Raw genomic sequence first — 115,343 nt, 5'->3', positions numbered from 1 at the left:
GAGACCCTGCAGACGTGGCCGCTGCCGGGCATCCCCAGCCGCGCCCGCATCGGCGAGGGGATGCTGAGCACCACCGCGTTCGTCACCGGGCACTCGTATGCGCCGACCACCTTCTCGACGCAGACCGTCATCCGCTCGCTCGACCCGGCCGTGCCGGACCCGGGGGATCTGGAGTCCTTCGCGCTGAGCGTCGCCGGGGCGCCGCTGACCGCTGCGGATCGGAACCTGTGGGGGGTCACGTTCGCCGACGACGGGGACACCTTCTATGCGACCGCTGCCTCGGGATCGCGGACGTGGCTGGTGCGCGGAAGCATGTCCGCGCGGACGATGACGGCGATCCACGACACGGCGGAGTGCCCGTCGCTCTCGCCGGACGAGACCCGAGTCGCCTACAAGAAGGACGTCGGGGACGGAGTGCCGGACTGGCGGATCGCAGTGCTGGATCTGGCGACGGGGGTGGAGACGGTGCTGCCGGAGGAGCGGAGTGTGGACGATCAGGTGGTGTGGCTGGATGACGGGACGCTGCTGTACGGGCTTCCCCGCGAGGGCGCGGCCGGCGACACCGATGTCTGGTCGATCCCTGCCGACGGCTCGGGCGACCCGGAGCTCTTCCTCGAGCACGCTTGGTCGCCGTCGGTCGTCCAGGGCTGACGACGAGACCCCGCTCCTCCGGGGGATCGACTCGATCTGAACGCCTGCGCTCCCCGGGGGGGCTCGGGGAAGACCCACGGCGACAGCCGATGGCGTGTGGCGCGCCACTTGCCGCGCCGCCGTCGCCTACCTCGCTCGGATCGAGCACTCTCGGAGGGCAAGCGCAGTCCACTCCTCCGGATCATCGGCACCTGCCTCTGCCGGTCGCACCCCATCAGAGTCGATCCTTCTCCGGCGCCGCGTACCGCCCGACTGTCCGCAGTCGTGACGGACGCTGTTACGACAGTCCGAGGCAGAAGGCCCAGCCTCTCAGCCCGATAGGCACGACCGGCAGTCGTGCACTCGATTCACCAGGACGTGCAGATGCCCGAGAGCGAAAGTCCGGAGAAGGTCGACCTGCTTCGAGGATGGTCCTCCCAAAGCCGTCTTCGTCACACGATATTCGCGATGATCGGCATCGCATTCTTCCTCGGGTGCATGTTCATCGCGCTCCTCGCCTTCTCCGGTACCGAGCGGGTGATCGTCATGTACCCCCTCGCAGGTCTCCTCTTGATGGGCGCATGGACGTTGATCGCATCCTTCGGTCTGCCGCCGAGGGCTGAGGATGAGGAACGAGCTGGTTACACCGCTCTCCGCATCGGCCGGCAGCACCTGCCCATGGTCGACGACAGAACCGGCATCGTGCTTCGAAAGGCAGGCGAGCCCTTGCTGGACGGGCGAACAGCGCGGCAGCGACGCAGAGAGGCTCGTCGGTCATCGTGACACCGTCTCCTCAGGGGCCGCCCCCTCCCCTCTTCCGTGTGCGGCTACTTCTGCTCGTGCTCGCGGTGGGCTTCGTCGCCGTTCAGGCGGTACTGGCCGCGTCCCGCGAGAACGGTCTCGTCATCACCAGCTGGATTCTCGGGCTGGTCGCGCTGGGCGGTGCAGCCGGTGCTGCGGCGACGAGGTCAGCCGCTCGGCGCGCTGAGGAACGACGTGCGCAGGCCGAAGCTCAGAACGCCACGCCAGCCTTCATCGTCGTTCACCATCCGGCCCTGCTCGGCTGCGTCAGGAGCAAGGACAGGAACTTCTCACTCGGCAGCTATCCCCTGGTGCTTGTGGAGAGCGACACTCTGAGCATCGTCGGCCCTGAAGTCCGTCGGTTGCCATTGCTTGAATGGCGGGACGTGGAAGCGGTGAGGATCATCGCGCTGTCGGAGCGATTCTTCGTTCGTCGTGCAGTCGAGATCCGCGTCAAGAGCGGTGTGATCGTGCTCGCCCCGTACGGCAGGAGGGGTTTCGTCGGTTTCCGCGCTCCTTCGGAGGACAAGTTCGCCGAGTTCCTCGATTCGTTGAACGTCGCCATTGCGCGTCGAGCAGGGTGACAGTCATGACCATCGAGTGATTGAGGATGGTGTGACGACGTGGAACGAGTGAGGGGTGCCGGCGAGCCGCTCCTCACCAGAGCGCAACGCAAGAAGAAGGAAGAGGAGGTCGCCCGTGTCAGATAGTTCAGCTGACAAGACCGGGTTGCTGAAGGAGCAACCGTCCCGCCAACACGAGGATTCCGGGACGGCTGCGGCAGGAAGGGTTTTGTCACAGCACTTCCAGGATGATGCGAGGCAAGTCTCGTGAGCGACATGACGCCTCCGCGAAACACCCTGTATTCCGAGCATCGCGTGATCGATGGAAAGCCTTTCTCCTGGTATCACCGCATGTCGAAGGGTGTCATCTACGGCATGATCGCCGCTAGCGCCATGACGGCGTTCGCCGGGATGATCTTCTGGAACGAAGCGCCCTGGGTCGGCCTGTCCTTCGGCACGGTCGCCGCCATCCTCTATGGGGTCCACGCGTGGTATCTGCACCCTCGGATGAGCGAGGTCTCCAAGCGCGAGAGGGAAGCCGGATATACCACGAGCCCGGTCGCCATACCCTGGTACCCCGAGGTAGATCATGCTTCCAAGCGGATCATCCGGTGCATCGGCGAACCGACGTTGGACATCAGCGCGAGGGTCGAGAGAGAACAAGAGGTATCACGCCTCTCCGCGCTTGACCGTGACTGATGGACAGGACGTTCCACCGCCCCGCCCCGCTCTTGCGATGCAGGCCTCGAGCGGTCATCTGCTGTCTCGGGTGAGGCCTCGGCAGTCGCCGACCGCCGCGCCCCCTCGGTGAGCGGGTTGCCATCGGTCTGCTGCAGTCGGCTCCTTCTCGGCGGACGGACGAGCTGCTGTGCACGAGCATGGTCGAAGACGGAGAACCGTCAGCAACTCCTGAGCACGGGCGAGGACGCCGCGGCCGTACGGATCAGCCGACGGCCGCCGTCGCCGCGCTCGTCTTCGCGGTGGTGGTGTAGCCCGTCTTCGTCCCGGTCACCTTCACGGTGATGGTCTTCCCCTTGTCAGCGGTGACGAGTTTGTACGTGCCTGTCGTCGCGCCGCTGATCAGGGAGCCCGACCGGTACCACTGGTAGGTCAGTGCGACAGGAGCCGGGCCCCAGGTGCCGGCGACGGCCGTCAGGGTGGAGCCGACCTTCTTCGTACCTGTGATGGTCGGGGTCGGGGCAGTGAGCGTGCCCTTGGCGACCACCTTCGCCGTGCTCGACTTCGTGACGCTCGTGTACCCCGTCTTGGATCCGGTGACCGTGACGCTCAGGCTCGCGCCGACGTCGGACGCGGTGGCCGTATACGTCGCTCCGGTGGCACCGGCGATCACGGTCGTACCGCGCTTCCACTGGTAGGCGTAGGTCACAGGGCTCGGGCCCCACGCGCCCGGAGCTGTAGTGAGCGTCTGACCGGCGGCCGCCGTTCCCGTGATGGTCGGCGTCGCCGACGTCAGCGTGCCGGCGGCGATCGCGGCCGTCGTGGCGCTGGTCTTGGTCGCGGGCGAGTAGCCCGGCTTCGTCGACGTCACGGAGACGGTGAGGGTCGCGCCGGCGTCACTTCCCTTGAGGACGTAGGTCTTCGCGGTCGCACCGGTGATGTACGCGCCGCCGTTCTTCTTCCATTGATAAGTGAGCGTCGTTCCCGCGTCCCAGGTGCCCGTTTCCGCGGTGAGCGTCGCGCCGACGGTCTTAGTTCCGGTGATGGTCGGGGTCGGCATCAGCGTCTGCAGCGCAGCTTTGACGGTGACCGCCGCGCTCGTCTTCGCCACACTCGCGTAGCCGGTCTTGGTGCCGGTCACGGAGACGGTCACCGCTGCGCCGGCGTCCGCCGCGACCAGGGTGTAGGTCGAGGCGGTGGCCCCGGTGATGGCAACGCCCGCGCGGTTCCACTGGTACGCGAGGGTGACGGGAGCGGGAGCCCACGTCCCCGCGACGGCGGTCAGCTGCTGCCCGACGGTCGCGGTCCCGGTGATCGTCGGGGTCGGACCGGTGATCGCGGCGACATTCGTGACGACCGCGGTGGTGGCACTGGTCTTCGTCGCCGGCGAGTAGCCCGTCTTGGTTCCCGTGACGGAGACGGTCAGCGTCGCGCCGGCGTCGGCGGGCTGGAGGACATACGTCTTCGCCGTCGCCCCGGAGATGTAAGTGCCGCCGTTCTTTTTCCACTGGTAGTTCAGGGTGACGCCGGCATCCCAGGTACCCGGGTTCGCGGTGAGCGTCGCACCCACAGTGGTGGTGCCGGAGATCGTCGGGGTGGGCATGAGGGTGAGAAGCGGCGCGGCGACGGTGACCGGGGCGCTCGTGGTCGTCGCGGAGACGTAGCCGGTGCGGCTGCCCGTGACCGAGACCGTGAGCTTGGTGCCCGCATCATCAGCCGTCGGCCGGTAGGTGGCGTAGTACGCGGAGTCGATGCGGGTGCCGTTGCGGAACCACTGGTACTGGTAGTAGCTGGCCTCGGGCGACCACGTCGGTGTCTCGACCGTCAGTTCTCCCCCGACCACTGCCGTGCCGGTGACGGTGGGAACCGAGGTCGCGAAGACTCCGGAGACGGCCGCGAGCTTCAACGTGTAGGCGCTGCCGCTCGAATGGCTGCTCGCGACCTGGATGAAGTACGTCCGGTTCGCCTCCGCTGTGAAGTGATCCAGAGCCGCTGCGCCGTTGTAGTCCGACTCGCCATTGGGCCGGGGGCAGGTCTCCACGTACGTAGGATTCGCGCCGTCGGAGCTGTAGACAATGAAGGCCTGCCCGCGCTCGCTCTGCCGCAGGTCGACCTGCACGTTCTGAGTGACCGGCGCGCGATAGCGATACCAGACACTGCCGCTCATCACTTCGATGCTCCTGCAGGAGTCGTATGGGCTGTACCAGTTCGAATCGACTTGAGCGTTCGAGGCCGAGATGGACGCGGGCAACGAGGTGATGGCCGTCGCGGAAGCGACGGTGGTCCCGGCGACAGGAGGGCTCGCGGTGATGCTCAGGTGGACGAGGTCACTCGGGGTGGCGGGGTCGAGATCTCCTGAGTACCAGCCGAAGGCGACACCGACCTGGAAGTAGTAGGTCTTCCCGGTCTCGACCTGCAGATAGTTGGTCTCGCGGAACTCGGTCTCCACGCAGGCGACGCGGTTGAGCTCTGCGAGCTCGCCGGTCGGGTAGGCATTGACCGCTGAGTAGTTGTCACCGACATAGCCCTGAAGGGTCAGCGTCTGCCGGGCCGTCGCGGTGTAGCGGAACCACACGGACTCAGTGACGTCGGAGTAGTAGTCGCTGTGGTCGGGGTCGGTCGTCCGGCAGGACGTCGGTTCGTTCGCCTCGAGCGTGGCGCCGTAGTAAGGAGCGCTGGAGGTGACGAACGGAAGGGCCGGGATCACGGTCGCCGTGGCCATGCTGTCGTTCGCCGGAGGGCCGGCGGCGACTCGAGCCTGAGGCGACTCCGAGTTGACCTTCGGGCCGGCTGGCGTCATGACGGGCGGGCGATCGTGCGGCGCCGGCTCGATGGACGAGTTGAGCGGGGCGGCCGTCTCGGACACCGCGCTCGGCGCGACGGCGACCATGCTGCCGACCAGAAGCGCCGAGAGGGCGAGGGAGAACAGGCGGGCAGAGCGAGGCATGACTGTCTCCGTGCATTCCAGGGGCGCTGCACAGCGCACCGCGCGGGAAGCATGGCAGTACATTCAGCCATTGCGGAGGTTGACTTCTGGAATTGAGTAGAACTACGCAGGCTCGCTCGAATCACGCACGGCCGGTTGATGCTAGCCCTCCCCCGCAAACCGAGACGGGCGACAGAGTCAGCGAATGCCTGCCGCGCATAGAGAACGAAGAATTCGACCCTCTTCGGCTCATCTCCCACGTGGGGCACCTGCCTGTCGCAGCTTCGGCTGACCTGGTAATTTTACCGTCGGTCGCGGAGCTAGTACGGCTTGCTTGAGCTCTCATTACTAGAACCTCGCGACGTGTCGATACCAGACGAGCGAGGAGGCACAGCCAGCATCGTACTGGCGAAGCCCCGCAAATTGGGCGATGCGGGTACGTCGTAAGATGCGTCAAACTGATAGCCCATCCACGAGCAAACGAGGACAACTCATGCAACACGTACTCATTACGGTTCCGGCTGACGACGCGTCAGATCTCGCTGCGTTGAAAGAGTCACTCGCGGCTCCAGGTACGACAATCGATTCAAAGCCTTTTGACGGCGTTTTAATGGTTCAGGTCTTGGTACCTATCACGCTTGGAACTATCCCAATATTGACTGCATGGATAAAGGCGCGATTCGAGCTTCGACGGACGCAAAGCGTTTCAGTAGACGGAATGGTATTCACCGGATACTCGCCAGACGAGATTGAACAGCTTGCAAAGCTTTTTAAGAATGAAGTGGACTAACAAGACAATTGATGATGCCAGAACGCCCCACGTTCGATATCGAGCTTCTGTTGCGTGCACAACGAGGCGCGATCAAGGTGGAGACCACTGATACGGGTAAATCCCACCACCACGTTAGCTACAAAGCGCTGGTTGAGGTGCTTCGTAATTACGGCATAGTGGACGCACCAGCACTCGCCATCGTGGATTCGACGCACGCACTAACGGAAATGGTCAATGTAGGTTCCAGCCACTGGCTCGTCTACGACCTACATCTCGACCGAATTCTAGCGCGGCTGAAAGCCGTTAGTGACGCCGACGCAACACTCCGGTCGGTCGACGCCGACCTCACAAGAATTTTTATTAGCCGTCTTCTCGTACACGGCCGCACGCGGCAAGCCTGGCTCGTTGCCGTCTTCCACCTTAATCGGCTTATCGACGATTTGGTAGACGCTGAAGATTCGGCAGCCAGCCACGAAACAATCCTGCGCGCGCAAGAAGTGTTCGTCCTCGCTCACGAGCTTATGCATTTTGTATTTGCAGAGCATCCCGAGAAGGCCTCGATGCTGACCAAGATGTACTTCATGCTATGCGAGGCCGAGGAATCGGACGTCGACGAGCGCCCCTCGATCTCAGTGGAAGAAATGGCTAATGCCCTTGCGGAAGATGTCAATCGCGAGTGGGTGCGACGAAATGGTCAAATTGACGAAGGGGTTCTCGCCGCAGGCAAAAAAGAACTCGTAGCACGATTACTCGAGGACGCGCCTAGTATTAGTCGCCACATGAGCCAAACGGCTCGGTGTAACATCGTCCTTTCCGAAGAAGTCGTTTGTGACGCGGGTGCCGCCATACTTACGGCGATGGTTGTCGGCGATGGGACGCCTGAGAGGACGCTGGAAGTCCTCTCGGCAGTATTTGACGCTAACCAAAAACTCCGGCTGATCGCGCATATGGATTCACAGATCACTGGTCATGAAACGAGAGTGACCGGGCTGCTTCATGCAAGTAATCGCGGCAGCCAGCTAAGACAGTTCTACCGAGCTCTCTATGAGAGCGGACTGACAAAGATTTTCTTCGGGTTCGAAACCAACGACGCTGTCTATGACGGCATGCTCGATCGCATCCGAACAATTAACGAAGGTTTCTACTCGAAACTCTTCGATCAACTTCTGACTGGTACTTTCTATACGCAGTTCGCAAGCTTTACAGACCCTCAGTCGACTCTTCTATCGAGAACGCCTGAATCAATTCATGACTGCCAATCTGTCGCCATTGACCTGATGCGTGCGGAAGAATGAATCGGCCATGTCGCGACTTGCCCCGCTTGCCGAAGGCAAGATTGAAACTTCGAACATCCAATGTAGACCGTTCACTCCCATCCCGACACAGAGTTCAGACTCTCCTACTCACGTCCAAGAGTTACCCATGAGGATCTATGCACTCACGCGACTTGTCCAACGCTGGGTGTATGACTTTGGAGGGCGCTGGAGCGCGAGTTGGCGGACGCTAAAGCCAGCAGCTAACGAGATGCGAGCGCGGTCGTCGGAGGCTCAGGAAACTGGGGGCAACCTGGCTTGCGATTTCCTCGGCTCGTTGGAGAACTTGGTCGAGCCCGATGGCGAGGTGTCCCATGTCGCCCGTTGAGCCGAAGGCGACGTTCGCTCACATCAGCGCGCACTTAGCTCCCCGGACTTCAGCCGGTCGCCCTACGCCTGCGCGGCCCGTCTTGAGCAGAAGTAAGACCGTCGCCCCGCCCTGGCGCTAATTGCCCGTCGCACCGCCGTATGCCATCGCTGCCTCATGGGAACATCACCGTGCTCGAGAATCCTGCCTTTCCTCCGGCCCTTATGCCCGCAGAATAGATCGCAATGAGCATGGAGGGCTTTGCCTGCAGTTCCCTATAAAAGATCTTCAGCGCCAAAAACGAAGAGGGTAAAATGTCGCGCGAGTCCGCGCAGCGACTCTTGACTTTCGCAGTCCTCTCGGCTTCTAATTTTCATCGGCCTGTCCGTCGTCGGAGCGTTCCTCGCGATTGCGACTCCGGTGCTCGCCGGGCAGGTGGTCGGCACCATCGTCGCTCGGGGAGCGTCCGGACGATGGTGCAGGTCGCCGTGGTCATCGCCGTCGTGGCCGTGACCGACGTCGGCGTGTCGCTAGTCACGCGCTAGTAGTCGGCGCGGATCGCGGTGGCGCCATTGTCGATCTCCGCACTCCCGTCTTCAACCACGCGGATCGCGTTCTTCACCCGCACCCGCACAGGCGCCCTCGCCAGCCGACTTAGCAACGACGTCTTTGGCGCACCAAGCCAGACCTTCAAGCTTGGTATATAGCTGGAGTCGTGCGGCGGATCACGACCGTCGGGCTCTTCTCCTCCGTGGGGCTGCAAATCATCGAACCCTCCGTCGTGGGCGCTCGTTCTCTCTGTCGCGGGGTCGATACTCGCCGGACAAACAGTCGACACCATCGTCGACCGGGTTGAAGCCCTCACGAAGTAGACGAGCGTCTTCAGGCTCACGGCCGCACGGCGCCCCCTATGCTCGAGCGGATGCACGAGCGGTGACCTCATCGGCGGCACCTGAGGAGTAGGCGATGCCCGACGGCGAGATCCGGTACGAGACCATGACGGTCACCACCGTTCGAGGACTTGAAAGCCGGTCGATCACCAAGTGGGAGAAGGAGGGTTGGGAGTTCCTCTCCCAACAGGAGCAGCCGATGCTCCGTACTAGCCTCACCTTCCGACGTGTGAAGCCGAAGCCGCCGTGGCTCCTCATCGGAGGAGCAGGCGGCGTCCTCGTGATCCTCGCGGCCGTCATCACCGTCATGAGCCTGATCACGGGGGACGACGAGGAGGTCGCAGCTCCTTCACCTGGGCCCACTTCGGCGGCGCCCGCACAGACCCCCACGTCAGCTCCGACGCAGGCGCCAGCGGCAGTACCGACCGAGGAACCCGCCGACGTCTCCACCTACAGCGGTGTGCCCTACGAGATCGTCTCGACGGACCGCGATCAGAGCAGTGCCGGTCTGACTCAGTACTGGGTCTTCGCAGAAGGACCCGAAGCGTCCACCCCAGCGGGCCGCGATCAGATCAAAGCGATCGTCAATGATGTCGCGCGCGCCGAGGGATCCAGCTCGCTCTTCGTCGAAGTCGTCAGCGACAGGGACATCGCACTCGCAGAGTCGCCTTCGACCTTCGAGGCCTTCATCGCGGAGCGCGGATCGGACTACTGGCAGAAGACGATTCCGCAGCTGGAGAAGACAGGATGGCTCGCGTCCTACGCCGGAGGCTTCGACTACGACACCGGAGAAGCGAGCGACTCGGCATTCGAGATCACCTGGCTGGTGGCGTCGGACGACCCTGACTTTGAGGCGTGGCAGGCGGTAGTGACGGGCTGAGCTCGACGCTGCAGAAAGCCTGCTGTCCTAGCCGGTCATGACGAGGCGGGGACCGGACGTCCTCAGCCTTCAGCGCCACCGGCCGACCTCACTCCGCCCTGGCCACCGAATTGCTCCAAGCCCCCCGCCGAAGCAAAACTCAGTCGCCCGCGAGCGACATCAACCCCGGATGCCGAACCAGCGCATCCTCGCCATGAGTCATCCTGACCGTCAGCACCGCCGCGGCCGGCACGTCGACGCCGCGGAGCATCAGCGGCTCGGCCGAATCGAACTGCGTGACGAGGGTCCAGGAGTCGACCTCGGGATAGACCGCCGTCATGGCGCTGTAGTGAAAGCTGAGCCAGCGGCCGCCGCTCACCTGGCAGACGAGCCGCTGATTCGACACGAGCAGGCGGACCTGCTGACGATCCCGCCGCTGGGCCTGCGCCTGAGCATGCGCGACCGAGGCGTTGACCGTATTGCTGACCGCGTTGGCGAGGAGGCCTGCCGCGACGAAAGCCGGTCGCCCCACGTAGAAGCCCGTCGTGCGGGTGTAGGAGACGTCCCGGCCGTAGTACCGGAAGTAGTCAGCCCGGGTGTCCAGGAAGAAGACCTCACCCGGTCCGGGGACGACGTCTCACACGCGGATGTCTGCGGGCAGCTGCCGCGCCAGCAGCATCGCTCGCAGGTCGACGGCGGCGCGCTGCCCGCGGTCCGACGCTTCCCGCGCGTCGATCGTCGCCTGCTCCGTCGCAGTGAAGCGCCCCTTCGCCCGCCGCGCGCGCCCGTGGACGATGACGGCCTGGACGATCGCCACGATCACGGCGGCGACCGGCACGAGGAACGCGGCAGCCAGCAGGGCGAGCTGCAGAAGCAAGGACTGCAGGTCCCCCTCGGCGGCCGAGAGCGATACGAGATACTGAGACCAGCCGAAGCCGACGAACGCCACGGGTGCTGCCACCAGCGGGACGATCCACCGCAGGTGCGACCGCTTGCGGTAAGGCCGCCCACCGAGCTGCTCCGCGACCACTCCCCCGCTGCCCAGCTGATCCGCACTCATCTGGCCAGTTCGCCGCGAATCCGCGATCCCGAGACGGGGCGTCGCTCGATCGAGGCGCACACTGCATCAGTCGCGCGAACCCCACGGAATCCGCCCCCCGCCCCGCCCCACCAAAGGACCCCACACACATGAGCATGGAAGGCGTCGCCTGGAGCTCGCTCTACCGGATCTCCTCCGCCCAGGGCGGCAAGCACGGCATCTCGCGCGAGTCCGTGCGCCGCATCATGACCTTCGCGGTCCCCTACCGCGCCCGCCTCCTCCTCTTCATCGGCCTGAGCGTCGTCGGCGCGTTCCTCGCCGTCGCGACGCCGGTGCTCGCCGGGCGGGTGGTCGACACGATCGTCGCCCGGGGTGCGGTCGGGACGATCGTGCAGCTCGCCGTGGTCATCGCCCTCGTGGCGGTGGCCGACGCCGGCGTCTCGCTCGTCACGCGCTGGTACTCGGCGCGGATCGGCGAGGGTGTCATCCTCGACCTCCGCACCGCCGTCTTCAACCACGTGCAGAAGATGCCGATCGCGTTCTTCACCCGCACCCGCACGGGCGCCCTGGTCAGCCGGCTCAACAACGACGTGATCGGCGCGCAGCAGGCCTTCAGCGGCACGCTCTCCGGCGTGGTCACGAACGTCGTCGCGCTGGTCCTCACCCTGATCGTCATGCTCAGCACGTCCTGGCTGGTCACCGTCCTCGCGGTGATCATGCTGCCGATCTTCCTCATCCCCGCGCGCCGGATGGGCAGCCGCCTCGCCGCCCTCCGCCGCGAGGCCGCCGACCACAACTCCGCGATGAGCACGCAGATGACCGAGCGCTTCTCGGCGCCCGGCGCCACCCTGGTCAAGCTGTTCGGCCGGCCCGACGAGGAGGCCGAGGAGTTCCGCGTCCGGGCCGCCCGCGTCCGCGACATCGGCGTCCGGACGGCGATGCTGCAGCTCGTCTTCGTCACCGCGCTGACCCTCGTCTCCGCGCTCGCCCTCGCGCTCGTCTACGGGCTCGGCGGTGTCCTCGCGCTCGGCGGCCAGCTCGACACCGGCGCGGTCGTCACCCTGGCCCTCCTCCTCACCCGCCTCTACGCGCCGCTGACCAGCCTCGCGAACGCGCGCGTCGAGATCATGAGCGCGGTCGTCAGCTTCGAGCGCGTCTTCGAGGTGCTCGACCTCCAGCCGCTCATCCAGGAGAAGCCCGACGCGGGCACGGTCCCCGAGGGCCCGGTGTCCGTCGAGTTCGACGACGTCCGCTTCGCCTACCCGTCCGCGGACAAGGTGTCGCTCGCCTCCCTCGAGGAGGTCGCCGTCCTCGACACCCGCGGCGGCGAGGAGGTGCTGCACGGCCTCTCCTTCCGGATCGAGCCGGGGCAGACCGTCGCGCTCGTCGGCACGTCCGGGGCCGGCAAGTCGACGATCGCGCAGCTGCTCTCGCGCCTCTACGACGTCGACAGCGGCGCGGTCCGCCTGGCCGGCACCGACGTCCGCGACGTCACCTTCGCCTCGATGCGGCACACCCTGGGCATGGTGACGCAGGACGGCCACCTCTTCCACGAGACGATCCTGTCCAACCTGCGCCTCGCCCGGCCGGAGTCGACCGACGACGAGGTGTGGGACGCCCTCCGCCGCGCGCGGCTCGAGCCGCTCATCCGCTCCCTGCCCGACCAGTTGGACACCCTCGTCGGCGAGCGCGGCTACCGCCTGTCCGGCGGCGAGCGCCAGCGGCTGACCATCGCGCGGCTCCTGCTCGCGCAGCCGCGCGTCGTCATCCTCGACGAGGCGACGGCGGCGCTCGACTCCACCTCGGAGGCCGCGGTGCAGGCGGCGCTTAGCGAGGCCCTCGAGGGCCGGACCGCGATGGTGATCGCCCACCGCCTCTCCACCATCCGCAGCGCCGACCTGATCCTCGTGATCGAGGACGGCACGATCGTCGAGCGCGGCACGCACGAGGAGCTCCTCGCCGCGGCCGGCCGCTACGAGGAGTTGCACCGCACCCAGTTCGCGGTGCAGAAGGACGTGGCGGCGGAGGAGGAGGCGGAGGCGCTCAGCGGGAGCTGAGTGCGGCGGGCTGCTCCGTCTCGCGCCAAGGGAGCGTCTTCATCCACCGAGAGCTGTATTTGTTTCCTCTGAAGTGAAACAATCGTCACATGTCGACCGCAGCAGCACTCAGCGCCCTTGCTGCCGTGTCGGCCGGGCAGTGGAGCCTGCTGACCACCGCTCAGGCGGCGGCAGCCGGCGTGAGCCGCGTGCAGCTCACCCGACTCACGCAGCAGAGCCATCTCGAGCGGCTCGTCCACGGCGTGTACCGGAACGCGGGAAGCGCGCCCGGAGAGTTCGACGAGCTCCGCGCCGCGTGGCTCAGCACCGACCCGGCGCGCACCGCAGCCGAGCGGCTCTCGTCGCGTGAACCCGGAGCGGTCGTCGTCGGGAGCACCGCGGCGTTCCTCCACGGCTTCGGAGATCTGCAACCCGACCCGTTCGAGTTCGCGACGCCCGTCCGCCGGCAGTCGCAGCGCCTCGACATCCGCTACCGGCACCGCCGACTGAGTCCCAAGGAGGTGACGGTCCGCGCCGGACTGCCGACGACGACCGTCGAACGCACGGTCGCCGACCTCCTCAGCGACCGGGAGGACGTCAGCCTGGTCGCGGGCGTCCTGGCCGATGCCATGCGGAGCTCCGCCGTCGACCTCGAGCTCCTCACGACGCTCCTCGGGCCCCTCGCCGCCCGTCACGGTCACCCGAGGAACGACGGCGCGAGCCTGCTCCAGCATCTCCTCGAGCTGGGAGACGTCGACGTCGCCAGCCAGCTGCGCCGCCTGAGCCGGAGCCCGGCCTGGCGAGAGAGCTCTTTCGTGGTGGAGCTCCAGCAGACGGTCTCGACCCTGCGGCAGGTCGAGGCGATCGACAAGCGGGACGCGGCCTCCGATGAGTGACACCACGGACGGATACCGAGACGGAACGGCGGCCGGAGCGGCCATCAGAGCGGCCGCGCAGCGATCTACTCAAGGGCGATCACCCTCGATCGACGCGCTGATCCGCCAGACCACCTTCGATCGGTTCCTCTGCCGCGTCTTCGCCGTCGACGACGGCGCCTTCGTTCTCAAGGGCGGAACGGGCATGCTCGCCCGCATGCCCCGCGGCCGATCCACCCGGGACATCGACCTCGCCGCCACCGATCAGGATCTCGAGACCGCCGTGGCCGAACTGATCGAGCGCACCTCCCTCGACCTCGGCGATCACTTCCGATTCGTCTTCACGACCCGGACCACGCAGATCGAGGGCGACAACCAGCCGTACACCAGCGGCTGCCGACTCGCCTTCGACTCCTACCTCGGCGTCACCCCGCGCGGGACCGTGAACATCGACCTCGCCGTCGGGTACGACCCCACTGCGCCTGCGGAACGCGTCGCCCCGTCGAGCCGGCTCACGCGACTCCGCTTCGTCAGCCACGACTACCTGCTGTACCCGCTCGCCGATCAGGTCAGCGACAAGGTCTGCGCCACGCTCCAGCTGTACGGAGAACGACAGCGCCCGTCCTCCCGTGAGAAGGACCTCGTCGACCTCACGCTGATCGCGTCCTCCCAACCTCTCGACGCCGCGCAGCTGCGAGTCGCGCTGGCCACCGAATTCCGTCGCCGCGGTCTCGAACCGATCGACGCGTTCACCGTCCCCTCGCACTGGGGCGCCGCCTACCGTCGACTGGCCGGGGCGACCGCGCTGTCGACGATCGCGCCCACCGTCGTCGACGCCGTCGCCGTCATGAGTCGTCTGCTCGATCCGATCCTGGGCGGGACCGTGACGTCCGGAACCTGGAGCCCCGCTCGGCGGATCTGGGACTGATGTCGCGTCGAAGCCGATTGAACGTCCAGTGACGAGTCCTTCCTCCGCCGCTCAGAACAGCCGCACCGCGTCCTCCGGTTCGTCCAGCCCGCGCACCAGCGTCGGGATCCGCTTCTTGAAGGCGAAGAATCCCCGCGACGCCGAGGGCCACGCGGTGCCGTCCCAGCGGCGGCGCACGGTGACGAGCGCGATCCCCTCCTGAGCGAGGGCGGAGCGGAGCGCGTCCAGCCGCTCCTGCACCGGGCCGACCGGCGCGTAGGGGACCACGACGGTGTCGAGCCGCTCGGACGCCGCCCAGTCGACGACCGTCGAGGGCAGCGCATCGGCCAGCACGCGCGCCGGCCGGCCGCCCTTGTCCGGTGTGCGCTCCGCGGCGTCGGCGATCGCCGCGGCGGTGAAGTCCTGCACCGCCTCGGAGACCGCGAACGGCGAGCGCTCCCCCGGGTCGGCGACGACCGCGGTCGCGATCAGCCGCTCCGCCAGTCCGGGCTGCTCGGCGAGGAGGCTCGCCGCATCGAGGTCCTCCTCGTGCAGCAGGAGGCCGGGGCGGGTGCCGATAGTGCCGGCGACGTCGTCCGGCTCGATCGGCGTCCGGGGCGGGAAGTGCTCCTCGCTCAGCGCGGGCGCCGAGGTGGCGAGCCCCTGCGGCGAGAAGCGGCCCTCGGTGTACTTCGCGATGTTGGAGGCGGTCGCGAGGTAGGTCTTGCCCGGGGTCTGCAGGCCGGCCACCCAGCGCCAGGACAGGGTGTTGGAGGCGGCGTCGCCGTCGAGCAGGTGCCGGTAGAAGAAGTCGGCGCCGAGCTGCCAGGGCAGGCCGAGGGTGAAGATCCAGATGCTCGCGAACCACATGCGCGTGTGATTGTGCAGGTACCCGGTGTCGACGAGCTCCTGCACCCAGGCGTCCATCGCGTCGATGCCGCTCCGGCCACCGATCGCGTCGGCGTAGCCGGACGGGAGGTGTCCCTCGGACTCGCGCACCTCGCGGCGGTAGCGGCGCCACACCTCCGGGTTCTGCTCGAGCCAGCCCTTCCAGTAGGTGCGCCAGAACACCTCCTGGACGAACTTCTCCGCGGCAGTGAGCGTGTGGCGGGCGAGGACGGCGGCGACGACCTCCCGCTCGGTGACGAGCCGGTGGCGGAGATACGGGGAGAGCCCGGACACGTTGCTCCGGGACGGTCCGTGGTCGTGATTGCGCTCGCGCGTGTAAGCGGAGCCGGCGCGCGCGACGAAGTCGTCGAGCGCCTCGAGACCGGCGGCTCGGGTCGGGATGAACATCCCGCCATCATGCGACGCGCTCCGGGGCGGGGGCTGACAGCGGCGGGACGTTTAACGCGCCGCCACGTCGTATCCACACCGGAGCCCGTTACACCTCCCGCCTGAGCTGAAATGCCCCCCCTTCAGGAGCGCTGAGCGCTCGGTCCCGCAATGTCCGGGCAGCGTATGGGGCCGATTGCGACAACGAACGAAGCGGTAGTCAGACCACGCTGGCCTCTACCCGAACCCGCACGAGCTGCAGCCCCGCATGAGGCGATCGGGGCGCGGCTTGGCAGGTAGAGCGTCCATCCGGCTCCATCTGGCCTGTGGCGCGGTCGAGGGCTGCCGTAACTACTAGCACTCGGCTGCTCAGCACCCGCGGCGCCTGCCAGCGCGCCGAGCGCCGGTAAGTCAGTCGTGCCTCGGCCTCGCGTGAAACACCCCCGCTCTCCACCTTCGCGTCGCATGCTCTGGGTGTAACCAGTCCGGAAAATTTTCGTCAATGGCGTGCGAGCAAATTGACGGAAGACACCTGATTGGCGGCTTCGCTCAGACGATGGAGGCACTCACCGACCTAGGGGGTCCCATGAACGACAGCAACTTCCAGTCCCGCAGAACGCTTCGCAACGCGAAGGCCCGGCATCGTCTGCCCTCGGGCAATACGTACCCGACGTGGGTACCCATCAGCTGGACCATCACCACCTCTCTCGTCGGAAGCGGAGCGCTCGGCGCTATCGTGCTGTATTTTTCCGGTGCGTGAAGTAAGGCTTCCCCGCTAGGATCCTCGCATGGCCCCAGCGGGACGTCCCATAACCCCCCTAGAACAACCGCGAAAACCCCTAGATCGATTCGCGTGGCTCATTCGAGCACTGCGCGCCAGCGCTGAAGATCCAGATATACGTTCCGCCGAGAAATTCGCGCTTCAACTTAACGGTCACCTTACTCGCTCCCTGACTTCGGCCTCGATCAATAAGTTAGAGCGCGGTACAGAGATGCGCTTTAGTGTCGACAAGGTCCGCGCATATGAGCGCGTTCTTGGTCTCGACTATCTATCTCTTGTCGACCTATTCATCTTTTCAAGCCGCGTCGCAGGTGGAAAGGTTGAATGGCAGCGTGAAACAAATGCTGACCTTGAGGTGCGATTCCACGACGGACTCATCGCACTTGGGGCGGGAGAGACTCTACCGCCCTCGGAGTTGCTCGCATTGGCAGTCATGGCTAACCGCGATCATCCTGAGGCACTGCGAGGCCGCGCTGGAGACCATATTGCGGAAGCAATTCTCGATTCATACGGCATCAGCTTCGAGCGGGACGAGCGACTTCTAGGGGAAGCATTAATTCAGCTCGGCGGCCGCGTGGTTCCCCTCATTCGAGAACGCGTCACAGCGTCCCCGATCCAGTACTTTAACGCCATCGAATCACTTGCGCACATAAATACCCCCGCATCATGGGAGACCTTGCTCGGATTTGCGAACTCCGACTACGACTCAATTCGCACGCAAACAATTGTACAACCGATCAGAAAGTGGCTGACCCGTAGGCCTGAACTAATGCTCAATGACCACAGGTCACTGGCGAAATTACAAGCGGACGCTCTGGCTAGTGTGATAGACCCAAATGATGCTTATACCTCGAGGGAGGAGAATCTACATCTTCTACGGCTGCTGAAGACAATAAAGACAAATACTCAAAGACATAAAGAAAGTGAAGTTAGGTTGGACATTGAGCAACTTGAGATGAAAGAGGTTGCACACACAAGAAATGACTTGCTCACCCACATCGACTCGAGCACCAACAATGCTTTGTCTCGGACACCCGGTTTGAGGGCAATTGTTGAAGATTCTCTTTATGTCACAGATCGAGTTGAGCGACTGAGTGTTGGAGCGCTTCTCGGCCTGACCACCGCGTTCGAACCTGTACTCAGAGTGACCGCAAAGACTCTACTCCAGGACCCAGACGCTGGCGTCCAGCGTTCGATTATTCGACTTATGGCAAAGGCCGGTTCGGCCGATGGACTACGTGAAATTTCAAATAACATGCATCGGCAACGTCCGAAAGACGAAGGCGTGCGACTTGCAGCAGCTTGGGCTTTAGGAATGAGCGATCGGCTTTCAGACCAGGAAACCTTAGAAACGCTCCGTGACAGCGGCGCTGCAACCACCCGGATCGTTGCCGAAATGTCTCTTCGCCGTCGCGGGTTTAGTCGAATCAGTGAAGAGCGTCCCGCAGGAGGTCCTCCGTATGATCCAGACGGCACAGCGCGTCAGGTTTGACCCAGTCCGTTAGGAGCGCATCATCTCCTTGACTGGCGACCCCAGACCATGAAAGCACTTCATACACGAGAACGACAAGATGAAATCTTGGGTCGAAGTATTCGCTAATCCCGTGGAATTTGAGGCGAGAGGCGACGATACCAGTCTCCTCCAACAGCTCCCTAGCCGCGGCGTCACTCGCCGTCTCTCCTGGCTCGATGCGGCCGCCGGGAAGGGACCATGCTCCCTTCCGTGGCTCCTTGCTCCTTTTGATAAGCAAGATATTGCCGTCGAGGTCTATACATTTCGCCGCACAGCAGAGCTGAAGCAGTGGCTTAGCGCCCAAAGCGTCGCTCCCTTTTCGCATAATCGCCAATCGCCTGTCGAAAGTCTTGCTCGTTGAAGTCAGGCCAGAGCGTCTTCGTGAAAATGATCTCGGCATAGGCTGCTTGCCATAAAAGAAAACCAGACGTCCGATGCTCACCGGAGGTTCGGATCAAGAGATCGACCTCGGGGATACTCGACGCACGATAATATTCCTCAAGTGAGTCAAATTCACCGCTACTAACAAGGTTGGCAGCACGTTCAAGTTCATGGTGCGCGTTATAATTAACCGCGAAGCCCACCGTAATGGCTGGTGATGCTGGCTGATGCGCGGCCTGGTCCAAATGATCGCGAGGTTCAAATGGCATCATGCCGTCGCCGAACACAATGGCGCGCGCTCGAACGGCGGTTAGTGTCTGAACGACGTCCTCAGTCCATAGCCACGAACGTAGTTTGCGAAGGGCAGTCACTTCTCTTTCTGGCCGCAGAAGGTTTGAGTCGGACAAGCAGAAGAACGTCAGGTTCGGCACCTTATGCGCTACCGCTGAGCGAATTGCATTAATCATCGCTGGAGCTGTGTGGAGGTGAGCCCGCTCAGGCGGTACGTTGTGACTTTTAGCCCAACGTCGATTCCCATCCATGATTATAGCGATATGTGAGGGTTGCGAGTTGATAGCAGGAGCCCCTGATGCGGATGACATGTTCTCCTGCCCCTAACTAATTAGGTAAAAATTAACCGGAGGTCGAAAGTGCAAATCTCCTCGACCAAGCGTTACTTAGCATGCCTGAACAGCTACCGTGTCACAACTCTCGATTCGGTGAGTTGCCGCCGCCGCCGCATCAAGCGTTGAGCGCTGGCCGAACGCCGATTGGACTGGTCTCAAGCATCTTCACTACCCCAACCCCCACTCGCATCCTATCGACATCCGGTAATCGAGCATATTTCGACTTGGGCGCCTCGCTCGATACATGTCCGCGTCAGACCCGGCCCACCCGGATCTTCCTGGATCTCCGAGTCTTAAAGTATCCGAGGCTCCGCGACGTCGCTACCGCGGTCACATTAAGTGGTATCGATCGAGCCCCAAGTGAGGCTCGATTCTCAGCTCGACGATGGCTGCAACCCTGGCGGTGAATCGGCGCGCAGTCGACCAAGATCTCCGAGCCACTTTCGCAGCTTGCGTCGAGCTCCTGGAGCGCTCCTTCGACGTATAGCCCTTCGACCTGACCGGCGTGGAATTCCATGCCGCAGTCAAACCCACGAATCGAACAGCGCACGAGACATGGAATCGCGAGAAGCGACGCCTGCTCGGCGAGGCGATATCGGCACTTATATCCGAATGAGTCGGATCGGGCGGCGGCCCGAATCTCGAATTGTCGGTCGGCCGCTACTAATCAACGGCTTGGAATTCGAGCCTGCGGTGCTCGACGAGGTCATGGGGTATAACGCAGATGAGTTGTACGTCATGCTAAGCCGCACCTCGATCTCTTTGACCGTCGTGGCTGATGTAACGACGCTCGCGCCGCGAAGGCCGGTCCGCATCAACATGTGAGCCCCGCGAAGGATCATCATCGCCCGCCGTGTCTCCACAACCCCAACCGGTATAGCCCCTATAAACTGATGCTTTGTCATGTTCAGTGTTAATTTTTTTCGCTTCGGTTGAGCGCAGGGCCTCCTGGACTCCTACGATTGGACCGTGTCCCCGCGTTCGACGTCCTCGCCCGAAGGTCTTCCGTCGGTCTTCATCGGTTCGTCCTCCGAGGGAATTACCATCGCGCACTACCTTCAGTCCGCCTTGCACGGACACGGAGCTTGCGAGGCAACAATCTGGGCTCAAGGCGTCTTTGAGATCTCCCAGTTCACTCTCGAGTCTCTCGCTAACGCTGCGCGCCGGTCAGACTTCGCAGTACTGGTCGCCACCGCCGACGACAAGGCCGATGTTCGGGGTCAGTCACGCTCAGTAGCCCGGGATAACGTGATCTTCGAACTGGGGCTGTTCATCGGCGTCTTGGGGCGCGAACGCACTTACATTGTCGTCGATCGCGACGATGATCTCCAGTTGCCAAGCGACCTAGCGGGCCTGACGTACCTCCCCTATCGGCGGAATGACGACAACCCTCGTGTCGCCGTCGCGGAGGCGGCGCTTCAGATCACCGAGGTCGTCCGTAGACGTGGCCGTCGGGAACTCCTTCCCCCAGCGGGGCCGTCGAAAGCCCGTACCGAAACCGAATCTCTCGAGCGGGAAATTGAACGAATTTGCGTGTCAGCAAGGGCGCAGGGCTGGCGGGTGAAGACGAACAGCGAGACGACACTGCGACTGCAAGACCGTCGTGGAAATAAGTTCACTCTGTCGCGAACCGATGCCATCGAGACTCGGGCTGCGTTGCGTCCGTATGTCGCCGAATTGCGCGCTCGCGGTTTGCGAGTGAACCAGAGCGTCCGCAGGCAACCATCCGCAAGCGGTACTGCGCTGTAGTTGTGGTTCTCCCGCAGGCATGGGGCCCGCGGGAGAACCGCGCTCCAACTCAGCTACTACTGAGAACCCCGAAGGACGCCGCGCTTCGATCAACGTGTGGGGATCTTCGAGATCCGAGTGCCACTTCGGGTTCCACCCGCAAATGACGTCCGGCCCCTGGCCATCCTGTTACTCCGATCCCTCGAACCACCGACCCATCGATGACTAGATCGTACCCACTAGGTCGGTCTCTCGGCCCGCAACGGTGACATCCGGCCGGCGCCCGGTATAGGTCCTGACGGTGCACGACACCGCCAGAACTACAGTGCGCTCCGCAGGCGAAGACCCGGGACGCGCAAACGGTCGTCGTCGACGGCCCCTCGGGCGACATGATCGAGTCCGGGACCGGTCTGGACATGGAAGCGCTCGGCGTCGAGGGGGAGTACGTCGACTAGCGGCACTCAGACCCTCAGCCAGCGATCAAGCAGTCGACAGAAGCACGCCCGAGTCAGAACACCCTGACCCTGAATCGCTCTGAGGCGCAGATGAGGTGCTCGTCCGTGGCGAGGATGTCCTCGCCGCTGAGGCTCCTCAGACCGGTGCTCCACTCGTCCTCGTCGCCGGGGAGCCAGACGGCTCGGCACCAGCCGCCGCCCCACTTGCTGCCGAAGCGGATCCCCCGGGGGACGGACCCGTCGTCGACGGTGATGCGGCGGAGGCTCAGGGCGATGGCCGTCGTCACGATGCGGTCGTCACCGCGAAGGACCGCGGTCGTCAGAGCCCGGATGCCGTGGCGGGCGAGTACCCCCTCGACACGAGGCTCGATCGCGGCGATCGAATCAGGATGCTCGACGTCGATCCAGGTGCCGCTTCCTGCCGTCTCGACCCGGAACATCCTGCGCTCGGTCCGCCACTGACGCGGGACGGCGCCGATGCCCATGCACGACGATTCCTGCCACTCCGCCGCCGCGATCTCGAGGAACTCCTCACGAGTGAGACCGAGGGCCGCGGCGTCCTTCTCGACAGGGTCGGCCGCGCCGAGTCGGCGCTTGAACACCGACAGCACCTCCGCGAAAGCGGTCTCCTCGTCACTGGCGAGGTACAGAGTCCGGCCGTACGAGTCGTAGCGGCCCCACCGCCGACGTGCGGAGCGACCGGTGCGCAGAGGCGCGGAGAGCGGGCCGTACTTCGGCTTCGCGACGCGGAACGTCTGCTCGCCGGCGTCAGGGAGCAGACGCAGACCGGTCTCTGAGCAGGTTCGCGCTGTCGACACGGTCGTCAGACGTCCGGATCGCCACGGAGGAAGGACTCGACGGCCTCGATGACCTCGCTGCCTCGGTCTTCACGGATCGCGGTGATGGGCGTGTCCTCGTGGAGCACGGGGTTCCCGCCGAGGAACCACTGACGCGCGACGTGCTCCGACTCCGACCCCGACAGCGCGACCCAGACGCGATGGCCGAGCTGCAGCCGGCGCGTGAAGTCCGCGGACGGGCGCGGGCCGTCGGGTTTGGCCCATTTGCTCGGCAGCTTCCGGTCCTTCGAGCCCGTCATCGCCGCGACGAGGGTCGGCCCCAGACCCTGGACGAGCACGGCAGCGACCTCGTGGACGTCCATCCGCGCGGTTCTCGCGTGCTGACCTGTCGTCACTGCAGTGGGCATGGCACCCTCCTCGGGAGCATCGTTACCCCTACTTTACCCCCGGGTTCTCCGACGGCGGCGGTGTGACGAGGCCCTCCCGCCGTCGCCGCGCACCTACCCCTTCGCCTGGAAGTACACGTCCACGAAGTAGTTCGTGGAGTTGTAGGACGACGACGGCATGACTCCGCCGGATCCGTAGCGGTAGACGCCGTTGTCGCCGGAGGCCGACGTCAGCGTGCCGTTCGTGACCGGCGAGGCGAGCCCCGCTCCCGTGGCGGCGTAGTAGCCCGCCGGCGCGAGGTACGACACCGTGTAGCGGGCGCCCGGCACGAGCTCGACCGGTGTCGCGAAGGCGGCGCTCTGCCAGCCGGTCGCGGTCTCGCCGGTGAAGGTCACCTGCGCGATCCGCGTGCCGGAGGCGTCCCACAGCGAGCCGACGTGAGTGCCCGTGTTGCGGGAGCCCTTGTAGAAGGCGATGCCGGTGGCGCTGCCCGCGGTCGACGCGGTGAAGGCCATCCCGACCTCGACCGAGGACGAGTCCTCGGCGGAGGCGGTCGCGGGGGTCGCATCCGCGAACAGGCGCGTGCCCGACGGGGTGACCGGCGTCGGCGTCGGAGTGGTCGTGGGCGCCGCCGACGGCGTGAACGAGACGTCGACCAGGTAGTTCGTGGTCGAGCGCTGCCCCGCGAAGCCGCCGGAGTAGGTGTATGCGCCGGAGTCCCTCGCGGTGACGAGCGGGCCGCGCGTGGATCCGGAGCCGAAGCCGTTGATCGTGGCGGAGTAGTTGCCGGTGGTCGTCGTGTAGGCGGCGACATAGTCGGTGCCGCCGGTCACGGCCACCGGGGTGGCGAACGTCACCTGCTGCCAGCCGGCCGTGCTCTCGGCGGTGAAGGTCGCCCGGCCGATCTCGGTGCCGGTGTCGGCGTTCGAGAGCGTGCCGACGTGCGTGCCGGTGTTGCCGGGGCCCTTGTAGAAGCGGAGCGACGTGATCGTGCCGTCCACCAGCGGGGCGAAGCGCGTGCCCAGGGTGACGGGCGTGCCCTCGGCGACCTGCGCGATGCCCGGGGTCGTCGAGTCGTCGAAGAGCCGGCAGGGGCAGGCGCCCGCGACGGTATCCGGCGCCTGGGTGGTGAAGGTCCAGCTGCCGCCCGCGGTGACGGTGCCGCCGCCGGTCGCGGTGCCGGCGAGCGTCGCGGTGTACCCGGTCGACGCGGCGAGCGGGGCGGTGGGCGTGAAGGTGGCGGTGCGGGTGGTGGCGTTGTACGCGGTGCTGCCCGCGACGCTCGCGCCGGCGGCGGTCTTCAGGGTCATCGCGACCGTGCTCGCCGTCACCGCCTTCGAGAAGACGGCCGAGACCTTCGTCGACGGCGCGACGCTCGAGGAGCCGGCCAGCGGGGTCTGCGACCCGACGCTCAGCGGTGTGGCGTCGACCGTGCTGTAGACGGCGTCGACGTAGTAGTTGTTCGCGCGGTAGCTGTCGGTCGGGAAGCCGCCGGTGGTGCTGTAGACGCCGGCGGGCGTCGCTCCGAAGCCGCCGGCGACCGTCAGCGGGGCGGCGGCGGAGCCGGTGCTCGACCAGAACCAGTCCGCGGCCGAGTAGTGGCCGGTCGTGGTCGTGTAGGAGACGACGTAGGTGGTCCCGGCGGTGACGGCGACGGGCGCGCCGAACGTGGCGGTCTGCCAGCCGCTCGCCGTCTCGTTCGCGAAGGCGACGGTGGCCAGCTGCCGGCCGTCGACACTCCAGAGGGCGCCGGTGTGCGAGCCGGTGTTCGCCGCGCTCTTGTAGAAGCGCACGCCCTGGATGAAGCCGTCGGCGCTGGGGGTGAAGCGCAGGCCCAGGGTGGCCGGATCGACGTCGCCGGAGTCGGCGGTCTTCGGCACCTCGGCGCCGAAGACGGTGGCCGTGCCGGTGATGGTGACGGCGCGGCTTGTGACGGCGCCGATGTTGGCGCTGTCGTCGACGGCGCGCACCCGGATCGAGCCGGTGCCGGTGCCGTGCTGGACGTAGCTGTAGGTCCAGGACGTCGTGCCGGTCGCCGGGTGCCAGGTGGCGCCGTCGGTCGAGACTTCGACGCCGGCGACCTTGCCCGCGGCGTCGGAGGCGGTGCCCGAGACCGTCACCGCGGCGCCGTTGGCCTTGCTGGTGGCGCCCGAGGGGTTCGTGACCGAGACGGTCGGGCCTGCGGTGTCGGTGCTCTTCGTCGCGGCGATCAGGCCGCTCATCAGCGTGGTGGGCTGCACGCCCATGTCGGCGAAGAGGTTCACCTGCGCCTGCTGCATCCGGACGTCCGCGGCTGCTCCGTCGCCGTCGTGCTGCTGGTCGAGGCCCCAGGTCCACTGCACGGAGCCGGCCGAGAACACCAGCGCGCCGCTCGCCGCCTTGTACAGGGTGAGGTTGTGCCGGGTGGTGCCCGCCGCGACGGTGGTGCCGAAGTCCTGCAGGTACTCGGGGACGGCGCCGGTCGTCGTCGAGAGGCGGATCAGGCCGGGCGGCCGGGCGCCGTTGTCGACGTCCTCGTTGGACTCGTAGCCGATGGTGTGCGGGGCCAGCGCGGCGCTGCTCCCGGTGGCGAGCCCCGTGAGCGAGGTGTTGCGCCAGAGTCGCAGCTTCCCCTCCGCGGCGCTGACGGTCACCGGCAGATCGGAGTAGTTCACCATGTAGAGCGTGCCGGCGAGGCTGTTCTCGGGCCGGCCGCCGCCGTTCGCCACCGAGGCGAAGCGCGGGTCGCGCCAGGTGCCGGTGGACTCGGGCGACGGGTCGGTCTTGGCGTTCGCCCAGGTCTCCTTGTAGGTGACGACGGTGCGGTAGTCCTTGCCGCCCGCGGTCGGCGAGGGCTCGTAGCGGGTGCGCCAGTAGTTCTCGTTGCCGGAGAGGAACTGCAGGTTCACGCCGGCGTCGCGAGCGGCGGTGACGTTCGCGCGCTGGGCGCCGGACCAGTACTCGTCGTGGCCGACGGAGAGGAAGGTGCGGTGCTGCTTGAGCGCCGAGCCGAAGCGGTCGGTGTCGACGCCGCTGAAGTAGCTGACGTCGTAGCCGTTGCGCTCGAGGAAGCGGACGAGCGGGAACTCGTTGGCGAAGTAGAAGTCGCGGCCCTGGTTGTCGCCGCGGGTGGTGACGGGGCGGTTGTAGCTGAGCTTGTAGGCGCGGCCGTTGGCGCCGCCGCTGTAGAAGTTCGAGCCGCCGTAGGTGTTGTAGGCCTGCCAGGTGGGGTCGGAGGTCTGGAAGAGCACGGCCGAGGTGCTGGCGGTGTCGCGCACGACGAAGGTGATCTGGCTCCGGCCGCCCGTGTCGGCGCGGGTGAGCAGGGCGACGTAGACGCCGGAGACGGCGGTGCTCGGCACGTCCCAGCCCGCGGAGACGGCCCAAGTGCCGCAGTCGTAGAGCTCGGTGGTGACGTCGGAGAGGCACTCCGGCTGAGTCTGCGGGAGGGCCGCGCTCGGGGTCACCGAGGTGATCAGACGCGCGCCCTTCCCGGCGTACCAGCCGGTGCGGTAGACGTCGATGGAGTACGCCGCGGCGTCGGTGTCGATCTTGAAGTCGATCCGCTGCCCGACGTTGACGCTGATGTCGGTGGAGTAGCCCTGGATGGACGGGTCGCCGGCTCCGGTGATGTCCCAGACCGAGGGGTCGGTGCCGGGCTTGGCGTTCTCGCAGACGATGGCGTTCTGCCCCGGCGCGCACGCGGTGTCGGCGCTCGCGGTCGGGACGACGAGGCCGACGACGACGAGGGCTGCGGCGGCGGCGATCGCGAGGAGCGAGGCACGGAGGCGGCCGCGGCGGGTCGGCGGGATGAGCCGCGGCGTCAGCGAGTTGCGCGGCGTCAGGGGGGTGCGCGGAGCGGGGGCGGGGTCCATCGGGGACGCCTTTCGGGGGTCGTTCCCGCGTCGGGTACGCGGGAGCCGGCGACGGGGCACGTCCGGGGACGGGCCGAGCCCGGGTCCGCGAGGGTCCTGCAGCTCCCCCGCCAGGATCGGGGAAGAGGGGGACGCCGGGCGGGTGGACCGGGAATGCCGAGCAGGACGACGGTACCGGAAGCAGAACGCGCCAGGGGGTCGATTGGGCAACGATTCGTGGTAATGCGCTGTGCGGCGCCGGACTTCCGATGCCGACGTGACCGGGGCGGGGACGTCCCGGGCCGCTCGTCACCGATCCGACGCCGGATCGTTACCGAGAGAGCGCTCTCTCGCGACGTACTCTGGTCGGACGCAGCTGGGGGGCTACTCCCCCTCGTCGCTCCATCACTCAACGAGGAGGAACCATGCGGTCATCCCTGCACCGTCGTCTCACCCTTCCGGTCGCCGTTCTCGCGGCTGCCGGGATCGCCCTCGCGGGCTGCTCCAGCAGCAGCGACCCCAATGACCCGAACGCCGGCGGTGGCGCGAGCTCCGGCGGCGCCGCGGGCGACGGCTCCGTCACCGTCTACGGCACCATCAACGGCGACGAGGCGACCCTGCTCGAGCAGTCCTGGGCGGACTGGGAGAAGGAGTCCGGCATCGACATCAAGTACACCGGCGACAAGGGCTTCGAGCAGCAGATCGGCATCAAGGTGCAGGGCGGCGACGTCCCGGACCTCGCGATCTTCCCGCAGCCGGGACTCCTCGCCGACACCGTCGCCTCGGGCAAGGTGAAGGAGCTGCCCGAGGGCGCCCTCGCCAACGTGAAGCAGAACTGGTCCGAGGACTGGCAGAAGTACGGCCAGGTCGACGGCACCCAGTACGGCGCGCCGCTGATGGCGAGCGTGAAGGGCTACGTCTGGTACTCGCCGGCGAAGTTCAAGGAGTGGGGCGTCTCGGTCCCGACGACGTGGGACGAGATGGAGGCGCTGGGGAAGACCATCGCCGAGAAGTCGGGCGGGCCGTCCTGGTGCGCGGGCTTCGCCTCCGACGCCGCGTCGGGCTGGCCGGGCACGGACTGGATCGAGGACGCCGTGCTCCGCGAGTCCGGTCCGGACGTCTACGACTCGTGGGTCGCGGGCGACACCCCGTTCACCGATCCGCAGATCAAGTCCGCCTTCGACAAGGTCGGCTCGATCCTCCTCGACCCGACGCTCGTCAACGCGGGCTACGGCGACGTGTCGTCCATCAACTCGACGGCCTTCGGCGACGTCGCGCAGAACATCGCGAACGGCTCCTGCCCGCTGACCCACCAGGCGTCCTTCTTCGAGGGCTTCCTCACCGGAGCGGACGCGACAGTGGCGGAGGACGGCGACGTGTGGGCGTTCCTCACCCCGCCGATCTCCGCGGACGACGACCAGGCCGTCACCGGCGGCGGCGAGTTCGTCGCCGCGTTCGCGGACGACGCGGACACCGCGAAGGTGCAGGAGTACCTGGCCAGCGCCGACTGGGCGAACAGCCGCGTGAAGCTCGGCGGCGTCATCTCGGCCAACACCGGCCTCGACCCGGCGAACGCGAGCAGCGACCTGCTGCGCAGCTCCATCTCGATCCTGCAGGACCCGGGCACCACGTTCCGCTTCGACGCCTCCGACCTGATGCCCAAGGCCGTCGGCTCCGACAGCTTCTTCAAGGGCATGGTCGACTGGATCGACGGCTCGAGCACCGACCAGGTCCTCGACACCATCCAGGCGGGTTACACCTCGTAGCGCGCGGCGTTACATGCTGATCGAGTAGCCCGCGCAGCGGGCGTATCGAGATCCACCGTCCCAGCAGGGTGGGTCTCGATACGCCGCCTGCGGCGGCTACTCGACCAGCATGGAACGGCACAGATCGGGCTACCCGCCCAGCTCACGCTGATCGAGCAGCCCGCGCAGAACATGCTGATCGAGTAGCCCGCGCAGCGGGCGTATCGAGATCCACCGTCGCCAGCAGGGCGGGTCTCGATACGCCGCCTGCGGCGGCTACTCGACCAGCATGGACAGCGACACAGCCCGCGCAGCGGCCCTCCGCTTGCTGGTCGCGCAGCGGGGCCTCAGCAGGTCGCCGCCGGGTACGGGGCGGTCGTCGTGGTCGTCGCGGGGGTGCCGCCGACCGTGGCGGTGCTGGTCACCGTCGCCGTTCCGGCCGGCATGCTCGTCGCGCGGACGGTGAAGGCGGCGCTGGCGGACTTGCCCGGCGCGACCTTCGGGAACGACTTCGTGCCGTGGCTGGTCTCGACCTTCAGGTCGGCCGGGACCGTCGCGTCGTTGCGGGCGCTGACGGTCAGGACGATCTTGCCGGCGACGCAGCGGCTCGACGCGGTGACGGTCGTCGGCAGCGCCGGCGCGAGCGACACCGTGGTGGGCGTGCCGACGGCGACGGGCGCGATGGTGACCTTGTCGATGTTCGGGGCGTACGCCGTGGCGTTTCCGAGGACGATCGGCGCGGTCCCGGTGGTCAGGGTCAGGGGAATGGTGCGCTCCCAGAAGCTGTCCCACGAGATCGTGTAGCGGAAGTAGGCGCTGCCGACGGTGCCGGCGACCCCCTTCTCCGTCACGTCGATCCGGCGGTCGACGACCTGCGGGTTGTAGTCGTGGCGGCCGCTGAGCTCGGCGTTGGAGTAGGTCACCGAGAGGTCGTAGGCGCCGGCGGTGTCGAAGCCCGCGGCCCGCGCGATCTCGAGGGTGTTGGCCGCGCCGTTGCCGACGAAGCCCACGTACTGCCCGCCCGACACGTTGGAGCCGGTGCTCGCGGCGAGCGAGGCGTTCGCCGCCGCACCTGTCTTCGTCGCGTTTTCGGCCTCGATCGTCGTCGCGGCGGAGTCGGAGTCGGCGGCGCGGGTCGTCGTCACGGTGCTGAGCAGCACGCCGGCGGCGGAGCGCAGCTCGATCTCGTTGATGCCCTCGACGAGGTGCAGTCGGGTGGTCGAGGACCAGAGTCCGGCCGATCCGGAGCTGACGGTGCTGACCGTGCGGCCGTTGACGGACACGTCGATGCTCGACGCTCCGCTCGTGCGGTAGTCGAGCGCGACGTCGTAGTAGCCGGTCTTCCACGCGTTCGCGTAGACGTCGGCGCGCTGCTGGCCGGCGATGCTCGCGAAGCCGCGCGCACCCGCCGCGTCGTAGACGACCTTCGCTCCTCCCGCGTAGCGCAGGGTCGAGGCCGGGTACACGGTCCTCTCGCCGGCGGTGACGTCGGTGAGGAGGAATTTGTCGAGCGTGATGTCGGCGTTCGGGAGGACGGTCGTGCCGTTCTCGCTGGCGCGCAGCGAGAGGGTGTGCTCGCCGGCGGTCAGCTCGACGGTCACCTCGGCGCTGCCACGGTACTGCCACTTCTGCGTGTTCGTCAGAGCGAGGTCGGCGGTGTACTGCACGAGCCGGTTCTTCGCGCCGTCGACGAAGAGGGCGTGGCGCCCGGGGACGCCGGGCGTCGATCCGATCACCTGGAAGCGGTAGCTGCCGGTGCGCGGGACGGTGACGGTCCAGTCGGCCTTCGAGGAGGCGTTGTTGAACGATCCGACGTCGCGCCCGCCGGAGGCGAGGAACTTCCAGCCGCCGCCGTCGGTGGGGTTCTGCGTGTAGGCCTGGGCGCCGGTGAGCGCCGTGTTCTCGGCCTCGATGCTGGTCTGCCAGCTCGCGGTGGTGCTGACGGCGCGGTCCTGGGCGGGAGTGATGACCACCTGGTAGGCCGCGTAGCGGTCGTAGCTCGGGATCGCCAGGTCGAGCGAGCCGGCGGCGAGGGCCGCTCCGTCGACGGCGGCGATCACGCGCGGCGTGCCGTGCACGCCCTGGGCGCCGGAGAGGGTCGCCTCGCGGACCTCGACGTCCACGGTCGAGCCGAAGACGGCCGGGTCGAGCCCGTGGAGGTCGAGGGCGACGTTCTGCGAGCCCGAGCCGCCGTAGAGGACGGTCGCGCGCTTGTTCACCGCGTCGACCGCGCCGATGCCCTGCAGGGTGTCGGCGGTGTTCAGCTTCGGGGGCGTGACCGCGACGGTCTTCGAGCCGTCGAGGTCGCCGTACCACTTGAACATCCACCAGCCGGCGTTCGCCGCGTTGGGGCGGGCGCTGTTGTCGGAGAGGTTGCCGGCGTAGTTCCAGTAGGCGACCTGCGCGTCGACCTTCTCGTCCTCGAACATCGCGAGCCACTGGATCAGCTGGCCGGGCGTGCCCATGTCGCGCAGCATCCCGTACTCGGTGATGTTGATCGGGATATCGGCGATCCCGCGGGCGTCCTCGAGGGCGCGGTAGTCCTCCAGGTGCGAGCGGAAGGTGGCGAGATTGTCGATGCCGAGCTCGTGCCAGATCATCACCTGCGGGAGGGTGCCGGTGGACTTCGCGTAGTCGAGGAAGTCCGCGGTGCGATCGGCGTGATAGGAGGCGTCGCCGGGTCCGCCGACGCGCGCGGTGCCCAGGCCGTGGCGGGCGTAGACCTTCTGGATGACGTCGTAGGAGGCCTTCCAGTCGGCGAGGAACGTGTCCTTCAGCGCGCCCCAGTCGTTGTACCAGTTGCCGCCGTCTGGCTCGTTGAAGGGAATGTGCACGTAGTCCTGCGGGCGATCCGACTTCGTGGCGACCGCCTCGGTGACGAACTCGACGATCTCGAGGTAGTCCCACACTCCGTTCGGAGTGCTCGTGTACGTGCCGGTCGCCTGGTCGTAGGTGCGGGTGTCGCCCGGGCGCTGACCGCCGTTGTAGGCCCAGTCGGGGTAGTAGTCCTGCGTGTAGATGTACATGTCCTCGCCGTGCTTGGCGAAGAAGCCGTCCTCGACCTTGAGGGCGTCGCCGCTCGGGTGCTGGGTGCCGAACGGCGCCTTCTGCGAGGTGTTGGTGATGTGCGCTCCGTCGATGAGCGCCTGCGTGGGCGCTCCTTCGTCGCCGAAGCCGTAGAGGGTGCCGGTGGCACCGCCGCGGAAATCGCCGGTGGACCGCGAGAAGTCCACGGCGAGGGTCTCGGAGCTGCCCGCCGCGCTCGCGGGGGCGGCGACCGCGACGAGGCCGAGTCCGCTGAGGGCGACGCCGATCGCGGCGGCGCAGGCCAGTGCTCTGGAGGCTTTCATCATCGAATGCTCTTCCTGTGGGAGGGGACGGCGAGGCGCCGCTGCCAGCACGATAGCGATTTCAGACCCTGCGAGCCAGAGAATCCTGAAATCGGTATCGCATCTCCGTCGTCCTCGGCGATAACGGTTTCATCTCGCCCTTGCGCTCAACTGAAATCGGTATCAGTATCAGTCGAGCTTCCACCGGGAGCGAGCCCTTCCCACTCCACGACGACGAGGAGCCCCTGTGCCGAACGACCTGACCTGGGGAGACCCCGAGGCCCTCCAGCTGACGTTCGCCTGCGACGCCGATGCTCCGTTCCGGCTGGTGGCGCTGACGGCCCGCGGTGTCGCGCTCCGGGCGACGCACGCCGCTCCGTTCTTCGAGATCACCACCGTCGCCGCCGGTCACGCCCCGGCGAGCAGCCGGCTGACCCACTCGCAACTCGGCGCCGCACTGCGCTACGTCTCGCACCGCGAGAGCGTCGTCGACGGCCTCGACGTGCTGGAGGTCACGGCCGAGGCGCCGGGACTGGTCGCGACCGCCGTGCTCCGGAGGGTGCCCGGCGTCGCCGCCGTCACCTCCGAGGTCGTCGTCAGCGCGGTCGAGCGCCAGGTGCTGCGGTCCGTCGCCTCCTGGAGCTGCGACCCGGGCGCCACCGCCGGCACCGACCCCCGCACCGGCACCGACACCGGCACCGAGGCGGCCACCGGCAAGGAGTCCTTCGCCCGCTGGTCGCTGCTGCGCGGCCGGAACGACTGGCTCGGCGAGGGCCGCTGGAGCAGCACGCCGCTGCGCGAGGCCGGCCTGGTCACCCTCCGCGAGGACATCACCGAGCACGACCCGCGCGGCGCGGTCGGCGCGGTCTCGACCGGCAGCTGGTCCACCGGAGAGCAGCTCCCGGTCGCCGGCCTCCACGCCCCCGACGCCGCCCTCCTCTGGCAGATCGAGCACAACGGCGCCTGGCGCTGGGAGGTCGGCGAGGACATCGACGGCGGCTCGATCGCCCTCTCCGGCCCGACCGACCTCGACCACGGCTGGCTCTGCGTGCTCGAGCCCGGCGAGGAGTTCCGCTCCGTCCCCGTCACGGTCGCCGTCGGCTCCGACGCGACGGCCGCCGCGGACGCGCTCACCCTCAGCCGCCGGGCCCGGCGCCGCGCGCACCCGGACAACGCGGCGATGCCCGTCGTCTTCAACGACTACATGAACACCCTCGACGGCGACCCGACCACCGCGAAGCTGCTGCCGCTGATCGACGCCGCGGCCGCCGCAGGCGCCGAGATCTTCTGCATCGACGCCGGCTGGTACGACGACAGCGGGGTCGCCGGCGGCTGGTGGAGCAGCGTCGGCGCCTGGCAGCCGTCCACCGTCCGCTTCCCGGACGGCCTCTGCGAGGTGATCGAGCGGATCCGCGCCCGCGGCCTGGTCCCCGGGCTGTGGCTCGAGCCCGAGGTCATCGGCGTGGACAGCCCCCTGGCCGGCGAGCTGCCGGACGACGCGTTCCTGCAGCGGGCCGGCGCGCGGATCGAGGAGCACGAGCGGTTCCACCTCGACCTGCGCCACCCCGCGGCGCGCGCGCACCTCGACGCGACCGTCGACCGCCTGATCGCCGACTTCGGCATCGGCTTCTTCAAGCTCGACTACAACATCGACGCCGGCCCCGGCACCGACCGCGACGCCGACTCGATCGGCGCGGGCCTGCTCGGCCACAACCGCGCCTACCTCGCCTGGCTCGACGGTGTGCTCGACCGGCACCCGACCCTGGTGATCGAGAGCTGCTCCTCGGGCGCGATGCGGCAGGACTGGGCCGTGATGTCGCGGCTGCAGATGCAGTCGACCTCCGACCAGCAGGACTTCCGCCGCTACCCGCCGATCGCGGCCGCCGCGCCGATGATGCTCCTCCCGGAGCAGGCCGCCAGCTGGGCGTACCCGCAGGCCGACATGGACGACGAGGAGATCGCGTTCTGCCTGGTCACCGGGCTCCTCGGCCGGTTCTACCTCTCGGGCTACCTCAACCGGATGTCCGACCCGCAGCTCGCGCTGGTGCACGAGGCCGTCGCCGCGGCGAAGCGGCTCCGCGCTCCGATCGCGGCGTCCCTCCCGCGGTGGCCGCTCGGGCTGCCGGGCTGGACGGACGACGCGGTCGCCCTGGCGCTGCGGACCGAGGACGAGCACCTGGTCTCGGTCTGGCGCCGCAGCGGCAGCGACGACGTCGTGCTGCACGTCCCGGAGCTGCGCGGGCAGGACGTCGACGTCTCGGTCGTGTTCCCGGTCGCGCTGACGGCCTGGCCCGTCGAGTGGGAGCCCGGCACCGCCCGCCTCACCGTCCGGCCCACCGGCTCCGGTCCCTCCGCCCGCACCTTCCGCCTGTCCCTCCGCACCACCTGACCCCCTGCCGGATCCACCCGTCCCGGCACACCCTCTCCACTCACAGAAAGCTCGAGTATTTCGATGAAGAAGTCACTCCTCAGCGCGGCCGTCCTCACCGCGGCCTCCGCCCTGCTCCTCGCCGGCTGCAGCGACCCCGGGGCCGGCGGCGGCACCGCGGGCGGCGACGCCGCACCCGCCTCCTGGCCCGCCCAGGACGCCGACCTGTCCGGCACCGACCTCACCATCTGGGCCGCGCAGAACTCCAACACCGTCCCCGAGTCGGTCATCGAGGGCTTCGAGGAGCTCACCGGCGCCAGCGTCGACGTCGAGACCATCCCGGACCCCTACGAGCAGGGCGTGCAGACCAAGGTCGCCACCGGCGACAAGCCCGACCTCGCCTTCTGGCAGCCCACCGCCTCGCAGCTCACCGCGCTGAACGCCTCGACCAACCTGCAGAGCCTCGACGGAGCGCCCTGGCTCGAGGACGTCGACCCCTCGCTGAAGGACATCACCGGCCTGCTCGACGACACCCGCTACGCCGCGCTGGTCACCACCCCCGCGGTCGAGGGCGTCTACTACAACAAGAAGGTCTTCGAGGCGAACGGCATCACGGAGACGCCGACCGACTGGGACTCGTTCGTCGAGCTCGGCCGGCAGCTGAAGGACAAGGGCGTCACCCCGTTCTTCGAGATGGGCGCCGACCGCTGGGCCACCCAGTGGTGGGTGCAGGTGCAGCTCGCCGACGCCGCGAAGGACGGCCTCTGGGACCGCGTGAACTCGGGCGAGGAGAAGTTCACCGACCCGACCATCCAGGGCACGATCGACACCTACAAGGGCCTGATCGACGAGGGCCTGTTCAACGAGGACATCAAGACCGCGACCTTCGAGGACCAGGGCGCGGCCCTCCTCGCCGGCGACGCCGCGATGGTCGTCCAGGTCAACTCGTTCTTCGGCCAGCTGCAGTCGCTGTCCGACACCGCGACGCTGAACGACACGATCGGCTTCTTCCCGATCTCGCCCACGGGCAACGTCGGCACCTTCATCCCGGACCAGTCCAACGCGCTCGTCGCCTTCGCGACCGGGGACGAGAAGAAGGAGGCGGCCTCGCGCCAGTTCCTCTCCTACTGGCTCGGCGACGGCTACTCGGACTTCGTCACCGCGCAGGACACCATCTCGCTCCAGCCCTCGGTCACCACGCCCGACACCGTGCCCACCGCCCTCGTCTCGGTCAGCGACTCCGTCGGCGACTCGGTCGGCTCGATGCAGGCGCAGGCCATCGCGAACCCCGACCTGTACATCTACCTCGCCGACATGATCCAGGGCACCAAGACCCCGGAGCAGGTCGCGCAGGCGACGCAGGACCAGTTCGCGCAGCTCGCGAAGGCGCAGGGCGCCACCGGCTTCTAGCCGCTCGACACCGGGGCCCGGCCACGACGGCGGGCCCCGGACCCTCCCGCGCACGACCCCCTCTCTCGAAAGGCAGTGCCCCGCGTGTCCACCACCCGAGCCGCCGCGCCACCCCGGGTCCTCGCCCGCGCCGTGAAGACCGGCGGCATGCCGAGCGGACGCCGCTCCGACCACCCGCTGGTCTTCCTCGTGCCGGCCCTCCTGGTCCTGGTCGTCTTCTTCTTCGTGCCGACGGTGTTCAACTTCGTCTACGCCTTCACCGACTGGTCCAGCTTCAAGGCCGCCATCGGCTTCGTCGGCGTCGCGAACTTCGTCGACCTCTTCCAGAGCGGCACGCTGATCCAGGCGCTGCGGGTGACGCTGGTCTACGCGGTGCTCGTCGCGGTGTTCCAGAACGTCTTCGGCCTGATCCTCGCGCTGCTGCTGGAGAAGGACACCCGGGTCAACCGCTTCGCCCGGGTGATGTTCTTCATCCCGGTGATCATGTCCGCCCTCGCGGTCGGCTACGTCTTCCAGGCGCTGCTCAAGCCGGACGGCGCGCTCAACGGGATCCTCTCCTTCGTCTCCGGGCAGCCGGTCTCGATCGCCTGGCTCGGGGACACCACCTGGACGATCGTCGTCGTCGCCCTGATCCACTCCTGGAAGTGGATGGGCCTGTCGATGCTGATCTATCTGGCCGGGCTCAAGACGATCTCCGGCGACGTGCTCGAGGCCGCGCGCCTGGACGGCTCCTCCTGGTGGCAGACCTTCCGCGACATCCGCTTCCCGCTGATCGCGCCGGCGCTGACCTTCAACGTCGCCACCGCGCTGCTCGGCTCGATGAACGGCTTCGACATCGTCCAGGCCACCACCGAGGGCGGCCCCGGCGGCACGACCGAGCTGCTCAACATCTTCATCTTCCGCACCTTCGGCCAGGGCCTGTTCGCCCAGGCGACCACGATGAGCCTGATCCTCTTCGTCACCGTCGCCGTCCTCGCCTTCCCCGTCATCCGCACCCTGCGCCGTCGAGAGGACGTCCTGTGAGCACCGTCATCGAGCGACCGGTCACCTCCACTCCCGCGGCACCGGAGTCGCGGGTCCGCCGCTCCCGCCGCCCGCTGCTGCAGCCGATCGCCGCCCTCGCCAGCGTCGCCCTGCTGCTCGGCGTGCCGTTCTGGCTGATCATCAGCACCGCGGGCAAGACCCAGGCGGAGGCGCTGAACCCCAACCTGGCCGCGCCCTCGCAGTGGCGGCTCTTCGAGAACTTCGCGACGGTCTTCACCGACGGCCGCATGGTCCCCGCGTTCCTCGGCAGCGTCCTCGTGATGGTGCCCTCGGTGCTCGGCGTGCTCGTGCTCGGCTCGATGGCCGCCTGGATCCTCGGCCGCCGCACCGGCCGCGGCATGGCCGTCGTCTACGCCCTCGCCATCAGCGGCATCGTCCTGCCGCCCGCCGTGGTCACCGTGGTGCTGCTGCTGCGCCAGCTCGGGCTCGCCGGCACCGCCGTCGGCATGGTCGGCGTGTACATGGGGATGTACCTCTCGACCGTGATCTTCTTCGTCACCGGCTTCGTCCGCACCATTCCCGCGGAGCTGGAGGAGGCGGCCCGCGTCGACGGCGCGCGGCCGATCCGGGTGTTCTTCACGATCATCCTGCCGCTGCTGATGCCGGTGCTCGCGACCGCGACGATCCTGATCTGCCTCTACATCTGGAACGACGTCTTCTACGCGCTCTTCGTGGTCGGCGGCCGGCTCGACACCCTGCCGCTGAACCTCTACCAGGTGGCCAGTGCCGGGCTCTACCTGCAGAACTGGCACCTGATCTTCTCCTATATCATCCTGATGAGCCTGCCCCTGCTCCTGGTGTTCGTCTTCGCGCAGCGCAAGATCATCTCCGGCATCACGAGCGGCGCGGTGAAGTGACCACCGCCGGAGCCCGCGGCACCGAGCCGGTCGCCCTCGCTCCGTCGTGGCTCGCCGGGCACTTGCAGGACGGTCGAGGACGGAAGCGGGACGGCGTGACGCGCGACAAGTCGACGAGGGCCCCGGTCATCGCCGACGTCGCCCGCCTCGCCGGCGTCTCGGTGCCGACCGTGTCGCGGGTGCTGACCGGTGCCGCGCGGGTCGCCCCGGACAAGCGCGAGCGGGTGCTCGCCGCCATCGCGGAGCTCAACTACCGGCCCAGCGCCGTCGCCCGGAACCTCGTCACCCGGCGCTCGCGCACCATCGCCGTCGTCGCCGGCAACACCTCGCAGTACGGCTACGCCGAGGCGATCCGCGGCATCGAGGAGGAGGCGCGCGCCGGCGGCTGGACCGTCACCATCACCGTCGTCGAGTCGGCGGACCCGGAGCACGTCGAGCGGGCGCTCTCCTCGGTGCTCGACCAGAGCCCCGACGGGATCGTCGTCCTCAAGTTCGATCCGCCCGGCGTGGCCGTGCTCGCGGCGATCCCGGAGACCGTGCCCGTCGTCGCGCTCTCGGGGGTCCGCGGGCGGCGGCCGCAGGCGGTGCTCGACGAGCTCCGCGCGGCCCAGGCGCTGACCGAGCACCTGCTCGAGCTGGGCCACGCGACGGTGCACCACATCCGCATCCCGCCGTCGCGGCGCGAGGACGGCCGCACGACCGGCTGGCGCCGCGCGCTGAAGGCCGCGGGAGTGGCCACGGCGCCGACTCCGCTCGAGGCGACCTGGGAGCCGGAGTCCGGGCGACTGCTCGCCGCTCGGCTGGTCGAGGACCCGACCGTTACCGCCGTCTTCTGCGGCAACGACGAGATCGCGATGGGAGTGATCAAGGGCATCACCGAGGCCGGGCTGCGCGTCCCCGAGGACATCAGCGTCGTCGGCTTCGACGACCACCCGCTCGCCCGGATGTGGACGCCCGCCCTGACGACGGTCCGCCAGGACTTCGCCGGCCTCGGCCGCCGCGGCTTCGGCCTCCTCCTCCCCGCGATGGAGGGCCGCACGGGCGCCGCCTTCTCCTCCGAGCTCCCGGAGCTCGTCCTCCGCGAGAGCACCGCGGCCCCGCGCCCGCGCGCCTGACCGCGGCGGGCGTGGAGAGAGGCACGCCTCCCGGAGGGGCGGGTCTCGATACGCCGCCGCCGGCGGCTACTCGACCAGCATGCATGGCGGCGCAGACCGTCCCCTCCCCCGCGGATCGGGCAGCCCGCCCTCCTGGCCCCCACATGCTGATCGAGCAGCCCGCTCCGCGGCCACCCTCTGCTGATCGAGCAGACCGCCCTCCGGACCCTCACATGCTGATCGAGTAGCCCGCGCAGCGGGCGTATCGAGATCCACCATCGCCGGACACATCGCGATTTGCTCCTGCCGCAGCGTCATGTGGTCTGCTCGAAGCACGTCCCGACCCGACCCGGAAGGCCAGCCATGCATCCGTTCCCGACCCCGCCCCGAGAGGTCCTGATCGGCGACGCCGCGGCGTTCGTCGGCGTCACGCCCCGGACGATCCGCCACTACCACCAGATCGGCCTGCTCCCCGAGCGGGAGCGGGGCGGCGACGGGCGCCGACGGTACGGGCACGCGGAGATCGTCCGGCTGCTCTGGATCCGCCGGACGGCCGACGCCGGGATCGCCCTCGACGACATCCGCGACGCCTTCGCCGGCGCCGAGCCGGTGGTCGCGGACGACGAGGACGAGGTCGCCGCCGTCCTCGCCCGGCTGGAGGAGACCCTCGTCGCGCAGGAGGCCGAGCTGCAGCGGCAGCGGGCGTCGGTGCAGCGCATGCGCTCCCTCGGCAGCCGGCTGGGCCTGCTCGACGACCTCGTCTCCGGCCGCCTCGAGAGCGCGCCCGAGGGCTCGCTGCGCCAGGACGACCTGGACGTCCTGCTGGTCACCGAGCGGGTGTTCGGCCCGCTCGGCGCCGCCATCCAGGCAGGCCGCTTCGCCGCTCTCGCCGCGCACCCCGACCTGCGCGCCGCGTCCGACCGCGTCGACGCCGCCGAGGAGGCCCTGGACGATACCGTCGCTGTCGACGACCCCCGCGTCGCGCAGGCGGCGGCCGAGCGGCACGCCTTCGAGACGGAGCTGCTGCGCGTCTGCACGGAGTCCGGTCAGCTGGAGGAGGACGACGCTCTCGCCGCGGCCTGGGGCGAGCGGCACCCGCCCGAGGACGCCGAGACGCCCACCCCCGCGGCCGATCCGCGCGCCAGGAGCGCGGCGGACGTCATCCGGAGCCTGCCCTATGACTTCTCCCCCGCCCGCGTGCGCTGCATGGAGCTGGCGGTGCAGCTCGGCGTGGAGGAGACGCCGGCGTCCTGACCGCGCGGGGTCAGCCCGCGCGGATGCGGTCGGCGAGCTCCTGCGCGTCCTCGTCGCCGCGGAGGATCTGCACCGAGTCCCCCTCGATCGCCTGCAAAGGCGGGCGCGCGAGTGGACCCGGAACGGGCTCCGGCCCGGGCGCGGGCCCGACGTGCGTTCACTCGCGCGAGCCGGCAGCGCCGAGTGGACGCGTACAGGGGCCTGCTCGCGACACGAGGCCCGTCGCGGGTCCACTCGAGGACTCGTGGTGATCGAGTGGGCCGCGGAGCGGGCGTCTCGAGATCCACTGTGCCCAGGAGGGCGGGTCTCGATACGCCGCCGGAGGCGGCTACTCGACCAGCATGTGCCGGACGCGTGACCTCCCGCACGGCGGACCCGGAGCATGCTGATCGGGCAGCCCGCGGAGCGGGTTCTCCTCGTGCTGAGCGGCCTGCCCGCACGGCCGGCCCGCCTCACGCTGATCGACCTGCCCGCTTCATGCTGATCGAGTAGCCCGCGGAGCGGGCGTATCGAGATCCACCGCGTCCAGCACGCCGGGTCTCGATACGCCGCCGGAGGCGGCTACTCGACCAGCATGGAAGGCGCACGCCGGCGGCTGCTCGGCCGGCGTGCGTCGGCTCACTCGAAGAGGGAGAGGGTGAGGGTGGAGCTGTAGTCGCCGGCGTCGACGGTGGTCGGCGTCTTGAGCGTCAGGGCCGCGTTGGCGGTCCAGGAGCCCTCCTCGGCGACGCCGGCGGAGTCGTTGGTGATGGCGAGGAGCTCCTGGTCGACGAGGCCGACGCCGTCCGGGCCGCCGTCGATGGCGGTGTCGACGACGTCGCCCTCGGCGACGAGGCCGGAATCGCCGCCGTCGATCAGATTCGGCGCCCAGCCGAGGTTCTCCGCGCCGATGGTGTCGCCGGTCGACGAGGTGAAGTCGCTCGCGGTGCCGAGGACGTACCAGCCGGCACCGGCCGGGATGTCGGCCGGATCGCGGGTGTCGGTCACCGTCACGGTCGGCAGGGTGCCGGTGAACTGGCGGACGACGCGGGTCGAGCCGTTCTCGGTCAGGGCGGTGGAGTCGCTCGCGACCGTCATCGAGAGCGAGCCGGGCGTGGTCAGCGGCGCGATCTGCACGTTCACGTCGACGTCGTCGGCGCCCTGCTGCTCGTCGGCGAAGGCGGTGCCGGCGACGCCGAGCAGGAGCAGGCCACCGGCGAGACCGGCGGCGCCGCGGGTGAGAAGGGGGCGGATCCGTGTGGAGCGGGTGGTCATGGCGGGGGTTCTCCGTTCTCCGGCCGGCCTCGTCGCCGACTCGTCGTCGCGCATCCCGCCCCTCCTGATCGATCATAATCGATCATCAAGGAGGGTCGTTCCGCGCTGCCGAGCAGACTATCCCGTGGTCGCTCCGCGAGGAAAGACCCTGTTCGCAAGCCGCTTCGCGCCGTTGCGCCCGTGAAACCGCTCGGATACGGTGACCACAGCGATCGCTCTCCTCATGTTCTGAAATGATCGGAGTTGGCGCATCGCTCATCCCATTCGACTCGACGACGAGGCGCACTCATGCAAAACCGCTCTCCCCGGCACGCTCGAGGCTCGCAGCCCGAGCCCCCCTCGCCCAGCAGGCCGCACCGCAGGAAGGAGGGGAGGGGACGGACCCTCGTCGCGGCGACCGCGCTCGGCGCCCTGCTCGCGGCGGGGCTCGCCCAGGTGCCGGCCGCCCAGGCCGCGCCGTCGGACGTGCAGGCCGTCACCGTCACGGCGGCCGACGTCGCCGCCGCGGCGAAGAGCGTCAACGCGCTGACCTTCAAGGGCTTCGGCATCCTCTCCGCGAACTCGACCAGCGCGCTGCTGCTCGACTACAAATCGCAGCACCCCGAGAAGTACTGGGAGCTGATCGAGACGCTCTTCGGCGGCGAGCACCCGATCATGACCACCATCAAGATCGAGATGGGCAACGACCGCAACACCTCGACCGGGCCGAACGTCGCGACGATGCGCTCGCGCGACGAGTACCCGAACGTGCAGCGCGAGCCCGGCTTCCAGCTGGCGGCGGACGCGCAGAAGGTCGCCGAGGGCGACGTGCACGTCAGCATCCTGCGCTGGAGCCGCCCCACCTGGGTGACCAGCGACGAGGACCAGTACATCTGGTTCAAGAACACCGTCCTGGCGGCGGAGCGCGAGTACGGGATCATGGTCGACTCGATCAACCCGGACACCAACGAGACCACGAGCCCGAACGCGGCGCTCTACAAGAAGTTCTCCACCTGGCTTCGCACCGACACCAAGGGCTACGAGGGCGCGAGCGCGCAGGACCCGAGCAACGGCTTCGTCTCGGCGGACGAGGGCGAGCGCTACCGCGCGATCCGCACGGTCGCGGCGGACACGGTCGGCACTCCCCCGACCTCCTTCGGCGACCAACTGAACTCGACGACCGACCCGTCGCTCCGCGACGCCGTCGACGTCGTCGGCTTCCACTACGCCACCTCGGACGACGCGAACGGGAACCTCAAGAAGTTCGCGCAGACCTACGACAAGGAGATCTGGAACTCCGAGGGCCAGGCGACCTTCTCCAACTCCGCCGACCGCCCGAACAACACCAATCCCGACGGCCAGGGCGGCACCGGGACCGAGTTCGGCGGCACCAACAGCGCGCTCGAGATGAGCAACTGGGTCACCTCCGGCTTCGCGAAGTCGCTCCGGACCCTGAACATCTTCCAGCCGGCGATCGGCTCGTTCTACGACGGCTTCCAGTACTCCTCGAAGGAGCTGGTCAGCGCGCGCGACCCGTGGTCGGGCTGGCTGTACTACGACGGCGGCCTGGCCGCGGTCGAGCAGTACACGCAGTTCGCGCAGCTCGGCTGGGAGAACGAGGACAACACCGCGGGCGTCTGGCGCGGCATCCCGCAGGCCTCCGGCAGCGCGCTCGGCGGCGGCAACCCGCCCAGCGGAGCCTCGACCGGCGCGGTGTCGTACACGACGCTCGCCGCGCCGGACGGCTCGGACTTCTCCACGGTGATCGTCAACGACAGCCCGTTCGAGAAGACCTACGCGATCTCCGCGGAGGACCTCGACCTGGGCGACGACCGCATGATGGAGGTCTGGGAGACCCGCGCGGCCGACGCCGGCGAGGCCTACGACGCGAACTACGTCGTGCCCGTGTCGGAGCTGTCCGCCGTGGACGGCACCTACACGGTGACCGTGAAGCCCTGGTCGACGGCGACCGCGACGACGCTCGACCACGCGGCGAGCGCCGGCGGTGTCCTCACCCCGCGCGAGGGCTACGGCTCGACCCTGCCGACCGCGCCCGAGTACACCGACGCCGACGGCGGCCGCGACGTGCTCGACACCGACGCGAGCGGCGACGTCAACGGCGTCACCACCGACTCCGTCCTCTACGCGGACGACTTCGACTACGCCGAGGCTGCGGACATCCGCTCCTACGACCCGGCGACCGGGGCGCTCGGCGACTCGGGCGAGTCGTTCCTCGACAGCCGCGGCGCGAAGGCGAAGCCCGCCGGCACCCCCGCGGTGCAGCCGGAGGACGACGGCGCGATCCCGCGCTACACGAACGACACCAACGGCGCCTTCGAGTCCGTGGCCACCGGCGACGCCGCGCGCGACCGCGTGCTGCGTCAGCAGGTCGGCCCGGGCATGAACGGCTCGGCCTGGAACGGCGGCGACCCGAAGACGACGATCGGCGACTACCGCTGGGCGAACTACCGCGCCTCGGTCGACGTGCTCTTCGAGAACGGCGGCACCCCGTACGCGACCCTCGGCGCCCGGGAGCAGGGCGGGACGCCCAACGGCCAGAACGTCTCCGCGGCCGAGCTGCGGGTCGACGCGACCGGCGCCTGGAGCCTGCTGCGCTACGGCACCTCCGTCGCGTCCGGCACCGCCTCCGCCACCCCCGGCACGGCGTTCCGCACCGGCACCGGAGTGTGGAACCGGATCGCCGTGCAGGTGGCGGGCGACCGCTCCACCGCGTACCTCAACGGCGTGCAGGTCGCCGCGTACACCGACCCGGCGCCGCAGGCCGCAGGGCGCGTGCAGCTCGGCTCGGCCTTCACCTTCACGCAGTTCGACGACCTCGTCGTCGAGCAGGTGCCCGGCTTCACTCCCTACTACTCCACCGTCGTCGACGGCATGCACCAGACCAGCTGGAGCGACGGCTCGACGCCGATCCTCGAGTTCGACGAGCAGTGGACCCACGTCAACGGCCAGGGCATGTTCGAGTGGCAGCGCACGGCGTCGAAGAGCACCGGGAAGGGCGCGGCGCTGAGCTACTCCTTCACCGGGACCGGACTCGACGTCCTCGGCAGCAACACCGGGGCGGCGACGCTCAATGTCACGGTGGACGGCGTCCGGGTGGCGACGAACGCGCCGACCTGGGCCGCGGGCAGCGAGCGCACGGCGTTCCAGCTCCGCGGTCTCGCGGACGGCGAGCACACCGTGGTGCTGGAGACGGCGAACGACGGCGTCCTGAACGTCGACGCGGTCGGTGTGGTCGTCGCGAACGCGGACTCGTCTGCGGTCGACACCACCGCCCTCGCGGCGGCGCTGGCGACGGCCGAGTCCTTCGTCGAGGCGGAGTGGAGCGCCTCCTCCTGGGCCCCCTTCGCGAGCGTCGTGGGTTCCGCCCGTTCGGCGCTGGCCGACCCGGCCGGCTACGGTCTCGACGCGGAGGGGGCCGCCGCTCTGGTGGCGCGCCTCAGCCGGACCGCCGCGGAGCTCGTGCCCGAGGGCGTGAGCACCGACGTCCGCGACCTCGGCCTGATCGCCGGGACCGCCTCCGCCGGACTGCCGAAGACCGTGACCCTCGAGGGCGCCGACCGCGCCGTGACCTGGGACGCGGGAGCCGCGCAGGCCCTCGCCGGGACGGCGGAGCTCGGCACGGTGCGGCTGACCGGCCGGACCAGCGAGAAGGTCGCGGCGACCGGCGTCTTCCAGCGCTTCTCGGTGCCGCTGCTCGTGACTCCCGCCGACCTGCGCTACTTCGTCGACTCGGGGTCGAGCGGCTCGGCGGCCGGATCCGCCTACGCGGCCGTGAAGGCGAGCCAGCCGGGCATCCTCAACGACGCCGCCGACCGGAAGTGGGACGGCGTCTCCGCGGGGAGCACGTGGGGCTACTCGACCACGTCGACCGGCGCGGTCGTCCCGGGCAACCCCGCGGACTGGAGCTCCTCGTACGTGCCGGCCGACTTCGGCAAGCCCGTCGTGACGCACCTGACCCTGCCCGCAGGGACCTACGACGTCGTCGCCGTGCAGGCGCCGCGGGCCGGACTGACCACCAACGTCGTCTCGACCGTCACCGCGGCCGGCACGACGAAGCGGGCCACCGCGGTCTCGACCGGGGCGGCGACGCCGGTGCGTCAGCAGGTGACCCTCGCGGCGCCGGGCGTCGTGGACGTGTCCTTCGGGACCGACGGGACGAGCGGCTACAACGCGCGGCTCGCCCTGGTCTACGTCCAGAGCGTCACCCGCGACCTCGGCTACCAGGGCGCGCTCACCGCGAGCGCCGCGCTGCCGACCACCGTGACGGTCGACGGCGCCTCGACCGGCGTCACCTGGGACGCGGACTCCGCGGCGCAGACCCGCACCGACTACGCGCCGGTGACCCTGCGCGGGACGCTCGCGAACAGCGCGAAGGTGACCGCGCGCTACGAGGTCGTGCCCGAGGGGCTCGTCTACTACATCGACTCCGGCACCGCGGCGACCTCCTCGCCGCAGTACGGCGCGGTGCAGGCGGCCGTCCCGTCGCTGCTCAACGCCGTGTCGGACCGGGCCTCGACCGCCGCCGACCAGTGGGGCTTCGCGCCCGAGGGCATGAAGGTGAAGACCGGGACGGACGTGAACGACAAGTTCTCGACCGGCCTCTACCAGGACACGACGCAGCTGATCTACCGACTGCCGCTGGCCGCCGGGACGTACACGCTGACGGGCGGGTTCACCGAGTGGTGGAACCTCAGCCGGACGATGAACCACACGGTCTCGGCCGGGGGCGTGGAGCTGGTCAAGGGCAACATCCCGCTGTCGGGCACGAGCACGCCGCTGACCGGGGCGCTGACCTTCACCCTCGCGGCGCCGACCACGGTGGAGTACCGGGTGACGAACGAGGGCGCGGGCGGCGAGAAGCCGGTGATCTCGTGGCTCGGAGTCGCGGCGGTCGCCCCCGCCGCCCCAGCGCTGCCGGACCTGGACGTGACGGTGCAGAGCCGGTGCGTCGCGGGCAAGGTGCAGCTGGGCGTCACCGCGGTCAACACGGCCGACGTGCCGGTGGGGATCACGATGACGACGGCCTACGGCGAGAAGGCGTTCACCGCCGTCGCGCCCGGCAAGAGCGTGTTCCACTCCTTCACCACCCGGGCCAAGACGGTGCCGGCCGACGCGGTCGACCTGACCGTGACGGGCACCGTCGACGGGGAGGACGTGACGCGCGAGCAGAGCGAGGAGTACCCGGCCGCGAGCTGCTGAGGAGCGGTGCGGGAGCCGGCGTCGCCTTCGTGAGGAGGGCGGCGCCGGCTCAGGCGTGTGCGGGGGCTGGAGCCTGGGGTGAGCCTGTGCGAGTTCTCAGTGTCCACTCCACGGAACTCGGGCGGGCGGCGGTCGCGCCTACGGTCGACCACGAGCACGACGGCGTGCGGCACTCCCCCTCGAGATCCGCTCCGACCGGAAGGCACGCCATGACCACCACGCTCGACCGCCCGACCACCTCCTCCACGGCCCGCCGCGGCGCGCTGCCGGGGGCCTCCGCCGGACTGCTCGTCCTCCGCCTCGCGCTGGGCGCCGTCTTCCTCGCGCACGGCTGGCAGAAGATCGCCGTCGACGGTCTCGCGGCGACGACCGAGGGCTTCGGAGCGATGGGGATCCCGTTCGCGGCCGTCCTCGCCCCGGTCGCCGCCTTCACCGAGCTGCTCGGCGGCGCCGCCGTCATCGTCGGCCTGCTGACCCGGATCGCCGCCGCCGGCCTCGCGATCACGGCACTCGTCGCGCTCGTCGTCGTCCACCTGCCGGGCGGCTTCTTCGCGGCCACCGGCGGCATCGAGTTCGTCCTGGTGCTGGCCGCCGGAGCGGTGGCCCTCGCGCTGACGGGCGCCGGCCGCCTCTCGGTCGACGCCCTGCTGCGCCGCCGCCGCTGACGTGGATCTGCTCGCGGGAGATGCCCGCAGATTGCTGGTCGAGTAGCCCGCAGGGCAGCCCATGCTGGTCGAGTAGCCCGAAGGGCGTATCGAGACCCACCACCGCCCGCTCGGTGGTCTGCCGGCTCCGGTCTCGGCCCGGGTGGATCTCGATACGCCCGCTGCGCGGGCTACTCGATCAGCATGGGGGGGGCGCAGTCCGCGGCCAGGGTGCCGGGCCGACCGCCTCATGCCGGTCGCGCAGCCCGCAGGGCACTCCCTGCTGGTCGCGCAAGCCGCAGGGCGATTCATGCTGGTCGAGTAGCCGCCTCCGGCGGCGTATCGAGACCCACCATCACCGAGACATCCGGGAGCAAGCCTCCTCCCCAACCCCCGATCCGCCTGCCCTCTCCCCCGATCGGCCCCTGCCCCCGCTTCGATGTCGGTGGCTACTGGTTCAATACGCGTATGTCAGAAGATGAGAATGCGGCGGCACTCGCGGAGGTGCGCAACTGCTTCGACGACTCCGCGGCCGCCGAGCGCGCCGCCTCCCCGACGCGCCTGAGGGCGGCCGAGCGGATGCACCGGGGCTACCGGCTCGCGCTCACCGTGCAGGAGGGCTTCGCCCGCGGAGCGTCCCGGAGTGAGACCCGCGACCTGGCCGAGCGCTCCATCCGCGCCGAGCTCGCGGTCACGATCGGCGTGTCCGAGCGGGAGGTCTGCCGCCGCCTCGAGACCGCGCAGATGCTGATGGAGCACCTGCCGCTCACCCGCGCTCTGCTCCGTGACGCGCGGATCCTCTGGGAGGTCGGCGAGGCGATCTGCAGGACGGCCAGCAGCCTCCCCGAGGCCTCCCGCGCGGCACTCGACGAGCGCGCCGCTGACGCCGCCCTCACGATGACGACGACCCAGCTGCGCCGAGCGTTGCAACGCTGGCGCGAGGAGCTGCACGAGCAGCCCCTCGCCGAGCGCCACGCCCGCGCGAAGGAGGACCGCGCCGTCTGGGTCACCCCGGACGTCGATGGCATGGCCACGCTCTGCCTTCACGCTCCCGCACCTGCAGTGACGGGCGCCTACGACCGGTTGCGCCGCATCGCCCGCACCCTCCGCGACGACGGCGATCCGCGCACCCTTCAGCAGCTCAGCGCCGACGCGGCCGTCGATCTGCTCTGCGACGGCGACATCGCCGGCACCACGCCGAACGAAGAGCACCGGCCCGACCCGACCTTCGTCCCCGGAGTGCGGGCCGAGGTGCGGCTCACCCTCGCGGCGTCCACCGCCGCGGGTCTCGACGACGCACCCGCGGACCTCGACGGCTACGGACCCGTCCCCGCCGACGTCGCCCGCGAGCTCCTCCGAACGGGAGCCTCCTTCACGCGGGTGCTCACCGATCAGGACACCGGCGCCGTCGTCTCCGTCGGCCGCACCTGGCGCGTCCCACCCGCGCAGATGCGCCTGCACCTCCAACTCCGCGATCAGACCTGCCGCTTCCCCGGCTGCACCCGCACGGCCTCGACAGCCGAGGCCGACCACACGATCGAGTGGCGCAACGGCGGCGAGACCTCTCTCGAGAACCTCGTCATGCTCTGCACGTCCCACCACCACGTCCGGCACGGAGAGCAGTGGAGCTACGACCGGATCGACGACGACGGGACGCTCGAGTGGACGAGCCCCACCGGCCGGCGGATCAACAACCGGCCGCCACCGCTGCCCGGCCGGCCGCCGGACCGGCCGCCGGGGCCCCGCTTCGACACTGTTCCCGCACCGTTCTGACGGTGGGTGGATCTCGACACGCCCGCTCCGCGGGCTACTCGATCAGCATGGTGTGCCCGAGAGGCGTGCTGCTCGATCGGCAAGGTGCGCCCGCGAAGCGTGCTGCTCGATCAGCCTGCAGTGCGCGCTTCGCGGCCCGGCAGAGCAGCACGCGTGCGGACCGCGCACCGCCTTCATGCTGGTCGAGTAGCGCGCAGCGCGTATCGAGACCCGGGTCCGGCAGACGGGGGATCTCGATACGGCCCGCGAAGCGGGCTACTCGATCAGCAAGGTGCGCCCGCGAGCCGTGCTGCTCGATCAGCCTGCAGTGCGCGCCTTGCGGCCTAGCCGAGCAGCACGCATCCGGACCCCGGATCGCCTTCATGCTGGTCGAGTAGCGCGCAGCGCTTATCGAGACCCGACCCCCGGACGGCGGTGGATCTCGATACGCCCGCGAGGCGGGCTACTCGATCTGCATGAGGCGCGTGCACGGCGCGTCCGCGTGCACCACGGACATGGTCAGGGGCGGGCGGCGGCGAGGAGGGCGCCGAGGCGGTCGAGCTGAGCCGGGTCCTCGAGGGCGGAGCCGACGGCGGCGACGCGCACGCCGGCGTCGAGGAAGTCGGAGACGTTGGCGGCGTCGAGGCCGCCGGTCGCGACGAAGCGGATGCCGGGGAAGGGGCCGCGGATGTGCTTGAACCAGCCGGCGCCGAGCCAGGTGGCGGGGAAGGCCTTCAGCCAGGTGAGGCCGAGCGAGGCGGCGAGCTGCACCTCCGAGGGGGTCGCGACTCCGGGCAGCAGCGGGAGATCGACGGCGCCGGCGGCGGCGAGGATGCGCTGGTCGAGGCCCGGCGAGACGAGGTAGCCGGCGCCGGCCTCGCGGGCGAGCGCGACCTGCTCGGGGCGGACGATGGTGCCCGCTCCGACGGTCTTGCCGCGCTCGGCGCCCAGGCGCGCGACCTCACGGAGGGCGACCTCGTCCTCCGCGGTCTGCAGCGGCACCTCGACCGAGTCGATGCCGAGGTCCCAGGCGGTCGTCGCGAGGGCGATCGAGCGCTCCACGCCCATCCCGCGCAGGATCGCCATCAGCGGGGCGCCCGCGAACACCTCGTCGAAGGGGCTCTCGGTCGGGCTTGCAGTCGGGGTGGTCGCGGTGGTGGTCGTCGCAGTGGTGAACGCAGTCATCGTCGTGCCGTTCTCTCGTCGAGGGAGTCGCCCGCCACGGCGAGGGTGAGGGCGGCGCGGTCGTGGCCGCGGCGCAGGCGTGCTCCGGGGTCGGCGCCCTGGAGCAGGGCGGCCAGGTAGCCGCCGGCGAAGGCGTCGCCCGCGCCGACCGCGTCGAGCACCTCCACCTCGTGCGACGGCTCGAAGACCGCGCCCGCGGCAGCAGCACCGGCACCGGCACCGGCATCAGCGCAGAACACCGTCGCGCCGATGTGGCCGTCCTTGACGACCAGCTCGGCGACGTCCGGGAACAGCGCCCGGACGTCCTCGGCGGTGCGGGTGCCCCACAGCGTCTCCGCCTCGTCGCGGCCGACGAAGACCACGTCGGCCAGCCGGACCAGCTCGGCGAGGACCGGCGCGGCATCGGCGACGCTCCAGAGCGCGGCGCGGTAGTTGACGTCGAGGCTCACCGGAATGCCGAGCTCGCGGGCGCGGAGGGCCGCGCGACGGAGGAAGCGGTCGGCCGGCTCCGAGAGCGCCGCGGTGATCCCGGAGAGGTGCAGCAGCGCCACGTCGTCGAACGGAGCGGCATCGGCGTCGGCGGTGTCGAGGTACGCGGCGGCCGACCCCGCCCGGTAGTACGAGACTCCGCGCCCGGGGTCCTTCACGTAGACGCCGGTGGGACGCCCGGGGTCGCGGACGACGCGCGAGACGTCGATCCGCCGCGCCGCGAGCTGCCGCAGCACCCGCTCGCCGAGCGCGTCGGCGCCGAGGCGGCTGTGCCAGCGCACGGGGACGCCGAGCGCCGCCGCGTGCGCGAGCACGTTCGACTCCGCACCGCCCGCGTCGACGAGGAAGTCGTCCGCGTCGGCGACCGAGCCGCCGCAGGGCACCAGCACGGCCATGGTCTCCCCCATGGCCAGCAGCACGCCGCCGGCAGCGGATCCGGACGTCACGCCAGGTCCTTCACCGGCGCCGCATCCATGTCGTCGAACGCCTGGTTCTCGCCCGCCATCGCCCAGACGAAGGAGTAGGCGGCGGTGCCGACGCCGGAGTGCAGCGACCAGCTCGGCGAGAGGATCGCCTGGCGGTCGGCAACGACGAGGTGCCGGGTCTCCTGGCGCTCCCCGAGCAGGTGGATGACGCGCGCGTCCTCGGGCAGATCGAAGTAGAGGTAGCACTCGGTGCGGCGGTCGTGGGTGTGCGCGGGCATGGTGTTCCACATCGAGCCCTCGTGCAGGGTCGTCACGCCCATCACGATCTGGCAGCTGCGCACGCCGTTCTCGTGGATGTACTGGTTCAGCGTGCGGCGGTTGCTCGTCGCCTGCTCGCCGAGCTCGCGGACGGTGCCCTCGCCGGGCGCGACGAGGACCGAGGGGTAGCTCGTGTGCGCGGGGGCGGAGAAGAGGTAGAACTGCGCGCCGGAGTCAGTCGAGCCGGCGTCGGCGTCCTCGAACGCCACCGCCTCGATCCCGCGCCCCAGGTACAGGCACGCGCCCGACACCAGCGTGTACGTCTCGCCGTCCGCGGTCACCGTGCCGGTGCCGCCGACGTTGACGATCCCGAGCTCGCGGTGCTCGAGGAACGTCTCGCTGCGGATCTCCTCGTAGCCGGTCAGCTCGAGGCGCTGCCCCGCGGGGACGGCGCCGCCGAGCACGATGCGGTCGTGGTGCGTGTAGACCAGCCGGATCTCGCCGGCGACGAACACCTCCGGAACGAGGTACTCCCGGCGCAGGTCCTCGGTGGTCATGCCGGGGATCTGCGAGGGGTTGGTGGCGTAGCGCTGCTCCATGGGGAGACTCCTGTCGGGTCGGTTCTGGTCGGGTGGGTTCGGGGAGCCGGTCGGCGTCAGCGCACGAGCCAGCCACCGTCGACGGGGAGGATCGTCCCCGTGACGTAGGCGGCGGCGTCCGAGGCGAGGAACACGAAGGCGCCCTGCAGATCGGCGGGCGTGCCCCAGCGGCCGGCCGGGATGCGCGCGACGATCGACGCCTCGCGGGCCTCGTCGGCGCGGATCGCGGCGGTGTTGTCCGTGGCGAGGTAGCCGGGCGCGATCGCGTTCACGGTCACTCCGGAGGCGGCCCACTCGTTGGCGAACGCCTTGGTCAGTCCCGCGACCGCGTGCTTCGACGCGGTGTAGCCGGGCACGGTGATCCCGCCCTGGAAGGACAGCATCGAGGCGACGGTGATGATCCGCCCCGAGCCCTGCGCGATCATCCGCCGGCCGGCCGCCTGGGTGAGGTGGAAGACCGAGTCGAGGTTCACCTTCAGCACCTCGTCCCAGTCCGCGGCGCTGTGCTCGGCCGCGGGGGTGCGCTTGATCGTGCCGGCGTTGTTGACCAGAACATCGATCCGGCCGAGCTCGGCGACGACCTCGTCGATCGCGGAGTGCAGCTCCTCGGGCGTCGCCGCCGCGAAGTCGCGGCGGATGAGGTGCGCCCGGCGGCCCAGCCCGCGGACCAGCTCGGCGGTCTCGCTCGCGTCGCCGCGGTCGATCAGCGCGATGTCGGCACCGGCCCCGGCCAGCGCCAGCGCGGCTCCCCGGCCGATGCCCCGGCTGGTCCCGGTGACGGCGGCGACGCGGCCGTCGAGGCGGAAGGCGTCGACAGTGAAGGCGGCGGTCATGGTCGTCCCTTTCGGAAGGTCGTGGTGAGGGAGCCGATCCCGTCGACGCGGATCGTGACCGCGTCGCCGTCGGCCAGCGGGCGGTGTGCCGCGAGCGCCTCCGGCAGCTTCTGCGGGCTGCCCGTGGCGATCACGTCGCCCGGCTCGAGGGTCATCCCCTCGCTGAGGTGGTGGACGAGCGCCGCCATGCTGAAGACCAGGTCGGCGGTGCTCTGCGAGACGGTGACGACGCCGTCGCGGATCACCTCGACGCGGAGGTCGCCGGTGTCCGCGATCTCGTCGGGCGTCACGAGCCACGGGCCGAGCGGGGCGAAGCCGTCGGAGCACTTGCCGAGCGTCCACTGGCTGGAGCGGCCCTGCCAGCTGCGCTCGGAGACGTCGTTGATCACGGTGTAGCCGGCGATGTGCGAGGCCGCCTCCTCGAGCGGGATGTCCCGCCCGCCGCGGCCGATGACGAGCGCGATCTCGCCCTCGTAGTCGACGTCGGTCGCCGTCAGCGGCAGCGTCACCGGGTCGCCGGGGGCGCCGAGGGTGTTCGGCGTCTTGACGAACACGTCGGGCGTCGTCGGCACGGGCCGGTCCTCGCCGCCGGCGGGCACGTGCCCACGGTAGTTGTAGCCGATGCAGAGGATCTTCCCCGGCACGACCGGCGGCAGGAGGCGGAGGGAGTCGAGCGGGACGGTCGCCGCGCCGACCGCCCGGGCCGCGGTCAGCAGCGCGCGGTCGGCGAGCAGCTCCGTGACGGTCGCGGCGCCCAGGTCGAGCACGCGATCGCCGGCGCGGTCACCGTCGCCGTCGCCGTCGAGCACGACCCCGGTGCGAGCGCCCTCGGCACTCTCGAATCGGACGAGTCTCACCAGTAGGGCCGCCATTCCGGTCGCGAGACGCGCATCAGCGCCTCCAGGTAGAAGTAGTCGCCCCAGAGCGTGCCCTCGTCGACGCCGACGTTCTTCGGCAGGTCGTAGACGCTGTGCAGCAGGACGGTGTCCGCGGCCTCGGGGCTCTCGGGAGCGCACTCCCGGATCAGCGCCGCGAGGATCCGGTGCGCGGCGTCGCGCCAGCGCGCGGCGCACTCGGCGTCGGTCTCGACCAGGGCCAGCTCGAGCAGTCCGCAGACCGCGATCGCCGCCGCCGAGCTGTCGCGGGGCGCGTCGCTGCCCTCCGCGTAGACGAGGTCCCAGTAGGGCACGAGGTCGCGCGGCAGGTGCGCGAGGAAGTACTCGGCGCAGGCCCGCGACGCCTCCAGCAGCGCGTCGTCGCCGAGCACGCGGAAGCCCATCGCGAAGCCGTAGACGCCCCAGGCCTGCCCGCGCGCCCAGCAGGAGTCGTCGAACGCGCCCTGCTCGGTGCCGCCGCGCAGCGGCTCGCCGGTCTCGGCGTCCCAGTAGAAGGTGTGGAAGGTGGAGGAGTCGGGGCGGAGGATGTTCACCCGCAGCGCCTCGATGTGGCGCGCGACGGCCTCGGCGTAGCGCGGGTCGCCGGTCTGCTCGCCGGCCCAGGTCAGCAGCGGCATGTTCATCAGCGAGTCGATGATCGTGCGGCCGCGCTGCTTCGGGTCGCGGAGGTCGCCCCAGGCCTGCACGATGCCGGCCGTCGGCAGGAAGCGCGTCATCAGGTGCTCGGCGGCCTCGAGCGCCGCGGTGCGGCCGAGCTCGTCGCCGAGCAGCCGGAAGGGCGCGACGCAGGAGAGCGTGTAGAGGAAGCCGAGGTCGTGGGTCTCCAGGTCCTCGCCCTCCCGCACGCGGCGGGCGAAGTCCTGCAGGTGGCCGCGGGCGGCGTCGAGGAAGACGTCCTCGCCGGTCGCCTCCCAGGCGATCCACTGCATGCCCGGCCAGAAGCTCGTCGTCCAGCCGCGGTTGGCGCCGGCCGCGAAGCCCTGCGCCGCGGGGCGGATCGGGTAGCGGCCGTCCGTGGTGGTGTCGTCGGGATAGGCGGAGCCGAAGGCCCCGATCATCCGGCGGACGACCTCGAGGGCGTCCGCCACGGCCTGCTCGGTGGTCGTCCTCCCCGTGGTGGGTGGAGTGGTCGTCATGGGGAGAGTCCTTCGTGGGAGGTCAGGCCGCGACCGGCTGGTCGGCGGCGAGCGCGGGGCGGAGGGTGAACCGGGCGTTGGCCCAGACCAGATAGAGGGCGGGAGCGGCCGAGACGCCGAGGGCGAGCGCGGGCGAGGCGGTGAAGAGGTACGCCTGGAACGCGAGCACCAGCAGCGAGACGACGGACAGGTGCCAGCGGCGGGCGGCGAGGAACACCGCCGCCTTCACGGCCTGCCGGAGCGTCGAGGTGCCCGCCTCCGCGAGGGCGACGAGCGCCACCGGGACGCAGCCGACCACGAGCAGGGCGATGACCGTGAGGAACGGGATGACGACCACGCCGATCTGCGTCGGCGCGAGGAACCGCACGTCGACGAGCACCAGGACGACGACCGCGGTGGCGGCGGCCAGCAGCCACACGGGGCGGCGCCAGCTCGCGCGCCACGCCCGCCAGAACGTCCGCACGACCGCGGTCTCGCCGCGCGAGTGCGCCGAGAAGACCGCGGCGGCACCCATCAGCGCCGGCGCACACAGCGGCAGCGCCACCGCGAGCAGCGGCCAGGAGAGCACCGGATCCGTCGTCACCAGCAGCAGCACGAGCGGCAGGCAGGCGACCAGGAGCAGCACGTTCGTCACCAGGATCAGGTAGGCGACGCCGAAGAGGGAGGCGTAGAGGCCGTTCGGGATGCGGCGCACGATCAGCCCTTCAGTCCGCTGGTCGCGATGCCCTCGACGAAGTACTTCTGGCCGAGGAGGAAGATCACGGCGATCGGGACCACCGAGATCACGAGGCCGGCGAACAGCAGCGCGTAGTTGGCGTCGTAGAGGGTGCTGACGAAGCTCTGCAGTCCCAGCTGGATCGTCCAGAGGTCCGGGTTCCGCAGGTAGATCAGCGGTCCGAGGTAGTCGTTCCAGGTGGCGACGAAGGTGAGCAGCGTGAGGCTCGCGATCGCGGGGATCGAGAGCGGCACCATGATCCGCGCCCAGATCCCGTACTCGCTCAGGCCGTCCAGTCGCGCGGCCTCGGAGAGCTCCTCGGGGATGGTCTCGTAGAACTGCTTCATCAGGAACACGCCGAAGGCGCCGAAGGCCTGGATCAGGATGATCGCCCAGAGGGTGTTCGAGACCTTGAGGTTCGACAGCAGGATGAACTGCGGGATCATGTACGACTGCCACGGAACCGCGATCGTGCCGATGTAGACCAGGAACAGCACGTCGCGGCCCGGGAAGCGCATCCGCGAGAAGCCGTAGGCCGCGAACGAGCCGGTCAGCACCTGCAGCACCGTGACGACGACCGCGAGCAGCAGTGTGTTGCGGATCCAGGTGAGCATGCCGGACTGGGTCCAGATCTCGACGTAGTTGCTCCAGACGAAGGTCTCCGGGAACCACTTCACCGGCACGGAGAACACGTCGTTCGGCGTCTTCACCGAGCTCGTGATCATCCAGAAGAACGGCAGCAGCAGCGCCGCGGCGGCGATGATCATCACCGCGTAGCCGAGGACGCGGCCGACCCGGCGAGCCGGGGTGCGCCCGGCCTCCGTGCGGCGCGGCGGCAGCGGCTCGTTCACGCCGACGACGGTCGGGGCGCCGTCGGGGATGAGAAGTCCGGTCATCGGGACTCGCTCCTTCGGTTGAGGAAGAACTGGGCCAGCGTCACGAGGATGCAGAGCAGGAAGAGCACGACCGAGACCGCCGACGCGTAGCCGAACTGGTTCTCCTGGAAGCCCTTCTGGTAGATGAACTGCGAGAGCACGAGCGTCGCCTGGCCCGGACCGCCCTGCGTCATCACGAGGATCAGGTCGAAGATCTTGAACGAGTTGATGGTGAGCATCACCGTCACGAAGAAGGTGGTCGGCCGCAGGCACGGGATCGTCACGTTCACGAACCGCTGCCAGACCGAGGCGCCGTCGACGCGGGCGGCCTCGTGCAGCTCGCGCGGCACGGTCTGCAGCCCGGCGAGGAACAGGATCATGTAGTAGCCCATGTCCCGCCAGGTGCTGATGATCACGACCGCGGGCATCGCCCACTCGGACGAGGTCAGCCAGCCGGGCGGGTCGGAGATGCCGATCAGGCCGAGCAGCTGGTTGATCGGGCCGTACTCCGGGCTGAAGAGCAGGTTCCAGACCACGGCGATCGCGACGATCGAGGTGATGTAGGGGAAGAACGCGGCGGTGCGGAAGAACGCGACGCCGCGGAGCTTGTTGTTGAGCAGCAGCGCGAGCCCGAGCGAGACGACGAGCGTCAGCGGGATGTGCAGCGCGGCGTAGTAGAGCGTGTTCAGCAGCGCGATGCGGAAGCTCGCGTCGCCGATCAGGCGCTGGAAGTTCGCGATGCCGACCCAGTTCGCCTGGCCGAAGACGTTCCAGTCGGTCATCGACATGTAGAAGAGGGTGATCACCGGCACGAGCGTGAGCGCGGCGAAGCCCAGGAAGTTCGGGAGGATGAAGGTCCAGCCGATCAGCATGTTCCGGACGGCGTACGCGGAGCGTCGTCGTCGGGGCGGCAGGGGCGACGGCGTCGGCGGAGTCGACGGGCCGGCGTCCGCGGCGGCGAGGGTCGTCATGAGACCTCCAGGGTCCGAGGGGGGAAGAAGAGGGGGCGGTGGCCGGCCCGTGCGGGGCCGGCCACCGCGGGGAGTCAGTTCGTGCCGACTTCGTTCTTCACGCGGTCCTCGGCGCTCTTCACGGCGTCGTCGAGGCTCGTCGAGCCCGACATGACGGCGGTGTGCAGGTCGAGGAGCACGTTCTGGACGGCGGCCGTCTTGGCCGAGGTCGGGTTCTCCGGCTTGGTGTCGTGCGTGGACCAGGCGAACTTCGAGACCTCGTCGGTCGGCGCGCTGTCGACCGCGAAGTAGGCCTCGGCGACCGCGTCGCTGGTCAGGGCGGGGGTGATGCCGAGGGAGGCGACGACCTCCGCGCCCTCCTCGCTCGACGCGAACTCGAGGAACTCCTTGGCCGCGGCCTGCTTGCCCGAGTCGATGCCGGCGTTGATGCCGAAGCCGGTCGGGTCGCCGAAGGTCACCGGGGTCTGGTCCATGCCGGTGGTCGACTCGTCGAACTGCGGGATCGGGGCGAAGCCCCAGTCGAAGGTGTCCGAGTCGCCGGAGGCCTGCTGGGCGATCAGCGACGCGACGAACCAGGTGCCCATCGGCATCATCGCGGCGTTCTGCTTGCCGAACTCGGCCTGGTAGGTGAGCTTGTTCGCGACGATCGTGTTGTACTCCGCCTGCGCACCCGCGTCCTGGAGCGCGAGGGCGCGCTCGTAGTAGGGCTCGAGGTAGCCGTAGTCGGCGTCGAGGATGTCGATGTCCGGGGTCTGCGCGCTCGCGAAGCCCTGCACCGTCGACTGCCAGCTGTGCTCGTAGGTGCCGACGGCGCTGCTGCCGGCCGCGGCGAGCGCGGTGGTCAGCTGCTCGGCGGTGGCCTCGTAGTCGTCCCAGGTCCAGGAGCCGTCGGGGTAGGCGACGCCGGCCTGGTCGAAGAGGGCCTTGTTGTAGAAGAGGACCCAGGAGTCCTGGCGGTAGGGCGCCGCCCACTGCTTGTCGTCGACCTGGTAGGCCTCCACGCCGCCGAGGTCGTCGGGCAGCTCGATGTCGGAGACGTCGAGGAGCTGGCCGCCGGCCTGGTAGGTGACGACGTTCTTGACGTTCTTCTGCGTGACGATGTCCGGACCGCTGCCGGCCGCGAGGTCCGCGGTCATCAGGGTGTCGTAGTTGGTCGCGTCGTACTCCTTGACCTCGATCGTGACGTCGGGGTCCTTCTCGTGGAACGCGTCGGCGAGCGCCTGGAACTCCGGCGTCGTGCTCAGGCTCCAGCCGGAGAGGCTGAGCGTGATCGGGCCGTCGGCGGCGGGCGCGTCGCCGCCCCCGCCCCCACCCGAGCAGGCGGTGAGGGACAGGGCGGCGACCAGGGCCACTCCGGCTGCGGCGAATCTTCTCTTCATGCGTGCTGCTCCTTTGCATCTGCGTCCGGGACTCCACCTCGGGTCCTCGGGTACCGGAGCTGCCGAGCGGCGCGTCCGGAATCTGGGAGTCGGTGCTCGGTGACGAGGCCGTCGGGCCAGGTCGCCGTCACGGACAGGGCGTCGCCGTCGGGGGCGACATCGACGGCGGCGAGGCCCGCGGAAGGGGCCTCCGCTCCGGCTGCTTCTTCACCGGTGAGGCCGACCAGCGCGACGACGAGGGCGTCGACCTCCGCCGGGAGGGTGAGCGTCGGCACGCCGACCGCGGGGCCGAGCGGGCTCGCGCCGTCGCGGGCGACGACCTCGGGGACGGCGCCGGGAGTGAGGGAGGTCAGGGTAGTCGTGAGGCGGCCGTTCGAGGCCTCGGCCGTCGCGGCGCTCGTGTCCGCGGCGATCTCGGCGCCGGCCAGCGGCCAGCCGCCGATGCGCAGGGCGATCTCCTCCGCCCGCACGCCCTCGGCGAGCTCGTCGATGCGGACGAGGCGCAGCTCCCACGGGCCGCGGACCAGCGAGTGCACGCTGATCCGGCCGGCGACGCGGACGGCTCCGCGCAGTCCCTCGCCGTGGCGGTGGCTGCTGCGCTCCGGACTGATCCAGTGCGCGTCCCCGCTCGAGCCGGCCACGCCGACCCGGCCGTCCGCGTCCAGGCGGACCTCGGTCAGCGTCATGCCGGTGCGGTGGGTCGCCTCGCCGTCGGCGTCGACCAGCGCGACGCTCTGCTCGAGCGCCTCCGCCCAGCCACGCTCGTCGAGCAGCGGCGCGGTGGCGGTGGAGTAGCCCAGGCGGGCGTAGAGCGGGGAGTCGCCGGTCGTCGCGCCGGGCAGCGCCTTGTCGGTGCCGTGGTTGACGACGCGGACGATGCCGTCGGCGTGCGTGCCCGAGACGATCCAGCCGGGCGAGACGATCGCGCGGAGGTCGTCGCCCTGCTCGATCGGGAGCAGATCGGCCGGGAGCGGCTCGGAGGCCGCGGTCCAGACCGGGTGCTCGGCCGGGAGCAGGATGCCGAGCATGCCCTTGACCGCCCAGTACGGCGAGCCGGGGCCGGAGTAGGACTGCGCGAGCTCGCGCCACGGGTCGTGCCAGCCCATCGAGAGCAGGCCGTCCTCGCCGGGGGCGCCGTTGTCGGCGAAGTGCCCGACGATCGCGCTCGCGGCGCGGCGGAGCCGACCCGGGGAGTGCGAGGGCACCTCGGCGATCACACCGGCCCAGAACGGCGCGGCGGCGGCGAAGCGGTAGATCAGGCTGCGGCCCTGCAGCAGCGGCGAGCCGTCGCCGCCGACGAGCGCCAGCGCGTCGGAGAGGTAGCGGTCGAGCCGGGCGACGTCGGCGGCGGCACGCGGGGCGGCCAGCTCCTCCGCGCCGGACATCCGCGCCCAGAGCACGGGGTACACGTGCAGCGCCCAGCCGACGTAGTGGTCGTAGGCGCGCTCCGAGCCGTCGGCGAGCCAGCCGTCCTCGCGGACGAAGGAGTCGTGGCGGGCGAGGTCCGCGGCGACGTCCTGCGCCGACCACGGGCCTCCGACCGAGCGGAGGAAGGTCTCGACGACCAGGCGGAACCAGACCCAGTTGGTCTGCGGGTAGCTGTCGTCGCCGACGACCGGGGCGAGGTAGTCGACGACGCGCTGCTGGGTCCGCGCGTCGAGGCGGTCCCAGATCCAGGGGCGCGTGAGGTCGAGCACCAGCGCGATCGACGCCGCCTCGACCTTGGCCTGCGCGTGCTCGTCGATCCGGACCCAGCGGTCCTCCGCGTCGGGGTCGACGCCGGTCTCGACGCCGCGGCGGTAGAAGTCGATCAGGTCGTCGACGCCCTCGCCGCGCGCTCCGGCGATGCGGAAGCCGGCGAGCAGGAAGGTGCGGGCGAAGCCCTCGAGGCCGTCGACCGCGCGGCCGTAGCCGCCCTCGGCGCCGGGGAGGGTGATCCGGCCGTGGCCGACGCTGGCGAAGGGGGCCACGGCGGCGAGGAGCGCGTCCGCGACGGCGAGCCAGTGCTCGCGCGTCCAGTCGGCGCGGAGGTTCCCCTCGTCCACGGCGGTTCTCCTTTGAATCGTGATGTCCGCGCTCTGTCCCACGCTGACGTGAGCGGCCCACGCTGACGTGAGCGGCACTGAACAGAACAGGACTATACATACGGAAATCGATCACCTCAATGTTTTGGTTGGAGCAAAATGATTGATTATGATCAGTTGCATGCCAAAGCACCCCGTCCCGGCATCGTCGCCGGGCGTGATCGAGTCCTTCCGCGGCCCGCTCGCGGCCGCGTTCTCGCCCGACCGTCCGCTCTCGGCGCGCGGGGTCCTCCTCTCTCCCGAGCAGTCGCTGCCGGTGCCGACCGCCGCCGACCGGGAGGCCTGGGCCGCGGCCGATGCGACGACACTCGCCGCGGTCGCCGAGCGCGCCGCCGCCGACCTGCTCGCGCCGTGGCCGCAGCCGCTCGCCAGCCAGGCCGTGCGCGTGCACCGCGACGGCAACCGGGACGGCTGGGAGCAGCGCGCGTTCGAGCGGCAGCGGCGGCTGAGCCGCGCGGTGCTGCTGGCCGCGAGCACCGGCGGCGCACCTGAGGGCGACGCCTGGCTCGATCAGGTCGCCGACGGCGTGCAGCTGCTCCTCGAGCAGAGCTCCTGGTGCTGGCCGGCCCACGACGACGCGCTGAGCCGGCACGGCTCGGTGCTCGCCGACGTCGCCGACCCCTTCCTCGACCTCGGCGCGGGCGAGGTCGCCGGCCAGCTCGCCTGGCTCGACCACGCGCTCGGCGAGCGCCTCGACGACCGCTATCCGGGGCTGCGCCGCAGGATCCGCCGCGAGACCCGCGAGCGCGTGCTCGCCCCGTTCCTCGCCCGCGACGACTGGCACTGGCTGGGCCTGGACGGCGACGTGCACAACTGGAACCCCTGGATCACCGGCAACGTGCTGGTCGCCGCCCTGCGCCTGCTCGACGCTCCGGGCGAGGAGGAGGAGCGCGCCGCCGTCGTCACCCGCGCCGTCGCCGCCCTGGACCGCTACGTCGCCGTGCTCCCCGAGGACGGCGCGATCGACGAGGGCTACGCCTACTGGTGGAACGGCGCCTGCCGCGCCCTCGAGGCGCTCGACATCCTCGCGCACGCGACCGGCGGCGCCTGGGACGCCTCGGCCGTGCCCGCCCTGCGCGCGACCGTCGCCTTCCCGCACCGCTCGCACCTCGGCGGCGACTGGTACGTCGCGCACGCCGACGGCCAGGCGCTGCAGTCGCGCGACCAGCCCTGGCACGCGGTGCACCGGGCCGGCCGCCGGGTCGGCGACACCGCCGCGATGGCGCACGCCGCCGCGCAGCGCTCCCCCGCCGAGCCCGCCGCCTCCGAGAAGGAGGGGCTCGGCCGCCTGCTGCGCGGAGCGACCGACCCGCTCTGGACCGCGGCGCCCGCCGCCCGGCCTCCCCTCCCCCGCGAGGTCTGGCTCGAGTCCGTCCAGGTGCTCCTCGCCCGCACGACCGCAGGGTCGGCGGAGGGTCTGACCCTCGTCGCCAAGGGCGGCCACAACGCCGAGCACCACAACCACAACGACGTCGGCGCGTTCCAGGTGGCGAGCGACGGCGTGCCCGTCGTCGTCGACGCCGGCCGCCCCACCTACACCGCCGCCACCTTCGGCCCGGAGCGCTACGGCATCTGGACGATGCGCAGCGAGTGGCACAACCTGCCCGTCGTCCGCGGCCTCGGGCAGCCGCCCGGGCGGGAGGCGGCCGCTGCGGACGTCTCGGTCGCGCTGAGCGACGCGTCCGCCGCGTTCTCCGCAGAGCTCGCCGCCGCCTACCCCGGCACGGGGCTGCGCTCCTGGCGCCGCACCGTCTCCCTCGACCGCCCGTCCGCAAGGGTCGTGCTCGAGGACCGCTGGGACCTCGCCCCGTGGGACGATCAGGACGATGAGCCCGGCACCGCGATCCGACTGCTCCTCGCGGGAGACGTCGTGACCGAGCGCGGAGCCGCCCGGGTCCGCCCGCTCGGCGGCGCGCGGCCGCTCCGGATCGCCTGGGATCCGGCCTGCGAGCACCGCACCATCGTCCGCGAGCTGGACGATCCGATGCTCACGAGCGTCTGGGGCGAGCGGCTGACGCTGCTGGAGATCGACGCCACGGCGCGCAGGGAGCTGCGGATCGCGATAGACCTGGACCCACCGATCGGAGAGCAACGATGAGCGACCAGACCCAGTCCCCTCCCCTCGCCGCCGAGCGACGGGCGCACATCCTCGCGGCCCTGGGCGTCGACGGCGCCGTCCGCATCTCCCAGCTGACCGAGGCGCTCGGCGTGGCGACGGTCACGCTTCGCCGCGATCTGGTGCAGATGGAGCGCGAGGGCCTGCTGAGCCGCGTGCACGGCGGCGCGGTCGTCCTCTCCGGGTCGGCCGGCCACACGGCCCCCGCCCCGGAGCCGGAGGAGGTCAAGCTCGGCTCGATCGCCGTCCTGGTGCCCTCGCTCAACTACTACTGGCCCGGCGTGCTGCACGCGATGGAGGCGACCGGCCGCAGCCTCGGCTACGACGTCGTCCTGCGCGGCGCCTCCTACGAGCTGCAGGACGAGCGCCCCGTGCTCGAGCGCCTGCTGCGCTCCGGCGACGTGCGCGGGCTGATCGTCGCTCCCAACACCGACACGGAGCACTCGGGCGACGTCCTCCGCTGGCTCGCCGACTGCGGGGTCCCGTCGGTCCTGGTCGAGCGCGACGCCGTGCTCGAGCCCGAGGGCACGCCCGCCGAGTCGGTCACCACCGACCACGCGCTCGGCGCCGTGCTCGCCGCCCGCCACCTCGCCGAGCTCGGCCACCGCAAGGTCGGCCTGATCCTGTCGCGGAACTCGCCCACCTCGCGCAAGATCGCCGCGGGCTGGCTCTCGGCCTGCGAGGCGCTCGGCCTCACCCCCGCCGACCACTTCGAGGAGACGCTCCCCGACCGCGGTAGCGCCGACTTCTCCGAGGTGGTCAACGCGGCCCTGGAGACGGCCCTCGAGACCGGCGTCACCGCCCTGCTCGTGCACTCCGACCCCGAGGCGATGGCCTTCGTCGACCTCGCGCTCAACCGCGGCATCTCCGTGCCCGGCGACCTCTCGGTGATCGCCTACGACGACGAGGTCGCCCAGTTGTTCACGCCCGCGCTGACCGCGGTGAGCCCGCCGCGCGCCGGCGTCGGCGAGGCCGCGGTCCGGCTGCTCGTCCAGCGGATCGAGGACCCCGAGCGGCCCGTGCACCGCGTGCAGCTCAACCCGAGCCTGATCGTCCGCGCCTCGACGGCGGCTCCCGGGCGCCCGGCGGACGGGCAGCCGGACGGCGCGCGGTGATCGACCGCCACGAGCACTCGCCGTGGTCGTTCTGGGCCGAGGCCGCGCCGGAGCAGCGGTCCCGCCAGCTCGAGCTGCAGCGCGAGCTCCTGGCCGCGCACCCCGGCTGGACGATCGGCGCCGACTGCTTCGTCGCGGAGTCGGCCGCGGTCGACCCCGAGCGCCTCGTGCTGGGCGACCGCTCGTATCTCGCGGCGGGCGCATACCTGACGGGCGACGTCGAGATCGGCGCCGACTGCTCGCTCAACCCCTACACGGTGGTGCGCGGGAGCGTCGTCCTCGGCTCGGCCGTGCGGGTCGGCGCGCACACGTCGATCCTCGGCTTCAACCACTCGATGGAGCCCGGCACCGAGGTGTTCCGCCAGCCGCTGAGCTCGCGCGGCATCCGCATCGGAGACGACGTCTGGATCGGCTCGCACGTCGTCGTGCTCGACGGCGTGACGGTGGGCGACCACGCGGTGCTCGCCGCCGGCGCGGTCGTGACGAAGGACGTGGCGGCCGGTGCGGTCGTCGGCGGCAACCCCGCGCGGCGGCTGCGCTGGCGGGTGCCGCCCGTGGCCGCCGAGGTCTCGGACGCCGCGCGCCTGGCGGATCGCGCCCGGGAAGAGATCGAGGGGATCCTGCGCGGTGCGCTCGTGGACGACGGGCCGGTACCTCATGACGGGCCGGCTCTCCAGGACGGACCTGCACTCCACAACGGGCCCGCACTCCACGACGGGCCCGCCTTCCGCGACCGGCCGGGCGCCGCCCCGACCGACCGCGCGCTCGGCGACGCGGTCGAGCTCGCCGACCTCCTGCTCGGCACGCCGCCTCCCGGAATCGATCCCGCCGCGGTCGTCGCGCGGCTCCGCGGGCTGCCGGTCCCGGGGAGGGACCTCTGGACCGATCCGGAGGCCGCGTACCGCGTGCTCAGTGCGGGCTACGCGCTCGACCTGCTCGGGTCGGAGTTCGCGCAGCCGCTGACCGCCGTGACCGAGGAGACCCCGGAGGGCCTGGTCGCGCGGCTCGACGGGCTGCGCTGGCGCGACGACCCGTGGAACGCCGGCCACCACGTCGACGCCCTCGGCACGGCCCTGCACTGGACGCGCCGCCGCGGCGATCCCGTCCCGGTCGGCCTCGAGGAGGCGCTCTACGGCTGGCTGCTCACCCGCGCCGATCCCCGCAGCGGCATGTGGGGCGAGGCGTCGGCCGGCCGCGGACTGCTCCTGCTCGTGAACGGCGCGTACCGCGCGACCCGCGGCACCTTCGTGCAGGACGGCCGCCCGCTCCCGTACCCCGACGCCGTCCGCGACACCGTCCTCCGGCACGCCCGGGACGACCGCTGGTTCCGGCCCGAGCGCGTCGACGCCTGCGCCGCCCTCGACCTCGTCCACCCGCTCTGGCTCACCCGCGGCACCGGCTACCGCGCCGCCGAGGTCGAGCCGCTGGTGCGCACCCTGCTCGCGGACGTCCTCGGCCAGTGGCGCCCCGGCCGCGGCTTCGCCTTCCGCCTGCACTCCGCCGACGCCGGCCTCCAGGGCACCGAGATGTGGCTCGCCGTCCTCTGGTACCTCGCCGACCTCCTCGGCGCCTCCGACGCCCTCGGCTACCGCCCCCGCGGCGTCCACCGCCCGGAGCCGGCCCCGCCCCGCATGCTGATCGAGTAGCCCGCGCTCTCATGCTGATCGAGTAGCCCGCACAGCGGGCGTATCGAGATCCACCACCGCTCGAACCTGAGTCTGCAGTCCCACCCTGCTGACGACGGCGGGTCTCGATACGCCCCTGGCGGGGCTACTCGACCAGCATGAGGCGGCGCAGCCGAGCCCTCTCCCCCACCACCGAGACGCGAAGCGGCTTCACCGCTCGATACGCCGCCTCCGGCGCCTACTCGACCACGATGCGGGGGCCGCTACTCCGCAGGCGTCGTGGGCAGCAGCTCCGCCACCAGCGCCTGCACGCGGGCGCGGATGTCGTCGCGGATCGGGCGGACCTCCTCGAGGGGGCGGCCCTTGGGGTCGGCGAGGTCCCAGTCCTCGTAGCGCTTGCCGGGGAAGACCGGGCAGACGTCGCCGCAGCCCATCGTGATCACGACGTCCGAGGCCTGCACCTGCTCGGTGGTCATCAGCTGCGGCACCGCCTGCGAGATGTCGATGCCCTCCTCCGCCATCGCCGCGACCGCGACCGGGTTGATGCTCTCGCCCGGCTCGGAGCCGCCGGAGCGCACCTGGACGGCACCGCCCGAGAGCTCGCGCAGGTAGCCGGCGGCCATCTGCGAGCGACCGGCGTTGTGGATGCAGACGAAGAGGACGGTGGGGGCGGTCATCCCGGGCTCCTGAGGGTGAGGGGCTGCCCGCGTCGATCGACACCGGCGCGACCGAATCTACCGACAGCGCCCGACGCCTCCGCGTTCACCGGGCTCCGGCGGCGCAGGGCCGGCGCGTGACGGCGGACTCCGCCTCCTCGCCTCCGCGGAGTACGCGGCTCAGGAAGGCAGATCCGGCGCCGGGTAGGCGTCCCAGCCGCCGTCGCCGGCATCATCGCTGGCCTCGGCGGCGAGTCTGCGGCGGATGTAGGCGCCGAGATAGGGAAGAGAGAACTGCACATGGCCGCGACCCGCGGCATGGACGTAGCCGCTGTCGATGAGGCGCTTCTTGTAGACCTGGACGTACGCGTCGGAGACGTCCATGCGCTTCGCGATGTCGGCGATCTTCGTGCGGTCGTCGTCCTCGGCCATCGCGTCGAGGAACTTCTGGTCGACATCGGAGAGATCGCCGTAGACGCGGCTGATGACTCGACTCTCGACCGCCTTGATGGCCCTGTCCTGCGCGACGGTGGCGTCGGCGAGGCTGATCGTGGGTGCAGTGGAGCGGTTCCGCCAGGCGTAGTCGCCGGCCAGCTGCACCAGGTACGGATAGCCCTGCGAGAGGGAGACGAGCACGGCGAGCGCCTCCTCGTCGATCCTCCGTCCGCCGAGGCCGGCGGTCTCCGTGAAGACTCGACTGGTCTCCGGCGCGGACAGCCGCACGAACTCGACCTCCCGGGAACGCCGGAGGAAGGTGGTGTGCTCCTCGGCGAGGAGTGCGTCGAGGCCGACCTTCACCCCGGCGAAGACGACCATGATCTGCGCACCGTCCTGAAGCGCGTGCGAGACCTGCAGCGCGAATCGGCTCAGCTCCCGCAGGCGGACCTTGCCGGAGGAGACCTCGTCGATGGTGATCAGGATGCCGCCCTCCCCGCCCAGTGCGGAGGACAGCGCGACGAGGTCGTACCGCAGCTGAGGCTTCACGCTGCGGTGCCGGTCGACGTACTCGATCTCGGCGCTGAACTCCCACAGCCCGAGCGAGGTCAGTCGTGCGCGGCTGCCCGGGGCCATGTCGTTGATCAGGGCGGGGATCGTGGAGTCCATCACCCGGTCGAGGAGACCGGCACTGGCGTCCTCGCTGATCACCAGCCACCCGGCGGCGCGAGCGTCGTCCTGGAGGGTGGTCAGGAAGGAGGTCTTGCCGGCGCCGCGCAGTCCCGAGACCAGGACGGAGTGGTTCTCGCCGAAGTCCAAGGTCTCGAAGACGGCACGGAGCTCCGTGAGCGCTTCCCCGTGACCGCCGAAGACGGCAGGCTTCTTCCCGTAGCCCGGGGTGAACGGGCTGGGGGCTGTCTCCGCCATCGCGATCTCCGAATCTTATTTATTTTATTCTATTCCGCCTCGACTGTGAGTGTGAGGTGCTGGCGCGGCAGTCCGCGCAGATCAGCAAGGTGGCGGAGACGAAGCCTGCTCACGATGCAGGGCCTCTCACGATGCCGACCGAGCGGGCCGTTCATGCCGATCGAGTAGCCCGCGGAGCTGGCTTATCGAGATCCACCACCGCCAGAACTCAGTTTGCAGACCCGCCCTGCTGACGGTGGTGGGTCTCGAGACGCCCCTACGGGATTGCTCGACCGGCTTGCTGCGGTGGGTGGCGCACAACATCAGCTGAGACTGGTGGGCCTCCTCTGTCAGCGGACGCCACCCCGTCTCAGCTGATGTTGTGCGGCGCTGGAGTCGCGTCACGCTGATCGAAGAGCCCGTGGAGCGGGGCGTATCGGGATCCACCAGCGCAAGAAGGACGAGTCTGCAGACACGCCCTACTGACGACGGCGGGTCTCGATACGCCCTGCGGGCCACTCGACCAGCATGGGTGCGGCACCGCCGCGTCCTTTCCCCCACCACCGAGACGCGAAGCGGTTTCGCCGCTCGATACGCCGCCCCCGGCGGCTACCCGCCGCTCGGGCGCCGCCGTGGACCAGCGCCCGCCCGCGCTTCTGGAGTCGCGGGCGCCCGCCCGCTCGGCGCACACTGGGCGGGCCCCCTCCCGCGACGACCCCTCGGACGGATCACCGTGCTCACCGGACTCAGCGCCTTCCCGCTCACCCCGCTCCGCGACGACGCCGTCGACGAGCCGGCCTTCGCCGCCCTCGTCGAGCGCCTCGCCGCGGCCGGCGTCGACTCGATCGGGGCGCTCGGCTCGACCGGCTCCGCCGCCTACCTCGACCGCCGGGAGCGCCGCCGGGTCGCCTCGCTCGCCGTGCGGCACGCGGGAGCGGTGCCGGTCGTCGTCGGGATCAGCGCACTGCGGACCTCGCAGGTGCTCGCCCTCGCCGAGGACGCGCAGGAGGCGGGCGCCGCGGCGGTGCTCCTCGCTCCGGTCAGCTATCAGCCGCTGACGGACGACGACGCCCTCGGCCTCTACGAGGACGTCACCGCACAGCTCTCCGTGCCGCTGGTCGTCTACGACAACCCCGGCACCACGCACGTCACGATGACCGACGAGCTGTACGGCGCGATCGCGCGGCTGCCCCGGGTCGCCTCGATCAAGATCCCCGGCGTCCCCGCCGATCCGGCTGCCGCGGCCGAGCGGGTGGCCGCGATCCGAGCGCAGGTCCCGGAGGGCGTCACGATCGGCGTCTCCGGCGACGCGTCCGCCGCCCGCGGCCTGCTCGCCGGCTGCGACGCCTGGTACTCGGTGATCGGCGGCACGCTCCCCGGCCCCGCGCTGACGATCGCGCGCGCCGCACAGTCCGGCGACCGCGCCGCCGCCGAGGCCGAGGCCGCCCGGCTGCAGCCGCTCTGGAACCTCTTCGCCGAGCACGGCGGCAGCTACCGGGTGATCGCCGCGATCGCCGAGCAGCTCGGCCTCGCCGCTCCCGGTTGCCTCCCCCGCCCGATCCGCGGACTCGACGCACTGGCGCGCGCCCGGGTCGCCGAGGTCGTCGCCGCCCTCGACCTCGGCACCCCCACCGGCTGAGCTCACGGCGCGTCCACCGTCCCCGGCGCGTCCAGCACCAGCCGCCCGTCCAGCTCCAGCCGCCCGTCCAGCTCCAGCCGATCCAGGAACGCGTCGTCGTGGCTGACGACGAGCAGTCCCCCGCGCCAGGCCCGCAGCACCTCGACCAGGTGGTCGGCCGTCGCCAGGTCGAGGTCGTTCGTCGGCTCGTCGAGCACGAGCAGCTGCGGCACCGGTCGCGCGAGGACCACTCCGGCGAGCGCCACCCGGAAGCGCTCCCCGCCCGAGAGCGTCGACGCGGGCCTGTCGACGATCGCGCCGCGCAGCAGCAGCCGCGCGAGCGCGTCGCGCAGGGCCGGGATCGGCAGGTCCGGCGCGGCCCGGGCGACGTGCTCGAGCACCGTGCGGTCGTCGTCGAGCATGTCCTCGCGGTGCTGGGCGAGGTAGCCGATGCGGTCGGTGAGCGCCCGCGCGTCCGTGGCGGGCACGGGATGCGGGCGGGCCGGCTCCGCGCCGACGAGCCGCTCGAGCAGCAGCGTCTTGCCGGTGCCGTTGGCGCCGATCAGGCCGAGGCGCTCCGGGCCCTGGAGCACCGTGGTCCGGCCGCGGACGGTCAGCTCGGCGAGCCGCCGGGTCGCGGGCACGCCCGGGTCGGGCAGGTCGAGCCGCACCGCGTCGTCGTCGCGGCGCCGCCCGGACGCCTCGTCGACCCGCTCCTTCGCGCGCGCCTCGGCCTCCGCGTGGCCGGAGCGGAGCCGCCCGGCGGTCCCCTCCGCACGGCCTCGACGGTAGTCCGCGACGATCTTCGGCATCGACCGCCCCGACTTCTCGCCCGCCTTCGCGCGGTGGGCGATCGTCGTCTGCGCCTCGATCCGCTGCCGCTTCTCGGCCCGCAGTACCTGCTCGGCCGCCCGGACGTCGCGCTCGACCGCCGTGCGCTCGACGGCGAGCCGCTCCTCGAAGTCCGAGAACGTGCCCGCCGAGGTGCGCAGGTCGCCGTCGCGCAGCTCCGCGATCTCGTCGACGTGCTCGAGCAGCTCCCGGTCGTGGCTGACGACGACGAGGGTGCCGCGCCAGCCGTCGACGAGCGCGAGCAGCAGCTGCCGGGAGCGGCGGTCGAGGTCGTTCGTCGGCTCGTCGAGCACCGCGATCGGCCGGCCGCGCAGCGCCACTCCCGTCACGGCCGCGAGGACCGCCTGCCCGCCGGAGAGCATCGAGACGGGACGGAGCAGATCGGCGGCGTCGAGGTCGAGTCCGGCATGGCCCAGCGCGGCGATGGCCCGGGCCTCGACGTCCCAGTCGTCGGCGAGCGCCTCGAAGCGGTCCGCCCCGGCGTCGCCGGCCAGGATCGCGTGCAGCGCGTCGAGCCGGCCGCGGATCCCGAGCAGATCGGCGACGGTGTCGTCGGCGCCGCGCGGCAAGCGCTGCGGCAGCAGGTCGACCGCGCCGGTCGCGGTGACGGTCCCGCCCGTCGGCGCGAGCTCGCCGGCGACGAGCCGCACGAGTGTGGACTTGCCGGCGCCGTTGGCCCCGACGAGCGCGGTGCGGCCGCGGCCGAACGCGGCGGTCACGTGGTCGAGGACGATCGAGCCGTCCGGCCAGGCGAACGAGCAGTCGGTGAGGACGAGGGACGGAGGGGTCGGTGAAGTGGAGGGCACGGTGCTCCCGGTGGTCGCGTCGGCGCACGACGACCGCCGCGCTCCGCCGAGGCGGGGGCACGCGTCCACCCGGTTCAGCGGGCGGGAGCAGGGGTCGTCAGTGCGAGGGCAGCTGCTGCGTCGTGGACGCAGTACCGGTGCTGATGCGCACGAGACCGTCTTTCCTGCGGGGAGCCCCCGTGTCCGCGAGCCGATCGGCCGGCCGGTGAGGTGGCCGCCCCGACGTCGCGGCTCGCGACGAGGTACGCGTCGACGCTACGCGCGGAGCGGGGGCGGCCGCAAGGGAAACGTGGTGGGGCGCCAGAACCGCGCGCCCAATCGGCCAACAGGCTGTTGGCCTTTTGCCGCGGAGAAACGCGCGCTACTGCACCAGCGCCAGCAGCGCGCGGATGTCGGCGGCGAGCAGGTCCGGCTCCTCGTGCGGGGCGAAGTGGCCGCCGCGGGGCATCGGTGTGTAGCGGACGACGTCGTAGCTGCGCTCGGCCCAGCTGCGCGGCGGGTGCGTGAGGTCGAAGGGGAAGACCGCGACCGCGGTCGGCACGCCCACCTCGCCGACCCGCGCCGTCCGCCCGGTCGCGTACTCCCAGTAGGGCCGGAGCGACGTGGCGATCGAGTCGGTGAACCAGTAGAGCGACGCGAGGGTGAGCAGGTACTCGTCGTCGAAGCGGGTCGCGACGTCCCCGCCGCAGTCGCTCCAGGCCCGGTGCTTCTCGAGGATCCAGGCGAGCAGGCCGACCGGCGAGTCGGACAGCGCGGGCGCGAGGGTGAGCGGCCGGGTCTGCTGCTGGTGCTCGTAGGCGCCCTCGTCCGCGAACCAGGTGCGCTGCTCCTCGAGGTGCTCGCGCTCCTCGGCGGTGAGCGAGTCCTCGTCGACGTGCTGCGGCGAGGCGACCGCGAGCAGGTGGATCCCCGCCACCGCCTCCGGGTGGCTCTCGGCCAGCCGCGACGTGATGCCGGCCCCCAGGTCGCCGCCGTGCGCGGCGTAGCGGGCGAAGCCGAGCTCCTCGGTCATCAGCCGGTGCGAGAGCTCGTGCGTCTGCTCGTCCAGCCCGGGCCGCTGCGGCGAGAACGGGAAGCCCGGCAGCGCGGGCACGACGACGGTGGCCGCCTCGGCCGGGTCGCCGCCGAACCGCGACGGCGTGGCGAGCCGCTCGGCGAGCGCCACCAGCTCGAGCGCGGTGCTGGGCCAGCCGTTCGTGAGGACGATCGGCAGGCGACCGGGCGTCTCCGCCTCGAAGCAGAGATAGGCCACGGGCGTTCCGTCGAGATCGGCCTGCGCCCACGGCAGCGCGCGCATCCGCCGCTCCTGCGCCGGCCAGTCGAACTCCTCCGCCCAGCGCCGCGCCAGCCGCCGCAGCTCGGCCTGGTCGGTCCCCGCCGACCAGCCCTCGACCGGCCACTCGGGCGACCAGCGGGTCCGGCGGACGCGCTCGCGCAGGTCGGCCCACTCCTCGGCGGAGACAGCGGGGACCGGCGAGGCGGGAAGGGACGGGGTCATCGCTCGACCGTAGCGGCGGGGGCCGACATCAGAACAGGTCGGGGCTCTCCTGCTCCCGCGCCGTCGACGACTCGACGTCGGCGACCTCGTGGCGCAGCGACGCGGTGACGTCGCGGGCGCCGGCGACGGACTCGACCCGCACCGTCACGCGCTCGACGGGGACGACGGTCCGGGTGAGGGCGATCCGCTCCTCGTGCAGGACCACGACGATCGGCTCCTGCGGGGCCGCCGCGATCGCGTCCGGCAGCGGCGGGCCGTCGGCGATCGGCTCGCGGGTGACGCGCAGCTCCTCGCGGCGGACCTCGACCGTGATCGTGCGCTGCTCGGTCACGACGACCCGCCTGACCCGGACGCGCTCGGTCGCGTGCCTGCGCGTGCCGACGAGGAGGCGCTCCTCGTGCAGGACCACCTCGGCGGTCGGCGCCGGCTCGGACGCGGCCGGCTCGGTCGAGGTCGGCTCGGTCGGTGTCGGCTCGGTCGGTGTCGCGCTCATGCGGTCCCCTCGATCTGCTGCGGACGCGGCCGGCCCTGCTCGGAGCGAGCGGGGCCGGCCGCGGGTGGTGCGGGCGGTGCGGTCGTGCGCCTAGCGGGGGCGGCGCGCGGTGGTCGCCGGAGCGGCCTGCTTCGCCTGGTCGGCGGCGCGCTTCGCCTGCTCGGTGACGGACGGAGCGTTCTGCGCCTCCTGCTGGATCTTCGGCGCCTCCTCCTCGGCCTTCGTGAGGATCGCCTCCCAGCGCTGCTGCATCGGCTTGATGAGGCCGCCGCCGGCGCCGACGATGATGACGCCCGCGATGATCGCGAGGACGGCGATGAGGATCGGCGTGGTGACCGTCGTCGCGACCTCGATCTGGTTCAGGGCCGCGGTAACCCCGAGGAAGAGGATGAACACCGCGACGATGTTGCCGAGCACCTTGCCGTAGGAGAGACCGCCCAGGGTGTTCTGGATCAGGCCCTTGGCGCCCGCGGCGATCGCGGCGGCGAGGACGACGATGATGATCGCCACGATGATCTTCGGCAGGAAGCCGATGATGCCCTGCAGCAGGTCGCTGACCGGGTTGGGGCCGAAGACCCCGAAGGCGAACTGCAGGACGAAGAGCACGAGCGTGTAGTAGATGATCTTCGACACGATGTCGGAGGCGTCCAGCGTCGAGTTCGCGAGCGCCTTCTTGATGCCGCCGCGCTCGACGGCGCGGTCGAAGCCGACCTTGGTGAGCAGGCGCGAGAGGCCCTTCTCGATGAGCTTGGCGACGATCAGGCCGACGATGAGGATGAGCAGGAACAGCAGCGCGAGCGGGACGAACGCGATGACCGCGGCCAGTCCGTTCTGTAGAGCGGCGGGGAGATCCATGGGGGAGCCTTTCGGGCACGGTCCGGAGCAGGACGGGTGAGGGTGGTGCAGGGGGTCGTGCGGAGTGGAGCGGGTGCGGCGGCCGGTGGGCGGTGCTGCTCACCGGCCGCCGCGGGGATCGCTAGGAGCGCGCGTCGCGGTCGGCGACGGTCTCCTCGGCGGAGGTGCGGGTGCCGGTGGCCTCGGGCTCGACGAGCTCGATCTCCTCGTGCGAGACGTCGGCGTCGACGGTGCGCTGCTCGGTGACGGTCTCGGTGCCGAGCGACACGCGCTCGACGGGGACCGTCTCCTTCGCGGTGACGACGCGCTCCTCGGTGAGGATCACCTCGTGCTCCTCCTCGCTGAGGTCGGGACCGGCGAGCGCGTCGCCAGCGTTCGCCTCGGTGATCGGCTCGCGGGTGAGGGTGACCTCGTCGTGGCTGACCGGGACCGTCTTCGAGACCTGCTCGGTGACGATGTGCTTGCGCAGGCGGGCGCGGCCGGCCTCGACCCGCTCGGTGCCGACGCGCAGGCGCTCCTCGGACCGGGTCATCGCGTCGTCGGTGTTCGGACCGGACGTGTCGTGGCCCTCGGTGCCGCGGTCGCGGTCGGCGGCGAGGTCGGCACTGCGGTCGACGCCGCTGTCCGTGCCGGCGCCGCGGTCGGCGTCCTGGTCGTAGAGGGGCGCCTCGGTCGGCGCCGCGTCGGTGCCGCCGAGCCCGTAGTAGGAGTAGAGGGCCTGCTCCTCGTCGGCGGAGAGCTGGCCGTCGTCCTCGACGCGCGGGGCGTCCTTGACGAAGGCCTTCTCGTAGCCGACGCGGAGGACGCCGCCCTCGTAGCTCGCGTCCGCGAGGGGCGCGAACGACTCCGAGGAGCCGAAGAGGCCGGTGCGGACCGTGACCCAGGTCGGGGTCTGCGTGCTGTCCTCGACGTAGACCTGGCCGACGGTGCCGATCTTGGCGTCGTCGCTGCCGTGCACGTCGGCGCCGATCAGGCTGTCGATGCTGCTGCTGTCGATCATGGTGCTCTCTCTTCTCTCCCGGGACGGTGCCGCGGGGTCGCTGGTGCGGGGCGGAGGCGAAACGGGGCGCCGCCACCGGCGCAGCGGGTTCTGCGGGGTGGTGCGCGCTCCTCGGGGAGGCGGACCGGCGCGGGGACCGCAGGGAGCACGGTCCGGCAGCGGCACACTTACAGCGTAAGCCTGGTCGAAGCTTACGGTGTAAGGGTTGTTACGGTGGAGGTGCTTGCCTTCGCGGCACCGCACCTGGTATCCGGGCGGGCGGGCACTGCAGGAAGGCGCGGTGCATGACCGACAGCGAGAAGCCGAAGCGGAGCGGCTCCCCCGCCCGCAAGCTCAGCCGGGACCTCATCGTGGAGACCGCGCTCGCGATGATCGACCGCACCGGCCCCGAGGCGCTCTCCATGCGAACCCTCGCGCAGGAGCTGGGCGTCGAGGCGATGTCGCTCTACCGCTACGTGCACGGCAAGGAGGACCTCCTCGAGGGCGTCATCGCGCTGCTGATGCGCGAGCTCACCGTGCGCCTGGACGAGGCCGAGAGCCGGCACTGGCAGGAGTTCCTGCAGACGGCCGCGCACGAGGTCCGGCGCATCGCGACCGACCATCCGAGGGCCTTCCCGCTGGTCGCGACCCGGCACCCCGCGGCTCCGTGGCTCCGCCCGCCGCTGCGCAGCATCGAGGCCGTGAACACCTTCCTCCGCTCGCTCACCGGCAGCGGGCTCACCGACGCGCAGGCCGTCGGCGCCTACCGCTCGTTCAGCAGCTTCCTGCTCGGCCAGCTGCTGCTGCAGGCCGTGGTGCAGGGCGCCGAGACCTCGCCGACCGACCTCCCGCTCGACGAGGGCGACGCGACGATCCCGCAGGGCGACGGGAACGTCTCCCTCGACGTCGCGCCCGAGGTCCGGCGGCTGCGCGGCCTGCTCAGCGAGGACCACAGCGACGAGGAGTTCGAGATCTCGCTCGAGGTGCTCCTCGACCGGCTCGACCGGGAGCTCTCGCAGTAGCCCTCGCTGCTCCGCGGGGTGCGGCGACCCCCAAAGACCCGTTTGACGGTCCGCCGGGCGCCGCGTGACGATGGCCGCATGTCCACTCTCGAGGAGCTGCGCGCCACCGCCCACCCGATCCGGCTCCGGCTGCTGTCCCTGGTGACCGGCGCCGCGGCGAGCGCCGCCGAGGCCGCGGGCGAGCTGGGCCTCTCGCAGGCGACCGCGAGCTACCACTTCCGCGTGCTCGAGCGGGCCGGGCTGGTGCGGGTGGTCGAGACGGTGCGGCTGCGCGGTGGCGAGGCGAAGCGCTACCGGCACGAGTCCTCCGGGCGGCCGTTCGATGTGACCGCGGCCGTCGACGCCGGGTCGGCGGAGGACCGGCAGCTGTACCTGGAGGCGCTGATCGAGGAGCTGCGGCGCCGATCCGCGGCCCGCGCCGACGGCCCGCAGCTGTCGACGGACGCCGAGCTCTGGGTCGACCCGGAGACCTGGCGGCGGGTCGTCCGGCACGTCGGCGAGGCGTCCGCGCTGCTGCACGCGGCGGCCCGGCCGCCCCGGAGCCCGGGCACGGTGCCGGTGTCGATGACGACCGCGCTGTTCCCGCTGCGGCGGCCGTGACCCCGCCGCCCGGGAGCCGGGCACGCGGCCCCCTCGCGCACCGCCCGTTCCGGTGGCTCCTCGCTGCGCGCACGACCGCCGTGCTCGGCAACGCCGTCGCACCGATCGCCCTGGCCTTCGCGGTCCTCGATCTGACCGGCTCGGTGACCGACCTCGGCCTGGTCGTCGCCGCGCGCTCGCTCGCCAACGTCGCCGTGCTGCTGCTCGGCGGCGTCCTCGCCGATCGGCTGCCGCGCTCCGTGATCCTGGTCGGCACCTCCCTCGCCGCCGCCGGCACGCAGGCGGTCGTCGCCGCCCTGGTCATCACCGGGACCGCGAGCATCTCCGCCCTCGTCGTGCTCGGCGTGCTGAACGGCGCCGTCGCGGCGATGAGCCTGCCCGCCGCGTCGGCCCTGGTCCCGGAGACCGTCCCCGCGGCCGAGCTGCGGCCGGCGAACGCGCTGCTCCGCCTGGGCCTGAACGCCGGGACGATCGCGGGCGCGTCGGGCGGCGCCGGCGTCGTGGCCCTGGTCGGTCCGGGCTGGGGCCTCGCGATCGACGCGGCCGGCTTCGCGCTCGCCGCGCTCCTCTACTCCGGACTGCGCCTGCCCGCGGCGACCCGGTCCGGCGCCCCCGGCTCCGTGCTCGGCGACCTCCGCGAGGGCTGGCGGGAGTTCTCCGGCCGGCGCTGGGTCTGGATCGTCGTGGCCCAGTTCACGGTGCTGAACGCGGCCTTCGTCGGCGCGACCACGGTGCTCGGGCCGGTGATCGCCGACGAGTCCTTCGGCCGCGCGGCCTGGGGGCTGGTGATCGCCGCGCAGACCGTCGGCCTCGCGATCGGCGCCGTCATCGCGCTGCGCTGGCGGCCGCGGCGGGCGCTGGCCATCGGCGTCGCCCTGATGGCGGTGACGGCCGTCCCGGTCGCGGCCCTCGGAGTCGTCCCCGCGCTCCCCGCCCTGATCGTCGCCTTCGCGCTCGGCGGCGTCGCGCTCGAGGTGTTCGCCATCGCCTGGGACCAGTCGCTGCAGACCCACGTGCCGCGCGAGGCGCTGGCCCGGGTCTACTCCTACGACATGGTCGGCTCGTTCCTCGCTGTTCCGCTCGGCGAGGCGCTCGTCGGGCCGCTCGCTGACCTCGTCGGCACCCGGGCCGTCCTGCTGGGCTGCGCGGCGGTCATCGTCGCGGCATCGCTCGCCGCGGTCGCCAGCAGGAGCGTCCGCGGCGTGGGCAGCGCGCCGGCGGGCACAATGGCGGGCATGGACCCCGAAAACAGCCCGGCCGCGACCGAGACCAGCCCGACCGCCGACGCCCCGGCCGCGACCGGCCGCTACGCGCACGGCCACCACGAGAGCGTCCTCCGCTCGCACCGCTGGCGCACCGTCGAGAACTCCGCGGGATACCTGCTGCCGCAACTCGCGCCCGGCGTCTCGATCCTCGACGTGGGCTGCGGCCCCGGGACGATCACCGTCGACCTCGCCGAGCGGGTCGCCCCCGGCCGGGTGCTCGGCGTGGACGCCTCGGCCGAGGTGATCGCGCAGGCGTCGGCCCTCGACTCCCCCGCGGAGTTCGCGGTCGCCGACGCCTACGCGCTGCCGTTCGCGGACGACTCCTTCGACGTCGTGCACGCGCACCAGGTCCTGCAGCACCTCACGCGCCCGGTCGACGCGCTGAGCGAGTGGGGCCGGGTCGGCCGCCTCGTCGCCGCCCGCGACGTCGACTACGCCGGCGTCCTGATCCACCCCTTCACGGAGGGCCTACAGGCCTGGGCCGCGCTCTACCAGCGGGTGCACCGCGCCTCGGCCGGCGAGCCCGACGCGGGCCGGCGCCTCAAGGCCTGGGCGCGGGCGGCCGGGTTCGAGAGCGTCGAGGTCACCGCGTCGCTCTGGGTCTTCGAGAACGCCGAGGACCGCGCCTGGTGGGGCGGCATGTGGGCGGACCGCGCGCTCTCCTCCTCCTTCGCCGCCGTCGCCCTCGAGCGCGGCCTCGCCACGCAGGCCGAGCTCGAGGCGATCAGCGACGCCTGGCGCGCCTGGGCCGCCGACGAGGACGGCTGGCTGTCGATGCCCCACGGCGAGCTGCTCGCGCGCTGAGCGTCGGGGCGACGGACGTCAGTCCTCCGACTCGTGCGTCGCCTCCCGCTGCGCGCCGAATCGATCGATCTCGATCTCGACCGCGCCCTTCCAGCTCTCGACTCCGAGCCAGAGCGCGGTCACGTCGCGCACGTCCCCGTCGAGATCACTGAGGGAGCGCGACTGGCCTGTCGCGACGATCTCCGCTCCGGTCGGCCCGGCGCTCGTGAACGCGGGAATGGTGAACACCCACCAGCGGCCCTCGCGGTGCGCGTGGGCCGTGATCGTCTCCTCGGGCATGCCGGACGTCCTCCTCGTTCTCGTGACGGCAGACGAGCCGATCACACGAGGAGGAGGCGCCCGCTCCCCTGGCGCGGGACGTCGCCCGTCCCGTGCCGACCCCGGTGTGACGATCGTTGCGCTCGCGGCGGACAGCGCTTCGGAGCGGAGCGGTGATCCGGTTCAGTGGGGGCATGCGCAGAGTCCTGATCCTGGGTGGCAGCGGGTGGCTGGGGCGCCGTCTCGCGGAGCGGGCGGTCGCGGCGGGGGACGAGGTCACCTGCGTGGCCCGCGGCGAGGCGGGGGCGGTTCCGGACGGCGCGCGGCATCTGCGCGTCGACCGGCGCGATCCGGGCGCCTACGACGGTCTGCGCGGCGAGTGGGACGAGGTCGTCGAGCTCGCGCACGCGCCCGAGCTCGTCGGGCCGGCCCTCGGTCATCTCGCGCAGTTCGCCGCGCACTGGACTCTGGTCTCCTCCGTCTCCGTGTACGCCGATGTGGAGCGGATCGACGCCGATGAGTCCGCCGCCCTGATCGAGCCGGTGGACCCGGAGCAGTACGCCGACGCGAAGGTCCTGGCCGAGCACGCCGCCGCCGACGTCCTCGGCGGCCGGCTGCTGATCGCGCGTCCCGGGCTGATCGCCGGGCCCGGCGACCCGAGCGACCGGCTGGGGTACTGGCCGGCCCGCTTCGCCCGCGGCGGCACGGTCCTGGCTCCCGAGACGGACGGCCGGTTCGCGCAGGCGATCGATGTCGACGACCTCGCCGACTGGCTGCACGCGGCGGGCTCGGCGGGAGCGATCGGAGCCGTCGACGCCGTCGGCCCGGCCGTGCCCCTGGGCGAACTCCTCGCGACCGCCGCCGAGCTCGCCGCCTTCCGCGGCGACGTCGTGCGCGCCGACGACGAGACCCTGCTCGCGCATGAGGTCGGCTACTGGGCCGGCCCGCGGTCGCTCCCGCTGTGGCTGCCCGCCGACGCCGTCGGCTTCAGCCGGCGCAGCACCGCCTCGTACTTCCGCGCCGGCGGCCGCCACCGTCCGCCGAGGGAGACCCTGCGCCGCGTCCTCGACGACGAGCGCGCCCGCGGACTGGACCGGCCCCGCAGGTCCGGCCTGGATCCTCAAGATGAGCGTCACGTCCTCGACGCGCTGCGCTGACCGGCGCCCTCGGCGAGCCCGTCCACTCGCCGCCGCCGCACAACATCAGCTGAGACGGGTGGGCCTCGCCCCGCAGAGGAGGCCTCCCCTTCTCAGCTGATGTTCTGCGCGACTCTCGCCTCCATCGCGGCGGTGCGACCGCCCACCGCCCGCTTCCAGCGGTCTCCGTGTGCAAGCGCGACCGGCGATCGTCCGGCCGAAGCATCGTGCACAACATCAGCTGAGAGACCCGCCCATCGCCGAGGGGCGATGAGACCCGCTCTCAGCTGAGGTTGTGCGCGAGTCCGCCCCGCTCCGCCCCCTCGTTCGCCGACACCCGTCGGCGAAGAGCCGCGGATCAGCGCCGATCGGGCGCCGCGAGCGCCTTCTGTTACGGCGAGCGTCGGCCGCCGTCGCGCCCGCCCGCCGCACCGCGCCATCATCATCAGCACACCGACGCGGACGCCGCCACCGAGCACCCCGCGCCCCTCTCCCACCCCGCACCGGGCGCTCTCCGGCGCGCCCGCGCACCCTCCCGGAAGGACCGACGCCATGATCCGCCTCGAGCAGCTCACCAAGGTCTACGGGCAGGGCGCCGACGCCGTGACCGTGCTCGACCGCCTCGACTTCTCGGTCGGCACCGGCGAGATCTTCGCCGTCGTCGGGCCGAGCGGCGCCGGCAAGAGCACGCTCGCCGCCTGCGTCAACCTGCTCGAGCGGCCGACCTCCGGCTCCGTCGTCGTCAACGGCGACCCGCTCTCCCAGCTGTCCGAAGCGGAGCTGCGGGTCGCCCGCCGCCGCATCGGCACCGTCTTCCAGTCCGACGGCCTCTTCAGCCGCCGGACCGCGGAGCAGAACGTCGCCCTCCCACTCGAATACCTGGGCGTCACCGCGGCCGAGACGAAGCGCCGCGTCGCCGAGCTGCTGGAGCGCGTCGGCCTCGGCGACCGCGCCCGCTACTACCCGCACCAGCTCTCCGGCGGCCAGCGCCAGCGGGTCGGCATCGCTCGCGCCCTCGCCCTGCGCCCCTCGGTCCTGCTCTCGGACGAGGCGACCTCCGGACTCGATCCCGCGTCGACCACCGCGATCACCACGCTCCTCAAGGAGCTGCGCGACGACCTCGGCCTGTCGATCCTCTTCATCACGCACGAGATGGAGACGGTCCGCCAGGTCGCCGACTCCGTCGCGCGCCTGGATCACGGCCGCATCGTGGAGTCGGGGCGCCTCGTCGACCTGCTGCGCGACGCGGCCTCGCCGCTCGGCCTCGCCCTCAACCCGGTGCGCCCCTCGGTGCTGCCGGGCGCGGGGCTCGACGAGTGGGTCGTCGGCTACGCCCGCGACGGAGTGCCGGCCGACTGGGTGACGCGGCTGTCCGACGCGGTCGGGCCGGTCGCGCTGCTCGGCGCGGCGATCGAGACGGTCGACGGACGCGCCGTCGGCCACGCGACGATCGGCCTCGGGCCGGTCGAGGAGCGCCGGCTCGCGCAGGCCGCCGACGCTCTCGGGCTGTCGGTGCGGCGGGGCGCGGTCCGGTCGGACGCCCTCGTCGAGGAGGCGGCGGCATGAGCGCGCTCGTCTCCTCGGCGGCCCTCGGTGCGCTGCACCTCGACAACAAGGTCCCGCTCGCCGACATCCCCGCGCTCGTCCTCCCCGCGCTCGGCGAGACGCTGATCATGGTCGGCATCGTGATGCTGGTCGTCGTGCTCGTCGGCGTCCCGCTCGGCGCCGCCGTGCACAACCTCGCTCCGGGCGGCCTGTTCGAGAACCGCGCCGCGCACCAGAGCCTCAGCTGGATCATCAGCATCGGCCGCTCGCTGCCGTTCCTCATCCTGATGGCCTCGATCATGCCGTTCACCCGGCTGATCACCGGCACCAACATCGGCATCGCGGCGGCCGTCGTGCCGATGTCGATCGCCGGCATCGCCTTCTTCACCCGCATCGTCGAGAACGCGCTGCGCAGCGTGCCGCTCGCGCTGACCCGGGTGGCCCGCGCCTCCGGAGCGTCGCGGCTGCAGGTGATCCGCTCGGCGCAGCTCAGCGAGGCGGTGCCGCAGATCCTCGGCGGTCTGACCATCAACACCATCGCGATGATCGAGTACTCCGCCATCGCCGGCACGATCGGCGCGGGCGGCATCGGCTACGTCGCCGTCACCTACGGCTACCAGCGCTTCGACACCACCGTGATGCTCGCGACGATCGTCATCCTCGTCGCGACCGTCGCCGTGGTGCAGCTCACCGGCGACGCCCTGGTCCGCGCGACCACGCCAAGCGCCTCCCGGTCCCGGCGCACCCCGCGCGTCGCGGTCGCCGTCTAGCCGCAGCTCCCCCGATCCCGCCCCGGGCCCTCCGCCCGGGCGTCCCTCCCGCGCGCCGCCGTCCGGCCGCGACCGCTCGAAAGGCACTGCCATGTCCACTGAGAACCACGGCCCTGAAAATCACGGCGCTGAGAAGTCCGGCGCTGCGAAGTCCGGCCCTGCGGAGTCCGCCCCCGAGGACCTCGGCTTCGAGCTGAAGAGGAAGCGCCGCTGGCCCTGGATCGCCGCAGCCGCCGTCGTCGTGGGCGGCGTCGGCGCCGTCGTCGCCGTGCCGCTGCTCTCGCCCGCCGTGTCGGCGAACGAGCAGGAGGGCGCGACCCTCTACGTCGCGACGGCCGAGGGCAACGCCTCGGAGCAGGCCCTCGTCGACTTCGTGGCGGAGGAGGTGGCGCCGCGCTACGGCATCACCGTCGCCTTCAAGGGCCTCTCGGACAGCAACACGATCAACCGCGCGGTGAGCGAGGGCGAGGTGGCCGCGACGGTCTACCAGCACAAGCTCTGGCTCGGCCAGGTCCTCGAGGCCAACCCCGACTTCGAGGAGGAGGCGGCCACGCCCGTCTTCCGCTGGGGCTTCGGGCTCTGGAGCGACAAGTACGGCGACGTCTCCGAGATCCCCGACGGCGGCACGATCTCGCTCTACTCCGACCCGGCGAACGAGGCCCAGGGCCTCTGGCTGCTGCAGTCGGCCGGCCTGATCACGCTGAAGGAGGGCACGGAGCCCGGCACCGCGACCCAGGACGACATCGCCTCGAACCCGAAGAACCTGCAATTCACCCTGCTCGACTTCGCCGCCCAGTCCCGCGCGCTGCCCGACCTCGATGCCGCCGTCGGCTACACCGAGTACTACCTCGCCGCCGACATCCCGATCGAGAAGCAGATCTTCGCGCCCCAGGCCCCCGACGACTTCGCCGGCCAGCTCACCATCGGCTCGAAGTACAAGGACACCGCCAACATCGAGAAGCTCGTCGCCGCCTTCAAGGACCCGGCCGTGCAGGAGTTCCTGGCCACCGACGAGACGGTGAAGGGCATCCTGCTGCCGATCGAGGGCTGACCGGGCGGATGCGCGGCGGGGGTCCGCGCGCCCGCCCGTCTCCTCCCCACCTCCGGCACGTGGAATCACTCCGGGCACGCGGAATCACCTCCGGCACGCGGAATCACCTCCGGCACGCGGAGACCCGCGGATCCAGCGAGCCGGAGCAGGTTCCGCGAGCCGAAGGTCACCCCTGAAGCCCGCCCCCACCTCGGGCACGCGGAAACACTTCGGGCACGCCGGGTGACGCGGATCCAGCGAGCCGAAGTCGGTCCCACGAGCCGAAGGTCACCCCGGCGGCCGACCGCACACGTCCGGCACGCGAAACCACCTCCGGCACGCCCGAGACCGCAGATCCCGCGTGCCCGAGCCGAAACCGCGAGCCTAAACGTCGACACGACGGCCACTCCGGTACGTCCGGCACGCGAAACCACCCTCGGCACGCCGGAACCGGCTGATCCTGAGAGACCGAGCTCGTTCCACGAGCCGAAGGTCACCCCGGCGGCCGACCGCACACGTCCGGCACGCGAAATCACCCCCGGCACGCCCGAGACCGCAGATCCCGCGTGCCCGAGCCGAAACCGCGAGCCTAAACGTCGACACGACGGCCACTCCGGTACATCCGGCACGCGAATCCACCCTCGGCACGCCGGAACCGGCTGATCCTGAGAGACCGAGCCCGCTCCGCGAGCCGGAGGTCGCCCCGAGCGCCCGAGCCCCACCCCCGGCACGCGGAACCACCCCCGGCACGCCGGAACCGGCGGATTCCGCGAGCCCGAGCCGGATCCACGAGCCGGACGCGACTCCCCGGGCAACCGACCGCCCGATACCGCCGCCGCGGGAACACGGAGGCCGCCGCCCGCGTTGGCTCTCTCATGACCGTTCCCCTCTCGATCCTCGACCTCGCCCCCATCGCACCCGGAGAGACCGCGCGCGACAGCTTCGCCGCCTCCGTCGCTCTGGCGCAGCAGGCCGAGCGGAGCGGGTACCGGCGGGTCTGGTACGCCGAGCACCACAACATGGCCTCGATCGCGTCGAGCGCCACCTCCGTGCTGATCGCGCACGTCGCCTCGCAGACGTCGACCATCCGCCTCGGCTCCGGCGGCGTCATGCTGCCCAACCACTCCCCGCTGACCATCGCGGAGCAGTTCGGCACCCTCGAGACCCTGCACCCGGGCCGCATCGACCTCGGCCTCGGCCGCGCCCCCGGCAGCGACCAGGCCACCTTCCGCGCCCTGCGCCGCGAGCACGACTCCTCGGAGCGCTTCCCGCAGGACGTCCTCGAGCTGCAGGGATTCCTCGCCGGCGAGTCCCGCATCCCCGGCGTCAGCGCGACGCCCGGCGCCGGCACCCGCGTCCCCCTCTACATCCTCGGCTCGTCGCTCTTCGGCGCCCAGCTGGCCGCCGCCCTCGGTCTGCCGTACGCCTTCGCCTCGCACTTCGCGCCGGATGCGCTGCACCAGGCCGTCGCCGAGTACCGCCGCGGCTTCCGCCCCTCGGAGCAGCTCGACGCCCCCTACGTGATCGCCGGAGTGAACGCCATCGCCGCTGACAGCGAGGAGGACGCGCAGGAGCAGTTCGCGCAGATGAAGCGCGCGCGCCTGATGATGCTGCTGCGCCAGAGCGGCCAGATCCCCGTCGACCAGCAGTTCTCCGAGGAGGAGCTCGACCACCTGCTGACCGCCCCGGTCGGCGCGCACGTCGCGAGCATGACCCACTACACCGGCGTCGGCACCGGCGAGCAGGTCGCGGACTACGTGGCCGAGTTCGCCCGCTCGGCGGAGGCCGACGAGGTCATCGTCGCCCACGCCTCGCTCGCGACGCCGGCCCGCCTGCGCTCGGTCGCGCTGCTGGCGGCGCACTCGCTCGTCGCCGCGTAGCCCGCGGAGGTCCTGCCGACCCGGGTCCGATCTGCAGGCGATCCTGCCGACGACGCGCTGACGCCCACCCGGCAGCCGCTCCCGATGCCGGATCGCCTGCACAACGGACCGCCATCCACCCGACGAGCAGCCACCCGTCCGATCTGCAGGTGATCGAACGCACAACGCGCCCACACGCACCCGGCAGACGCTCGCCGTGCCGGATCACCTGCACAACGGACCACAGCGCGCACGGCGGGCGGGACCCGGTCCGGTCTGCAGGTGATCGCGCGCAGAACACGCGGGGGCCCGCTCGGCGCGCGCGCGCCGTGCCGGATCACCTGCACAACGGACGGGACCCTGCCCAGCGGACGGGTGACCGTCGAATCGGCGCCACGCGGAATGACGACGCCCCCGCCGAGGTTTCATGGGTGGGCTCCGACACGCCCGATGGAGGCTCCCCGTGCAGATCGTGGACTGGCTGTTCGACGCGCAGATCGTGATCGGCGACCAGACGGTGCTCTGGCGCGAGGTCATCGGCAACGTCTTCGGCCTGCTCAGCGCCCTCGGCGGCATGCGGCGCAAGGTCTGGGCCTGGCCCGTCGGCATCTTCGGCAACGCGCTGCTCTTCACCGTCTTCATGGGCGCGCTGTTCGACACTCCGAATCCCGTGAACCTGCTCGGCCAGGCCGGCCGCCAGATCATGTTCATCATCGTGAGCATCTACGGCTGGTACCGCTGGACGCACCGTCCCAGCGACGCGACGACGCTGATCTCGCCGCGCTGGGCCTCCTGGCGCACCCGCGGACTGCTGGTGCTCGGGATGGTCGGCGGCACCGCGATCCTCACCCCGGTGTTCCGCGCGCTCGGCTCCTACGAGCCCGTGTGGAGCGACGCCTGGATCTTCGTCGGCTCGCTGCTCGCCACCTACGGCATGGCCAAGGGCTGGGTCGAGTTCTGGCTGATCTGGGTCGCCGTCGACATCGTCGGCGTCCCGCTGCTCTTCTCGGCCGGCTACTACGCCTCCGGCCTGATGTACGTCTTCTACGGCGCCTTCACCCTGCTCGGCTTCTTCGTCTGGATGAAGGAGGGGCGCCGCCCGTCGGCCGCCCCGGTCACCGTCGGCTGACCCGCCGCCGCGCCGCGCCGCGCCGATCCGTCACGAACGGTCGCCCGACTCGGGCGGACACCGCCGTTCCTGACGGATCGATGGCGCCTGACGTCGCTCATCCGGTACCGAGGGAGTTGGATCGGGGGATGAGGACCACGATGACTCCCCGGACCGCGTTCGTGCTCGCCGCGCTCTGGGCGGCCCTCGCCGCCTGGGGCCTGGCGAGCGGAAGCACCCCCGTTCCTGATCGGCGGCCTCGCCATGGCCGCCGCCTTCGCCGCGCTCGGCGTCGTGCTGCGCCGCCGCGTGCGCCGCTGAGCGCGTCGCTCCCCCTGGCCCGCCGCTTGGTGGCGTCCCTCTTGCTGGTCGAGTAGCCCCGCAGGGGCGTATCGAGACCCACCGTCGTCAGCAGAGCCGGTCTGCAGACTCACCTGCTGACGCTGGCGGATCTCGATACGCCCGCTCCGCGGGCTACTCGATCAGCATGAGAGGGACCCGCGACGCCGGCTGCTCGATCAGCATGAGGGCGCGAGCGCCGCGTCAGTGCCCGCGGGCGATCCACGCCTCGCGGTCGGGCTTCTCCGTGCCGATCGTGGTCGTGGGGCCGTGGCCGGTGCGGACGACCGTGTCGTCCGGCAGGGTCAGCAGCCGGTCGGTGATCGAGTCGATGATCGTCGGGAAGGAGCTGTAGGAGCGGCCCGTCGCGCCCGGTCCGCCCTGGAAGAGCGTGTCTCCGGTGAAGACGGTGCCCAGCTCGTCCGCGACGAAGCAGACCGCGCCGGGCGTGTGACCCGGCGTGTGCCGCACCTCGAGCTCGGTGCCGCCGACGCTGATCACCTGGCCGTCCTCGAGCACGCCGCTCGGCGCGGAGTCGGGGTAGAACGCGTCCCAGAGCACGCGGTCGCCCTCGTGCAGCAGCACCGGCACGTCGACGGACTCCAGCAGCGCGGCGACCGCGTCGATGTGGTCGGTGTGCGCGTGCGTGAGCAGCACCGCGCGCAGCGTCCGGTCGCCGACGGCCGCGAGGATCGCCTTCGCGTCGTGCGCCGCGTCGATGACGACGCACTCCGCGTCGTCGCCGACGATCCAGACGTTGTTGTCCACGTCCCAGGTCCCGCCGTCGAGGGCGAAGGTTCCGCTGGTGACGAGGTGGTCGATGCGGGCGGCCATCAGAGCACCACCACCGAGCGGAGCACGTCGCCGCCGGCCATCGTGGTGAAGGCCTGCTCGATGTCGCGGATGCCGATCCGCTCGGTGACGAACTCGTCGAGCGGCAGTCGGCCCTGCAGATACAGGTCGGTGAGCATCGGGAAGTCGCGCTCGGGCAGGCAGTCGCCGTACCAGCTCGACTTCAGCGAGCCACCGCGGCCGAAGACGTCGAGCAGCGGGATCTCGAGCGTCATCTCGGGCGTCGGCACGCCGACGAGCACGACGGTGCCGGCCAGGTCGCGGGCGTAGAACGCCTGGCGCCAGGTCTCGGGACGGCCGACCGCGTCGATCACGACGTCGGCGCCGAAGCCGTCGGTCAGCGCCTGCACGGCGGCGACCACTCCTGCCTCGTCGAGTCCGCTGGAGTCGATCGCGTGGGTGGCGCCGAGCTCCTCGGCCTTGACGAGCTTCTTCGGGTCGCGGTCGATCGCGATGATCGTGCTCGCGCCGGCCAGCTTCGCGCCGACGACGGCCGCGGTGCCCACTCCGCCGCAGCCGATGACGGCCACGGAGTCGCCGCGGGTGACGTTGCCGGTGTTCATCGCGGCGCCGAGGCCCGCCATGATGCCGCAGCCCAGCAGGCCGACGGCGGCGGGGTCGGCGGCCGGGTCGACCTTCGTGCACTGCTTGGCGTGCACGAGCGTCTTCTCGGCGAAGGCGCCGATGCCGAGCGCGGGGCTGAGCTCGGTGCCATCCGTGAGGGTCATCTTCTGCGTCGCGTTGAAGGTGTTGAAGCAGTACCAGGGCTCCGCGCGGACGCAGGCGCGGCACTCGCCGCAGACGGCCCGCCAGTTGAGCACGACGAAGTCGCCGACCGCGACGTGGGTGACGCCCTCGCCGATCGCGCTGACCCGGCCCGCGGCCTCGTGGCCGAGCAGGAACGGGAAGTCGTCGCTGATCCCGCCCTCGCGGTAGTGGTAGTCGGTGTGGCAGACACCGCAGGTCTCGATGTCGACGACGGCCTCGCCGGGTCCCGGATCGGGGACGACGATGTCGACGAGCTCGACGGGAGCCCCCTTCGACCGGGCGATGACGCCGCTCACAGTGGTGGGCATGGGGGCTCCTTCGGGCGGGGGCGGGTGGTGCGGGGAACCGTTCCACAGTACCGAGCGGCGCCTGCGCGAGGGCCGTCGGCGGGGTGCGGGCGGACGTGCGGATCCGGCGCCGACGTCCCACCTCCACAAGTCGTCGTACTCGACCGCCGAGGACGACAACTCCTGCGCAGTGGATCGCGCGGATATCATTAGTAATCGATGTAAGGGTTGACGAGGCCGCGCGGAGGGCTCAGGGTGACCCTGCGGGCGCTCACCGACGAGGGCCCGCGGAGAGGACCACCATGACTCGACGAGGAGTCACCACCCGCGCATCCCGTTCCCGCCGCAGCCCGCTGCGCCGCGCCCTTCTGGCCGCCGCGCTCGGTGCCGCGCTGCTCGCACCGCTGGTCACGCCGTCGCCCGACGCGGCGCAGGCGTTCCCGGCGACGTCGAAGGCCGCCGTTCTGCAGTACCTGCAGTCGATCACCGGGACGAGCATCGTCTCGGGCCAGCACAACAAGGAGCCGGCGAGCTCCCCCGCGCAGTACACGCAGCAGGTGAAGGACATCACCGGGCAGTACCCGGGCCTGTGGGGCGGCGACCTGTTCTTCACCGCCGCCGACGCCGCGAACCGCCAGCGCGTCGTCGACCAGGCGAAGACGGAGTGGGCCAACGGCTCGCTGGTCACCCTCGCCTGGCACGCGTGCCCGCCGACCGGGCCGAGCACCTGCGCGTTCGACGGCGGAGTGAAGAGCCGCATCAGCGACGCGCAGTTCCAGCAGATCGTCACGGGCGGCACGGCGCTCAACACGACCTGGAAGCAGCGGATGAGCGAGGTCGTGCCGTACCTCCGGCAGCTGAAGGACGCGGGCGTGCCCGTGCTGTTCCGGCCGTTCCACGAGATGAACGAGACCTGGAACTGGTGGGGCGGCCGCTCCGGCGCGAACGGCGGCGCGAAGATCTACCAGCAGATGCGCGACTACTTCGACTCGCAGGGCCTGACCAACCTGATCTGGGTCTGGAACGTGCAGGACAACCCCGCAGGCGGCTGGGCGGGCTACTACCCGGGCGCGAACTACGTCGACGTCGTGTCGCTGGACGTCTGGTACAAGGGCTTCCCGAGCTCCGGCGACTACCAGCAGCTGCAGTCGATCGCCGGCTCCAAGCCGATCGCGATCGCCGAGATGGGGAAGGTGCCGGACGCGTCGCTGCTGCAGAGCCAGACGCGCTGGTCGTACTTCATGATCTGGTCGGAGCAGCTGCGCGGCAGCAACACGAACGCCGCCATCCAGAGCGCCTACTTCCACCCCCGCGTCCTCAACCAGGGCGAGCTCACGCTCCCCTGACCCTGCGGCTTCGGCGATCCGTCACGACCGGCTGCCTCCCGCGCGGAGAGGGAGCCGTCCGTGACGGATCGCCGGCGTCCGGACCGGGAGTAGGGTCCTGCGCATGAGTGCTCCGGACGAGAGCGGGCCGTTCTTCCACGGGACGAAGGCGGATCTGCGGGTCGGCGACCTGCTGGTGGCGGGGCGGCGGTCCAACTACCGGCCCGAGATCGTGATGAACCACGTGTACTTCACGGCGCTGGCGGACGGGGCGGGGCTCGCGGCGGAGCTCGCGCCCGGCGACGCGGAGCCGCGCGTCTATGAGGTGGAGCCGACCGGGTCGTTCGAGGACGACCCGAACGTCACGGACAAGAAGTTCCCCGGGAATCCGACGCGCTCGTACCGCAGCGTCGAGCCGCTCCGCGTCGTCCGCGAGGTGCACGACTGGACGCGGCTGACTCCGGAGGCGCTGCGGGCGTGGCGCACGCGCCTCGCCGAGCTCCGCGACGACCCGCGCGCCGGGATCCTCAACTGAGCGGCCGGTGCTCCGCGGTCGCCAGGGACCGCGGCGCGGGCCGACCGATCGGGCGGGCATCCATGCTGGTCGAGTAGCCGGCTGAAAGCCGGCGTATCGAGACCGATCCCCGTCAGCAGGCGGGTCTGCAGGCATTGGTCCTGACGACGGTGGATCTCGATACGCCCGCTCCGCGGGCTACGCGATCAGCATGTGGGCCCGCATCGCGGGCTCCGTAGTCAGGAAAGGAGTGCGCGCCGCGCGGGCTCCGCGGTCAGCGGGCGGCGTCCGCGGACGGCGCCAGCAGGCCCGGCAGGTGCACCAGGGCCGCCGCGCCGATCAGCGGGCCGGCGCCGCCGAGGCCGGAGGCGCGGATCGACAGCCCGCGGGCGTAGTCGAAGACCGCGCGCTCGCACGCCGCCTCGCGCACGAGGTCGAGGTACGACGCCGTGACCGCCGAGAAGCCGCCGCCGACGGCGAAGTCGCGGACGTCGAGCAGCGTCGCCACGTCGGCGATCGCCGTGCCGACGGCCGCGGCCGAGCGTGCCACCGCGGCGAGCGCCACCGGGTCGCCGACCGCGGCTGCCCGCGCCAGGTCCTCGCCGGTCGTCCCCGCGAAGCCGCGGCGCCGCGCCCAGGCGACGCTGCTCGGCCCGGAGGCGATGCTCTCCAGCGTCCCGTCGCTCCCCTCCTCCGGGTCCGCGTCGCCGACGTGGATCTGCCCGATGTGCCCGGCGTTGCCGGAGCGGCCCGCGACCGCGCGGCCGTCGAGCACGATCCCGCCGCCGACCCCCGTCGACACCACCAGGCTCACCGAGGACGCGGCGCCGTGGTTGGCGCCCACCCAGTGCTCGGCGAGCGCGATGCAGGTGCCGTCGAGCCGCAGGGCGACCGGCCGCCCGGGCAGCAGCCGCTCGACCACCGCGCGCAGGGCGAACCCGTGCAGCAGCGGCAGGTTCTTCGGCCGGATGCGCCCCTCGGCGAGGTCGAGCGGGCCGGCGGAGCCGATCCCCGCGCCGACGACCGAGCCCGGCCCCGCAGCCGCGAGCGCCTCCACGACGCACCCCTCCACGGCCGCGCCGAACTCCGCCGGGGTCAGCGCCGGCCCGGTCGGCCGCCGGCTGCGCGAGCCCGGCACGAGCACGCCATCGGCGCGCACGAGCGCCGCCTCGATCTTGGTGCCGCCGACGTCGACGGCGAGCGCGAGCTGCGGGGTCATCTCTTCCTCCGGAAGGTTCTTCTGGGCGACGCGGGTCGTGGCCGACGCCGGTCGCGATCAGCGCGGAGGAGCCGACCGGGAGGCGTGCGCCGGTCCCGGTCGGCTCCGTCGATCGCCGCGGAGAGTCGCCGCGGAGAGCGGCGCGTCAGCCCCAGTCGGCGACGAGCTGGTTGGCGGTGCGCAGCACGCCCGGCGAGACGAGCGCGGCGGGATCGAGCCCGGCCCCGCTCACCCGGAACGTCACCGACTCCCCCGGCAGCAGCGTGACCAGCTGGTCGTCGACGACCGCCGCCGGGTCGACCTTGTCGATGAGCAGCGTCAGGTCGCGCACGAGGTTCTCCGCGGTGACCGTCACCTCCGCCCCGCCGTCGACGGCGCGCACCGAGGTCGTCAGCCGCGCCGCCTCGAGCGCCGACTCCCGGTACTCCGCGAAGAACCAGAACGCGCGCTCCCCCGCGAGCTCGGCGACGAGCAGCTCGCCCGCGACATCGTCCGCGGTACCCACTCCGACCGGCACGGTAACGACCGACCGCGCGTCCAGCGACACCCCCTGCCGCTCCTCCGCGAGCACCGTCCCGTCGAAGCGCACCCGGCGCACGACCACCTCGCCGGCCCACTCCTCGGGGCTGTCGTTCACCGCGACGACCGCGAGCCCGTCGCCGCGCGGCTGCACGGTGAGCAGCCGGTCCGCGTAGACGTGCTTGAGCGCGTAGAGCAGCGGCTTCGCCGTCCCGTCGCCGTCGACCGCCGCCCACGAGGTGACCGGCCAGCAGTCGTTCAGCTGCCAGACCACCGAGCCCATGCAGCGCGGGCTCTCGGAGCGCTGGTGCTCGATCGCCAGCGTGACGGCGAGCGCCTGGTTGAGCGACATCGCCCAGTGCCAGTCCTCGGTGTCGTCGGGCAGCGGGAGGTGCGCGACGAGCCCGTCGGTCAGCTTGTCGTTGCCGTCGGTCGCCTTCTGGTGGTGGATCATCCCGGGCGACTCGGGGGTGAGCGGCGAGTCCGAGATCGAGCGCTGGACGGTCGACCAGGAGGCCGGGCCCTGCCAGCCGAACTCGGCGACGAAGCGGGCGTGCACGTCGCGGTAGGCGGGGTAGTCCACCCGGTTCCACAGCTCCCAGAGGTGCACGGAGCCGTGGTCGACGTCGTTCGCGAAGATCGCGGTGTCGCCGGACCAGGGGCTGCCCGGCGTGTAGGAGCGCTCGGGGTCGAGCTCGGCGACCAGGCGCGGCAGCAGGTCGAGGTAGTAGCCCAGGCCCCAGGTGCGGCCCTGGAGGCGCTTCTCCCAGCCCCACTCCTCGTAGCCCCAGATGTTCTCGTTGTTGCCGTTCCAGAGCGCGAGGCTCGGGTGCGGCATGATCCGCGTCACGTTGTCGCGCACCTCCGCCTCGACCTCGCTCCAGAGCGGCTCCTCCTCGGCGTAGGAGGCGCAGGCGAAGAGGAAGTCCTGCCAGACGAGGATCCCGCGCTCGTCGCAGAGCTCGTAGAAGTCGTCGGACTCGAAGTAGCCGCCGCCCCAGATCCGCAGCAGGTTCATGTTCGCGAACTCGGCCTGGTCCATCCGGCGGGCGAGGCGCGCGCGGTCCACGCGGGTGATGAAGGCGTCGTCGGGGATCCAGTTCGCGCCGCGGATCCAGACCGGCTCGCCGTTGACGACGAAGCGGAACGAGGTGCCCTCCTCGTCGCGGTCCAGCTGCACCTCGATCGTGCGGAAGCCGATGCGCAGCGTCCGGCCGTCGACCACCGCGCCGCCGACGCGCGCCTCGACGTCGAGCAGCGAGAGCGGCTGCTCGCCGAAGCCGCGCGGCCACCACAGTGCCGCGTCCGCCACCGCGAGCTCGAGCACCGCCGAGCGCTCCCCGGCCGGCACGGTGACGGAGGCGGTGACGCCGTCGACGCTCGCCGTCAGCTCCACCTCGTCCTCCGTCGTCCGCTCGAGGTCGACGTGCACGGCGACCCGGCCGGTCGTCCCGTCGACCGTCACGACCGGGCGGACCGCGGCGAGCCGCACCTCGCTCCAGGAGTGCAGCGAGACCGGCTTCCACATCCCGACCGAGGCCGCGTCCAGCCCCCAGTCCCAGCCGAAGTTGCAGGCGGCCTTCCGCAGCGCGTTGAAGGGGTGCGAGTAGGTGTGCGGGCGGTAGCCGATCTCGAGGCTGGCCCGGTCGGCCTCCGCGATCGGCGAGGCGAAGCGGACGACGAGCGCGTTGTCGCCCTCCACCAGCAGCCCGTCGACGGCGAAGCGGTATGTGCGGTGCTGGTTGCGGGTGCTCGCGACGACGGACCCGTTCAGCGTGATCGTCGCGACCGTGTCCAGGCCCTCGAAGACCAGCTCGTGCCGGTCGTGCCCGTCGGGCGACCAGGCGAAGACCGACGCGTACTCCCAGTCGGTCTCGCCGATCCAGGTGACCTTCTTCTCGTTCTGGTCGAGGTACGGGTCCGGGATCAGGCCGGCGGCGAGGAGGTCGGTGTGCACGAGTCCGGGGACGGTCGCCGGGACCGTCGCGCCCGCGATCTCCGCGGGGATCGGGCCGCGGAGCGCGCGCACGCTCCAGCCGTCGTGCAGCGGGCGGAGGGTGGCCGAGAGTCGCTCGGTGCTGAGGTGGGTCACTTGGTGGCTCCTGAGGTCAGTCCGTTGTAGATGAAGCGCTGGAGGAAGAGGAAGGCGATGAGAGTCGGGACGATGACGAGGATCGTGCCGGCGGCGATGACCTCCCACTGTGCTCCGAAGGGGCCCATGAAGCGGAAGAGCGAGGTCGAGATGACCCCGAGATCCTGCGAGGGCATGTAGAGGAAGGGGATGTAGAACTCGTTGTAGACCGCGATCCCCTTGATGATCACGACCGTGGCGATCGCCGGCTTCAGCAGCGGCAGCACGATCCGCCAGTAGACGGTGAAGCGGCTGGCGCCGTCGAGCATCGCCGCCTCGTCGAGCGAGACCGGGATCGACTGCATGAACTGCAGGAAGATGTAGATCGCGACGATGTCGGTGCCGGTGAAGAGCAGGATCGCCGACCAGCGGGTGTTGAAGAGGTCGAGGGCGTTGATCACCTGGAAGGTCGCCACCTGGGTCGTCACCGACGGCACCAGCGTCGCGAGCAGGAACAGGCCCGTCACGAGCCGGCGCCCGCGGAAGCGGAAGCGGTCGATCGCGTAGGCGGCCATGGTGCCGATCAGGATGGTCCCCGCCACCGACACCAGCAGGATGATCCCGGTGTTGAGGAACCCGGTGACCATCCCGCCCTGCGAGAAGGCGATCGCGAAGTTCTCGAGGTTGAACCAGTTGCTCGGCGGGACGAGCGGACCGGTGCTGCGGTACTCCGTCGAGGTCTTGAAGGCGAGCATGAAGATCGTGACGATCGGCACCAGCGCGAACAGGCAGGCGACGATCAGCGAGGTGTACTTGCCGATCGCGCCGAGCACCGAGCCGCGCCGGGGTCGGCGGGAGCCGCGGGGGGCGGGGGTCACGGGCAGGCCGGTGACGGCCTCGGTCCGGGGCTGCGTGGTGGTCATTCCTGGCCCGCCTTCTCGTCGGGGAACACGCGGCGCTGCACCGCGGTGATGATCAGCACGATCGCCAGCAGGACGACGGCCATCGCCGAGGCGAGGCCGACCTTCGAGTAGCGGAACGCGGTGTCGACGGTCTGGATCACGAAGGTCTCGGACCCGTTGGCGCCGCCGGTCATGATGTACGGCATCTCGAACGCCGACAGGGCGCCCGCGATCGCGAGGATGAAGGACAGCCCGAGGATCCGGCGGATGCTGGGCACGATGATGTAGCGGAACTTGTCGAACGACGTCGCGCCGTCGATGTCCGCGGCCTCGTACTGCTCCTCCGGCACCGACTGGATCGCGCCGAGGAACAGCACGAAGTTCAGCCCCATGTAGCGCCAGACCGAGGTCGCGGCCAGCGAGACGTTGACGACGGACGGGTCGCCGAGCCACTGCGGGGTGTCCTGCACGCCGAAGGCGCCGAGCACCGCGTCGAGGGTGCCGTCGGGGCGGAAGAAGTAGAGGAACATCAGCCCGATCGCGACCCCGTTGATCAGGTACGGGAAGAAGATGACGCCCTTGAAGAAGTTGCGGAACCGGGTCCGGAAGCTCAGCAGCGTCGCGAAGAACAGCGCGAGCCCGAGCTGCGCGACCGCGCCGGCCAGGTAGAAGAGGCTGACGAAGAAGACCTGGAAGATCTCGGGCCGGGTGAAGATCTCGACGTAGTTCTCGAGGCCGACGAACGTCTTGTCCGGGTCGAGGCCGTCCCAGTCGGTGACGCTGTACCAGAACATGTTCGCGACCGGGATGTAGGTCAGGACGACGAGGAACGCCAGCGGCACGGCGAGGAACAGCCAGGGCGTGCTGCGGCGCCCGGTCAGCCGCTGGCGGCGGCCGGAGGGCCTGTCGCCGCGACGGCCGCCGCCGGCCCGCTTGCTCGCTCCGACCTCGAGGGGCGGAGCGTCGGTGATCGCCATGTCGATCCTTTCGGCATCCCGGGGAATGCGGTCGTGAGGGGGTGGGGAGGGGGCGACCCGCGGGTGGCGGGTCGCCCCCGGGGCGGAAGGCGGGGCTGCTACTCCGCGACGTCCGCGCGGGCCGCGGCCCAGCGCGCGTTGAGGTCGTCGAAGAGCGACTGCTTGTCGCCGTCGCCGGCGCCGCGGGCGGCGTCGATCAGCTTCTGGCGGTAGGAGTTGCCGAAGAGGTCGATCTCGGCCTCGTTGGCGATGTCGTTGATGACGGCCTCCTTGCCGACCGGGTCCGGAGCGAGCTCGAGGTAGGTCACGCCGAGCGCGTCGAAGTCGGACAGGGTGTCGGGCGCCGGATCCGAGATCACCGGGCTGATCGCGCCCTGGCTGGCGGCGAAGCCGGAGTCCTCGGTGAACCAGTCGATCCAGGCCCGGGCGGTCGCCTTGTTGTCGGAGTTCTTGTTGATCGCGAGGAACTTGTCCGAGGCGGTCACCGAGGTGAACGCGCCGTCCTGCGCCCACGGCATCGGCCAGAAGCCGATCGTGTCGCGCGGCTTGCCGGCCTTCTCGGCGGCGTCCTGCATCTGCGAGACGGCCCAGGAGCCGAGGACCATCGAGCCGATCTCGCCCTGGGCGAGGAGGTCCTTCGACTCCTCCCAGTTCGTGGTGGTCGGGTCGTCCTCGCTGAGGCCGGCGGCGACCGTGTCGTAGAGCAGACCGTCGATGTTGTACTGGTCGTTGCCCTCGGTCCAGGGCGCGTCGTCGGCGATCATCTCGGTGCGGACGTCCTCGCCCTGCACCGTGCCGAGGTTGCCCTCGATGGTCGCGAGCGGCCAGCCGTCCTTGTAGTTCGTGTAATAGGGAGTGACGCCGGTCGCCTTGATCGCCTCGAGGTCGGCCAGGTACTCCTCCTCCGTCTGCGGCGGGTCGGTGACGCCGGCCGCGGTCCAGACGTCGCGGTTGAAGACGTAGCCCATCGCGGAGCCGAAGGTCGAGATGCCGTACGCGGTGCCGTCGAACGAGCCCTCGTTGGTGAAGCGGTACTTCTCGGACAGCTCGTCGGTCGAGCCGAGCGGCTCGAAGTAGTTCGCGTAGTCGTCCTTGGTGACGTTCGAGCTCGGGATGAGCAGCACGTCGCCGTAGTCCTTCGAGTTCAGGCGGATCTTGGTGTCGCCCTCGTAGTCGGTGAGCGCCTCGAACTTCACGGTGGTGCCGGGGTACTGCTTCTCGAAGGTCGAGGCGTAGTCGGCGAAGGTGGTGTCGACGAGGTCGGTGCGGTTGGTCAGCACGGTGATCTCGCCGGCGGGCTCGCCGGAGTCGTTGCTCGCGCCGGCGGAGCAGCCGGACAGGACGAGCGAGGCCGATGCGGCGACGGCGGCGAGGCCGATCAGCGTGCTGCGGCGGGCGGGCGCCGGGCGGCGGGTGGTGGGTCGGTGCACAGGAGTTCTCCTCGGTGGGCCGTCGCCGCCTTCGGCGACGGGAGGTGGTGGTGGGAACGGAGGGGTGGTGCGGGGGTGGTGCCGGCTGCGGCTCGTGGCTAGTGGCGGCCGAGCCACCACTGCCAGAGGTTCGGCAGGTACTTCTTCACCAGCGACTCCAGCCACGAGGGCACGGCGGGCGCGGGGGTCGGAGTGGGCGACGGGGTCGCGGTGGGCGGGGTGGTGGGCGTGACCGTGGGAGTCGCGGTCGGGGTCGCGGTGGGCGTGGCCGTCGGCGTCGCGGTCGGCGTCGGCGTCGCGGTGGGCGGAGCGGTCGGAGTGGGCGTCGCGGTGGGCGGAGCGGTCGGAGTGGGCGTCGGCGTCGGCGTGGTCGCCTCCGCCACCACGGTCTCGACGTCGTCGAGCACCAGCGAGCCCGCGCTCGAGCCGTTCACGTAGAGCGCGTACTGCGTGACCGAGGTGAGGTCGAGATCGGCCTGCGGCGCCCAGGCGGGCGGCGCGAAGTCCTCGAACGGGATCTCGATCCGCTGCACGCCGTCGGCGGACGGGGTGACCGTCGCCTCCCAGTACGCGCCGTTCGCGACGAACTGCACCGCGAGCGGCACGGCCCGGTCGGCGTCGACCGTGAGCGACAGGCCGGAGTAGCCCCACCAGTTCTGCGCGGCCGCGAAGGTCCGCACCGTGCCGGCGTAACCGGCCGTGCCGGTGTCGTAGTCGAAGCGGGCGGCGCTCGTGTCGTTCGCGGGGCTCGGCACCAGCGTCGGCGTGATGGACCCGCCGCCGGTGTTCCGGACGTAGGCGGCCTGCAGCGCGCCGTCGTCGGCGTAGCCGTCGAAGTCCTCGACCACGACCGGCTCGGTCGGCAGCGCCGCCGTGCTGAACGTGCGCGTCGCCGACGCCGTGGCGCCGAGCCCGTTCACCGCGGAGACCTGCCAGTAGTACGTCGTCTCCGGGTCGAGCTCGACCGGGGGCCGGTAGCTCGTGGCCGAGAGCCCGGTGGCGGAGACCAGCGGATCCGCGAGGTCGCTCGAGCTGGAGAGGACGAAGCGGTAGTACGCGGCGTCCGCGGCCGGCTCCCACGAGAAGGTCGGCGTCGCGGTGACGTCCGCCGTGCCGTCCGCGGGCGTCCCGAGCGCGGGGGCCGCAGGCAGGCCGAACGGCGCGGCGTTCGGGGAGGAGAGGCTCACCGCGCCGATCTGCGGCGTCCAGACCTCGCCCGCGCCCTGCGGCCAGGAGATCCGGAGCCGGTTCACACCGGTCAGGTCGCGGACCGAGTACGTGTACTCGCGCCAGTTCCCGGTGCCGCCGCGCGTCTCGACGGCGAGCGGCGTCCAGGTCGCGCCGTCCGCCGATCCCTCGACCGTGAGCGGCACGACCGGCTGGTCGGGCCAGTACCAGGCGGTGATGTCGGCCCCGCTGATGTCGTCGAAGGCGTACTCGAGGCTCGCCGCGTCGGCGCTGTCGCGCTTGACCCGGGAGGCGTCGCCACCGAAGAGCCCGGGGTTGCCGGTGTCGAAGGAGAGGCTGCCGGTGTGGGCCGCCGTCCGGGAGAAGTCGTCCAGCGGGTCGACGAGCGCGACCTGCGCGGCGGCGCTCGTGATCGTCGCCCGCTGCAGCGAGCCGGTGCTCCAGCTCACCCGCACCTGGTCGCCGGAGAGGCCGGTCGCGGCGACGACGCTCGCGCCGTCGCGCTCGGTGGTCGTGGTGGCGGCGTCGGTCCAGGTCTGCCCGTCGCTGCTCGTCGCCACGGTGATCGCGGACGGGTCCGAGACGACGAACTCCGCCGCGCCGATCCCGTCGCGCTGCCAGGTGACGCTCGCGGCGCCGGTCGCGGTGACGACGCCGCCCGCGGGGGTCGGCGCGATCTCCGCGTTCTCGTGGCCGGCGGTCAGCAGCCAGCTCTGCAGCGGGTCGACCAGCACGGCACCGCCGGCGGCGGCGGCGACCGCGTCGGAGGCGGGACCGCGCTGGTCGTCGTCGCCCGCCGGGACGACGCGGTAGCGCGCACCGGCCGGGGAGTCGTAGTCGGTGACGGGCGAGGCCGAGGCCGAGACGGCTCCGTCCGTCACGTCGCTCCACTCCCCACCGGTCGAGCGCTGCACCAGGTAGCCGGTGGCGCCCGCGGTGCCGCGCCAGGAGACCTCGTTGATCCCGTAGTCCTGCTCGATCGCGGTGATCAGCGGGGCGCCGAGCTCCAGCTCGCCGGGCGTGCTGCCCGTGGCGGTGCCGTACTGCTCGATCGCGTCGACGCTCTCCCGCTCGCGCGGGGTCTCGCCCGGGTAGTGCAGGGTGAAGCCGTCGTCGTGCGGCACGAAGCCGCCGCGGTCGCTGTTGCCGAACAGCGACCAGAAGAAGGTCCCCGAGACGTTCGGGTCGGCCGCGGCCGCGCCGAGGAGGTCCTCGCTCGCGGCCGTCGAGGCGTACTCGCCGGCGATGTAGACCTTGTCCGCGCCGGCGACCGTCGCGGCGTCGGCCGAGACCCGCTCGGCGGTCGGCGGGTAGTAGTGCACGTCGACGATGTCGAGGTCGGGCGCCGCGAGGGTGTCCGGGTCGATGTCGAAGCGGCGGCCGGCGGCGACGAGCTGCTCCGGGGCCTGCTCCTTGATGTACGCGACCTGCGCGTTGATCCAGTCGAGGGTCATCCCCTCGAGCTCGTTGCCCAGCTCCCAGGCCATGATCGTCGGGTCGTCGACGAAGCGCGTGCCGGTGATCGTGTTGGTGTGGCCGAGGATCACGTCGACGTAGTCCTGGTACGCGGCGATCGCGGCCGGGTCGGAGTAGAAGTCGTCCGACTCCAGCCCGAGCGGAGTCGTGAAGTCGCGGTGACCGCCGTGGTAGTACGCCCACTCGTCGGTGAGGGGCAGCACCAGGCGGATGCCGAGGGTGCCCGCGTAGGCGACGGCGAAGTCGATGGTGCGGAACGCCTCCTCGTTGTACTCACCGAGGCGCGGCATCAGGGCCAGCGGGTCCTCGTCGTTCTGCCCGGTCGAGGTCATCATGTGCGAGCGGACGACGGTGACGCCCATCTGCGCGGCGGTGTCGAGGGCGTCCTTGATCCGGAAGTAGGTGGGGTAGTCGACGCCGCCGACGTTCTCGTCGAGGCCGAGCCAGTAGATGTTGGTGCCGCTCGCGCGGAACCGCTCGCCGTCGAGGGTCAGTGCGCTGCCGTCGCGCTGCACGAAGGCGGTGTTCTCGCTCGTCCAGTCGGGGGCGATCGCCGTTGCCGAGGCGGTCGGCGCCGCGGCCGGCGCGAGGACGACCAGCGACCCGGCCGTGACGGCCAGCAGTGCGGCTCCGGCGAGGGAGCGGCGCAGGGGGACCCGCGAGAACGCGGAGGGGGTGCGGTGGGCACGTGTCATGGGTTAGCCAGGCTCCTTCGACCGGTGACGTGTCTCGGCGCCGCAGCTGATCGGGAGTCGATCACCGCGGCGACGTGCCCAGAGTCGCTGATGCTCCTGCCCCGCGTCAAGTACAAAGATTAATAATTTATGTAAAGATCGGGCATGGCGAAATTGCGACGACGTGACCGTCCCGGGGGCTCAGGCTCCGCGGGGCCCGGGCTGCGCGGGTGCACTCGTCGTGCCGCGCGCCACCACCACGACCGGTGGGCTGGCGATCGATCCGCTCGCCGACTCGGCGATCTCGCTCAGCAGCTCCTGGCCGGTCAGCATGCCGATCACCTGCACGTCGTGCGAGACCGCCGAGAGCGGCGGCTCGCTCAGCTGGCACTGTGCGGAGTCGTCCCAGGCCAGCAGCGACATCGCCCCCGGCACGTCGAGCCCGAGCTCCCGGGCCGCGTCGAGCGCGCCGATCGCCATCAGGTCGCTGTCCAGGATCACCGCGGTCGCCGGCTGCGGCTCCTCCGCCAGCGAGCGCAGCGCCCGCCCGCCGGATTCGCGCGAGTAGTCGCCCGAGCGCTCGACCGCCTCGAGGCCCCGCTCCGCGCACTCGCGGAGGAAGCACTCGCGCCGGATGCGCGTGTGCAGCAGCTCCTCCGGCCCGCCGACGTGCGCGATCCGCTCGTGGCCGATGTCGGCGAGGAACTGCACCGCGTCGCGCATCGCGTCGTCGTCGTTCGTCCAGACCGCGCGCAGCTCGCGCGCCGCGGAAGGCGGGCCGACGATCACCGCGGGCAGCCCGAGCTCGCGCACCAGCGCCGGCCGCGGGTCGTCCACCTCCAGGTCGACGAGCACCACGCCGTCGACCTCGCCGTCGCGGGCCCAGCGCCGGTAAGTCTCGATCTCCGCGTCGCGGTCGGGCAGCACGTTCAGCAGCACCGAGTGCCCGGCCGGGCGGACCGCGTGCTCCACCCCCGCGATGAACTCGTGGAAGTACGGCTCGGCGCCCATGATCTCGGTGGCGCGGACGAGGGCGAGCCCGAGGGGCCGCGGCGGTCTCGGATCGGTCATGGCGGCTCTCTCTCGGACGGGCGGTACCAGCGTAGGCGCGGGCGCGGGCCGCGGCGCCCGGTCCCGTACGCTGGCGGTCGAGCGGTGAGGAGCAGGCATGGCGCGTCGTGAGGCGACCCCCGCGGCCCCGGGCAGCCGCGCCCTCGTCGTCGACCTGATCCGCTCCTCCGGACCGATCAGCCGCGTCGAGCTCACCTCGGCGACCGGCCTGACCCAGCCGTCGATCTCGCTGATCGTGCGCAAGCTGCTGACCGACGGCATCGTCCGCGAGACCGGATCCACGGCCAGCGGCGGCAAGCCGCGGCAGATGCTCGAGATCAACACCCGGGCGCGGATCGGCGTCGGCGTCCAGCTCGGTTTCGAGTCGATCACCTTCGTGGCGACCGACGCCGGCGGCGGCGTGCTCGCCCGCCAGCAGATCCGCGGGGCGGCGCTCGCGGCCCCGGAGGAGGTCACCCGGCGCATCGTCGACGGCTACGCCGCGTTCGTCCGCGGCACCGGCCTCGACCGCCGCACCATCGCCGGCGTCGCGGTGGTCGCGCCCGGCCCGATCGACCAGGCCGCCGGCCGGATCCTCGGCCCGCCCACCCTGCAGGGCTGGCGCGACTTCCCGCTGCGCGAGGAGCTCGGCGCCGGCTTCGGCATCCCGATCCTGCTCGACAACGACGCGGCCGCCGCCGCCATCGGCGAGTTCTGGAGCCGCGGCGTCTCGCGGCACGAGACCTTCGGCAGCATCTACATCGGCACCGGGATCGGCGCCGGCATCGTCCTCGACGGCGCGCTCTTCCGCGGCGCGAGCTCCAACGCCGCCGAGATCGGCCACATCACCATCGCTCCGGGCGGCCGGGAGTGCTTCTGCGGCAACATCGGCTGCCTCGAGCGCTACGCGGCGCCCTCCGTCGTGGTCGAGGACGCGGGCGCGGACCGCGGCTCGTTCGCGGACCTCGATCTCACCTTCGAGGTGGAGCAGAACGCCCGCGACTTCGACGTGCTGAGCCTCGCCGCGATCAACGGCCACCCCGCCGCGGAGTCGCTGCTGCAGCGATCCGCCGGGCACCTCGCCGACGGCGCCGTCACCCTCGCCAACCTGTTCGACCTCGACGCGCTCGTCCTCACCGGCCCCGGCGTCGCGATCGCCGGCTCGATCTACACGCGGGCGCTGCGCTCCCGGCTGGAGGCCCGCCGCTTCGCCCGCCGCGCGCACCCGATCAGCGTCGAGCTGTCCGCGAACCCGCGCGACGCCGCGGCGATCGGCGCCTCCTCCCTCGTGCTGCAGAGCACGCTCTCGCCCGGCCACGGGCCCGTGCTGCACCAGCCCGCATGACGGTCGTCGTCACTCCGGGCGGAGCCGTGCGCGGGCGGGTGATCGAGACGCCGGACGGGGCGGTGCACGCCTTCCTCGGCGTGCCGTCCCTGCGGGTGGCCGAGCGCTTCCGGCCCGGCGTGGCGGTGGAGCCGTGGTCGGGCGTGCGCCCGGCGACCTCGCGCGGGCCGATCGCGCCGCAGCCGTTCGCGGACGCGCCCGTCTCCGAGCGGGACTCCCTGCACGTGAACGTCTGGACGCCTGATCCCGCCGCCCGTGACCTGCCGGTCTTCGTCTGGGTGCACGGCGGCCTGCACGTCGTCGGATCGAACGCGGAGCCGCTCTCCGACGGCGCGCGCCTCGCCGCCGCGGGCCGGCTGGTCGTCGTCTCCGTCAATTACCGCCTCGGCGCCCTCGGCTTCCTGACCCTCGAGCACCTGCTCGGCGCGGAGTACGCCGACTCCGCGAACCTCGCCCTGCTCGATGTCATCGCCGCGCTCCGCTGGGTGCGCTCGGGCATCGCCGCGTTCGGCGGGGACGCGTCGCGGGTGACGCTCGCCGGGCAGTCCGCGGGCGCGGTGCTGGTGTCGGCGCTGCTCGCCGCGCCCGCTGCCGCCGGCCTCTTCCAGCGGGCGGTGCTGCAGAGCGGCAATCCGGAGCGGATCGGCTCGCGGGCCTTCGGCGAGGGCGTCACCGCCGAGCTGCTCGCGCTCCTGGGCCTGGCGGACGACCCGTCGCGGCTGCTCACGCTGCCCTGGGAGGAGGTGGTCGCCGCCCAGCAGCGGCTGATCGAGCGGCGCTCGGCCGGGCACCCGAACCCGACGCCCGCCTTCCGGCCGAGCCTCGACGGCCGCGTGCTGCCTGCGGCGCCCGTGGACGCGGTCGCCGCCGGAGCGTCCTCGACGGTGGATCTGATCGTCGGCACGAATGTGAACGAGGGCTCCGGCTTCGTCGATCCCGGCGGCCCGGACCCGTCGCCGGACCTCCTCGAGCGCGAGCTGGCGCTGCTCCTGCCGCACTGGCCCGCGTCGCGCGGCAGCCGGACGGAGGCGTTCGCCGCCGCCCTGCGCGCCGACCTCGGCCGCGAGGTGTCCGGTGCCGAGCTGCTCGAGACGTGCCTCGCCGAGACGATCTACCGGCAGCCCAGCCAGCGCCTCCTCGACGCCCGCGCCGGCGCCACCGGCTCGACCCGCGCGTACCTCTTCACCTGGGAGCAGCCCGCCTCGACCGGCGCGCGGCGGGCCGGCCACTCCCTCGAGCTCCCGTTCCTCTTCCGCACCCTCGACTCCGAGCCGGCCCGGACCGAGGTCGGCGACGCCGCCCCCGCGCCCCTCCGCGACACCCTCACCCGCCACTGGTCCGCCTTCGCCGCCACCGGCGCCCCCGGCGCCCCCGGCCCCGACTGGCCCTCGTACGCCCCGTCCCGCGCGACCCTCCTCCTCGCGGAGTTCCCCCGCGTCGCCCACGCCCCCCGCGACGCACTCCGCCGCCTGACCGCATCGTCCCGCCCGCCGACCCCCTGACCCCGCCCGCCGGACCCCTCCCTCCCCAAAAGTTGTCGTAACCGAGCACCCACTACGACAGCTTCTGCGCACCCGAGGCCCCGCGCCGCCCCGCCGCCGCCCCCACTCTCCAGAAGTTGTCGTACTGGACCACCTACTACGACAACTTCTGCGGAGCGGAAGCACCGCTACTCCACCGTGTCGATCACGTCGATCCGCCAGCGGCCGTCGAAGACGAGGCCGATCCGCACGCGGTGGATCAGGTCCGCCTCCTCGGTGCTGCGGAACGTCTCCTTGCCGTTGGCGAGGACGCGGATGCCCGTCGTGTCGAGGAGCGCCCCGACGACGGCGTCGGTACCCGAGTTCGACAGCAGCTCGACCTCGGAGACGACCATGCTCCCGACCTGCCTCACCTTGCCCCGCGAGTACCACCGAGCATCCGAGTCGAGATCAGGGAAGAGCTTCTCGGTCACTCGATCCGCCAGCTCGCCTGGAACGCTGCTGGAGTAACCGCCCTGCGCCCATTCGTCGTAGAGGCTGGCGAATACCTTCACGGCGTCGATCGGTTGCTCCACGCGATGAGATGAGGAGCAACCGGCAAGGACAAGGAAGGCGGACGAGAGGACTACGAACCCGGCAGTACGTGAGAATCGTCGAGCCACGGCGCCCGCCTTCCTGCTGTAGAACGCCTCACACGCTTTCGAGGGCTCCGGACGATCGTTTGACCGCTGCCCAACGGGAGTACTTGACTGGTCATCCGCAGTCCAGATCCACCGGAGTCGAGTAAACGCGATTCGGAGTGTCCGCATAGCCGACTATGTCCACATCTGTCCATGACCGGTAGTTGCTACTTCCCGTCCCGTTGCAGTCGTAGTGTGCGGTGACGCGAGCTCCTCTGCCCAGCCCCTTCGGATTCGGACCAAGACGGCCCTTTCCTTGCTCGCCGACAGCAGCGTGAAGCCAGAAGAGGTTCTTTTTGTCGATCTGCGTCGTCACGTCGGCCAGCGCGTAGTCGCAGGTACTGTTGGCCCAGTTGCCGTGTGACTGTGCGGCGCGCTTCGATGAGGACGTCGAGATGTGCACGTAGTCGACCCGTTGGATGAATTCGCATATCTTGCCGGGTAGCAGCGCATTTCCATCACGATCGTACGTGACGGCATCGGACCCTTCTATCTGGTATACTTGCTCCTCTACGACGGGCATATCACTCGGGGCGTGTCAAGCCTCGGCATGTGCCATCGGGGTGGACGCCATGCCGACGACGAGTGCGGCGGCAAGTGCGGGAACGAAATTCTATCGAGTGTTCATTTCTCCTCTTCATTGATGAGATCTTCTCTTGCCCCTGATGGCGGTCGACACAAACCGCAGAAATGCTCGAGCCAGTGAACCCGAGCTCGAACCGGTATCGCGATTTCTGTAACAGGTTCCATTGCGTGCGCCTACGTTATCGAACCCGAGGATTCTTCGTCCATACACAGAATGTGCCATTAGGTGCATAAGGCGTCACAACACTCGACAAAGCGTCAGACATTTCTGCAAATCATTCGTGTTCTTCCGCTATCCACCAGTTGTCGACTCGCATGGTCGCGACGGCGACTTCTGCGGAGGGGGCGCGTCGGCCCCCACCCGTCACGCCAGCCCTGCGCCGCCGATCGCCAGCGACACGATCACCGTGAACACCGTCGTCCACAGCACGATCGCGACCGCCTGCCAGAGCAGGACGCGGCCCTTCGCGACGCCGGCACCGGCGAGCATCACCGCGGTGAAGTGGGTGGGCAGCAGCAGCGGGCCGAGCAGGCTCACGCCGGGCACGCCGTAGCGGGTGAACGCCCGCTGGAACTTCTCGCGGCGGGCGGTGGCGCGCTTCCGCGGCTTCCCGCCGGTGATCGCCGAGCGGACGCCCGCGCCGAGGAGAACGAGCAGCGCCACGCAGAGGAAGTTGCCCGCGGCGGCCGAGACGGCGGCGACGACCGGGTGGATCCCGCCGATGATGCCGATCGTCGCGGCTCCCTCGCCCTCGATGAACGGCACGGCTCCGGCGAGCGCCACCACGAGCGGCTGGACGAGGTCGGGGACGTCCTGGATGAGGCCCTGGAATCCGAGGATCGCGTCGCTGACGATGGTCGACATGGCGGTGTCTCCTTCTGGCTGAGCGGCCGAACCGCTGCCCCGTCGATCGGGACATGTCCATCCCAGCCCGCCGCACGGGGTGCCCGGCAGTGCCCTCCCGTCACCGCCGCCCGGGAGGATCGGCGGCCCGAGGGGTGACATCTGTCATGGCCGTAGCCTGGGCCGCATGCCGACCGCGCTCCTCGCTCCCGACGACACCGCTGCCGCTCCGCCCTCCGGCAAGGGCGTCGCCGCGACCTGGTGGTACACGCTGCTCTCGGCCGGCTCGTTCGTGCTCGCGGTGCTGTTCGTCTGGCTGGTGCCGCTGCTGGTCGGCGAGCCGTCGCCGTGGCGGGTGGTCGGCTACCTCCTCGGCGCCACGGTCTGGGCGGCGGTCTTCACCGTCTCCGCGCAGCGCTACCGCCGGGCCGACCGAGACGCCCCGGCGCGCGTCGGCCCCGCCACCCTCGGACTCCAGGCACTCGGTCTCGTCGGCGCCGCGGCGACCGGACTGGCGGCGGGCAGCCCCACCCTCCCGCTCTCGCTCGCCTTCGTGCTCGTCGTGCTGCTGCCCTGGCCGCGCGGGATCCGCTGGCGGGTCACCACGTTCCTCACCGTGCTGCTCGCCGTCAGCGCCTGGCTCGAGCACGATCACGCGATCGGCACCGCGCCGCACTCGCTCGCACCGGGTGCCGCGCCGGTCCTCTTCGCGTTCGCGGCCGCGCTGCCCCTCGCGATCGTCAGCATGCTCTGGTGGTGGGACATCGTCCGCGAGCTCGACCGCGCGCGGGTGGCGGAGGGGCGCCTGGCGGCCGCGCAGGAGCGGCTGATCCTCGCCGGCGACGTGCACGACCTCCAGGGGCACCATCTGCAGGTGATCGCCCTGCAGCTCGAGCTCGCCGAGCGGCTGCTGCGCGACGATCCGGACGGCGCCCTGGAGCAGCTTCGGGCCGCTCAGCGCTCGGTCGACGACGCGCGCACCGGCACCCGCGAGCTGGCGACGCGCTTCCGCAGCGTCTCCCTCGCCGACGAGCTCGCGAACGCCGCCGACCTGCTCCGCTCGGCGGGTCTGCGGGTCGAGCTGGCCGTCGATCCCGACGCGGACCGCGCCCCCGCCGACGTGCTCGGGCCGGTCGTCCGCGAGAGCACGACCAACATCCTCAAGCACGGCGGCGGCGAGTCGGCCCGGCTGCGGCTGGCGTGCGAGGCGGAGTCGTGGCGGTTCCAGGCGGTGAACGACGTGCCCGAGGGGGCCGAGTCGGAGGGGGCCGAAGCGGAGGGGGCCGAAGCGGAGGGGGCCGAAGCGGAGGGGGCCGAAGCGGAGGGCATCGAGGCCGGCACCGGCGTCCTCGGCATGACCGAGCGGATCGAGCGGGCCGGCGGCACCCTGCACACGCGCACCGCGCGCCGCTCCTTCGAGCTCGACGCGCGACTGCCCGGCGGTGCCACGTGATCCGGGTGCTCCTCGCCGATGACGAGGACATGATCCGCACCGCCCTCGCCGCCCTGCTCCGGCTGGAGCCCGATCTCGAGATCGTCGGCGAGTGCCGCGACGGAGCGGAGGCGGTCGCCGAGGCCGTGCGCCTCGAGCCCGACGTCTGCCTCTTCGACGTCGAGATGCCCGGCATGGACGGCATCGAGGCGGCGGAGCGACTGCGCCGCGTCTCGGCGACCCGCGTCATCGTGGTCACCCGGCACGCGCGGCCCGGCGTGCTGCGCCGCGCGCTCGCCGTCGGGGTCAGCGGGTTCCTGCCCAAGTCGCGGCGGGTGGAGGACGTGGCGGAGGTGATCCGCCAGGTCGCCGCGGGCCGCCGCTACGTGGATCCCGAGATCGCGGCCGACGCCCTCGCCACCACGCGCAGCCCGCTCACCGACCGCGAGCTGGACGTCCTGAGCGCCGGCTCCCGCGGCGAGACCACCGGCGAGATCGGCACGGCGCTGCACCTGTCCGCGGGCACGGTGCGCAACCACGTCTCGTCGATCCTGCGCAAGCTCGACGTCGACACCCGCCAGCGCGCCGTGATCGAGGCCCGCGAGAACGGCTGGATCTGACGGGCAGCCCCCGTCCGATCTGCAGGCGATCCGCCCCACCTGCCCCCGACCTCGCGCCGGTAAGCGGCTTCCGCGCCGCGTCACCTGCACAACAGACGCGCACCTGCACAACAGACGCGCACCTGCACTGCGGAGGGCTGCTGTCCGATCTGCAGGCGATCGCCCTGTCAGGAGACGAAGTGACGCGGCGATCAGCCCGTTCCCGCGCCGATCGCCTGCAGATCGAACCGGCGCCGGGCTCAGAGCGCGACGACCACGCTCTTCAGCTCGCAGAACGAGCGCAGCGCCTCCTCGCCCAGGTCGCGCCCCATGCCGGACTCCCCCACGCCGCCGAACGACAGCGCCGGATCGAACAGGTTGTACGTGTTGACCCACACGGTGCCCGCACGCAGCCGCCGCCCCATCCGGTGCGCCCGCGCCAGGTCGTTCGTCCACACCCCCGCGGCGAGGCCGTAGGTCTGGTCGTTGGCGAGAGCCACCGCCTCGTCCTCGTCCTCGAACGGGATGACACCGACGACCGGGCCGAAGATCTCCTCGCGCGCGATGGTCATCGTGTTCGTGACCCCCGTGAACAGCGTCGGCTCGACGTAGTAGCCCGGCCGGTCCGGCACGCCGCCACCCACCGCGACGACCGCGCCCTCCGCCTCGCCCTGCGCGATGTAGCCGAGCACCTGCTGCCGCTGCTCCTCGGACACCAGCGGCCCGACGGTCACCCCGCCGGCCAGCCCGTCGCCGAGCGCGACCTTCCGCACCGCCGCGGCCAGGCGCTCCGTCGTCTCCTCGAGGATCGAGCGCTGCACCAGCAGCCGGCTGCCCGCCGTGCACATCTGGCCGGAGTGGCCGAACGACGCGCGCATCGCGGTCAGCACCACGGCGTCCAGGTCAGCGTCCTCGAACACGATGTTCGGGCTCTTGCCGCCCAGTTCCAGAGTCAAGCGGGTGAAGTCCTCGCTCGCGGCGCGCATCACCTTCCGGCCGACCTCGGTGCTGCCGGTGAAGGAGACCTTGCTGACCAGCGGGTGCTCGGTGAGCGCCGCGCCGACCCGGCCGTCGCCAGTGAGCACGTTGACGACTCCCGCGGGGACGCCCGCCTCCTCGCAGAGTGCCGCGAGGCGCAGCATCGTCAGCGGAGTCTGCTCCGCCGGCTTCACGACCACGGTGCAGCCCGCGGCGAGCGCCGGCGCCAGCTTGAAGCTCGCCGTCATGATCGGGAAGTTCCACGGCAGGATCAGCGCCGCGACTCCGACCGGCTCGAGCGTCGTGTAGACGTGGTGCTGCGCGTCGACGGGCACGACCGTGCCGGTCAGCCGCGAGGGGGCACCGGCGTAGTAGCGGAAGACGCGGGCCGAGGTGGCGGTGTCGGCGCGCGAGCGCTCGATCGGCTTGCCGTTGTCGCGGGTCTCGAGCACCGCGAGCTCCTCGAGGCGCTCCTCGATCAGGTCGGCGACGCGGTTCAGGATGCGGCTGCGGTCGTGCGGGCTCATCCCGCTCCAGCGCGCGTCGTCGTGCGCGCGGCGGGCGGCGGTGACGGCCGCCTCGATCTCGGCGGGGTCGGCCTGCGGGACGCGGGTGAGCAGCTCCTCCGTGGCGGGATCGACGATGTCGAGCAGCTCCGCGCCCTCGGGAGCGAGCCACGCGCCGTCGACGAGGAAGGGCTCGATCGGCGCGAGCGGGGCGAGGGTGTCTCTCATGGGGTCTGCGTCTCTCTCATCGGGGGGCCGGGTCGGGGCCGGAGTCGTCGGGGCCGAGGGGGCGGGATGGTCGGTCAGAGCCGGTCGGTCAGGGCCGGTCGAGCAGCCGCGCGGGCTCCTCGACGCTCATCCGCCGCAGCACGTCGTCGGCGACGCCGAGTGCGCGGAGCCCCGGCAGGACGCGCCCGCCGAGGTGGTCGAAGCCGTGCCCGCCGAAGCGGCGCAGCTGGCCCTTCGTCCAGGTGCTGTGACCGAGCACCCAGCGGATGTCGGGGTCGGTGCCGAGCAGCTCCAGCAGCGCGTCCAGGCGCTGCGGGTCGCTCGCGTTGCGGATGCGGCCGACGTGCGCGCCCTCGTTGCCGAAGCAGAGCTCCAGCACGGCGCCGGCCTCTCCGAGGTCGCGGAGGTAAGGCAGGTCGAGGAACTCGTCGACGGTGCTGAACACGACGCGGGAGGGATCCACTCCCTCGGCGACGACGTGCGCGAGGACCTCGAGGCCGTTGCGGGCGTCGGCGGCGAGCCGCACGGTGATCGCGGAGCCGGTGGCGGCGGCCGCGCGGGCCGCGGCGGTGAGGCTGATCCGCTCCTGCTCCCCCTCGGGCGTCGCGAAGGCGCCGGTCGTGCCCATCAGGCCGAGGAGTCCCGCGCGGTAGGTCGTGCCGGGGATCGCCTCCATCAGCGCCCGGGTGAAGAGCCCGGTGCGGCCGTCGACGTCGAGCGCGAGGAACCACTCGGGCAGGAGGCGCGGGAGGTACGCGCCGTACCCGGCGACGATCGCGACGCCCGCCTGGCCGGACAGGGCGGGCAGTCGGGAGTGGTCGGGCCCGAAGCCGAGCGAGCTGAGGTCGACGGCGGCGGCGAGCCCGGCCGAGGCTCCCGCGCGGAGCTCGTCGGCGAGCAGGTCGACATCGTCGAGGCGGAGGTTGTCGGCGAGCGCGAGCTGGCTCCAGCGCAGGGCGGCCGCGAGCTCGGCGGTGACGGGGGCGCCGGGGTCGAGCGCCTCGACGCCGGGCCGCTGCAGCGCGCTCGCGTCGGTCAGCAGGTGCTCGTGCATCGACACGACGCCGAGTTCCGCCGCCTCGACCGGGCCGAGGACCGTCTGGATGGCCATGCGCCGCCTCTCGCGCGGCACGCTGCCGCTGGATCCAATATAGAGCCGGATGGATCCAGAAGCGATGTGTCGGTACTCTCCCAGCCTCCGGCACTCGGACCCTGAGTAGAATCGCAGACAGCAAGGGGAGTACTCCCGACTGCGGTGAGCCCGTCACTACGGATGCGAATGAGCATCCCGGGCCATCGGCTCCGCCACCACCTCCGAGAGGTCGCGGCCGGAGTGGAGGAGACCTTGGTCCCTCATCGACCGACCCTCTTGGAGCACCCCCGTGCAGATCACACCCGTCATCTGGCTGATCACCATCGCCGTGACGATCGCCTTCTTCGTCTACGAGTTCTTCGCGCACGTGCGGAAGCCGCACGAGCCGACCATCGGCGAGTCCGCCCGCTGGTCGGCCTTCTACATCGGCCTCGCACTGCTGTTCGGCGTCGGCATCGGCTTCGTCGCCGACTGGCGCTACGGCGGCGAGTACTTCGCCGGCTATCTCACCGAGAAGGCGCTGTCGCTCGACAACCTCTTCCTCTTCCTGATCATCATGACCGGGTTCGCGGTGCCGAAGATGTACCAGCAGAAGGTGCTGATGATCGGCATCGTCATCGCGCTGATCATGCGCGGTGGCTTCATCGCGGTCGGCGCGGCCCTGATCGAGAACTTCTCCTGGGTCTTCTACCTCTTCGGCGCCCTGCTCTTCGTGCTGGCCTACCAGCAGATCAAGGGCGACCACGGCGACCCCTCGAACAACGCCTTCATGCGCCTGGTGCGCCGCGTCCTCCCCGTCACCGACGAGTACCACGGCGACAAGCTGACCGTGAAGAAGGACGGCCGCCGCTTCGTCACCCCGATGCTGCTGACCATCGTCGCCATCGGCTTCATCGACCTCGTCTTCGCGCTCGACTCGATCCCCGCCATCTACGGCCTGACCAACGAGGCCTACATCGTCTTCACCGCGAACGCCTTCGCGCTGATGGGTCTGCGCCAGCTGTTCTTCCTGATCGGCGGACTGCTCGAGCGCCTCGTCTACCTCAGCCAGGGCCTGGCCGTCATCCTCGGCTTCATCGCCGTGAAGCTCGTCTTCCACGCCCTGCACGTCAACGAGGTCCCGTTCATCAACGGCGGCGAGCCCCTGCTCTGGGTCCCCGAGATCCCGATCTGGTTCTCGCTCACCTTCATCGGCTCGACCATCGCCGTCGCCACGATCGCCAGCCTCCTGAAGACCCGCGGCGACCGCTCCAAGTCCGACCGCGCGACCGTCCAGGACGCCCCCCTGGAGACCCCGGCCGACGTCCCCTCCCGCCGCGAGCACTGACCCTTCCGCGAGATGCCACTTGTGCACACGACACGCCGCAAAAGGCGTGCACAAGTGGCATCTCTCAGCAGCTCGCCGACCGAGAATCCCGCGCGGCGCCCCCCTTGCCGATCGAGCAGCCCGCACAGCGGGTCCCCTTTGTTGATCGAGCAGCCCGCACAGCGGGTCCCCTTTGCTGATCGAGTAGCCCGCGCAGCGGGCGTATCGAGATCCCCCCATCGTCAGAAGGCTGGCCCGCAGACCCGCCCCGCTGAGGGCGCCGGGTCTCGATACACCCCTCCGGGGCCACTCGACCAGCATGAATCCCCCTCCGGGGCCACTCGACCAGCGTGGGCGTACACGGACGACCTGTCGGCGTCGCGAGATGCCACTTGTGCGCGCGACACGCCGTGGAGGGCGTGCACAAGTGGCATCTCGCGGCAGGCGCGTCAGAGGGTGGGCGTCCAGATGCGCATCGTGGAGGGGCCGCGGTTCGCCCAGCGGTAGTAGGGGTGGAACTCGGCGGTGAAGCGCTCGCCGAGCTCCGCCGGCACGGAGTAGGGCCACGCGGACGCCGGGGCGTCGCGGCGCACGAGCGCCACCCGGGCGCCGTCGCCGACAGCGACCGGCGAGACCTCGGCGTCCACCGCCACGTGCTCGGTGTCGAGGCCGTCCGGCAGCTCGAGCGACTCCAGCGCCAGCACGAACGGCCCGCGCTCCACCGCGACCTGGCCGCGCACCGCGTCGATCCGCGGGTGCGGCGTCACGAAGCGCGCCGGCATCGGCAGCGACAGCCGCACGACGTCGCCGGCCGCGAACGCCCGCCGCACCGTCACCGTCGAGAGCCCCGCGTCCACCGCCTGCCCGTCCAGCAGCGCCGTCCCGCGCGCGAACGGCGGGATCCGCAGCGTCAGCGCGAACTCCGCGTCCGCCAGGATCCGCACCGCGATCTCGCCGTCCTCCGGATACGCGGTCTCCACCTCGAGCGACACCTCGCCCGTCGTCACCCGGTACGCCCCGTACTGGTGCAGCTGCACCCCGTCGTCCGTCGCCGTCGCAAAGCTCAGCTCGACGCTCGCGAGGGTCCGCGCCGTGTTCGTCGGGCAGCAGGACACCCAGAACCACGGCGCCCGCAGGCTCGACTGCGCCCGGTCGGTCTCGACGCTCTCGTCCGGCGCCACCCCGTCGACCCGCTGCTGCAGCGTGTTCGTGTAGAAGAAGGCGCGCCCGTCCTCGCGCGTCGCGGGCAGCACCGCGTTCAGCAGCGTCCGCTCCATCAGGTCCGCGTAGGCCGCGTCGTCCGAGCGCAGCAGCAGGCGCCATGACAGCATGTTCGACGCGATCGCCGCGCAGGTCTCGGCGTAGGCGCGGTCCGGCGGCAGCTCGAAGTCGGCGCCGAACGCCTCGTCCTGGTGGTGCGAGCCCATCCCACCGGTCAGGTAGGTGCGGCGCGCGACCGTCGCCGCCCACTGCCGCTGCACCGCGGCCTCGAGCTCCGCGTCGCCCGTCTCCACGGCGACGTCGAGCGCCCCCGCCGAGAGGTACAGCGCCCGCACCGCGTGCCCGCGCAGCACCTCGGCCGAGCGCACCGGCACGTCGTCCTGGAAGTACTCGGGCCCGAAGGCGATCGGACCGAGCGTCCCCGTGCCGCGCCGCTCGACGAACAGCCGCGCCTGCTCCAGGTACCGCCCGTCGCCGGTGGCCCGCGCCAGCTCGGCGAGCGCCGGCTCGATCTCGGGATGCCCGCAGACCGCGGCACGTCCCTCCGCCCCGAACACCTCGATCACGTGGTCGGCGAGGCGCCGCGCCACGGCCGGCAGCAGGTCGTCGTGCCCGGTGCGCAGCCGCGCCACGGCGGCCTGGATCAGGTGGCCGAAGCAGTACAGCTCGTGCCCCCACTCCAGATCGGAATAGCGCGCCCGCTGCCCCGGCCGGCCGAAGCTCGTGTGCAAGTAGCCGTCCTCGTCCTGGGCCCCCGCGACCCGCAGCACCAGCGCCTCGTACTGCGCGGCGAGCTCCGGATCGTCGGAGCGGCCCAGCTCCCAGGCCATCGCCTCGAGCAGCTTGTAGACCTCCGAGTCGACGAACTCGATGCCCGCATGGAGGTCGCCGCCGGCCGCCGAGGAGATCGTGCCGTTCGCCGCGCGGTCGAAGTTGCCGGCCCAGCCGACCCGCTCGATCCAGCTCAGGCAGTGGCCGATCACGGCGTCCGCGCCGAGCCGCTGGTAGTGCTGCCAGAAGCCGCCGGTCAGCCGGATCTCGTCCTGGCGCAGCGGCCGGAGCGCGCCGGCGGTCGGGGCGACGGGGCCGCCGAGGGCGACGGTGGTGGTCAGGGTCACGAGGATCTCCTAGGAGGAAGAGGGTCAGTCCTTGACGGCACCGGCGGTGACACCCGCCGAGACGTACCGCTGGGCGACGACGAGGAGGAGGGCGGCCGGGAGCGAGGCGACCACGGCGGTCGCCATGATCGAGTTCCACTCCTGGTTGTTGTTGCCGATGTACTTGTAGATGCCGAGCGTGATCGGCTGAAGCTTCCCGCCGCTGTCGAGGGTCGACGCGAAGATGAAGTCCGACCAGGCCCAGAGGAACGCGAAGAGCGACACCGTGACGACGGAGTTGCGGCTGATCGGCATGATCACCGAGGTGAAGGTGCGCCAGGCGCTCGCGCCGTCCATCCGCGCGGCCTGGGTCAGCTCGTCGGGGATGCCGGACATGAACGCGGTGAAGATCAGCACGCCGAACGGCACCGCGATGGTCGAGTCGGCCACGATCAGCCCGGGGATCGAGTTCAAGAGACCCAGGTTGAGGTAGATGGCGTAGAAGCCCATCGCCATGATGATCGCCGGGATCATCTGCGCGATCAGGAGGACGAATGAGAGCCCCTGCCCGCCGCGCGGCCGCAGCTTCGCGAGCGAGTACGCGGCCGGAGCGGCGATCGCCACGGTCAGCAGCACCGTGCCGAGGCCCACGATCAGGCTGGTGCCGAGGTACGGCAGCTGCTCGCTCAGCACGGCCTGGTAGCCCGAGAAGGTGGGCGCGAACGGGAACCAGTCCGGCGGATCCTTCCGCATCGACCCGGTCTGCGTCAGCGAGACGTTGATCATCCAGTAGACCGGGAACAGCATGACCGCGGTGAGCAGGACGCCCACGAGGGTCA

Annotated in this window: 89 protein-coding genes and 1 pseudogene (2 of these 90 cut by a window edge); 43 read left to right on the top strand and 47 right to left on the bottom strand. The window is 71.0% G+C overall.

What is annotated here, in order from left to right:
* The 4 genes from EDF22_RS18225 to EDF22_RS18210 all read left to right on the top strand — a co-directional run.
* A protein-coding gene (locus EDF22_RS18225) for a hypothetical protein (protein ID WP_123706227.1) crosses the window boundary here: on the top strand, positions 1–651 show its 3' portion. It extends 384 nt beyond the left edge of the window; the window shows 651 of its 1,035 coding nt (coding positions 385–1,035); its start codon lies off the left edge, out of view; it ends in the stop codon at positions 649–651.
* Between the two features lie 363 nt (positions 652–1,014).
* On the top strand, positions 1,015–1,413 hold the full coding sequence (locus EDF22_RS18220) for a hypothetical protein (RefSeq protein WP_148059238.1): 399 nt from the start codon (positions 1,015–1,017) through the stop codon (positions 1,411–1,413).
* A gap of 56 nt (positions 1,414–1,469) precedes the next feature.
* Positions 1,470–2,015, top strand: a complete 546-nt coding sequence (locus EDF22_RS18215) for a hypothetical protein (protein ID WP_123706225.1) — start codon at positions 1,470–1,472, stop codon at positions 2,013–2,015.
* Between the two features lie 246 nt (positions 2,016–2,261).
* Complete coding sequence (locus EDF22_RS18210) at positions 2,262–2,693, top strand: ECF transporter S component (protein WP_148059237.1); 432 nt, start codon at positions 2,262–2,264, stop codon at positions 2,691–2,693.
* 244 nt (positions 2,694–2,937) lie between these two features.
* Here the strand turns inward: EDF22_RS18210 and EDF22_RS18205 are convergent, their stop codons facing one another.
* Complete coding sequence (locus EDF22_RS18205) at positions 2,938–5,619, bottom strand: hypothetical protein (protein ID WP_123706223.1); 2,682 nt, start codon at positions 5,617–5,619, stop codon at positions 2,938–2,940.
* A 783-nt stretch (positions 5,620–6,402) separates the two neighbouring features.
* Between EDF22_RS18205 and EDF22_RS20565 the strand changes: the two genes are divergently transcribed.
* Positions 6,403–7,665 carry a hypothetical protein gene (locus tag EDF22_RS20565; RefSeq protein ID WP_148059236.1) on the top strand — a complete coding sequence of 421 codons (1,263 nt, stop codon included), beginning with the start codon at positions 6,403–6,405 and terminating at the stop codon, positions 7,663–7,665.
* Positions 7,666–8,531: 866 nt separating this feature from the next.
* On the opposite strand, the gene EDF22_RS20560 is transcribed toward EDF22_RS20565, so the two are convergent.
* Entirely contained in the window at positions 8,532–8,882 is a 351-nt protein-coding gene (locus EDF22_RS20560; RefSeq protein ID WP_148059235.1) for a hypothetical protein, read from the bottom strand.
* 74 nt (positions 8,883–8,956) lie between these two features.
* On the opposite strand from EDF22_RS20560, the gene EDF22_RS18195 reads away from it, so the two are divergent.
* Positions 8,957–9,760, top strand: a complete 804-nt coding sequence (locus EDF22_RS18195) for a hypothetical protein (protein ID WP_123706221.1) — start codon at positions 8,957–8,959, stop codon at positions 9,758–9,760.
* A 139-nt stretch (positions 9,761–9,899) separates the two neighbouring features.
* Here the strand turns inward: EDF22_RS18195 and EDF22_RS18190 are convergent, their stop codons facing one another.
* On the bottom strand, positions 9,900–10,271 hold the full coding sequence (locus EDF22_RS18190) for a hypothetical protein (protein ID WP_123706220.1): 372 nt from the start codon (positions 10,269–10,271) through the stop codon (positions 9,900–9,902).
* A 105-nt stretch (positions 10,272–10,376) separates the two neighbouring features.
* A complete protein-coding gene (locus tag EDF22_RS18185; RefSeq protein ID WP_148059234.1) occupies positions 10,377–10,769 on the bottom strand; it encodes a hypothetical protein in 393 nt (130 codons plus the stop codon).
* A gap of 158 nt (positions 10,770–10,927) precedes the next feature.
* Here EDF22_RS18185 and EDF22_RS18180 point away from each other — a divergent pair, with 158 nt between their 5' ends.
* The 3 genes from EDF22_RS18180 to EDF22_RS18170 all read left to right on the top strand — a co-directional run bounded on the left by EDF22_RS18180 (position 10,928) and on the right by EDF22_RS18170 (position 14,617).
* A complete protein-coding gene (locus EDF22_RS18180; RefSeq protein ID WP_123706218.1) occupies positions 10,928–12,835 on the top strand; it encodes an ABC transporter ATP-binding protein in 1,908 nt (635 codons plus the stop codon).
* 89 nt (positions 12,836–12,924) lie between these two features.
* Positions 12,925–13,710, top strand: coding sequence for a type IV toxin-antitoxin system AbiEi family antitoxin domain-containing protein (locus EDF22_RS18175; protein WP_123706217.1), 786 nt, complete (start codon positions 12,925–12,927; stop codon positions 13,708–13,710).
* The gene (locus EDF22_RS18170) at positions 13,703–14,617 is read left to right on the top strand and encodes a nucleotidyl transferase AbiEii/AbiGii toxin family protein (RefSeq protein ID WP_123706216.1); all 915 of its coding nucleotides are present in this window, start codon (positions 13,703–13,705) and stop codon (positions 14,615–14,617) included. Before EDF22_RS18175 ends, EDF22_RS18170 begins: the two co-directional genes overlap by 8 nt.
* Before the next feature lie 51 nt (positions 14,618–14,668).
* Here EDF22_RS18170 and EDF22_RS18165 read toward each other — a convergent pair whose 3' ends face one another.
* A complete protein-coding gene (locus EDF22_RS18165; RefSeq protein WP_123706215.1) occupies positions 14,669–15,892 on the bottom strand; it encodes an FAD-binding domain-containing protein in 1,224 nt (407 codons plus the stop codon).
* Positions 15,893–16,457: 565 nt separating this feature from the next.
* Here EDF22_RS18165 and EDF22_RS20990 point away from each other — a divergent pair.
* Both EDF22_RS20990 and EDF22_RS20555 read left to right on the top strand, forming a co-directional pair.
* Positions 16,458–16,631 carry a hypothetical protein gene (locus EDF22_RS20990; RefSeq protein WP_185039112.1) on the top strand — a complete coding sequence of 58 codons (174 nt, stop codon included), beginning with the start codon at positions 16,458–16,460 and terminating at the stop codon, positions 16,629–16,631.
* Between the two features lie 28 nt (positions 16,632–16,659).
* A complete protein-coding gene (locus EDF22_RS20555) occupies positions 16,660–18,144 on the top strand; it encodes a HEAT repeat domain-containing protein (protein WP_148059233.1) in 1,485 nt (494 codons plus the stop codon).
* Here the strand turns inward: EDF22_RS20555 and EDF22_RS18155 are convergent.
* Together EDF22_RS18155 and uppS are read right to left on the bottom strand one after the other, a co-directional pair.
* Positions 18,080–18,490 carry an NUDIX hydrolase gene (locus EDF22_RS18155; protein WP_123706213.1) on the bottom strand — a complete coding sequence of 137 codons (411 nt, stop codon included), beginning with the start codon at positions 18,488–18,490 and terminating at the stop codon, positions 18,080–18,082. The two genes, EDF22_RS20555 and EDF22_RS18155, sit on opposite strands and share 65 nt — an antisense overlap.
* Positions 18,459–19,148 (bottom strand): polyprenyl diphosphate synthase, encoded by a 690-nt coding sequence (gene uppS, locus EDF22_RS18150; RefSeq protein WP_123706212.1) that lies wholly within the window; start codon positions 19,146–19,148, stop codon positions 18,459–18,461. The genes EDF22_RS18155 and uppS overlap by 32 nt, the downstream gene beginning before the upstream one ends.
* A 993-nt stretch (positions 19,149–20,141) precedes the next feature.
* On the opposite strand from uppS, the gene EDF22_RS18145 reads away from it, so the two are divergent.
* Positions 20,142–20,921 (top strand): nucleotide-binding protein, encoded by a 780-nt coding sequence (locus EDF22_RS18145; RefSeq protein ID WP_185039106.1) that lies wholly within the window; start codon positions 20,142–20,144, stop codon positions 20,919–20,921.
* Positions 20,922–21,408: 487 nt separating this feature from the next.
* Here EDF22_RS18145 and EDF22_RS18140 read toward each other — a convergent pair whose 3' ends face one another.
* From EDF22_RS18140 to EDF22_RS18130, 3 genes are all read right to left on the bottom strand, one after another.
* Positions 21,409–22,173: an RES domain-containing protein gene (locus EDF22_RS18140; protein WP_185039103.1), complete on the bottom strand. Its 765-nt coding sequence runs from the start codon at positions 22,171–22,173 to the stop codon at positions 21,409–21,411.
* Positions 22,174–22,178: 5 nt separating this feature from the next.
* On the bottom strand, positions 22,179–22,559 hold the full coding sequence (locus EDF22_RS18135; protein ID WP_123706209.1) for a hypothetical protein: 381 nt from the start codon (positions 22,557–22,559) through the stop codon (positions 22,179–22,181).
* A gap of 93 nt (positions 22,560–22,652) precedes the next feature.
* Positions 22,653–26,393 carry a DUF4082 domain-containing protein gene (locus EDF22_RS18130; RefSeq protein WP_123706208.1) on the bottom strand — a complete coding sequence of 1,247 codons (3,741 nt, stop codon included), beginning with the start codon at positions 26,391–26,393 and terminating at the stop codon, positions 22,653–22,655.
* A 404-nt stretch (positions 26,394–26,797) separates the two neighbouring features.
* On the opposite strand from EDF22_RS18130, the gene EDF22_RS18125 reads away from it, so the two are divergent.
* Positions 26,798–28,138 (top strand): ABC transporter substrate-binding protein, encoded by a 1,341-nt coding sequence (locus EDF22_RS18125; RefSeq protein ID WP_123706207.1) that lies wholly within the window; start codon positions 26,798–26,800, stop codon positions 28,136–28,138.
* Positions 28,139–28,464: 326 nt separating this feature from the next.
* Here EDF22_RS18125 and EDF22_RS18120 read toward each other — a convergent pair whose 3' ends face one another.
* The gene (locus EDF22_RS18120; RefSeq protein WP_185039100.1) at positions 28,465–31,467 is read right to left on the bottom strand and encodes a CBM35 domain-containing protein; all 3,003 of its coding nucleotides are present in this window, start codon (positions 31,465–31,467) and stop codon (positions 28,465–28,467) included.
* 226 nt (positions 31,468–31,693) lie between these two features.
* Here EDF22_RS18120 and EDF22_RS18115 point away from each other — a divergent pair, with 226 nt between their 5' ends.
* The 6 genes from EDF22_RS18115 (at position 31,694) to EDF22_RS18090 (ending at position 39,473) form a co-directional block, all read left to right on the top strand.
* Positions 31,694–33,835, top strand: coding sequence for a glycoside hydrolase family 36 protein (locus tag EDF22_RS18115; protein WP_123706206.1), 2,142 nt, complete (start codon positions 31,694–31,696; stop codon positions 33,833–33,835).
* A 63-nt stretch (positions 33,836–33,898) separates the two neighbouring features.
* Positions 33,899–35,224 (top strand): ABC transporter substrate-binding protein, encoded by a 1,326-nt coding sequence (locus tag EDF22_RS18110; RefSeq protein ID WP_123706205.1) that lies wholly within the window; start codon positions 33,899–33,901, stop codon positions 35,222–35,224.
* An 84-nt stretch (positions 35,225–35,308) separates the two neighbouring features.
* The gene (locus EDF22_RS18105) at positions 35,309–36,247 is read left to right on the top strand and encodes a carbohydrate ABC transporter permease (RefSeq protein WP_243839860.1); all 939 of its coding nucleotides are present in this window, start codon (positions 35,309–35,311) and stop codon (positions 36,245–36,247) included.
* Positions 36,244–37,125, top strand: a complete 882-nt coding sequence (locus tag EDF22_RS18100) for a carbohydrate ABC transporter permease (RefSeq protein WP_260303545.1) — start codon at positions 36,244–36,246, stop codon at positions 37,123–37,125. The genes EDF22_RS18105 and EDF22_RS18100 overlap by 4 nt, the downstream gene beginning before the upstream one ends.
* Entirely contained in the window at positions 37,122–38,240 is a 1,119-nt protein-coding gene (locus EDF22_RS18095) for a LacI family DNA-binding transcriptional regulator (RefSeq protein ID WP_260303544.1), read from the top strand. Before EDF22_RS18100 ends, EDF22_RS18095 begins: the two co-directional genes overlap by 4 nt.
* A gap of 342 nt (positions 38,241–38,582) precedes the next feature.
* Positions 38,583–39,473: a MerR family transcriptional regulator gene (locus EDF22_RS18090; protein WP_123706204.1), complete on the top strand. Its 891-nt coding sequence runs from the start codon at positions 38,583–38,585 to the stop codon at positions 39,471–39,473.
* A 618-nt stretch (positions 39,474–40,091) separates the two neighbouring features.
* Here EDF22_RS18090 and EDF22_RS18085 read toward each other — a convergent pair.
* A complete protein-coding gene (locus EDF22_RS18085) occupies positions 40,092–40,727 on the bottom strand; it encodes a hypothetical protein (RefSeq protein WP_123706203.1) in 636 nt (211 codons plus the stop codon).
* Positions 40,728–41,015: 288 nt separating this feature from the next.
* Here EDF22_RS18085 and EDF22_RS18080 point away from each other — a divergent pair, with 288 nt between their 5' ends.
* The 3 genes from EDF22_RS18080 to EDF22_RS18070 all read left to right on the top strand — a co-directional run bounded on the left by EDF22_RS18080 (position 41,016) and on the right by EDF22_RS18070 (position 48,343).
* Positions 41,016–45,926 carry a hypothetical protein gene (locus EDF22_RS18080; RefSeq protein WP_123706202.1) on the top strand — a complete coding sequence of 1,637 codons (4,911 nt, stop codon included), beginning with the start codon at positions 41,016–41,018 and terminating at the stop codon, positions 45,924–45,926.
* Between the two features lie 209 nt (positions 45,927–46,135).
* A complete protein-coding gene (locus EDF22_RS18075) occupies positions 46,136–46,591 on the top strand; it encodes a DoxX family protein (protein ID WP_123706201.1) in 456 nt (151 codons plus the stop codon).
* 447 nt (positions 46,592–47,038) lie between these two features.
* Entirely contained in the window at positions 47,039–48,343 is a 1,305-nt protein-coding gene (locus EDF22_RS18070; RefSeq protein ID WP_185039097.1) for an HNH endonuclease signature motif containing protein, read from the top strand.
* A 498-nt stretch (positions 48,344–48,841) separates the two neighbouring features.
* On the opposite strand, the gene EDF22_RS18065 is transcribed toward EDF22_RS18070, so the two are convergent.
* The 11 genes from EDF22_RS18065 to EDF22_RS18015 form a co-directional block, all read right to left on the bottom strand.
* Positions 48,842–49,507 (bottom strand): bifunctional 4-hydroxy-2-oxoglutarate aldolase/2-dehydro-3-deoxy-phosphogluconate aldolase, encoded by a 666-nt coding sequence (locus tag EDF22_RS18065; protein WP_123706199.1) that lies wholly within the window; start codon positions 49,505–49,507, stop codon positions 48,842–48,844.
* Positions 49,504–50,442 (bottom strand): sugar kinase, encoded by a 939-nt coding sequence (locus EDF22_RS18060; RefSeq protein ID WP_260303543.1) that lies wholly within the window; start codon positions 50,440–50,442, stop codon positions 49,504–49,506. Before EDF22_RS18060 ends, EDF22_RS18065 begins: the two co-directional genes overlap by 4 nt.
* Entirely contained in the window at positions 50,439–51,278 is an 840-nt protein-coding gene (gene kduI, locus EDF22_RS18055; protein WP_123706198.1) for a 5-dehydro-4-deoxy-D-glucuronate isomerase, read from the bottom strand. The genes EDF22_RS18060 and kduI overlap by 4 nt, the downstream gene beginning before the upstream one ends.
* A gap of 56 nt (positions 51,279–51,334) precedes the next feature.
* A complete protein-coding gene (gene kduD, locus EDF22_RS18050; RefSeq protein ID WP_123706197.1) occupies positions 51,335–52,111 on the bottom strand; it encodes a 2-dehydro-3-deoxy-D-gluconate 5-dehydrogenase KduD in 777 nt (258 codons plus the stop codon).
* Entirely contained in the window at positions 52,108–52,968 is an 861-nt protein-coding gene (locus EDF22_RS18045; RefSeq protein WP_260303542.1) for a fumarylacetoacetate hydrolase family protein, read from the bottom strand. Before EDF22_RS18045 ends, kduD begins: the two co-directional genes overlap by 4 nt.
* Complete coding sequence (locus tag EDF22_RS18040) at positions 52,965–54,143, bottom strand: glycoside hydrolase family 88 protein (protein ID WP_123706195.1); 1,179 nt, start codon at positions 54,141–54,143, stop codon at positions 52,965–52,967. The genes EDF22_RS18045 and EDF22_RS18040 overlap by 4 nt, the downstream gene beginning before the upstream one ends.
* A gap of 22 nt (positions 54,144–54,165) precedes the next feature.
* Complete coding sequence (locus EDF22_RS18035) at positions 54,166–54,837, bottom strand: ferredoxin-NADPH reductase (protein ID WP_123706194.1); 672 nt, start codon at positions 54,835–54,837, stop codon at positions 54,166–54,168.
* A 2-nt stretch (positions 54,838–54,839) separates the two neighbouring features.
* Complete coding sequence (locus EDF22_RS18030) at positions 54,840–55,754, bottom strand: carbohydrate ABC transporter permease (protein ID WP_123706193.1); 915 nt, start codon at positions 55,752–55,754, stop codon at positions 54,840–54,842.
* A complete protein-coding gene (locus EDF22_RS18025; RefSeq protein ID WP_123447343.1) occupies positions 55,751–56,704 on the bottom strand; it encodes a carbohydrate ABC transporter permease in 954 nt (317 codons plus the stop codon). Before EDF22_RS18025 ends, EDF22_RS18030 begins: the two co-directional genes overlap by 4 nt.
* Positions 56,705–56,778: 74 nt before the next feature.
* The gene (locus tag EDF22_RS18020; RefSeq protein WP_123706192.1) at positions 56,779–58,083 is read right to left on the bottom strand and encodes an extracellular solute-binding protein; all 1,305 of its coding nucleotides are present in this window, start codon (positions 58,081–58,083) and stop codon (positions 56,779–56,781) included.
* On the bottom strand, positions 58,080–60,128 hold the full coding sequence (locus EDF22_RS18015; protein WP_123706191.1) for a DUF2264 domain-containing protein: 2,049 nt from the start codon (positions 60,126–60,128) through the stop codon (positions 58,080–58,082). Before EDF22_RS18015 ends, EDF22_RS18020 begins: the two co-directional genes overlap by 4 nt.
* 160 nt (positions 60,129–60,288) lie before the next feature.
* Here EDF22_RS18015 and EDF22_RS18010 point away from each other — a divergent pair, with 160 nt between their 5' ends.
* From EDF22_RS18010 to EDF22_RS21455, 3 genes are read left to right on the top strand one after another with little or no spacing between them, the layout of a single operon-like run.
* The gene (locus EDF22_RS18010) at positions 60,289–62,265 is read left to right on the top strand and encodes a heparinase II/III family protein (protein ID WP_123706190.1); all 1,977 of its coding nucleotides are present in this window, start codon (positions 60,289–60,291) and stop codon (positions 62,263–62,265) included.
* Positions 62,262–63,398 carry a substrate-binding domain-containing protein gene (locus tag EDF22_RS18005; RefSeq protein ID WP_123447339.1) on the top strand — a complete coding sequence of 379 codons (1,137 nt, stop codon included), beginning with the start codon at positions 62,262–62,264 and terminating at the stop codon, positions 63,396–63,398. The genes EDF22_RS18010 and EDF22_RS18005 overlap by 4 nt, the downstream gene beginning before the upstream one ends.
* Positions 63,395–65,044, top strand: coding sequence for an acyltransferase (locus EDF22_RS21455; RefSeq protein WP_123706189.1), 1,650 nt, complete (start codon positions 63,395–63,397; stop codon positions 65,042–65,044). Before EDF22_RS18005 ends, EDF22_RS21455 begins: the two co-directional genes overlap by 4 nt.
* A 242-nt stretch (positions 65,045–65,286) precedes the next feature.
* On the opposite strand, the gene EDF22_RS17995 is transcribed toward EDF22_RS21455, so the two are convergent.
* The gene (locus EDF22_RS17995; protein WP_123706188.1) at positions 65,287–65,700 is read right to left on the bottom strand and encodes an arsenate reductase ArsC; all 414 of its coding nucleotides are present in this window, start codon (positions 65,698–65,700) and stop codon (positions 65,287–65,289) included.
* A 159-nt stretch (positions 65,701–65,859) separates the two neighbouring features.
* Complete coding sequence (locus EDF22_RS17990; RefSeq protein WP_123706187.1) at positions 65,860–67,041, bottom strand: AAA family ATPase; 1,182 nt, start codon at positions 67,039–67,041, stop codon at positions 65,860–65,862.
* Between the two features lie 712 nt (positions 67,042–67,753).
* On the opposite strand from EDF22_RS17990, the gene EDF22_RS17985 reads away from it, so the two are divergent.
* On the top strand, positions 67,754–68,659 hold the full coding sequence (locus tag EDF22_RS17985; RefSeq protein WP_123706186.1) for a dihydrodipicolinate synthase family protein: 906 nt from the start codon (positions 67,754–67,756) through the stop codon (positions 68,657–68,659).
* 2 nt (positions 68,660–68,661) lie between these two features.
* Here EDF22_RS17985 and EDF22_RS17980 read toward each other — a convergent pair whose 3' ends face one another.
* The 5 genes from EDF22_RS17980 to EDF22_RS17960 all read right to left on the bottom strand — a co-directional run bounded on the left by EDF22_RS17980 (position 68,662) and on the right by EDF22_RS17960 (position 74,142).
* Positions 68,662–70,296, bottom strand: coding sequence for an ATP-binding cassette domain-containing protein (locus EDF22_RS17980; protein ID WP_123706257.1), 1,635 nt, complete (start codon positions 70,294–70,296; stop codon positions 68,662–68,664).
* Between the two features lie 361 nt (positions 70,297–70,657).
* A complete protein-coding gene (locus EDF22_RS17975; RefSeq protein ID WP_123706185.1) occupies positions 70,658–71,794 on the bottom strand; it encodes an epoxide hydrolase family protein in 1,137 nt (378 codons plus the stop codon).
* A gap of 28 nt (positions 71,795–71,822) precedes the next feature.
* Positions 71,823–72,287, bottom strand: coding sequence for a YsnF/AvaK domain-containing protein (locus EDF22_RS17970; protein WP_123706184.1), 465 nt, complete (start codon positions 72,285–72,287; stop codon positions 71,823–71,825).
* Positions 72,288–72,377: 90 nt separating this feature from the next.
* Entirely contained in the window at positions 72,378–73,142 is a 765-nt protein-coding gene (locus EDF22_RS17965) for a mechanosensitive ion channel family protein (protein ID WP_123706183.1), read from the bottom strand.
* Between the two features lie 121 nt (positions 73,143–73,263).
* Positions 73,264–74,142: a DUF2382 domain-containing protein gene (locus EDF22_RS17960; protein WP_123706182.1), complete on the bottom strand. Its 879-nt coding sequence runs from the start codon at positions 74,140–74,142 to the stop codon at positions 73,264–73,266.
* A 284-nt stretch (positions 74,143–74,426) separates the two neighbouring features.
* Between EDF22_RS17960 and EDF22_RS17955 the strand changes: the two genes are divergently transcribed.
* From EDF22_RS17955 to EDF22_RS21140, 4 genes and pseudogenes are all read left to right on the top strand, one after another.
* Positions 74,427–75,143: a TetR/AcrR family transcriptional regulator C-terminal domain-containing protein gene (locus EDF22_RS17955; RefSeq protein ID WP_123706181.1), complete on the top strand. Its 717-nt coding sequence runs from the start codon at positions 74,427–74,429 to the stop codon at positions 75,141–75,143.
* 78 nt (positions 75,144–75,221) lie between these two features.
* Positions 75,222–75,743 carry a helix-turn-helix domain-containing protein gene (locus EDF22_RS17950; protein ID WP_123706180.1) on the top strand — a complete coding sequence of 174 codons (522 nt, stop codon included), beginning with the start codon at positions 75,222–75,224 and terminating at the stop codon, positions 75,741–75,743.
* Positions 75,740–76,918: pseudogene (locus EDF22_RS21145) on the top strand (MFS transporter); the annotation flags it as partial. The gene EDF22_RS17950 and the pseudogene EDF22_RS21145, both read left to right, overlap by 4 nt.
* A gap of 60 nt (positions 76,919–76,978) precedes the next feature.
* Positions 76,979–77,812 carry a methyltransferase domain-containing protein gene (locus tag EDF22_RS21140; RefSeq protein ID WP_221180967.1) on the top strand — a complete coding sequence of 278 codons (834 nt, stop codon included), beginning with the start codon at positions 76,979–76,981 and terminating at the stop codon, positions 77,810–77,812.
* Positions 77,813–77,830: 18 nt separating this feature from the next.
* Here EDF22_RS21140 and EDF22_RS17940 read toward each other — a convergent pair whose 3' ends face one another.
* Positions 77,831–78,091, bottom strand: coding sequence for a hypothetical protein (locus EDF22_RS17940; RefSeq protein WP_123706178.1), 261 nt, complete (start codon positions 78,089–78,091; stop codon positions 77,831–77,833).
* 173 nt (positions 78,092–78,264) lie between these two features.
* Between EDF22_RS17940 and EDF22_RS17935 the strand changes: the two genes are divergently transcribed.
* From EDF22_RS17935 to pnuC, 6 genes are all read left to right on the top strand, one after another.
* Positions 78,265–79,227 (top strand): NAD-dependent epimerase/dehydratase family protein, encoded by a 963-nt coding sequence (locus tag EDF22_RS17935; RefSeq protein ID WP_123706177.1) that lies wholly within the window; start codon positions 78,265–78,267, stop codon positions 79,225–79,227.
* A gap of 531 nt (positions 79,228–79,758) precedes the next feature.
* Positions 79,759–80,772 (top strand): methionine ABC transporter ATP-binding protein, encoded by a 1,014-nt coding sequence (locus EDF22_RS17930; protein ID WP_123706176.1) that lies wholly within the window; start codon positions 79,759–79,761, stop codon positions 80,770–80,772.
* Positions 80,769–81,521 carry a methionine ABC transporter permease gene (locus EDF22_RS17925; protein WP_123706175.1) on the top strand — a complete coding sequence of 251 codons (753 nt, stop codon included), beginning with the start codon at positions 80,769–80,771 and terminating at the stop codon, positions 81,519–81,521. Before EDF22_RS17930 ends, EDF22_RS17925 begins: the two co-directional genes overlap by 4 nt.
* A 91-nt stretch (positions 81,522–81,612) precedes the next feature.
* Positions 81,613–82,572, top strand: a complete 960-nt coding sequence (locus EDF22_RS17920; RefSeq protein WP_123706174.1) for a MetQ/NlpA family ABC transporter substrate-binding protein — start codon at positions 81,613–81,615, stop codon at positions 82,570–82,572.
* An 854-nt stretch (positions 82,573–83,426) separates the two neighbouring features.
* Entirely contained in the window at positions 83,427–84,431 is a 1,005-nt protein-coding gene (locus EDF22_RS17915) for an LLM class flavin-dependent oxidoreductase (RefSeq protein ID WP_123706173.1), read from the top strand.
* 442 nt (positions 84,432–84,873) lie between these two features.
* The gene (pnuC, locus tag EDF22_RS17910) at positions 84,874–85,539 is read left to right on the top strand and encodes a nicotinamide riboside transporter PnuC (protein ID WP_123447323.1); all 666 of its coding nucleotides are present in this window, start codon (positions 84,874–84,876) and stop codon (positions 85,537–85,539) included.
* A 522-nt stretch (positions 85,540–86,061) separates the two neighbouring features.
* Here the strand turns inward: pnuC and EDF22_RS17905 are convergent.
* Together EDF22_RS17905 and EDF22_RS17900 are read right to left on the bottom strand one after the other, a co-directional pair.
* Complete coding sequence (locus EDF22_RS17905) at positions 86,062–86,691, bottom strand: MBL fold metallo-hydrolase (RefSeq protein ID WP_123706172.1); 630 nt, start codon at positions 86,689–86,691, stop codon at positions 86,062–86,064.
* Positions 86,691–87,785: an S-(hydroxymethyl)mycothiol dehydrogenase gene (locus EDF22_RS17900; RefSeq protein ID WP_123706171.1), complete on the bottom strand. Its 1,095-nt coding sequence runs from the start codon at positions 87,783–87,785 to the stop codon at positions 86,691–86,693. Before EDF22_RS17900 ends, EDF22_RS17905 begins: the two co-directional genes overlap by 1 nt.
* Positions 87,786–88,066: 281 nt before the next feature.
* Between EDF22_RS17900 and EDF22_RS17895 the strand changes: the two genes are divergently transcribed.
* Positions 88,067–89,110 (top strand): glycoside hydrolase family 26 protein, encoded by a 1,044-nt coding sequence (locus EDF22_RS17895; RefSeq protein ID WP_123706170.1) that lies wholly within the window; start codon positions 88,067–88,069, stop codon positions 89,108–89,110.
* A 103-nt stretch (positions 89,111–89,213) separates the two neighbouring features.
* Entirely contained in the window at positions 89,214–89,624 is a 411-nt protein-coding gene (gene arr / locus EDF22_RS17890; protein WP_123706169.1) for an NAD(+)--rifampin ADP-ribosyltransferase, read from the top strand.
* 253 nt (positions 89,625–89,877) lie between these two features.
* On the opposite strand, the gene EDF22_RS17885 is transcribed toward arr, so the two are convergent.
* From EDF22_RS17885 to EDF22_RS17855, 7 genes are all read right to left on the bottom strand, one after another.
* Complete coding sequence (locus EDF22_RS17885; protein ID WP_123706168.1) at positions 89,878–90,822, bottom strand: ROK family protein; 945 nt, start codon at positions 90,820–90,822, stop codon at positions 89,878–89,880.
* Positions 90,823–90,967: 145 nt separating this feature from the next.
* A complete protein-coding gene (locus EDF22_RS17880) occupies positions 90,968–93,433 on the bottom strand; it encodes a glycoside hydrolase family 2 protein (protein WP_123706167.1) in 2,466 nt (821 codons plus the stop codon).
* Positions 93,430–94,335 (bottom strand): carbohydrate ABC transporter permease, encoded by a 906-nt coding sequence (locus EDF22_RS17875; RefSeq protein ID WP_123706166.1) that lies wholly within the window; start codon positions 94,333–94,335, stop codon positions 93,430–93,432. Before EDF22_RS17875 ends, EDF22_RS17880 begins: the two co-directional genes overlap by 4 nt.
* A complete protein-coding gene (locus EDF22_RS17870; protein ID WP_123706165.1) occupies positions 94,332–95,291 on the bottom strand; it encodes a carbohydrate ABC transporter permease in 960 nt (319 codons plus the stop codon). The genes EDF22_RS17875 and EDF22_RS17870 overlap by 4 nt, the downstream gene beginning before the upstream one ends.
* Before the next feature lie 98 nt (positions 95,292–95,389).
* Positions 95,390–96,721, bottom strand: a complete 1,332-nt coding sequence (locus EDF22_RS17865) for an ABC transporter substrate-binding protein (protein ID WP_166674028.1) — start codon at positions 96,719–96,721, stop codon at positions 95,390–95,392.
* Between the two features lie 98 nt (positions 96,722–96,819).
* Entirely contained in the window at positions 96,820–100,080 is a 3,261-nt protein-coding gene (locus EDF22_RS17860; RefSeq protein ID WP_123706164.1) for a carbohydrate binding domain-containing protein, read from the bottom strand.
* A gap of 180 nt (positions 100,081–100,260) precedes the next feature.
* Positions 100,261–101,130, bottom strand: a complete 870-nt coding sequence (locus EDF22_RS17855; protein WP_185039094.1) for a LacI family DNA-binding transcriptional regulator — start codon at positions 101,128–101,130, stop codon at positions 100,261–100,263.
* A 97-nt stretch (positions 101,131–101,227) separates the two neighbouring features.
* Between EDF22_RS17855 and EDF22_RS17850 the strand changes: the two genes are divergently transcribed.
* Both EDF22_RS17850 and EDF22_RS17845 read left to right on the top strand, forming a co-directional pair.
* The gene (locus EDF22_RS17850; protein WP_123706162.1) at positions 101,228–102,454 is read left to right on the top strand and encodes an ROK family transcriptional regulator; all 1,227 of its coding nucleotides are present in this window, start codon (positions 101,228–101,230) and stop codon (positions 102,452–102,454) included.
* Positions 102,451–103,956: a carboxylesterase family protein gene (locus EDF22_RS17845; protein WP_123706161.1), complete on the top strand. Its 1,506-nt coding sequence runs from the start codon at positions 102,451–102,453 to the stop codon at positions 103,954–103,956. Before EDF22_RS17850 ends, EDF22_RS17845 begins: the two co-directional genes overlap by 4 nt.
* Positions 103,957–104,123: 167 nt before the next feature.
* On the opposite strand, the gene EDF22_RS17840 is transcribed toward EDF22_RS17845, so the two are convergent.
* The 3 genes from EDF22_RS17840 to EDF22_RS17835 all read right to left on the bottom strand — a co-directional run bounded on the left by EDF22_RS17840 (position 104,124) and on the right by EDF22_RS17835 (position 106,065).
* Complete coding sequence (locus EDF22_RS17840) at positions 104,124–104,510, bottom strand: hypothetical protein (RefSeq protein WP_148059232.1); 387 nt, start codon at positions 104,508–104,510, stop codon at positions 104,124–104,126.
* A 178-nt stretch (positions 104,511–104,688) separates the two neighbouring features.
* Positions 104,689–105,138 (bottom strand): hypothetical protein, encoded by a 450-nt coding sequence (locus EDF22_RS20550; protein ID WP_148059231.1) that lies wholly within the window; start codon positions 105,136–105,138, stop codon positions 104,689–104,691.
* Positions 105,139–105,564: 426 nt separating this feature from the next.
* The gene (locus EDF22_RS17835; RefSeq protein ID WP_123706159.1) at positions 105,565–106,065 is read right to left on the bottom strand and encodes a small multidrug efflux protein; all 501 of its coding nucleotides are present in this window, start codon (positions 106,063–106,065) and stop codon (positions 105,565–105,567) included.
* 166 nt (positions 106,066–106,231) lie between these two features.
* On the opposite strand from EDF22_RS17835, the gene EDF22_RS17830 reads away from it, so the two are divergent.
* Together EDF22_RS17830 and EDF22_RS17825 are read left to right on the top strand one after the other, a co-directional pair.
* A complete protein-coding gene (locus tag EDF22_RS17830) occupies positions 106,232–107,497 on the top strand; it encodes a sensor histidine kinase (RefSeq protein ID WP_185039091.1) in 1,266 nt (421 codons plus the stop codon).
* Entirely contained in the window at positions 107,494–108,096 is a 603-nt protein-coding gene (locus EDF22_RS17825) for a response regulator transcription factor (protein WP_123706158.1), read from the top strand. The genes EDF22_RS17830 and EDF22_RS17825 overlap by 4 nt, the downstream gene beginning before the upstream one ends.
* A gap of 239 nt (positions 108,097–108,335) precedes the next feature.
* Here EDF22_RS17825 and EDF22_RS17820 read toward each other — a convergent pair whose 3' ends face one another.
* Both EDF22_RS17820 and EDF22_RS17815 read right to left on the bottom strand, forming a co-directional pair.
* Positions 108,336–109,787: an aldehyde dehydrogenase gene (locus EDF22_RS17820; protein ID WP_123706157.1), complete on the bottom strand. Its 1,452-nt coding sequence runs from the start codon at positions 109,785–109,787 to the stop codon at positions 108,336–108,338.
* Between the two features lie 88 nt (positions 109,788–109,875).
* On the bottom strand, positions 109,876–110,898 hold the full coding sequence (locus EDF22_RS17815) for a phosphotriesterase (RefSeq protein WP_123706156.1): 1,023 nt from the start codon (positions 110,896–110,898) through the stop codon (positions 109,876–109,878).
* A 271-nt stretch (positions 110,899–111,169) separates the two neighbouring features.
* On the opposite strand from EDF22_RS17815, the gene EDF22_RS17810 reads away from it, so the two are divergent.
* Positions 111,170–112,207, top strand: a complete 1,038-nt coding sequence (locus tag EDF22_RS17810) for a TerC family protein (protein WP_123706155.1) — start codon at positions 111,170–111,172, stop codon at positions 112,205–112,207.
* A gap of 428 nt (positions 112,208–112,635) precedes the next feature.
* Here the strand turns inward: EDF22_RS17810 and EDF22_RS17805 are convergent, their stop codons facing one another.
* Together EDF22_RS17805 and EDF22_RS17800 are read right to left on the bottom strand one after the other, a co-directional pair.
* A complete protein-coding gene (locus tag EDF22_RS17805; RefSeq protein WP_123706154.1) occupies positions 112,636–114,525 on the bottom strand; it encodes a glycoside hydrolase family 127 protein in 1,890 nt (629 codons plus the stop codon).
* A 24-nt stretch (positions 114,526–114,549) separates the two neighbouring features.
* Positions 114,550–115,343 carry the 3' portion of a carbohydrate ABC transporter permease gene (locus tag EDF22_RS17800; protein ID WP_123447302.1) on the bottom strand. 25 nt of this gene lie beyond the right edge of the window, so 794 of the gene's 819 nt are visible here — the last part of the coding sequence; its start codon lies off the right edge, out of view — the gene reads right to left on this strand; it ends in the stop codon at positions 114,550–114,552.

It is taken from the genome of Rathayibacter sp. PhB127, from assembly GCF_003751665.1.
In the GTDB taxonomy this organism is placed as follows: domain Bacteria; phylum Actinomycetota; class Actinomycetes; order Actinomycetales; family Microbacteriaceae; genus Rathayibacter; species Rathayibacter festucae.
The sequence above is the reverse complement of the archived record's forward strand: the minus strand, read 5'-3'. Positions and strand labels throughout refer to the sequence as shown.

What these genes read in the sequence shown, in the direction of transcription:
- EDF22_RS17960 (WP_123706182.1), bottom strand. Translation starts at nt 74,142, where the DNA reads ATGATCGACAGCAGCAGCATCGACAGCCTGATCGGCGCCGACGTGCAC.
- EDF22_RS17885 (WP_123706168.1), bottom strand. Translation starts at nt 90,822, where the DNA reads ATGACCCCGCAGCTCGCGCTCGCCGTCGACGTCGGCGGCACCAAGATC.
- EDF22_RS18075 (WP_123706201.1), top strand. Translation starts at nt 46,136, where the DNA reads ATGACCACCACGCTCGACCGCCCGACCACCTCCTCCACGGCCCGCCGC.
- EDF22_RS18130 (WP_123706208.1), bottom strand. Translation starts at nt 26,393, where the DNA reads ATGGACCCCGCCCCCGCTCCGCGCACCCCCCTGACGCCGCGCAACTCG.
- EDF22_RS17935 (WP_123706177.1), top strand. Translation starts at nt 78,265, where the DNA reads ATGCGCAGAGTCCTGATCCTGGGTGGCAGCGGGTGGCTGGGGCGCCGT.
- arr (WP_123706169.1), top strand. Translation starts at nt 89,214, where the DNA reads ATGAGTGCTCCGGACGAGAGCGGGCCGTTCTTCCACGGGACGAAGGCG.
- EDF22_RS17925 (WP_123706175.1), top strand. Translation starts at nt 80,769, where the DNA reads ATGAGCGCGCTCGTCTCCTCGGCGGCCCTCGGTGCGCTGCACCTCGAC.
- EDF22_RS18070 (WP_185039097.1), top strand. Translation starts at nt 47,039, where the DNA reads ATGTCAGAAGATGAGAATGCGGCGGCACTCGCGGAGGTGCGCAACTGC.
- EDF22_RS17895 (WP_123706170.1), top strand. Translation starts at nt 88,067, where the DNA reads ATGACTCGACGAGGAGTCACCACCCGCGCATCCCGTTCCCGCCGCAGC.
- EDF22_RS17940 (WP_123706178.1), bottom strand. Translation starts at nt 78,091, where the DNA reads ATGCCCGAGGAGACGATCACGGCCCACGCGCACCGCGAGGGCCGCTGG.
- EDF22_RS17835 (WP_123706159.1), bottom strand. Translation starts at nt 106,065, where the DNA reads ATGTCGACCATCGTCAGCGACGCGATCCTCGGATTCCAGGGCCTCATC.
- EDF22_RS17900 (WP_123706171.1), bottom strand. Translation starts at nt 87,785, where the DNA reads ATGCCCACCACTGTGAGCGGCGTCATCGCCCGGTCGAAGGGGGCTCCC.
- EDF22_RS17820 (WP_123706157.1), bottom strand. Translation starts at nt 109,787, where the DNA reads ATGAGAGACACCCTCGCCCCGCTCGCGCCGATCGAGCCCTTCCTCGTC.
- EDF22_RS17920 (WP_123706174.1), top strand. Translation starts at nt 81,613, where the DNA reads ATGTCCACTGAGAACCACGGCCCTGAAAATCACGGCGCTGAGAAGTCC.
- EDF22_RS18205 (WP_123706223.1), bottom strand. Translation starts at nt 5,619, where the DNA reads ATGCCTCGCTCTGCCCGCCTGTTCTCCCTCGCCCTCTCGGCGCTTCTG.
- EDF22_RS17930 (WP_123706176.1), top strand. Translation starts at nt 79,759, where the DNA reads ATGATCCGCCTCGAGCAGCTCACCAAGGTCTACGGGCAGGGCGCCGAC.
- EDF22_RS18040 (WP_123706195.1), bottom strand. Translation starts at nt 54,143, where the DNA reads ATGACGACCACTCCACCCACCACGGGGAGGACGACCACCGAGCAGGCC.
- EDF22_RS17870 (WP_123706165.1), bottom strand. Translation starts at nt 95,291, where the DNA reads ATGGCGATCACCGACGCTCCGCCCCTCGAGGTCGGAGCGAGCAAGCGG.
- EDF22_RS17950 (WP_123706180.1), top strand. Translation starts at nt 75,222, where the DNA reads ATGTCCACTCTCGAGGAGCTGCGCGCCACCGCCCACCCGATCCGGCTC.
- EDF22_RS18010 (WP_123706190.1), top strand. Translation starts at nt 60,289, where the DNA reads ATGCCAAAGCACCCCGTCCCGGCATCGTCGCCGGGCGTGATCGAGTCC.
- EDF22_RS17970 (WP_123706184.1), bottom strand. Translation starts at nt 72,287, where the DNA reads ATGAGCGCGACACCGACCGAGCCGACACCGACCGAGCCGACCTCGACC.
- uppS (WP_123706212.1), bottom strand. Translation starts at nt 19,148, where the DNA reads ATGTCATCCGCATCAGGGGCTCCTGCTATCAACTCGCAACCCTCACAT.
- EDF22_RS18175 (WP_123706217.1), top strand. Translation starts at nt 12,925, where the DNA reads ATGTCGACCGCAGCAGCACTCAGCGCCCTTGCTGCCGTGTCGGCCGGG.
- EDF22_RS17915 (WP_123706173.1), top strand. Translation starts at nt 83,427, where the DNA reads ATGACCGTTCCCCTCTCGATCCTCGACCTCGCCCCCATCGCACCCGGA.
- EDF22_RS17990 (WP_123706187.1), bottom strand. Translation starts at nt 67,041, where the DNA reads ATGGCGGAGACAGCCCCCAGCCCGTTCACCCCGGGCTACGGGAAGAAG.
- EDF22_RS18195 (WP_123706221.1), top strand. Translation starts at nt 8,957, where the DNA reads ATGCCCGACGGCGAGATCCGGTACGAGACCATGACGGTCACCACCGTT.
- EDF22_RS17905 (WP_123706172.1), bottom strand. Translation starts at nt 86,691, where the DNA reads ATGGCCGCCCGCATCGACCACCTCGTCACCAGCGGAACCTTCGCCCTC.
- EDF22_RS18155 (WP_123706213.1), bottom strand. Translation starts at nt 18,490, where the DNA reads ATGCGAAAAGGGAGCGACGCTTTGGGCGCTAAGCCACTGCTTCAGCTC.
- EDF22_RS18220 (WP_148059238.1), top strand. Translation starts at nt 1,015, where the DNA reads ATGCCCGAGAGCGAAAGTCCGGAGAAGGTCGACCTGCTTCGAGGATGG.
- EDF22_RS18085 (WP_123706203.1), bottom strand. Translation starts at nt 40,727, where the DNA reads ATGACCACCCGCTCCACACGGATCCGCCCCCTTCTCACCCGCGGCGCC.
- EDF22_RS18065 (WP_123706199.1), bottom strand. Translation starts at nt 49,507, where the DNA reads ATGACTGCGTTCACCACTGCGACGACCACCACCGCGACCACCCCGACT.
- EDF22_RS21140 (WP_221180967.1), top strand. Translation starts at nt 76,979, where the DNA reads ATGGACCCCGAAAACAGCCCGGCCGCGACCGAGACCAGCCCGACCGCC.
- kduI (WP_123706198.1), bottom strand. Translation starts at nt 51,278, where the DNA reads ATGGAGCAGCGCTACGCCACCAACCCCTCGCAGATCCCCGGCATGACC.
- EDF22_RS18135 (WP_123706209.1), bottom strand. Translation starts at nt 22,559, where the DNA reads ATGCCCACTGCAGTGACGACAGGTCAGCACGCGAGAACCGCGCGGATG.
- EDF22_RS17860 (WP_123706164.1), bottom strand. Translation starts at nt 100,080, where the DNA reads ATGACACGTGCCCACCGCACCCCCTCCGCGTTCTCGCGGGTCCCCCTG.
- EDF22_RS17850 (WP_123706162.1), top strand. Translation starts at nt 101,228, where the DNA reads ATGGCGCGTCGTGAGGCGACCCCCGCGGCCCCGGGCAGCCGCGCCCTC.
- EDF22_RS17855 (WP_185039094.1), bottom strand. Translation starts at nt 101,130, where the DNA reads ATGACCGATCCGAGACCGCCGCGGCCCCTCGGGCTCGCCCTCGTCCGC.
- EDF22_RS20990 (WP_185039112.1), top strand. Translation starts at nt 16,458, where the DNA reads ATGAACGACAGCAACTTCCAGTCCCGCAGAACGCTTCGCAACGCGAAG.
- EDF22_RS17875 (WP_123706166.1), bottom strand. Translation starts at nt 94,335, where the DNA reads ATGACCACCACGCAGCCCCGGACCGAGGCCGTCACCGGCCTGCCCGTG.
- EDF22_RS18170 (WP_123706216.1), top strand. Translation starts at nt 13,703, where the DNA reads ATGAGTGACACCACGGACGGATACCGAGACGGAACGGCGGCCGGAGCG.
- EDF22_RS18030 (WP_123706193.1), bottom strand. Translation starts at nt 55,754, where the DNA reads ATGACCGGACTTCTCATCCCCGACGGCGCCCCGACCGTCGTCGGCGTG.
- EDF22_RS18125 (WP_123706207.1), top strand. Translation starts at nt 26,798, where the DNA reads ATGCGGTCATCCCTGCACCGTCGTCTCACCCTTCCGGTCGCCGTTCTC.
- EDF22_RS18080 (WP_123706202.1), top strand. Translation starts at nt 41,016, where the DNA reads ATGCAAAACCGCTCTCCCCGGCACGCTCGAGGCTCGCAGCCCGAGCCC.
- kduD (WP_123706197.1), bottom strand. Translation starts at nt 52,111, where the DNA reads ATGACCGCCGCCTTCACTGTCGACGCCTTCCGCCTCGACGGCCGCGTC.
- EDF22_RS17965 (WP_123706183.1), bottom strand. Translation starts at nt 73,142, where the DNA reads ATGGATCTCCCCGCCGCTCTACAGAACGGACTGGCCGCGGTCATCGCG.
- EDF22_RS18120 (WP_185039100.1), bottom strand. Translation starts at nt 31,467, where the DNA reads ATGAAAGCCTCCAGAGCACTGGCCTGCGCCGCCGCGATCGGCGTCGCC.
- EDF22_RS17975 (WP_123706185.1), bottom strand. Translation starts at nt 71,794, where the DNA reads ATGACCCCGTCCCTTCCCGCCTCGCCGGTCCCCGCTGTCTCCGCCGAG.
- EDF22_RS20565 (WP_148059236.1), top strand. Translation starts at nt 6,403, where the DNA reads ATGCCAGAACGCCCCACGTTCGATATCGAGCTTCTGTTGCGTGCACAA.
- EDF22_RS18005 (WP_123447339.1), top strand. Translation starts at nt 62,262, where the DNA reads ATGAGCGACCAGACCCAGTCCCCTCCCCTCGCCGCCGAGCGACGGGCG.
- EDF22_RS17955 (WP_123706181.1), top strand. Translation starts at nt 74,427, where the DNA reads ATGACCGACAGCGAGAAGCCGAAGCGGAGCGGCTCCCCCGCCCGCAAG.
- EDF22_RS20555 (WP_148059233.1), top strand. Translation starts at nt 16,660, where the DNA reads ATGGCCCCAGCGGGACGTCCCATAACCCCCCTAGAACAACCGCGAAAA.
- EDF22_RS18165 (WP_123706215.1), bottom strand. Translation starts at nt 15,892, where the DNA reads ATGTTCATCCCGACCCGAGCCGCCGGTCTCGAGGCGCTCGACGACTTC.
- EDF22_RS18020 (WP_123706192.1), bottom strand. Translation starts at nt 58,083, where the DNA reads ATGAAGAGAAGATTCGCCGCAGCCGGAGTGGCCCTGGTCGCCGCCCTG.
- EDF22_RS17830 (WP_185039091.1), top strand. Translation starts at nt 106,232, where the DNA reads ATGCCGACCGCGCTCCTCGCTCCCGACGACACCGCTGCCGCTCCGCCC.
- EDF22_RS17995 (WP_123706188.1), bottom strand. Translation starts at nt 65,700, where the DNA reads ATGACCGCCCCCACCGTCCTCTTCGTCTGCATCCACAACGCCGGTCGC.
- EDF22_RS20550 (WP_148059231.1), bottom strand. Translation starts at nt 105,138, where the DNA reads ATGCCCGTCGTAGAGGAGCAAGTATACCAGATAGAAGGGTCCGATGCC.
- EDF22_RS18110 (WP_123706205.1), top strand. Translation starts at nt 33,899, where the DNA reads ATGAAGAAGTCACTCCTCAGCGCGGCCGTCCTCACCGCGGCCTCCGCC.
- EDF22_RS18180 (WP_123706218.1), top strand. Translation starts at nt 10,928, where the DNA reads ATGAGCATGGAAGGCGTCGCCTGGAGCTCGCTCTACCGGATCTCCTCC.
- EDF22_RS18025 (WP_123447343.1), bottom strand. Translation starts at nt 56,704, where the DNA reads ATGACGACCCTCGCCGCCGCGGACGCCGGCCCGTCGACTCCGCCGACG.
- EDF22_RS17845 (WP_123706161.1), top strand. Translation starts at nt 102,451, where the DNA reads ATGACGGTCGTCGTCACTCCGGGCGGAGCCGTGCGCGGGCGGGTGATC.
- EDF22_RS17815 (WP_123706156.1), bottom strand. Translation starts at nt 110,898, where the DNA reads ATGGCCATCCAGACGGTCCTCGGCCCGGTCGAGGCGGCGGAACTCGGC.
- EDF22_RS18090 (WP_123706204.1), top strand. Translation starts at nt 38,583, where the DNA reads ATGCATCCGTTCCCGACCCCGCCCCGAGAGGTCCTGATCGGCGACGCC.